General features: G+C 70.0%; 98 protein-coding genes, 2 tRNA genes and 1 pseudogene (2 of these 101 cut by a window edge). 42 read left to right on the top strand and 59 right to left on the bottom strand.

What is annotated here, in order from left to right:
• On the top strand, window positions 1–279 hold the 3' portion of the coding sequence (locus ACFXOM_RS17160; protein WP_384931411.1) for a LacI family DNA-binding transcriptional regulator. Its footprint begins 804 nt before the window's first position; 279 of the gene's 1,083 nt are visible here — the last part of the coding sequence; its start codon lies beyond the left edge, outside the window; its stop codon occupies window positions 277–279.
• Window positions 280–1,099: 820 nt separating this feature from the next.
• Window positions 1,100–1,321, top strand: a complete 222-nt coding sequence (locus tag ACFXOM_RS17155) for a hypothetical protein (protein ID WP_384931414.1) — start codon at window positions 1,100–1,102, stop codon at window positions 1,319–1,321.
• A gap of 132 nt (window positions 1,322–1,453) precedes the next feature.
• Here the strand turns inward: ACFXOM_RS17155 and ACFXOM_RS17150 are convergent.
• From ACFXOM_RS17150 to ACFXOM_RS17140, 3 genes are all read right to left on the bottom strand, one after another.
• A tRNA-His gene (locus tag ACFXOM_RS17150) sits at window positions 1,454–1,526 on the bottom strand.
• Window positions 1,527–1,639: 113 nt separating this feature from the next.
• Window positions 1,640–2,242, bottom strand: coding sequence for an oligoribonuclease (orn, locus tag ACFXOM_RS17145; protein ID WP_384931417.1), 603 nt, complete (start codon window positions 2,240–2,242; stop codon window positions 1,640–1,642).
• A gap of 10 nt (window positions 2,243–2,252) precedes the next feature.
• The gene (locus tag ACFXOM_RS17140; protein ID WP_384931419.1) at window positions 2,253–3,449 is read right to left on the bottom strand and encodes a helix-turn-helix domain-containing protein; all 1,197 of its coding nucleotides are present in this window, start codon (window positions 3,447–3,449) and stop codon (window positions 2,253–2,255) included.
• Window positions 3,450–4,463: 1,014 nt separating this feature from the next.
• Here ACFXOM_RS17140 and ACFXOM_RS17135 point away from each other — a divergent pair.
• Together ACFXOM_RS17135 and ACFXOM_RS17130 are read left to right on the top strand one after the other, a co-directional pair.
• On the top strand, window positions 4,464–4,985 hold the full coding sequence (locus ACFXOM_RS17135) for a universal stress protein (RefSeq protein WP_384931422.1): 522 nt from the start codon (window positions 4,464–4,466) through the stop codon (window positions 4,983–4,985).
• Between the two features lie 167 nt (window positions 4,986–5,152).
• Complete coding sequence (locus ACFXOM_RS17130; RefSeq protein WP_384931425.1) at window positions 5,153–5,722, top strand: acetate uptake transporter; 570 nt, start codon at window positions 5,153–5,155, stop codon at window positions 5,720–5,722.
• 120 nt (window positions 5,723–5,842) lie between these two features.
• Here ACFXOM_RS17130 and glmS read toward each other — a convergent pair whose 3' ends face one another.
• The 13 genes from glmS to ACFXOM_RS17065 form a co-directional block, all read right to left on the bottom strand.
• A complete protein-coding gene (gene glmS / locus ACFXOM_RS17125; RefSeq protein ID WP_384931428.1) occupies window positions 5,843–7,660 on the bottom strand; it encodes a glutamine--fructose-6-phosphate transaminase (isomerizing) in 1,818 nt (605 codons plus the stop codon).
• Between the two features lie 69 nt (window positions 7,661–7,729).
• Window positions 7,730–8,005: a hypothetical protein gene (locus ACFXOM_RS17120; protein ID WP_384931430.1), complete on the bottom strand. Its 276-nt coding sequence runs from the start codon at window positions 8,003–8,005 to the stop codon at window positions 7,730–7,732.
• Between the two features lie 101 nt (window positions 8,006–8,106).
• Window positions 8,107–8,964: a DUF4429 domain-containing protein gene (locus ACFXOM_RS17115; RefSeq protein WP_385038356.1), complete on the bottom strand. Its 858-nt coding sequence runs from the start codon at window positions 8,962–8,964 to the stop codon at window positions 8,107–8,109.
• Window positions 8,965–9,121: 157 nt separating this feature from the next.
• Window positions 9,122–10,903, bottom strand: coding sequence for an IucA/IucC family protein (locus ACFXOM_RS17110; protein ID WP_384931436.1), 1,782 nt, complete (start codon window positions 10,901–10,903; stop codon window positions 9,122–9,124).
• Entirely contained in the window at window positions 10,900–11,454 is a 555-nt protein-coding gene (locus ACFXOM_RS17105; RefSeq protein ID WP_384931438.1) for a GNAT family N-acetyltransferase, read from the bottom strand. The genes ACFXOM_RS17110 and ACFXOM_RS17105 overlap by 4 nt, the downstream gene beginning before the upstream one ends.
• Window positions 11,451–12,731 (bottom strand): lysine N(6)-hydroxylase/L-ornithine N(5)-oxygenase family protein, encoded by a 1,281-nt coding sequence (locus ACFXOM_RS17100; RefSeq protein ID WP_385038353.1) that lies wholly within the window; start codon window positions 12,729–12,731, stop codon window positions 11,451–11,453. Before ACFXOM_RS17100 ends, ACFXOM_RS17105 begins: the two co-directional genes overlap by 4 nt.
• Window positions 12,715–14,157, bottom strand: a complete 1,443-nt coding sequence (locus ACFXOM_RS17095; RefSeq protein WP_384931443.1) for a pyridoxal phosphate-dependent decarboxylase family protein — start codon at window positions 14,155–14,157, stop codon at window positions 12,715–12,717. The genes ACFXOM_RS17100 and ACFXOM_RS17095 overlap by 17 nt, the downstream gene beginning before the upstream one ends.
• 228 nt (window positions 14,158–14,385) lie before the next feature.
• Window positions 14,386–15,222 (bottom strand): siderophore-interacting protein, encoded by an 837-nt coding sequence (locus tag ACFXOM_RS17090; protein WP_384931446.1) that lies wholly within the window; start codon window positions 15,220–15,222, stop codon window positions 14,386–14,388.
• Window positions 15,223–15,224: 2 nt separating this feature from the next.
• A complete protein-coding gene (locus ACFXOM_RS17085) occupies window positions 15,225–16,262 on the bottom strand; it encodes an ABC transporter substrate-binding protein (protein ID WP_385038351.1) in 1,038 nt (345 codons plus the stop codon).
• Window positions 16,263–16,387: 125 nt separating this feature from the next.
• Window positions 16,388–17,548 (bottom strand): acyl-CoA dehydrogenase family protein, encoded by a 1,161-nt coding sequence (locus tag ACFXOM_RS17080; RefSeq protein WP_384931452.1) that lies wholly within the window; start codon window positions 17,546–17,548, stop codon window positions 16,388–16,390.
• 3 nt (window positions 17,549–17,551) lie between these two features.
• Window positions 17,552–18,493, bottom strand: coding sequence for a hydroxymethylglutaryl-CoA lyase (locus ACFXOM_RS17075; RefSeq protein ID WP_384931455.1), 942 nt, complete (start codon window positions 18,491–18,493; stop codon window positions 17,552–17,554).
• On the bottom strand, window positions 18,490–20,556 hold the full coding sequence (locus ACFXOM_RS17070) for an acetyl-CoA carboxylase biotin carboxylase subunit (protein WP_385038349.1): 2,067 nt from the start codon (window positions 20,554–20,556) through the stop codon (window positions 18,490–18,492). The genes ACFXOM_RS17075 and ACFXOM_RS17070 overlap by 4 nt, the downstream gene beginning before the upstream one ends.
• 12 nt (window positions 20,557–20,568) lie before the next feature.
• A complete protein-coding gene (locus ACFXOM_RS17065; protein WP_384945395.1) occupies window positions 20,569–22,185 on the bottom strand; it encodes a carboxyl transferase domain-containing protein in 1,617 nt (538 codons plus the stop codon).
• A 98-nt stretch (window positions 22,186–22,283) separates the two neighbouring features.
• Between ACFXOM_RS17065 and ACFXOM_RS17060 the strand changes: the two genes are divergently transcribed.
• Window positions 22,284–22,877 (top strand): TetR/AcrR family transcriptional regulator, encoded by a 594-nt coding sequence (locus tag ACFXOM_RS17060; protein ID WP_384931464.1) that lies wholly within the window; start codon window positions 22,284–22,286, stop codon window positions 22,875–22,877.
• A gap of 139 nt (window positions 22,878–23,016) precedes the next feature.
• Window positions 23,017–23,796, top strand: a complete 780-nt coding sequence (locus ACFXOM_RS17055) for a phosphatase (RefSeq protein ID WP_385038346.1) — start codon at window positions 23,017–23,019, stop codon at window positions 23,794–23,796.
• On the opposite strand, the gene ACFXOM_RS17050 is transcribed toward ACFXOM_RS17055, so the two are convergent.
• The 5 genes from ACFXOM_RS17050 to ACFXOM_RS17030 all read right to left on the bottom strand — a co-directional run bounded on the left by ACFXOM_RS17050 (window position 23,732) and on the right by ACFXOM_RS17030 (window position 29,305).
• Window positions 23,732–24,826, bottom strand: a complete 1,095-nt coding sequence (locus tag ACFXOM_RS17050; RefSeq protein WP_384931469.1) for a cation diffusion facilitator family transporter — start codon at window positions 24,824–24,826, stop codon at window positions 23,732–23,734. The two genes, ACFXOM_RS17055 and ACFXOM_RS17050, sit on opposite strands and share 65 nt — an antisense overlap.
• Before the next feature lie 76 nt (window positions 24,827–24,902).
• Complete coding sequence (tesB, locus tag ACFXOM_RS17045) at window positions 24,903–25,784, bottom strand: acyl-CoA thioesterase II (RefSeq protein WP_384931471.1); 882 nt, start codon at window positions 25,782–25,784, stop codon at window positions 24,903–24,905.
• Between the two features lie 4 nt (window positions 25,785–25,788).
• Window positions 25,789–26,946, bottom strand: coding sequence for an acyl-CoA dehydrogenase family protein (locus ACFXOM_RS17040; protein WP_384931474.1), 1,158 nt, complete (start codon window positions 26,944–26,946; stop codon window positions 25,789–25,791).
• A 302-nt stretch (window positions 26,947–27,248) separates the two neighbouring features.
• The gene (locus ACFXOM_RS17035; protein ID WP_384931476.1) at window positions 27,249–27,728 is read right to left on the bottom strand and encodes a hypothetical protein; all 480 of its coding nucleotides are present in this window, start codon (window positions 27,726–27,728) and stop codon (window positions 27,249–27,251) included.
• A gap of 98 nt (window positions 27,729–27,826) precedes the next feature.
• Window positions 27,827–29,305 (bottom strand): PucR family transcriptional regulator, encoded by a 1,479-nt coding sequence (locus ACFXOM_RS17030; protein ID WP_385038343.1) that lies wholly within the window; start codon window positions 29,303–29,305, stop codon window positions 27,827–27,829.
• Window positions 29,306–29,545: 240 nt separating this feature from the next.
• On the opposite strand from ACFXOM_RS17030, the gene speB reads away from it, so the two are divergent.
• The 6 genes from speB (at window position 29,546) to ACFXOM_RS17000 (ending at window position 39,528) form a co-directional block, all read left to right on the top strand.
• Complete coding sequence (gene speB, locus ACFXOM_RS17025; protein WP_385038341.1) at window positions 29,546–30,535, top strand: agmatinase; 990 nt, start codon at window positions 29,546–29,548, stop codon at window positions 30,533–30,535.
• A 152-nt stretch (window positions 30,536–30,687) separates the two neighbouring features.
• Window positions 30,688–32,400, top strand: coding sequence for a thiamine pyrophosphate-binding protein (locus ACFXOM_RS17020; protein WP_385038338.1), 1,713 nt, complete (start codon window positions 30,688–30,690; stop codon window positions 32,398–32,400).
• A 207-nt stretch (window positions 32,401–32,607) separates the two neighbouring features.
• Window positions 32,608–33,558, top strand: coding sequence for a serine hydrolase (locus ACFXOM_RS17015; RefSeq protein WP_384931487.1), 951 nt, complete (start codon window positions 32,608–32,610; stop codon window positions 33,556–33,558).
• 136 nt (window positions 33,559–33,694) lie between these two features.
• Complete coding sequence (locus tag ACFXOM_RS17010; protein ID WP_384931490.1) at window positions 33,695–37,429, top strand: ABC transporter ATP-binding protein; 3,735 nt, start codon at window positions 33,695–33,697, stop codon at window positions 37,427–37,429.
• A gap of 89 nt (window positions 37,430–37,518) precedes the next feature.
• Window positions 37,519–37,899, top strand: a complete 381-nt coding sequence (locus ACFXOM_RS17005) for a hypothetical protein (protein ID WP_385038335.1) — start codon at window positions 37,519–37,521, stop codon at window positions 37,897–37,899.
• 189 nt (window positions 37,900–38,088) lie between these two features.
• Window positions 38,089–39,528: a S28 family serine protease gene (locus tag ACFXOM_RS17000; protein WP_385038332.1), complete on the top strand. Its 1,440-nt coding sequence runs from the start codon at window positions 38,089–38,091 to the stop codon at window positions 39,526–39,528.
• A 406-nt stretch (window positions 39,529–39,934) separates the two neighbouring features.
• On the opposite strand, the gene ACFXOM_RS16995 is transcribed toward ACFXOM_RS17000, so the two are convergent.
• A complete protein-coding gene (locus ACFXOM_RS16995) occupies window positions 39,935–40,609 on the bottom strand; it encodes a hypothetical protein (protein WP_385038329.1) in 675 nt (224 codons plus the stop codon).
• A gap of 113 nt (window positions 40,610–40,722) precedes the next feature.
• Window positions 40,723–42,573, bottom strand: coding sequence for a glycoside hydrolase family 3 protein (locus tag ACFXOM_RS16990; RefSeq protein ID WP_385038328.1), 1,851 nt, complete (start codon window positions 42,571–42,573; stop codon window positions 40,723–40,725).
• A gap of 1,374 nt (window positions 42,574–43,947) precedes the next feature.
• Between ACFXOM_RS16990 and ACFXOM_RS16985 the strand changes: the two genes are divergently transcribed.
• On the top strand, window positions 43,948–44,268 hold the full coding sequence (locus ACFXOM_RS16985; protein WP_384945413.1) for a hypothetical protein: 321 nt from the start codon (window positions 43,948–43,950) through the stop codon (window positions 44,266–44,268).
• Between the two features lie 162 nt (window positions 44,269–44,430).
• Here the strand turns inward: ACFXOM_RS16985 and ACFXOM_RS16980 are convergent, their stop codons facing one another.
• The 3 genes from ACFXOM_RS16980 to ACFXOM_RS16970 all read right to left on the bottom strand — a co-directional run bounded on the left by ACFXOM_RS16980 (window position 44,431) and on the right by ACFXOM_RS16970 (window position 47,527).
• On the bottom strand, window positions 44,431–45,225 hold the full coding sequence (locus ACFXOM_RS16980) for a sugar phosphate isomerase/epimerase family protein (protein WP_384931507.1): 795 nt from the start codon (window positions 45,223–45,225) through the stop codon (window positions 44,431–44,433).
• Window positions 45,222–46,169, bottom strand: a complete 948-nt coding sequence (locus ACFXOM_RS16975; RefSeq protein WP_385038326.1) for a GNAT family N-acetyltransferase — start codon at window positions 46,167–46,169, stop codon at window positions 45,222–45,224. The genes ACFXOM_RS16980 and ACFXOM_RS16975 overlap by 4 nt, the downstream gene beginning before the upstream one ends.
• 254 nt (window positions 46,170–46,423) lie before the next feature.
• Window positions 46,424–47,527, bottom strand: a complete 1,104-nt coding sequence (locus ACFXOM_RS16970; RefSeq protein WP_384931511.1) for a LacI family DNA-binding transcriptional regulator — start codon at window positions 47,525–47,527, stop codon at window positions 46,424–46,426.
• Between the two features lie 130 nt (window positions 47,528–47,657).
• Between ACFXOM_RS16970 and ACFXOM_RS16965 the strand changes: the two genes are divergently transcribed.
• The 5 genes from ACFXOM_RS16965 to ACFXOM_RS16945 all read left to right on the top strand — a co-directional run bounded on the left by ACFXOM_RS16965 (window position 47,658) and on the right by ACFXOM_RS16945 (window position 54,802).
• Window positions 47,658–48,809, top strand: coding sequence for a Gfo/Idh/MocA family protein (locus ACFXOM_RS16965; RefSeq protein WP_385038324.1), 1,152 nt, complete (start codon window positions 47,658–47,660; stop codon window positions 48,807–48,809).
• Window positions 48,806–49,966: a dihydrodipicolinate synthase family protein gene (locus tag ACFXOM_RS16960; RefSeq protein ID WP_385038321.1), complete on the top strand. Its 1,161-nt coding sequence runs from the start codon at window positions 48,806–48,808 to the stop codon at window positions 49,964–49,966. The genes ACFXOM_RS16965 and ACFXOM_RS16960 overlap by 4 nt, the downstream gene beginning before the upstream one ends.
• A 47-nt stretch (window positions 49,967–50,013) precedes the next feature.
• On the top strand, window positions 50,014–50,895 hold the full coding sequence (locus tag ACFXOM_RS16955; protein ID WP_384931570.1) for a sugar phosphate isomerase/epimerase family protein: 882 nt from the start codon (window positions 50,014–50,016) through the stop codon (window positions 50,893–50,895).
• A 221-nt stretch (window positions 50,896–51,116) separates the two neighbouring features.
• Window positions 51,117–53,345 (top strand): ATP-dependent RecD-like DNA helicase, encoded by a 2,229-nt coding sequence (locus ACFXOM_RS16950; RefSeq protein WP_385038318.1) that lies wholly within the window; start codon window positions 51,117–51,119, stop codon window positions 53,343–53,345.
• A gap of 167 nt (window positions 53,346–53,512) precedes the next feature.
• Window positions 53,513–54,802 (top strand): citrate synthase, encoded by a 1,290-nt coding sequence (locus ACFXOM_RS16945; RefSeq protein ID WP_384931523.1) that lies wholly within the window; start codon window positions 53,513–53,515, stop codon window positions 54,800–54,802.
• 609 nt (window positions 54,803–55,411) lie between these two features.
• Here the strand turns inward: ACFXOM_RS16945 and ACFXOM_RS16940 are convergent.
• Both ACFXOM_RS16940 and ACFXOM_RS16935 read right to left on the bottom strand, forming a co-directional pair.
• Window positions 55,412–55,723, bottom strand: a complete 312-nt coding sequence (locus ACFXOM_RS16940) for a heavy-metal-associated domain-containing protein (protein WP_384931526.1) — start codon at window positions 55,721–55,723, stop codon at window positions 55,412–55,414.
• A 107-nt stretch (window positions 55,724–55,830) separates the two neighbouring features.
• Window positions 55,831–56,502, bottom strand: coding sequence for a TetR/AcrR family transcriptional regulator (locus ACFXOM_RS16935; RefSeq protein WP_384931529.1), 672 nt, complete (start codon window positions 56,500–56,502; stop codon window positions 55,831–55,833).
• 164 nt (window positions 56,503–56,666) lie between these two features.
• Here ACFXOM_RS16935 and ACFXOM_RS16930 point away from each other — a divergent pair, with 164 nt between their 5' ends.
• Window positions 56,667–58,973, top strand: a complete 2,307-nt coding sequence (locus tag ACFXOM_RS16930) for an MMPL family transporter (protein WP_385038316.1) — start codon at window positions 56,667–56,669, stop codon at window positions 58,971–58,973.
• A gap of 102 nt (window positions 58,974–59,075) precedes the next feature.
• On the opposite strand, the gene ACFXOM_RS16925 is transcribed toward ACFXOM_RS16930, so the two are convergent.
• From ACFXOM_RS16925 to ACFXOM_RS16915, 3 genes are all read right to left on the bottom strand, one after another.
• Window positions 59,076–59,723 (bottom strand): GNAT family N-acetyltransferase, encoded by a 648-nt coding sequence (locus ACFXOM_RS16925; RefSeq protein WP_385038314.1) that lies wholly within the window; start codon window positions 59,721–59,723, stop codon window positions 59,076–59,078.
• A gap of 123 nt (window positions 59,724–59,846) precedes the next feature.
• Entirely contained in the window at window positions 59,847–60,044 is a 198-nt protein-coding gene (locus tag ACFXOM_RS16920) for a helix-turn-helix transcriptional regulator (RefSeq protein WP_384931538.1), read from the bottom strand.
• A 270-nt stretch (window positions 60,045–60,314) separates the two neighbouring features.
• Window positions 60,315–61,226 (bottom strand): sugar phosphate isomerase/epimerase family protein, encoded by a 912-nt coding sequence (locus ACFXOM_RS16915; RefSeq protein WP_384945418.1) that lies wholly within the window; start codon window positions 61,224–61,226, stop codon window positions 60,315–60,317.
• A gap of 130 nt (window positions 61,227–61,356) precedes the next feature.
• Here ACFXOM_RS16915 and iolC point away from each other — a divergent pair, with 130 nt between their 5' ends.
• The 7 genes from iolC (at window position 61,357) to ACFXOM_RS16880 (ending at window position 72,358) form a co-directional block, all read left to right on the top strand.
• Complete coding sequence (gene iolC, locus ACFXOM_RS16910) at window positions 61,357–62,385, top strand: 5-dehydro-2-deoxygluconokinase (RefSeq protein ID WP_384931543.1); 1,029 nt, start codon at window positions 61,357–61,359, stop codon at window positions 62,383–62,385.
• Window positions 62,382–63,272 carry a deoxyribose-phosphate aldolase gene (locus ACFXOM_RS16905; protein ID WP_384931546.1) on the top strand — a complete coding sequence of 297 codons (891 nt, stop codon included), beginning with the start codon at window positions 62,382–62,384 and terminating at the stop codon, window positions 63,270–63,272. The genes iolC and ACFXOM_RS16905 overlap by 4 nt, the downstream gene beginning before the upstream one ends.
• A gap of 14 nt (window positions 63,273–63,286) precedes the next feature.
• Window positions 63,287–64,096 (top strand): 5-deoxy-glucuronate isomerase, encoded by an 810-nt coding sequence (gene iolB / locus ACFXOM_RS16900; RefSeq protein WP_384931549.1) that lies wholly within the window; start codon window positions 63,287–63,289, stop codon window positions 64,094–64,096.
• Complete coding sequence (gene iolD / locus ACFXOM_RS16895; RefSeq protein ID WP_385038311.1) at window positions 64,093–66,027, top strand: 3D-(3,5/4)-trihydroxycyclohexane-1,2-dione acylhydrolase (decyclizing); 1,935 nt, start codon at window positions 64,093–64,095, stop codon at window positions 66,025–66,027. Before iolB ends, iolD begins: the two co-directional genes overlap by 4 nt.
• A 14-nt stretch (window positions 66,028–66,041) precedes the next feature.
• Window positions 66,042–67,544 carry a CoA-acylating methylmalonate-semialdehyde dehydrogenase gene (gene mmsA / locus ACFXOM_RS16890; RefSeq protein WP_384940642.1) on the top strand — a complete coding sequence of 501 codons (1,503 nt, stop codon included), beginning with the start codon at window positions 66,042–66,044 and terminating at the stop codon, window positions 67,542–67,544.
• 1,014 nt (window positions 67,545–68,558) lie between these two features.
• Window positions 68,559–71,492: an alpha/beta fold hydrolase gene (locus tag ACFXOM_RS16885; RefSeq protein WP_385038308.1), complete on the top strand. Its 2,934-nt coding sequence runs from the start codon at window positions 68,559–68,561 to the stop codon at window positions 71,490–71,492.
• Window positions 71,489–72,358 carry an ABC transporter permease gene (locus ACFXOM_RS16880; protein ID WP_385038305.1) on the top strand — a complete coding sequence of 290 codons (870 nt, stop codon included), beginning with the start codon at window positions 71,489–71,491 and terminating at the stop codon, window positions 72,356–72,358. The genes ACFXOM_RS16885 and ACFXOM_RS16880 overlap by 4 nt, the downstream gene beginning before the upstream one ends.
• Before the next feature lie 20 nt (window positions 72,359–72,378).
• Here the strand turns inward: ACFXOM_RS16880 and ACFXOM_RS16875 are convergent, their stop codons facing one another.
• Window positions 72,379–72,972: a DNA-binding response regulator gene (locus ACFXOM_RS16875; RefSeq protein ID WP_384940636.1), complete on the bottom strand. Its 594-nt coding sequence runs from the start codon at window positions 72,970–72,972 to the stop codon at window positions 72,379–72,381.
• Window positions 72,973–73,251: 279 nt separating this feature from the next.
• Here ACFXOM_RS16875 and ACFXOM_RS16870 point away from each other — a divergent pair, with 279 nt between their 5' ends.
• Both ACFXOM_RS16870 and ACFXOM_RS16865 read left to right on the top strand, forming a co-directional pair.
• The gene (locus ACFXOM_RS16870; protein WP_384945433.1) at window positions 73,252–73,638 is read left to right on the top strand and encodes a hypothetical protein; all 387 of its coding nucleotides are present in this window, start codon (window positions 73,252–73,254) and stop codon (window positions 73,636–73,638) included.
• 191 nt (window positions 73,639–73,829) lie between these two features.
• Complete coding sequence (locus ACFXOM_RS16865; RefSeq protein WP_385038302.1) at window positions 73,830–75,389, top strand: von Willebrand factor type A domain-containing protein; 1,560 nt, start codon at window positions 73,830–73,832, stop codon at window positions 75,387–75,389.
• A 355-nt stretch (window positions 75,390–75,744) separates the two neighbouring features.
• Here the strand turns inward: ACFXOM_RS16865 and ACFXOM_RS16860 are convergent, their stop codons facing one another.
• Window positions 75,745–76,242 (bottom strand): cupin domain-containing protein, encoded by a 498-nt coding sequence (locus ACFXOM_RS16860; RefSeq protein ID WP_385038299.1) that lies wholly within the window; start codon window positions 76,240–76,242, stop codon window positions 75,745–75,747.
• A gap of 104 nt (window positions 76,243–76,346) precedes the next feature.
• A complete protein-coding gene (locus tag ACFXOM_RS16855) occupies window positions 76,347–77,333 on the bottom strand; it encodes a zinc metalloprotease (RefSeq protein WP_385038296.1) in 987 nt (328 codons plus the stop codon).
• A 411-nt stretch (window positions 77,334–77,744) separates the two neighbouring features.
• Between ACFXOM_RS16855 and ACFXOM_RS16850 the strand changes: the two genes are divergently transcribed.
• Window positions 77,745–78,296 (top strand): hypothetical protein, encoded by a 552-nt coding sequence (locus ACFXOM_RS16850; RefSeq protein WP_384940626.1) that lies wholly within the window; start codon window positions 77,745–77,747, stop codon window positions 78,294–78,296.
• Here the strand turns inward: ACFXOM_RS16850 and ACFXOM_RS16845 are convergent.
• Window positions 78,290–78,565: a hypothetical protein gene (locus ACFXOM_RS16845; RefSeq protein WP_384940624.1), complete on the bottom strand. Its 276-nt coding sequence runs from the start codon at window positions 78,563–78,565 to the stop codon at window positions 78,290–78,292. The genes ACFXOM_RS16850 and ACFXOM_RS16845 overlap by 7 nt on opposite strands.
• A 379-nt stretch (window positions 78,566–78,944) precedes the next feature.
• Between ACFXOM_RS16845 and ACFXOM_RS16840 the strand changes: the two genes are divergently transcribed.
• Together ACFXOM_RS16840 and ACFXOM_RS16835 are read left to right on the top strand one after the other, a co-directional pair.
• Window positions 78,945–79,604 (top strand): hypothetical protein, encoded by a 660-nt coding sequence (locus ACFXOM_RS16840; protein WP_384940622.1) that lies wholly within the window; start codon window positions 78,945–78,947, stop codon window positions 79,602–79,604.
• Between the two features lie 379 nt (window positions 79,605–79,983).
• On the top strand, window positions 79,984–80,727 hold the full coding sequence (locus tag ACFXOM_RS16835; RefSeq protein ID WP_384940621.1) for a tyrosine-protein phosphatase: 744 nt from the start codon (window positions 79,984–79,986) through the stop codon (window positions 80,725–80,727).
• A gap of 474 nt (window positions 80,728–81,201) precedes the next feature.
• Here the strand turns inward: ACFXOM_RS16835 and ACFXOM_RS16830 are convergent.
• Window positions 81,202–81,274 (bottom strand) — tRNA-Arg (locus tag ACFXOM_RS16830).
• A 314-nt stretch (window positions 81,275–81,588) separates the two neighbouring features.
• Here ACFXOM_RS16830 and ACFXOM_RS16825 point away from each other — a divergent pair.
• The 5 genes and pseudogenes from ACFXOM_RS16825 (at window position 81,589) to ACFXOM_RS16805 (ending at window position 89,045) form a co-directional block, all read left to right on the top strand.
• Window positions 81,589–83,190: a dynamin family protein gene (locus tag ACFXOM_RS16825; protein ID WP_385038293.1), complete on the top strand. Its 1,602-nt coding sequence runs from the start codon at window positions 81,589–81,591 to the stop codon at window positions 83,188–83,190.
• A 5-nt stretch (window positions 83,191–83,195) separates the two neighbouring features.
• Complete coding sequence (locus tag ACFXOM_RS16820) at window positions 83,196–85,091, top strand: GTPase (protein WP_384940617.1); 1,896 nt, start codon at window positions 83,196–83,198, stop codon at window positions 85,089–85,091.
• A 165-nt stretch (window positions 85,092–85,256) separates the two neighbouring features.
• Window positions 85,257–85,637, top strand: a pseudogene (locus ACFXOM_RS16815) (single-stranded DNA-binding protein); the annotation flags it as partial.
• 569 nt (window positions 85,638–86,206) lie between these two features.
• Window positions 86,207–87,601 carry a TQXA domain-containing protein gene (locus tag ACFXOM_RS16810; RefSeq protein WP_384940615.1) on the top strand — a complete coding sequence of 465 codons (1,395 nt, stop codon included), beginning with the start codon at window positions 86,207–86,209 and terminating at the stop codon, window positions 87,599–87,601.
• Window positions 87,602–87,863: 262 nt separating this feature from the next.
• Window positions 87,864–89,045 (top strand): PP2C family protein-serine/threonine phosphatase, encoded by a 1,182-nt coding sequence (locus ACFXOM_RS16805; protein WP_384940613.1) that lies wholly within the window; start codon window positions 87,864–87,866, stop codon window positions 89,043–89,045.
• A gap of 248 nt (window positions 89,046–89,293) precedes the next feature.
• Here ACFXOM_RS16805 and ACFXOM_RS16800 read toward each other — a convergent pair whose 3' ends face one another.
• The 5 genes from ACFXOM_RS16800 to ACFXOM_RS16780 form a co-directional block, all read right to left on the bottom strand.
• Window positions 89,294–90,541 (bottom strand): tyrosine-type recombinase/integrase, encoded by a 1,248-nt coding sequence (locus ACFXOM_RS16800; protein WP_384945446.1) that lies wholly within the window; start codon window positions 90,539–90,541, stop codon window positions 89,294–89,296.
• A 77-nt stretch (window positions 90,542–90,618) separates the two neighbouring features.
• Window positions 90,619–90,840 carry a helix-turn-helix domain-containing protein gene (locus tag ACFXOM_RS16795; RefSeq protein WP_384945449.1) on the bottom strand — a complete coding sequence of 74 codons (222 nt, stop codon included), beginning with the start codon at window positions 90,838–90,840 and terminating at the stop codon, window positions 90,619–90,621.
• A 197-nt stretch (window positions 90,841–91,037) separates the two neighbouring features.
• On the bottom strand, window positions 91,038–92,219 hold the full coding sequence (locus ACFXOM_RS16790) for a DUF3631 domain-containing protein (protein WP_384945451.1): 1,182 nt from the start codon (window positions 92,217–92,219) through the stop codon (window positions 91,038–91,040).
• Complete coding sequence (locus ACFXOM_RS16785; protein ID WP_385038290.1) at window positions 92,216–92,584, bottom strand: hypothetical protein; 369 nt, start codon at window positions 92,582–92,584, stop codon at window positions 92,216–92,218. Before ACFXOM_RS16785 ends, ACFXOM_RS16790 begins: the two co-directional genes overlap by 4 nt.
• Window positions 92,581–93,477 carry a bifunctional DNA primase/polymerase gene (locus tag ACFXOM_RS16780; protein WP_384945454.1) on the bottom strand — a complete coding sequence of 299 codons (897 nt, stop codon included), beginning with the start codon at window positions 93,475–93,477 and terminating at the stop codon, window positions 92,581–92,583. The genes ACFXOM_RS16785 and ACFXOM_RS16780 overlap by 4 nt, the downstream gene beginning before the upstream one ends.
• Window positions 93,478–93,700: 223 nt before the next feature.
• On the opposite strand from ACFXOM_RS16780, the gene ACFXOM_RS16775 reads away from it, so the two are divergent.
• Window positions 93,701–94,681 (top strand): HNH endonuclease, encoded by a 981-nt coding sequence (locus ACFXOM_RS16775; protein ID WP_384945456.1) that lies wholly within the window; start codon window positions 93,701–93,703, stop codon window positions 94,679–94,681.
• 25 nt (window positions 94,682–94,706) lie between these two features.
• Here the strand turns inward: ACFXOM_RS16775 and ACFXOM_RS16770 are convergent, their stop codons facing one another.
• The 10 genes from ACFXOM_RS16770 to ACFXOM_RS16725 all read right to left on the bottom strand — a co-directional run bounded on the left by ACFXOM_RS16770 (window position 94,707) and on the right by ACFXOM_RS16725 (window position 100,408).
• Window positions 94,707–94,895 (bottom strand): hypothetical protein, encoded by a 189-nt coding sequence (locus ACFXOM_RS16770; protein ID WP_017945971.1) that lies wholly within the window; start codon window positions 94,893–94,895, stop codon window positions 94,707–94,709.
• 405 nt (window positions 94,896–95,300) lie between these two features.
• Window positions 95,301–97,382, bottom strand: coding sequence for a cell division protein FtsK (locus tag ACFXOM_RS16765; protein WP_385038287.1), 2,082 nt, complete (start codon window positions 97,380–97,382; stop codon window positions 95,301–95,303).
• Between the two features lie 90 nt (window positions 97,383–97,472).
• Entirely contained in the window at window positions 97,473–97,676 is a 204-nt protein-coding gene (locus tag ACFXOM_RS16760; protein WP_384945464.1) for a DUF6257 family protein, read from the bottom strand.
• 75 nt (window positions 97,677–97,751) lie between these two features.
• Window positions 97,752–97,943: a hypothetical protein gene (locus tag ACFXOM_RS16755; protein ID WP_384945466.1), complete on the bottom strand. Its 192-nt coding sequence runs from the start codon at window positions 97,941–97,943 to the stop codon at window positions 97,752–97,754.
• Window positions 97,944–97,961: 18 nt separating this feature from the next.
• Entirely contained in the window at window positions 97,962–98,333 is a 372-nt protein-coding gene (locus ACFXOM_RS16750) for a DUF6251 family protein (protein WP_385038284.1), read from the bottom strand.
• Window positions 98,317–98,709, bottom strand: a complete 393-nt coding sequence (locus tag ACFXOM_RS16745) for an RRQRL motif-containing zinc-binding protein (RefSeq protein ID WP_385038281.1) — start codon at window positions 98,707–98,709, stop codon at window positions 98,317–98,319. The genes ACFXOM_RS16750 and ACFXOM_RS16745 overlap by 17 nt, the downstream gene beginning before the upstream one ends.
• Window positions 98,709–99,578: a DUF2637 domain-containing protein gene (locus ACFXOM_RS16740; RefSeq protein WP_384945475.1), complete on the bottom strand. Its 870-nt coding sequence runs from the start codon at window positions 99,576–99,578 to the stop codon at window positions 98,709–98,711. The genes ACFXOM_RS16745 and ACFXOM_RS16740 overlap by 1 nt, the downstream gene beginning before the upstream one ends.
• Window positions 99,575–99,835 carry a DUF6303 family protein gene (locus tag ACFXOM_RS16735; RefSeq protein WP_384945477.1) on the bottom strand — a complete coding sequence of 87 codons (261 nt, stop codon included), beginning with the start codon at window positions 99,833–99,835 and terminating at the stop codon, window positions 99,575–99,577. Before ACFXOM_RS16735 ends, ACFXOM_RS16740 begins: the two co-directional genes overlap by 4 nt.
• Before the next feature lie 14 nt (window positions 99,836–99,849).
• On the bottom strand, window positions 99,850–100,119 hold the full coding sequence (locus ACFXOM_RS16730; protein ID WP_384945480.1) for a DUF6284 family protein: 270 nt from the start codon (window positions 100,117–100,119) through the stop codon (window positions 99,850–99,852).
• Window positions 100,120–100,228: 109 nt separating this feature from the next.
• Window positions 100,229–100,408 carry a hypothetical protein gene (locus ACFXOM_RS16725; protein WP_384945483.1) on the bottom strand — a complete coding sequence of 60 codons (180 nt, stop codon included), beginning with the start codon at window positions 100,406–100,408 and terminating at the stop codon, window positions 100,229–100,231.
• A gap of 543 nt (window positions 100,409–100,951) precedes the next feature.
• Here ACFXOM_RS16725 and ACFXOM_RS16720 point away from each other — a divergent pair.
• The gene (locus tag ACFXOM_RS16720) at window positions 100,952–102,085 is read left to right on the top strand and encodes a helix-turn-helix domain-containing protein (RefSeq protein ID WP_384945485.1); all 1,134 of its coding nucleotides are present in this window, start codon (window positions 100,952–100,954) and stop codon (window positions 102,083–102,085) included.
• On the opposite strand, the gene ACFXOM_RS16715 is transcribed toward ACFXOM_RS16720, so the two are convergent.
• The gene (locus ACFXOM_RS16715) at window positions 102,069–102,845 is read right to left on the bottom strand and encodes an NUDIX domain-containing protein (RefSeq protein WP_384945488.1); all 777 of its coding nucleotides are present in this window, start codon (window positions 102,843–102,845) and stop codon (window positions 102,069–102,071) included. The two genes, ACFXOM_RS16720 and ACFXOM_RS16715, sit on opposite strands and share 17 nt — an antisense overlap.
• A 323-nt stretch (window positions 102,846–103,168) precedes the next feature.
• Between ACFXOM_RS16715 and ettA the strand changes: the two genes are divergently transcribed.
• From ettA to ACFXOM_RS16700, 3 genes are read left to right on the top strand one after another with little or no spacing between them, the layout of a single operon-like run.
• The gene (ettA, locus tag ACFXOM_RS16710; RefSeq protein ID WP_384940611.1) at window positions 103,169–104,833 is read left to right on the top strand and encodes an energy-dependent translational throttle protein EttA; all 1,665 of its coding nucleotides are present in this window, start codon (window positions 103,169–103,171) and stop codon (window positions 104,831–104,833) included.
• 2 nt (window positions 104,834–104,835) lie between these two features.
• Entirely contained in the window at window positions 104,836–105,267 is a 432-nt protein-coding gene (locus ACFXOM_RS16705) for an acyl-CoA thioesterase (protein ID WP_384940650.1), read from the top strand.
• Window positions 105,264–105,932, top strand: a complete 669-nt coding sequence (locus ACFXOM_RS16700; protein WP_384940610.1) for a hypothetical protein — start codon at window positions 105,264–105,266, stop codon at window positions 105,930–105,932. The genes ACFXOM_RS16705 and ACFXOM_RS16700 overlap by 4 nt, the downstream gene beginning before the upstream one ends.
• Window positions 105,933–106,261: 329 nt before the next feature.
• On the opposite strand, the gene ACFXOM_RS16695 is transcribed toward ACFXOM_RS16700, so the two are convergent.
• The 4 genes from ACFXOM_RS16695 to ACFXOM_RS16680 form a co-directional block, all read right to left on the bottom strand.
• The gene (locus ACFXOM_RS16695; protein WP_385038278.1) at window positions 106,262–108,460 is read right to left on the bottom strand and encodes a hypothetical protein; all 2,199 of its coding nucleotides are present in this window, start codon (window positions 108,458–108,460) and stop codon (window positions 106,262–106,264) included.
• On the bottom strand, window positions 108,457–109,140 hold the full coding sequence (locus ACFXOM_RS16690; RefSeq protein WP_384940606.1) for an ABC transporter ATP-binding protein: 684 nt from the start codon (window positions 109,138–109,140) through the stop codon (window positions 108,457–108,459). The genes ACFXOM_RS16695 and ACFXOM_RS16690 overlap by 4 nt, the downstream gene beginning before the upstream one ends.
• 5 nt (window positions 109,141–109,145) lie before the next feature.
• The gene (locus ACFXOM_RS16685) at window positions 109,146–109,493 is read right to left on the bottom strand and encodes a hypothetical protein (RefSeq protein WP_384940604.1); all 348 of its coding nucleotides are present in this window, start codon (window positions 109,491–109,493) and stop codon (window positions 109,146–109,148) included.
• Between the two features lie 185 nt (window positions 109,494–109,678).
• Window positions 109,679–110,083, bottom strand: a complete 405-nt coding sequence (locus ACFXOM_RS16680; RefSeq protein WP_384940602.1) for a globin — start codon at window positions 110,081–110,083, stop codon at window positions 109,679–109,681.
• A gap of 248 nt (window positions 110,084–110,331) precedes the next feature.
• Between ACFXOM_RS16680 and ACFXOM_RS16675 the strand changes: the two genes are divergently transcribed.
• On the top strand, window positions 110,332–111,246 hold the full coding sequence (locus ACFXOM_RS16675; protein ID WP_384940648.1) for a methyltransferase domain-containing protein: 915 nt from the start codon (window positions 110,332–110,334) through the stop codon (window positions 111,244–111,246).
• Between the two features lie 93 nt (window positions 111,247–111,339).
• Here the strand turns inward: ACFXOM_RS16675 and ACFXOM_RS16670 are convergent, their stop codons facing one another.
• The 3 genes from ACFXOM_RS16670 to ACFXOM_RS16660 all read right to left on the bottom strand — a co-directional run.
• Window positions 111,340–112,506, bottom strand: a complete 1,167-nt coding sequence (locus ACFXOM_RS16670; RefSeq protein WP_385038275.1) for an FHA domain-containing protein — start codon at window positions 112,504–112,506, stop codon at window positions 111,340–111,342.
• Window positions 112,507–112,575: 69 nt separating this feature from the next.
• Entirely contained in the window at window positions 112,576–113,934 is a 1,359-nt protein-coding gene (locus ACFXOM_RS16665; protein WP_384940599.1) for a VWA domain-containing protein, read from the bottom strand.
• Window positions 113,935–114,032: 98 nt separating this feature from the next.
• Window positions 114,033–114,210, bottom strand: the 3' portion of a protein-coding gene (locus ACFXOM_RS16660; protein WP_384945492.1) for a protein phosphatase 2C domain-containing protein. The gene runs 1,154 nt beyond the window's last position; only the last 178 of its 1,332 coding nucleotides appear in the window; its start codon lies beyond the right edge, outside the window; the stop codon is at window positions 114,033–114,035.

The following is a 114,210-nucleotide window of genomic DNA, read 5'->3' as shown; positions in this document are numbered from 1 at the left end:
GACGCGGTCTTCGCCGCCTCCGACGTCATGGCAGCGGGCGCACGGCAGGTGCTGCGCGAAGCGGGAAGGCGCATCCCCGACGACGTCGCACTGGTGGGCTTCGACGACTCGGCAGTGGCCCGTCACATGGATCCCGCGCTCACCAGCGTGCGTCAGCCGATCGAGGAAATGGGCCGCACGATGGCCGGTCTCCTGCTCCAGGAGATCACCGGAGCGGACGCACCGGACCGCCCGAAGATCGTCCTGCCGACGCAGCTGGTCGTGCGCGACTCGTCGTGAGCGTTCCTATTCCCGGCCGGTCGGGATTCCCGGAGGGCGCGTGGGCGCCCGGGAGCACGCGCCCATGCGCACCGCTCGCCCACGTGTACCGCAGGCCCACGCGCACCGCTCGCGGGTGCGCCCAGCGATTCGGCACGCGCCCTGCTGTCCGGCGCGTACCGGAGCTGGCTCGTGCCCGCCCGCCGGTGCGCACCGGTCGTAGCCGGGCCGCTGGGCGGCCCGATGAAGGGCGGGCGGACGCCTGACCCGCGTCGTGGTGAGGGCGCGTCATCACCGCGCCCGGCGGCGTACGGGCGCGGGCGGGGCGCCACGGGCGACCGGTGACCGGGCCTCGGGGGTTCGCCGTGGCAGGGGGCCGCGCACGAGGCCGCGCGGGCGCTCCCGGGCCGGGGTGCGGTCTGTCGGCCCCGTGCGTCACCGGGCGGCCGGAGCCGATCCGGTCGGTGTCCCGTAGGTGAACCTCAACTTGTGCCGCGGGCTTGGTTCCCAGTCGCCGTGGCACCCGGCGCAGTACCAGCGCCACCTGTCGGGACAGCCGGGGGCGGTACGCGAGGTCTCCTTCCACAGCGTCGGCTTGTCCGGACAGTGTGGGCAGAGCGGCGGCTGGTGCAGCATGCGGTCTCCTCCAGTCGGTCCCAGCCTGCTGGGCGGACCGGTGGGCCGCGGTGCGGACCTGCGCCGGCCACCCGGATGAGGGAACGGGTCGGAGCCGCCTCGTGCCCGCCGGATCCCTGCCGGCGGCGGCCGGAGCCCGGCGGACGGGTCACCTACCGCGTGCCGTCCGGATGCGCAGGGATGCGTCCGGACGGACGCTGGGGGCATGGCAGAGCAGCCCCCAGTGATCGTCCATCCGGTGTCGCAGAGCGGCGGCCGACCGGTGACGATCCGTGGCGAGCGCGTCGGCGTGGCGTACCACCTTCTCGATCTGCTGGAGTTCGTGCGCCGCGCGGAGTTGCCGGAGGCCGATACCGCGATCGACGACCCGGAGCTGATCGAGTGGCGCGGCGGCGGCCCGGACGCCTGGGCGGATTCGTCCGGGTGACGGCGGTCGCGGGCGCCGGACCGGCCGGAGGCGATCACCGGTGCCCTGGGTCGGAGCCTTCCCCGCCGGCGCCGGGGAGGGAACGCGACAGAGGGCCGACCTGCTTCAGCAGGTCGGCCCTCTGTCTATCAGGGTGAGTGACGGGACTCGAACCCGCGGCATCCTGGACCACAACCAGGTGCTCTACCAGCTGAGCTACACCCACCACGACCGGTCCTTTTCCCGACCGGCCGAGAAAAAGTGTACAGGGTCCGAAGGGGTGCTCGCGCCAGCGTTTCTGTTCCCTCGCCGCGGACCCGCGACTCGGACCGTCCGGCCCTACTGCGCGGGCAGGACGTGGCGGGCCGCGATCGACTTGGCCGTGTCCGAATCGGGGCCGGGCTGCGGCACGAAGATCGCCTCGCGGTAGTAGCGCAGCTCGGCGATGGACTCGCGGATGTCCGCGAGTGCCCGGTGGTTCCCGTTCTTCTCGGGACTGTTGAAGTACGCCCTCGGGTACCAGCGGCGGGCCAGTTCCTTGACGGAGGAGACGTCGACGATCCGGTAGTGGAGGTACTCCTCCACCTTCGGCATGTCGCGCAGCAGGAAGCCGCGGTCGGTGCCGACCGAGTTGCCGCACAGCGGGGCTTTGCCGGGCTCCTTGACGTGTTCGCGCACGTACGCGAGGACCTGCTCCTCGGCGTCGGCGAGCGTCGTGCCGGCCGCGAGCTCGTCGAGGAGGCCCGAGGCGGTGTGCATCTGCCGCACCACCTCGGGCATCGTCTCGAGCGCCGCGTCCGGCGGGCGGATCACGATGTCCACCCCGTCACCGAGCACGTTCAGTTCCGAATCGGTGACCAGCGCGGCCACCTCGATGAGTGCGTCGTCGGTCAGCGAGAGCCCGGTCATCTCGCAGTCGATCCACACCATGCGATCGTTCATGCGTCCTACCTTAGGGCGCACTCCGCTGACCCGGGAGCGCCGGACGCCCGGAGGCGTACGCATCGGAGCCGGGCCTGCCCGGATCCAGTGGGTTGGCCTGGGCCAGCCCCGGTGCTCCTGGTCGACGCACGGCGTGTGCCGAGGCCTGGGCGGGCACTGCCGGTTCCGGCACCGGGGCGGGACCGGAGTCGCTCTGCGGGCGCCGGGCCCGGTAGGCGGCCCGGTACGCCGCGGGCGACGACCCCAGCTGACGCCGGAAGTGACCGCGCAGTGCCACCGGCGAGCGGAAGCCGCAGCGACCGGCGACCTCGTCGACCGAGTAGTCGGACGTCTCCAGCAGCCGCTGTGCCTGCAACACCCGCTGGGTGATCAGCCACTGCAGGGGAGCGCTCCCGGTGAGCGAGCGGAACCTGCGGTCGAAGGTCCGCCGGCTCATGTACGCACGCGCGGCCAGCGTCTCCACGTCGAACTGCTCGTGGAGGTGTTCCAGGGCCCAAGCCACGACCTCGGCGAGCGGGTCGGAGCCGATTTCCTCTGGTAAAGACCTGTCGAGGTAGCGCTCCTGACCGCCACTGCGCCGCGGTGGGACGACCAGCCTGCGGGCCAGGGCCCCGGCGGCCTCCGCGCCGTGGTCCGTCCGCACGATGTGCAGACAGAGGTCGATTCCCGCTGCGGTCCCGGCAGAGGTCAGCACGTCCCCGTCGTCGACGAAGAGCTCCCGCGGGTCCACGTGGACCGACGGATAGCGCTTCGCGAGGGTCGGCGCGTACATCCAGTGCGTGGTCGCCGGACGGCCGTCCAGTAGCCCGGCGGCCGCCAGGACGAACGCCCCGGTGCACAGTCCGACGATGCGGGCGCCCTCCTCGTGCGCCCGGCGCAGCGCGTCGACCGCTTCCTGTGGCGGCGGAGAGGTGATGGACCGCCAGGCGGGCACCACCACCGTTCCGGCCCTGCCGATCGCCTCCAGCCCGTACGGTGCGCTGAGTTCGAGGCCGCCGGTGGTCCGCAGCGGTCCGTCCTCCCCGGCGCACACGAGCAGCCTGTAGCGGGGAACTCCGGCGTCCTGACGGTCAATTCCGAACACCGAGAGCGGGATGGAACTCTCGAAGATAGGGCCGCCGCTGAACAGCAGCACCGCGACGACTTCGCGGCGGCGGCGCCCGGAAAGTTTCCGCGCAACCTCCGGTGCGGCGGAGTCCTGACTCATGACGCTAAGCCCCCCTCGGTGTTCGCGTCTCCCCGTTCCTGTCGGGCCTGTCGCTCCTGCACGTTTCCCCTCGGTTTGCACGAGTCCCCAGACTTCGATACTCATGATCGAATCTACTGCGTCCCGTGGCGCCGGCGTGACAAGTTCCCGATCCGGCACATTGTCGACAAGGCAACTTGGCGCGAAGCATTCGATCACGAAGCGTTCCACCTGCGGGCCCCGGTGGGAAGTGGGCGACGCATGCATGGCCCGTCCCCGTAGGGTGAGCGGCGCGTCCGTGGTCCTTTCCTCCCAGGTGGCAAGGGGGTTGACGGGCCATTTCGCCAAGGACACGCCGGGAACGTGAAGTTGGCTTGAAACATTCGGTTGCACGTATGTCGACCCCGGTTCCTCCCGGCGTATTTCGTGTGCGCCGTGCGCCAGCATCGTGCGCCCTGGCTTCAGATGTGCTGTACGCCACATGGGTAGATGGTCCGGACCGAGGTTCCAGCGGCCCGTTCGGGGTGTCGTGCGCCCGTGGTGTCCTCGGGGCCGGATCCGGTGCGCCGCTGTCGCGGACGTCGGGGGGCTCCGGTGGTGTTCCTGAGGGGGGAGGGGGATTCGGACGCGATGGTTTAGTCCTGTACGGGATGGTTGACGTCTGTACGGGGCGTGCCGTGGTTCGCGGAAATCGATCGCCGGAGGCGGGCGGCGGCCGGTCCGGATGTGGACCCATCGCCTCCGGGCCGTCCTTCTTTCGGTCCGTGTTCCACGAGGGTGTGACGGGTGCCGGAGGCGGGGGTGCCCGGGTGGGTCGCCCGGGGCGCAGGGTGAAGCCTGTACGGTGCAGGCGCCATTGCCATACGGAGCGTGCTCGTGCATGCTCCGTGGAACGCCGTGAGTAGGGCTCTGTGCCCTGGGCAGAGGAGGAGTGTCGCCGTACCCTTGGGGGTATGGGGTTGGGAAGATGATTCCCGGACACAGCTCCGCCGCTCACCGTTGCCCTCCCATGAGGATCTAACCCCCGAGACACCGATGGCCGGTCACGAATACTCCGAACCCGCGGACCGCAAGCAGGTCGCCGACCCCCTGTCGGACCTGCAGGCGGCGGAAGAGGCGCGCCCTTCCTGCGACCCCGCCTTCCGGCACGGAGTCGTCGTCGGTTTCGACGGCTCGATGTCCAGCGAGCGGGCCCTCGCGTACGCCGTCGGCTTGGCCCGTCGCTCCGGCTCCGGACTGATCATCGTGCACGTGGCCAACCGCCTCCCCACCACCGTGTGGGCAGGCTGCGAGCCGCCGGTCTTCGTCGACGTGCCGGACCACCGTACCGAGGTGCTCGGGCTGGAGCTGGCCTGCGCCGACTACCTCGCCGAAGTGCCGTGGATCCTCGTGGAGCGCGGTGGCGACATCTGTCACGAACTCGAGGAGGTCGGCCGGGAGTATTCGGCCGACGCCATCGTCGTGGGCTCCACTCACGGGATCGTGGGGCGCATTTTCGGCTCCGTCGCCGGACGTCTGGCGCGCCGTGCACAGCGCCCCGTCATCGTCATCCCCTGACGCCCCGAGCCCTCGCGGCACCCCGCGACCGCCCAGGTCGGACGCTGATGCGTAACTTTTTGACGACCGTCAAAACTACTCATGCGTACGAGTGGATTGTGCGTTTGTGAAGGGTAGGTACGAGTGGCTGGGATACAGCACCTAAGCGCGCACGAAGGGAGCCCGCCGTGGACAACGAAGTCTCCGCGGGAAGCGCCACGTCAACCACTCTCGGCCATCTCGCACTGGGACTCACGCTGCTGGCCTTCGGCCTCGGCAACACCGGTGTGATCGACAATGTCGCGGCATCGGATGCCGCAGCGCTCGCGACCTGGGTGGGCGGAGTCGCCCTGTTCGTCGTCGGGTTGCTCGAGTTCCGTACGGGCAACGCCGGTACGGGTACGGCCTTCGCCGGCCTCGGCGCCTTCTGGTTCACCTGGGGGACGGGTGTCGGCACGGACGTCTCGGCCGAAGCCGCCGGGCTCTTCCTGCTGTTGTTCGCCCTGTTGGCGCTCACCCTCACCGTCGCCGCCTCGGGCGGCGGGATCTTCGGCCAGGGCGTTTACGGGCTGTTGTGCGTCGCCATGCTGCTCCTCGCGATCGCGTCGTTCGCGGACAACGGCGGCCTCGCCAAGGCCGGCGGCTGGGTCGGTGCCGTCGCGGGTCTCGCGGCCTGGTACGGCGCCACGGCGACCCTGGCGCACTGGCCCACCTTCACCGGACGTGCTGCCGGCCGGGGGGTGACGGCCACCGGCTGAGCGGCCGCGGGCCGGCGCGAGGGCGACGCCGGCGGCGAAAGGGTGATCCCCCCTGCGCACGGGTGGCGTGCTCAGGGGGGATCGCCGTGGCGGTCCTGCGTCTTCCGCCGCCGGGCGGAACTACTCCACCGTGACGGACTTGGCCAGGTTGCGCGGCTTGTCGATGTCCCGGCCGAGGGCCAGGGCCGTGTGGTAGGCGAGGAGCTGGAGCGGGATGCCCATGAGGATCGGGTCCAGCTCGTCCTCGTTCTTCGGCACGACCACCGTGTGATCGGCCTTCTCCTGCTCCTGGTGGGCGACCGCGAGGATCTTGCCGCTGCGGGCCTTGATCTCCTCGAGCGCGGCGCGGTTCTTCTCCAGCAGCTCGTCGTCGGGGACGATCGCGACCGTCGGCAGCGCAGGCTCGATGAGCGCCAGCGGACCGTGCTTCAGCTCGGAGGCCGGGTAGGCCTCGGCGTGGATGTAGGAGATCTCCTTGAGCTTCAGGGAGGCCTCCAGCGCCACCGGGTAGCCGCGGACCCGGCCGATGAACATCATCGACTTGGCGTCGGCGTACTCGGCCGCCAGCTTCTTGATCTCGTCCTCCGATTCGAGGATCTCGGAGATCTGGGCGGGGAGCTTGCGCAGACCCTCGATGATCCGCTTGCCGTCGGCCACCGACAGGTCGCGGATGCGGCCGAGGTGCAGTGCGAGCAGGGCGAAGGCGACGACCGTGTTGGTGAAGCACTTGGTGGAGACGACACAGACCTCCGGGCCGGCGTGCACGTACACGCCGCCGTCCGTCTCGCGGGCGATCGCGGAGCCGACCACGTTCACCACGCCGAGGACGCGGGCGCCCTTGCGCTTGAGCTCCTGGACGGCGGCGAGCACGTCGTAGGTCTCACCGGACTGCGAGACGGCGATGTAGAGGGTGTCGGGGTCCACGACCGGGTTGCGGTAGCGGAACTCGGAGGCGGGCTCGGAGTCGGCGGGGATGCGGGCCAGGGACTCGATGAGGCCGGCGCCGATCAGGCCCGCGTGGTAGGAGGTGCCGCAACCGAGGATCTTCACGCGGCGGATGCCGCGGGCCTCGCGGGCGTCCAGGTTCAGACCGCCGAGGTGCACCGTGGAGAACCGGTCGTCGATGCGGCCGCGCAGCACGCGGTCCACGGCGTCGGGCTGCTCGCAGATCTCCTTGTGCATGTACGTGTCGTGACCGCCCATGTCATAGGAGGCGGCCTCCCACTCGACGGTCTCCGGGGTGGCGGTGGTCCGCGTGCCCGACGTCGTGTACGTGCGGAAGTCGTCGGCCTTCAGGGTGGCCATCTCACCGTCGTTCAGGGTGACGACCTGGCGGGTGTGGGTGACCAGGGCGGCGACGTCGGAGGCGACGAACATCTCCTTCTCGCCGATGCCGAGGACCACGGGGGAGCCGTTGCGGGCGACCACGATGCGGTCGTTGAAGTCGGCGTGCATGACGGCGATGCCGTAGGTGCCCTCGACGACCTTGAGCGCCTCGCGGACCTTCTCCTCGAGGCTGTCGGCCTGCGCGCGGGCGATCAGGTGGGTGAGCACCTCGGTGTCGGTCTCGGACGCGAAGACGACGCCGTCGGCCTCCAGCTTGACGCGCAGCTCGGCGGCGTTGTCGACGATGCCGTTGTGGACCACGGCGACCTTGTTCTCAGGGTCCATGTGCGGGTGCGCGTTGTGGTCGCTCGGGGCGCCGTGCGTGGCCCATCGGGTGTGGGCTATGCCGGTGGTGCCGGCGAAGCGCTTGGGGACGCGGGCCTCCAGGTCGCGGACGCGACCCTTGGCCTTGACCATCTTCAGTCCGCCGGACTTGGGGCTGGTGATCACCATGCCCGCGGAGTCGTAACCCCGGTACTCCAGCCGCGCCAGGCCCTCCAGCAGCAGCGGCGCGACGTCGCGCTTCCCGATGTAACCGACGATTCCGCACATATGGTTCTTGCCCCTCCAGGTTCGACGGGTGTTGTGCTCGGCCGCCCGGTGGAGCGGCCCGGCCGACTGTCAGCCGTAGACGATGCGGCGCAGCTGCCGGAGCGAGAGCTCCGGCGGTGCCACGGCGCGGTGCGGCAGCTCGGCCGCGATCCGCTCGAAGATCTCCGTGTTCGCGGCGCCGCCGGACTGCAGCTCTCGGTGGCGGCGACGGACGTACTCCTCGGTCGTTTCGTCGAAGAACGCCAGCACGTCGAGCACCACCCGGGCCGCCTCGCCGCGCCGGAGCGCGGTGCTGCGCACCAGGTGGTCGATGAGGTCGTCGTGCGACGAGCGGCGTTCGAGCACCCGTAGATATTGAGGGCTTCCCCCGTCGCTACGCAAGAATCCTGCCCGGTTTCGGGCAGAAAACTGCGTGATCGTGATTACATGCGGCGCCGGGTGACGTTTCACAGGCGCTTGAGGACCGCCTGCTTGGCGGTGGAGAACTCCTCGTCCGTCAGGGCCCCGGCCTGGTGCAGCTCCGCCAGCTCGCGCAGCTGTCGCAGCAGTACATCACGGTCCTCGGCCGCATGGGGGCCAGGAGGAGGAGCGCCGTCCGAGGGCGCGTGCGGATGCGGCATTCTGGCCGTCACCGCCGCCCCGACCAGCGCCATCAGGGGATCCTTCCGGAAGCCCCACAGCTCCACCGCGTAAGGGTCGTACTTCGGAGCGGGCGGGGTCCCCGTCCTGGCCACCCGGAACCGTAGGTAGCCGTTCTCCAGCCCGGATGCCGGGAGCCATTCGACCGCCGCCACGTCATCGAGCTCCACGATCCGGCTGCCGCCGGAGGCCTTGGACTCCTCCGTCTTCCAGTTCCACTCCAGCCGGATTCGCTCCCCGTCGAAGGCGACGGAGGCGTCGCCCGCGCCGACGGTGATCGGCAGGGTGGGGCCGGGGAGCAGGTACGCATTGGTCGGGCCGGTGTCGACCTGCTCCAGGAGGAGCGCGTTGCGGACCTCGTCGACGAGGTACTCGGCGACCCCCGAGCGATCGTTCGAGACGCTCAGCCGGTAGGGATCGGAGCCGTCCGCGAGCTTGCCCCCGGTGACCTGTAGGAGAGCGTCGGCGCCTTCGCGCAGTCGCAGCTTCAGTTGCCCCTCCTTCTTGCCGGGCGCGTACGAGATCCCGGCAAGGGCGTCCAGGGGTATCGCGACCTCGCCGAGGGTCTGGCGCAGTAACCCGACGCTCTTGTCGTGGCCGGGCACGATGCGCAACGTGGTCCCGTCGAAGTCCCACGCCCCGTCCTTCTGCATGATTTCCACCATGCGGGGATTGTTCCACCGAGAGGGCGGAAGCCACGGCTCCGTCGCCCCCGTCGCCCCGTCGCCCCCGTCGCCCCCGTCGCCCCCGTCGTCCCCGGGCGACCGCGCGATGACGTGCGCCCCGCGGGGGACCGTACTCCGCAGGGCGCACGCCGGTCCGTCAGCGGAACCGGGCGACCGGGTTCTCCAAGTGGCCCACCAGCTGGAGGGCTCCCGAGGGATCGGCGAGGTCCACCATCTGCTGGTTGTCGCGCAGCTGCAACCGGTTGAGGCAGGACAGCGCGAACTCGTCGGCGAACACGTCGTACCGGGCGAACCGGTCGGCCAGCTGCGGCATCGAGTGCTGGTAGGCGCGGATGCACTCGGCGACCGTCCGCCAGAAGCCGTCCTCGTCGAGCACGCCCTCCTCGGCCAACGCGGCGGCGAGGAAACGGAAGAAGCAGTCGAAGACGTCGGTGAAGACCGACAGCAGCTTCATGTCCTCCGGGACGTCGGCACGGACCCGCTCCACCGCCGGTGGGAGGACCGCGTCCGGGTCCATCACGCAGATCTCCTCGGCGAGGTCCTTGAAGACCGTCCGCGCCACGGCGCCGTCCTCGCCGAGCACGAGGATGACGTTCTCGCCGTGCGGCATGTAGACGAGGTCGTACGCGTAGAAGGAGTGCAGCACCGGCACCAGGTACGCGTCCAGATAGCGGCGCAGCCACACCTCTGGCGCAAGGCCGGACTGTGCGATCAGCGCACCCGCGAAGGACGCCCCGCTGCGGTCCACGTGCAGCAGTGAGGCCATCGTGGCGAGCCGCTCGCCGTCCTGGAGCGTGGGCACCGGACTCTCCCGCCAGAGGGCGGCGAGCATCTTGCGGTAGGGCGAGTACCGGTCGGTGGCCGCCTCGTACTCCAGGTGCCGGTAGCCGACCGCCGCCCGCTCCCTGATGATCGAGAAGCGGGCTGCCTTCAGTACGTCGTCCCGTTCGACCAGCGCGGCCAGCCAGTCGTTGATGGCGGGTGTGGCCTCCATGTACGCGGCTGAGAGACCCCGCATAAATCCCATGTTGACGACGGACATCGCCGTCTTCACGTAGTGCTTCGCCGGGTCGCTGGTGTTGAAGAAGGTACGGATCGACTGCTGGGCGAGGTACGCGTCGTCGCCCTCGCCGAGCGGCACCAGCCGGCGCTGGGCGACCTCCGAGGCGAAGGTGACGGACAGTTTGTTCCACCACTGCCAGGGGTGGACCGGCATCAGCAGGTAGTCGTCCGGATCGAGGGCGAGGTCGCGGAGCCGGGCGTCGAACCGGTCGAGGGTCTTCCGGCCCAGTTCGGTCCGCACCAGATCCTCGTAGGCGAGGTCGGCACAGGACGTGAAGGCGGCGCGGGAACGGTGTGCGGCCACCCACAGCAGCTTCACCGGGGCCGCGGCCTCAGGTGCGTACCGGTGGTACTCGTGGATGCCGAAGCCGAGCCTGCCGTTGTTGGCGACGAAGCACGGGTGGCCCTCGGTCATCCCGGTCTCGATCTCCTGGAAGCCCGCTCGGGCCAGGTCGGCGGCGGACGCCTCGGGCTTGGTGAGCTTGTACGCCGTTCCCGACAGGGTGGAGGAGATCTCCTCCAGGTAGACCGGCAGGATCTCGTCGGACAGCCCGAGCGACCCGCGCAGTTCTGTGAAGAACTCCAGGGCGTCCAGCGGCAGCGGTCCGCCGTCACGGTGGCGGGTGACGGATCCCGGCTCGACCTGCCAGTGGTCGAGCGCGAACCGGTGCGCCGTGAAGCGGTACTCCGTCCTTCCGTCGTCGCTCAGTACCGCATAGCGGCCGCCGCCGAGGTCCTTCGGCGCGAGGAGGCGCTCGTGGGAGAACTCGGCGAGGCCCTTGCGGATCAGCCGGCGGTTGGCCTCCGCCCACAGCTCGGGGGTGAGGTGCGCGACGCTGTCGATGGAGGTGGTCATCGGGCGGCCCCGACGGCTGCCTCGAACTGCTCCCGGGTGCAGAAGCTCAACAGTGCCTTCTTCTCTGGCTTCCGTATCTCGCGCGCGGGCACGAAACCGACCGCCTCGTTCAGCGCGTGCACGGCCTTGTTAGCCACGTCCGGCTCCACCACGACGCGCCGGGTCCGCGGGTCGGCGAACAGCTCGTGCATCACCGCGGTGATCACGGCGCGGGTGAAGCCGTGCACCGGGGTGTCGGTCGGGGCCACCAGGAAGTGCATGCCGACGTCACCGGGCTCCGGCTGGTACAGGCCGACCAGCTCGACGTGAGCCGGGTCGTACCGCTCCATCAGGAAGGCGGGTTCACCGTCGTGCAGACCGAGGAAGGCATCGTGGTGCTCGGCGGCCGCGATCGCCATGTACTCCCGTTCGACGTCATGGAGCGCGGCGTTCTGCATCATCCAGAACGCGGCCTTGGGGTGGGTGACCCAGCGGTGCAGCAGCTCGGCGTCCGCCAGGGGGTCCAGGGGGCGGAAGACGAACGCCCCGGGCGCGGGTGCGGTGGTGCTCATACGGCGAACTCCTGGAAAGCGATGGTCTTCTCTACGGGGTAGTACTCGCTGCCGAGCAGCTCACCGATGATGTAGGCGTTCCGGTACGGGCCCATCCCCAGGTCGGGGGAGGTGACGGAGTGCGTGTGGACGCCCGCGTTCTGCAGGAAGATGCCGCGTCCGGTGGTGTCGATCGAGTAGTTGCGGGCGACGTCGAAGCGCCCCTGGCCGTCCCAGCGGATGCGGTCGCGCACCGGCTCCAGGAAGTCGGGCGTGACGTACTTGTAGCCGGTGGCCAGGACCAGCCCCTCCGTCCGGATCTCGAAGTCCTTCTGCTGCTCCTCCTGCCGCAGCCCCAGCGTGTACGTCCCGTCCTCGTATCGGGCGCTGTGCAGAGCGGTGTTGGTGAGCAGCCGGGTGGGGACGGGGCCGCCGATCCTCTTCTGGTAGAGCAGGTCGAAGATCTCGTTGATGAGGTCCCCGTCGATGCCCTTGAAGAGGTTCTTCTGCTGCGACTCGAGCCGGTAGCGGGTGGGCTCCGGCAGCGCGTGGAAGTAGTCGACGTACTCGGGGGACGTCATCTCCAACGTCAGCTTGGTGTACTCCAGCGGGAAGAACCGCGGGGAGCGGGTGATCCAGTGGAGCCGGTAGCCGTGGACGTCGATCTCGGAGAGGAGGTCGTAGTAGATCTCCGCGGCGCTCTGACCGCTGCCCACGAGGGTGATGGACTCCTTCTTCTGCAGGGACTCCTTGGCCTGCAGGTAGCGGGAGTTGTGCACGGCGTCGCCGCCGAGGTCCCGGCAGGCGTCCGGGACGTGGGGCGGGGTGCCGGTGCCGAGCACCAGCCGGCGTCCGCGGTAGGTCTCGCCGCAGGCGGTACGGACGGCGTAGACCTCGTCGGCGGACTCGAACTCGACCGCGGTGACCGTGGTGTTGAAGCGGACGGTGCTCAATTGGGCGGCGGCCCAGCGGCAGTAGTCGTTGTACTCGGTGCGCAGCGGGTAGAAGTTCTCCCGAATGTAGAACGAGTACAGTCTCCCCTTCTCCTTCAGGTAGTTGAGGAAGGAGTAGGGCGAGGTCGGGTCGGCGAGGGTGACCAGGTCCGACATGAACGGCGTCTGCAGGTGTGCGCCGTCGAGGAACATTCCGGAGTGCCACTCGAAATCCGGCTTGGACTCCAGGAAGAGCCCGCTCAGTTCCTCCACGGGCTCGGTCAGGCACGCGAGGCCCAGGTTGAACGGACCGAGACCGATGCCGATGAAATCGTGGACGTCACGGTGCTCAGGACGCGTGGACAAGGTTCTCTCCCAGGTACTGCTCGGCGTGGCCGGCTATCAGATCGAGGACGGCGGCGATGTCGGCCACGGTCGTCTCGGGATTCAGCAGGGTGAATTTCAGGTACTGGCGACCGTCGACCTTGGTACCGGCGACGACCGCCTCACCGGAGGCGAACAGCGCCTTGCGGGCGTAGAGGTTGGCACGGTCGATCTCGGCCGGTGAGGTGACGCGGGCCGGGATGTGGCGGAAGACCAGGGTGGACAGTCGGGGCTCGACGACGACGTCGTAGCGCGGGTCACCGGCCAGCAGCTGCCAGCCTTGGGAAGCCAGGTCGCAGACCTCGTCGAAGAGGCTGCCCACGCCGTCGGCCCCCATGACGCGCAGCGTCATCCAGAGCTTGAGGGCGTCGAAGCGGCGGGTGGTCTGGAGGGACTTGTCGACCTGGTTGGGGATCTTCTCCTCGAGCGTGCGCCGCGGGTTGAGGTAGTCCGCGTGGTACGTGGCGTGCCGCAGCGTGGCGCCGTCCCGGACCAGCACCGCGGAGGAACTCACCGGTTGGAAGAAGGACTTGTGGAAGTCCACCGTCACGGAGTCGGCGTACTCGACGCCGTCCAGGAGGTGGCGGCGGGTCGGCGAGGCGAGCAGGCCACAGCCGTAGGCGGCGTCCACGTGCATCCAGGCGCCGAACTGCTCGCACAGCCCGGCGATCTCGGGAAGCGGGTCGATGGAGCCGAAGTCGGTGGTGCCCGCGGTGGCGACGACCGCCATCGGCGTCAGCCCCTCGCGTACGCACCTCTCCAACTCGGCGGCGAGGGCGACGGTCTGCATACGCCGGTCCCGGTCCACCGGGACGGACACCACGGCGTTCGGGCCGAGGCCGAGCAGGGTCGCGGACTTCTGGACGCTGAAGTGGCTGCACTCGGAGGAGAAGATGCGCAGCTTCGCCGGGTCCCTCGTCTTGGCTTCTTCGCGGGCGAGTAGCAGGCCCTGCAGATTGGACTGGGTGCCGCCGCTGGTGAACACACCGTCAGCGGCCGGTCCGAGGCCGATCCGGTCGGCCGTCCAGTCGATGAGGCGGCGCTCGATCAGCGTGCCGCCGACGCTCTGGTCCCAGGTGTCCAGGGACGAGTTGACCGCGGAGAGCACCGCTTCGCCGAGGACGGCCGGGATGACGACCGGGCAGTTGAGGTGGCCGAGGTAGCGGGGGTGGTGGAAGTAGACCGCGTCACGCAGGTAGAGCTCCTCGAGCTCGTCGAGTGCGGCCGCGGAGTCGCCGAGCGGCCGGTCGAGGTCGACGGCGGCGATCGCGGGGGCGAGCTCGGGGGGCGTCACTCCGGTGAACGGACGTCGCGTCGTGGCGAGTTTGTCCGCCACCCGCTCGACTCCTTCGGTCACGGAGCGCCGGTAGTGCTCCGCCGTTGTGCCGTTGAGCAGGTGCGAGCGCATGGTGGGGGTCCTCCCGATTGGGGACGAGGTCGCCCCGGGGTGTGGAGGGGCGAGACGGGCGGCGTCGAACTTAGGTTAGCCTAACCTAAATATCGAGCCAAGCCTGCCGTACCCACCAGGGACAGCGAGAGGGGGCGCACCGCGATCAAGCGGGCGCCCCCAGAAGGAACCTGACGAGGTGGAGGCCCGCCGCGGGCGGCAGGTCGGGCAGCCCGCAGGCCGCGCGGGCTATGCCTCCGCGGGGGAGGCGCGCAGGGCGTCCTCGCTCAGTCCCCTGCGCCAGTACCCCACGAACGTGACACGGCGGCGGTCGAGTTCTCGCTCGCCGACCAGGTGACGGCGCAGCGCCTTCACCGCACTCGACTCACCGGCTATCCAGGCGTAGGGGGCCTTCCCGACGGGCGCGGCGGCCCGCACCGCCTCGACGGCCGGGGGTGTCCCCTCCTCCCGTACCAGCCAGGTGACGGTCGCGTCGGCGGCGGTGACCGGCTCGATGCGGTCCCCGGGGGACGGGACTTCGAGCCACACCTGCGCAGGGAGGCCGGCCGGCAGTGTTTCGAGGATCGCCGAGGCGGCCGGCAGTGCCGTCTCGTCCGCCCACATCAGCACGGAGTCGGCGTCCTCGGGCAGCCGGAACCGCACGGCCGTGTTGTCGGCCACCGCCGGACCGAGGACCGTCACCCGGTCCCCGGTGGAAGCTCTCTGCGCCCACCGACAGGCCGGTCCGCCATCCGGGTGGACGGCGAAGTCGACATCCAGCTCGTTCGGGTCACGGCGCTGCTCGCGCACCGTGTACGAGCGCATCACGGCCCGCACGTCGTCGGGCAGTGCCCGCCACGCACCGAGGGCGCCGTACACGTCCCCGTCCTCCGGCAGTGGGACGACGGGAGTCTCCTGGCCGGGGTGCGGCAGGAACAGGGAGAGGGACTGGTCCCGGCCACCGGAGGTGAAGCCCGCGAGGGACTCTCCGCCGAAGGTGACCCGGATCAGCGACGGGCCGAGCCGCCGCGCCCGTATGACCTGCAAGGGGAAGAAACGGAACGGGGCGGCCACGGCGGTCGTCATCGTCAGGCGACCTTCTTCGCGTTCTCGATGGCCTTCGCCAGGTCGTCGAGGATCGGGGTGCACTTCTCGTAGGAGTAGATCGGTTCGGTGACACGTGGGATGACCTGTCCGGCCTTGACGGCGGGGAGCTCCGCCCAAGTGGGCTTGGACTTCAGGGCGTCGGGCTGGATGGCCGAGGCGCGGTTGTCCATCATGATGACGTCGGCCTGGTACTTGTCGACGTTCTCCCAGCTGAGGCCCTCGAACCAGCCGCCGGCGTCCAGCTTGGCGGGCGTCACGAAATTGACGCCGAGCTCCTTGAAGTAGAGCGTGTCGGTGGGCCGTCCCGGGGTGGAGGCGTAGAACAGGTCCGCGCTCGCGGAGCCGATGAGCACCTTGATCTGCGGCTTGGCCTTGGCGGCGGCGCGCAGTCTGGCGGCGGCCTTCTCGAAAGCGGCCTTGGCGTCGGTGACCTTCTTGGCCTTCACGTCGGCACCGAGGGACTCGGCCAACTCGACGTGGCGCTGCAGCACCTTGGGCATCGAGTTGTCGGCGGCCCACAGGGCCACGCTCGGGGCGAGCTTGAGGATCTTGGCCTTGGACTGGTCCGGCACGTACCAGAGGGCGTCCTTCTCCCACATGTCGGTGATCAGGAGGTCGGGCGCCAGGGCGGCGTACTGCTCGACGTTGAACTCGCCCCAGACGTTGCCGAGGACCTCAACCTTGGTGATGTCGAGGTCGCCGGCCTGGACGTCGGGGGTCTTCGTGCCCTTGGCCTTGTCCTCGACGTAGGTGGGGCCGAAGACGCCCTTCACCTCGACGCCGAAGTCGTGCAGCGCGGCCGCCGTGCCGGTGAAGGCCACGATGTTCTCGGGAGTCGACTTGGCCTTGGCGACCTGGCCGCGGTCGTCCTTGAACTCCCAGGGCCCGGCCTTCGCGTCGGAGGCCTGGTCGCCCTTCTTCTCGCCGCCGCAGGCGGTGAGCGCGACGCCGAGCCCGAGGGCGCCGCTCGCGGCGAGCAGACCGCGACGGGTGAGGTGGGGAGCGCGAGCGTTGGGCATGAGGGTGGTTTCGCTTTCGTGCGTGCCGGAGCGGCCTCTGGGCAAGGTTGAAGATAGGTTAGCCTAACCTCATGAGTTGTCCATAGGGCGCCCCGGCGCACACGGCCCCGCCTCGGGCCCGAGGGTCAGCCGGTGAGGCCCAACTCGCGTGCGATCAGCATCCTTTGGACCTCGCTGGTGCCCTCGCCGATCTCCAGGATCTTGGAATCGCGCCACATGCGGGCGACCGGGTACTCGTTCATGAACCCGTAGCCTCCGTGGATCTGGGTGGCCTCGCGGGCGTTGTCGACGGCGACCGTCGAGGAGTAGAGCTTCGCGAGCGCCGCCTCCTTCTTGAACGGCTCGCCCAGGACGAGCCGGGAGGCCGCGTCACGCCAGCCGATCCGGGCCATGTGCGCCCGCATCTCCATGTCCGCGATCTTGAACTGGACCGCCTGGTTGTCGCCGATCGGCCGCCCGAACGCCTGCCGCTCCTTGGCGTACTTCACCGACTCGTCCACACACCCCTGTGCCAGGCCCGTGGCGAGCGCGGCGATGGCGATACGGCCTTCGTCGAGGATGCGCAGGAACTGGGCGTACCCGCGGCCCTCCTCGCCGAGCAGGTTCGCCACCGGGACGCGCACGTCGGAGAAGGACAGCTCACGCGTGTCCGACGCGTTCCATCCCACCTTGGAATAGGGGGCGGCGACGGTGAAACCGGGTGTACCGGACGGAACGATGATCGAGGAGATCTCCGGACGGCCGTCGGCCTTGCGACCGGTGACGGCCGTGACCGTGACGAGGCCCGTGATGTCCGTGCCGGAGTTGGTGATGAAGCACTTGGATCCGTTGATCACCCACTCGTCGCCGTCCCGTACGGCGGTGGTCTTGGTGCCGCCCGCGTCCGATCCGGCATCCGGCTCCGTCAGTCCGAAGGCGCCCAGCACCTCACCGGAGCACAGCCGCGGCAGCCACTCGCGCTTCTGCTCCTCCGTGCCGAAGCGGTAGACGGGCATGGCGCCGAGGGAGACCCCGGCCTCCAGGGTGATCGCGACCGAGGAGTCGACCCTGGCCAGCTCCTCCAGGGCGATGCCCAGGGCGAGGTAGTCTCCGCCCATGCCGCCGTACTCCTCGGGGAACGGCAGGCCGAACAGGCCCATCCGGCCCATCTCGCGGACGATCTCGTACGGGAACTCGTGCCGCTCGTAGAAGTCACCGATCTTCGGGGCGACGACATCGTGGGCGAACTCCTCGACGGTGCGGCGGAGTTCTTCGTGTTCGGGACTGAGGCGGTGGTCGAGGGACATGGCTCAGGACTCCTTGTGGGACAGGGCGCGAACGGTGCGGGACGGGCTGGGACGGCCCAACTTCTCGGCCATCCACGCGCTCGTGGCGGTGAGCCGGCCGAGGTCGACCCCGGTCTCGATACCGAGGCCGTGGAGCATCCACACGAGGTCTTCGGTGGCGAGATTGCCGGTGGCGCTCTTCGCGTACGGGCAACCGCCGAGACCGCCCGCGGAGGCGTCGACGGTCGTGACCCCGTGTCCCAGCGCGGCGAAGGTGTTGGCCAGCGCCTGGCCGTAGGTGTCGTGGAAGTGCACCCCGATGGCGCTGGTGGGCACGCCCTCCTCGTTCAGCCGGGCGAGGAGGGTGAGGACGTGGCCGGGGGTGGCGACGCCGATGGTGTCACCGAGGCTCAGCTCGTCACAGCCCAGCTCCATGAGCCGCCTGGCGACGCGGACGACCTGGTGGACCGGGACCTTCCCCTCCCAGGGGTCGCCGAAGCACATGGAGAGATATCCGCGGACATGGACCCCGCCGTCCTTCGCGCGGGCGACGACCGGCTCGAACATGGCGAGCGACTCGTCGACCGTGCGGTTGAGGTTGCGGGCGGCGAACGTCTCGGTCGCCGAGCCGAAGACGGCGATCCGCCGGGCACCGAGAGCGATCGCCCGGTCGAGCCCGCGCTCGTTCGGGACGAGGACGGGCAGGGAGACGCCCTCGATCCCGACGACCCGGGGAAACAGGTCCTCGGCGTCCGCCAGCTGGGGCACCCATCTGGGGTGGACGAAGCTGGTCGCCTCGACGGTCGTCAGCCCGGCAGCGGCGAGGCGGTGGATGAACTCCGCCTTCACCTCGGTCGGGATGACGCCCTTCTCGTTCTGCAGCCCGTCGCGCGGCCCGACTTCGTGGATCCGCACCCGCGGCGGTAGGTCGGCGATCGGCACTTCCATCGGCAGTCCACCGGTCATGCCTCGGCCCCCTTCTCATCGAGGCCCTGCCCGGGGGTACTCGCCTCCTCGTGCGGGGAGACCACGGCCAGCACCTGGTCCATGGCGACGGTCGTCCCCGGCGTGACGTCCAGCTCGGTGACGGTGCCGGCGTGCGGGGCGGAGATGACGTGCTCCATCTTCATCGCCTCGACGACGAGCAGGCTCTGTCCCGCGTCGACCTCGTCGCCGACGGCGACCTTCACCACGGTGACCGTGCCCGGCATGGGGGCGGCGAGGGTGTCAGCGCCCTGGCGGGCCGCACCGCTGAGGGAGGCCTCCACCGGGTCGTGGTCCAGGACGTGCCAGGAGTCGGCGTCCCGGCCCAGCCACGTGCCCCCGGGCGCCGCAGCGTGGGTGAACGTGTGGGTGACGCCGTCCACGTCGAAGGAGACCGTTCCGGGGCCGCCCGCTGCCTGCGTTGCCCGTGGGTCCACCTCCCGCCTGCGGACGGGCCTGGCCGGTGCGTCGCCCACGGCGCACGTGCTCCCCGGGCCCTCCCCGCGCACCCGGACCGTGACCGGGTCGCGGCCCGGGACCCGGAAGTGACGGGCCGTCGCGGCCGGCTCCCCGCCCAGGCGGAAACCGCTCGGGACGGAGAACGGGTCGACCCAGCCGCCCCGGCTTCCGGGCGGGACGGGCTGCCGCAGCAGTGCCGCGGCCTCGTAGACCTCGTCCGGGACGCCGTCCGGGACGAGTCCGTCCGCCTCACGCTCCACGAGCCCGGTGTCCAGGTCGCCCGAGACCACGGCCGGATGGGCCAACAGGCGGCGCAGGAAACCGGCGTTCGTCGCGACGCCCAGGGTCACCGTGCCGGCCAGGGCGGCGCGCAGCCTGCGCAGCGCGGTCGCGCGGTCCGGCCCGTGGGCGATGACCTTGGAGAGCATCGGGTCGTACAGGCTGGAGACTTCCGTCCCCTGCCGGAGTCCCGAGTCCGTGCGCACGCCGTCTCCCTGCGGCTCGTGCAGGGAAAGGATCGTCCCTCCGGAAGGGAGGAAGCCCCTGGCCGGGTCCTCCGCGCAGATGCGTGCCTCGATGGCATGGCCGGTGAGCGTGATGTCCTTCTGGGTGAAGGGCAGCTCCTCGCCCGCGGCGACACGCAGCTGCCACTCGACCAGGTCCAGACCGGTGATGAGTTCCGTCACCGGGTGCTCGACCTGGAGGCGGGTGTTCATCTCCATGAAGTAGTAGGCCGACGGGTCGCCCCCCGGAACGATGAACTCGACGGTGCCCGCGCCGCGGTAGCCGCAGGAGCGTGCTGCCTGGACCGCCGCCTCGCCCATGGCCGCCCGGGTCGCCTCGTCCAGCAGGACGGACGGCGCCTCTTCGATGATCTTCTGGTGACGGCGCTGGAGCGAGCACTCGCGCTCACCGAGGTGCACCACGTTCCCGTGACCGTCCGCGAGCACCTGGATCTCGATGTGCCGGGGGCGGTCGATCCACCGCTCCACGAGGAGCGTGTCGTCACCGAATGACGCCCGTGCCTCGCGGCGCGCGGCGGCGATCTCCTCCAGCAGGGCCGACTCCACACGGGTGAGCCTCATGCCCTTGCCGCCGCCGCCCGCCGACGGCTTCAGGAGTACGGGCATGCCGATCTCTCGGGCAGCATCGGCCAGTTGGTCGTCCGTCAGTCCGGAGCCGGAAGAGCCGGGTACGACCGGCACCCCGGCCGCCCGTACCGTCTCCTTGGCGCGGATCTTGTCACCCATCAGGGAGATGGCTTCGGCCGACGGGCCGATGAAGACCAGCCCAGCGTCGGCGACGGCCCGTGCGAATGCCGCGTTCTCGGCGAGGAAGCCGTAGCCGGGGTGAACGGCCTGCGCCCCGCTGCGGCGGGCGGCCTCCAGTAGCCGCTCGACGGAGAGGTAGCTCTCCGCGGCGGGCGCCGGTCCGAGCCGGACCGCCGTGTCCGCTTCCCCGACGTGCCGGGCGTCGGCGTCCGCGTCGCTGAAGACCGCGACCGAGCGAACCCCCAGGGACCGGAGCGTGTGGATGACGCGGACCGCGATCTCGCCGCGGTTGGCGACCAGAACAGTGTCGAACATCGAGTCAGTCCCTCACATCCGGAAGACGCCGAAGCCGGGGTCACCCAGCGGGGCGTTGGCGCAGGCGGTCAGGGCCAGTCCCAGCACCTGACGGGTCTCCATGGGGTCGATCACTCCGTCGTCCCACAGGCGGGCGGTCGCGTAGTAGGCGTTCCCCTGCTGGTCGTACTGGGCACGGATCGGGTCCTTGAAGGCCTCTTCCTCCTCGGCCGGCCACTGTTCGCCGCGCCCCTCGATCTGGTCGCGCTTGACGGTCGCCAGCACCGAGGCGGCCTGCTCGCCGCCCATCACCGAGATCTTGGCGTTGGGCCACATCCACAGGAACCGGGGGGAGTAGGCCCGGCCGCACATCGAGTAGTTCCCCGCGCCGTACGAGCCGCCGATCACCACGGTGAGTTTGGGGACCCGCGTGCACGCGACGGCCGTGACCATCTTCGCGCCGTGCTTGGCGATGCCTCCGGCCTCGTAGTCCTTGCCGACCATGAACCCCGAGATGTTCTGCAGGAAGAGCAGCGGGATGCCGCGCTGGTCGCAGAGCTCGATGAAATGCGCGCCCTTCTGGGCGGACTCGGCGAACAGGATGCCGTTGTTGGCGACGATCCCGACGGGGTGGCCGTGGATCCGCGCGAAGCCGGTGACCAGGGTCGTGCCGAACTCGGACTTGAACTCGGCGAAACGAGAACCGTCCGTGATGCGGGCGATGACCTCCCGTACGTCGTAAGGGGTGCGTGAGTCCACGGGCACCGCTCCGTACAGTCCGTACGGATCGACCTTGGGCTCCTCGGCGGGCTCCACCGGCCAGGGGAGGGGGCCCCGCTCGGGCAGGGTCGCCACGATGTTCCGCACGATGCGCAGCGCGTGGGCGTCGTCCTCGGCCAGGTGGTCGGTGACGCCGGAGATCCGGGAGTGCACCTCGCCGCCACCCAGCTCCTCGGCCGTGACCACCTCGCCGGTCGCCGCCTTCACCAGGGGCGGGCCCCCCAGGAAGATCGTCCCCTGGTTGCGCACGATCACGGCCTCGTCGCTCATGGCCGGGACGTAGGCGCCGCCGGCCGTGCAGGAGCCGAGGACCGCCGCGATCTGGGGGATGCGGGCACCGGAGAGCCGCGCTTGGTTGTAGAAGATCCGGCCGAAGTGCTCTCGGTCGGGGAAGACTTCGTCCTGCATGGGGAGGAAGGCGCCGCCGGAGTCGACCAGGTAGACGCACGGAAGCCTGTTCTCCAGCGCGACCTCCTGGGCGCGCAGGTGCTTCTTCACCGTCATGGGGTAGTACGTGCCGCCCTTGACCGTGGCGTCGTTGGCGACGACCACCACCTCACGGCCGCTGACCCTGCCGATCCCGGCGATCACCCCGGCGGCCGGGGCCTGCCCGTCGTACATCCCGTCCGCGGCGAGCGGCGCCAGCTCCAGGAACGGCGACCCCGGGTCCAGGAGCGTGTCCACCCGGTCGCGCGGAAGCAGCTTCCCGCGCGCCGTGTGGCGTGCGCGGGCCTTCTCCCCACCACCCAGACGGGCCGCGGCGAGCTTCGCGCGCAGCGTGTCGGCCAGCTCGCGGTGTGCCGCCTCGTTGGCCTGCCAGGCCTCCGAAGCGGGATCCGCCGCACTCGCCAGCACAGGTGCCTGCTGCATCGTGTCGAGCCCCCTTGCCCGATCGACTGTTGTTAATGAGCGTTAACCCAACTGCTCCAGGTTAACGAGCGCTAACTGCCTTGTCTAGAATCAGTGGCATGAGCACCAGGACCGACGCCGCCACCCGCCGCGAGCAGATCCTCAAGGAAGCCGCCCGCCTCTTCGCCGAGCGCGGTTTCCACGGCGTCGGCGTCGACGAGATAGGAGCCGCCGTCGGCATCAGTGGCCCCGGGCTGTACCGCCACTTCCCCGGCAAGGACGCGATGCTCGCCGAGCTGTTGGTCGGCATCTCCGGCCGGTTGCTGGACGGGGGCCGGCGCAGGGTCGCCGAGGCGGACGGCGTCCCCGAACAGGTGCTCGCCTCGCTCATCGACGGGCACATCGACTTCGCCCTCGACGACCGCCCGCTGATCACCCTCCACGACCGTGAGCTCGACCGGCTGCGCGACAGCGACCGCAAGCTGGTACGGCAGCTGCAGCGGCAGTACGTGGAGCTGTGGGTGGACGTGGTCCGCACCCTCCACCCCGAAGTGCCGGAGGTCCAGGTGCGGGCGGCCGTCCACGCCGTGTTCGGCTTGCTCAACTCCACCCCTCACCTCGGCTCGTACGGCAACGGTCTGCTGGGCCGGGCCGCGATGGAGACGCTGCTGCGCAAGCTGGCCCACGGGGCGTTCGCCTCACTGTCCGGCTGACGCCGCTCCACGAGGGGCCGCACCGCGGCCGGGACCGGTGGCCCCGGCCGCGGACCGGGCCCGCGTCCCCCGCACTCCGCGGGCGTCCAGGGACCGGGACGCCCGGCACGCTCCGCACACCTGACGGCACAATGGGCGCATGCCGATACCGAACCGCGCCGCCCTCGTCGACCACCTCGTCCGCAGCCGTATCGCCGGAGACGTCGCCACGCCCCGTGACAACAACCTCTCCCACTACCGCAAGCTCGCCAACGGGGACCGCCACTACTGGCTGGGCCTGGAGCTCGGCGACCGCTGGACCGACGAGCAGGACGTGCTGGCCGTGATGGCCGAGCGGTGCGGGGTCAACGACGACCCGCAGTACCGGTACGGGCAGGACACGATCGATCCGGAGCTGACCGTCGACGCGCTGGAGCGGATGGCGGCGAGGCTGCGCAAGGCCGCCGCGGGCAAGCAGAGGGTGCTCTTCGCCACCGGGCATCCGGGCGGACTCCTCGACGTGCACCGGCAGACCGCGGACGCACTGAGATCGGCCGGTTGCGAGATCGTCCGCATCCCCTCCGGGCTCACTGCGGACGAGGGCATGGTCTTCCAGTTCGCCGACGTCGCCGTGCTGGAGCGGGGCGCCACGCTCTGGCACACGCACTCCCCGGCGCCGATGGCCGCGATCCTGGACGGTCTGGAGCGGGAGGGGCGTCCCCAGCCCGACCTCGTGGTGGCCGACCACGGCTGGGCGGGCTGCGCCGGCCAGCGGGGCCTCGACTCCGTGGGCTACGCCGACAGCAACGACCCGGCGCTGTTCATCGGGGAGGCGGAGGGCACCCTCCAGGTGACGGTCCCGCTGGACGACCATGTCACGGACCCTCGCTTCTACGACCCGATGACGCAGTACCTCCTGGACGCGGCGGGTCTGCTGTGACCTCCGGGGCGTCCGGCCGCACGCGGTGCACCGCCGGCGTCGGGTCCAGGTAGACCCTACGGATCTCCGGGAAGCGTTGGCGCAGCTGCTCCTCGGCGTCCTCGCAAGCCCACTCCACCTGCTCGGCCGACGCGACGTCCCGGAAGTTCACCTTCGCGGCGATCAGTATCCCGTCGGGCCCCTGGACGAGAGCGGTCAGCTCCACCACGCCGACGATGTGCGGCACCGTGAGCAGTTCCTCGTGCACCGATTCACGCATCCGCGGCGGGAGCGTGCGCCCGCTCGACAGCCCCGTGCTGCGGCGTCCGGCGTCCCAGGCGGCGTAACCGAGCAGCACACCGATGAGGACCGAGGCGCTGCCGTCCCAGGCGGCGGATCCGGAGAGCTGGGCGCCGGCCAGGCCGCACGCGGCGATGAGCAGCCCCGCGACCGGTGTGAGGTCCCCCGCGGTGACGGACCTCACCGCCGGCCCGGGGCCGTGGCGCAGAAGGCGGCGCGCCGGCGGCCCGAAGGGGGCCGTTCCGCCGTGCTGCCTCGCCCCCGCCCACAGGGAGCAGCCCTGCAGCGCACCGGCGAGGGCGAGCACCAGATACGAGACGAGGGGGTTGCCGGGCGCCGTGTCGTTCATCAGTGTGCTCACGCCGTCGTAGACGGCGAAGACCGCGGCTCCGGCGTAGACGGCGACGGACGCGAGGGCCGCCTTGACGAATTGCTCCGGACCGTACCCCAGGGGATGGTCCTCGTCGGCCCGCCTGCTGCTCCGCCGCAGCGCGGAGATCAGCAGTACGTCGCTGACCGCGTCGGCGGCCGAATGGGCGGCTTCGGCGAGCATCGCGCCGGAGCCGCCAGCCACTCCGGCGGCGGCTTTGGCCACCGCGACGACCGCGTCGGCCACACCGGCTGCGAGCACCCTGGCGGTGCCGTTCGGCACCTCGTCCGGCGCGATGCGCTCCGGCGGCGGTACAGGGGCGTCCTCGGGTACGCCGAGGCCGTCCGGCTCCCGTCCGGCGGAGGTCTTCTCGCTCGCCATGCTGGGAGCGTATGTCCGTTGTGTCGGGTGCGCTCGGGCGTGGCGCCGCCCGGGGGGCACCGCCCGGACGAGCCGATCAGCCGCGTGGGACGCGGACCACGCCTTCCTGGATCACCGAGATCGCCAGCTTCCCGTCCTGCGTGTAGATGCGGGCCTGGCCGAGCCCCCGTCCCGCCTGCGCGGACGGCGACTCCTGGTCGTACAGCAGCCACTCGTCCGCACGGAACGGCCGGTGGAACCACATCGCGTGGTCCAGGGAGGCGCCCACGACGTCCCCCACGGCCCAGCCGCCCCGCCCGTGGGCGAGCAGCACCGAGTCGAGCAGCGTCATGTCGGACACGTACGTGGCGAGGCAGACGTGCAGCATGGGGTCGTCAGCCAGCTTGCCGTTGGTGCGGAACCACACCTGCGAGCGCGGCTCGCGCCGCTCGCCGACGGTGGCGTACGGAGGCGCGTCCACGTAGCGCACGTCCACCGCGGACCGTGCCTTGAGCATGCGCTCAACGATGTCCGGTTGGATGATCCCCGCGTACCGCGGCAGGCTCTCGGCGGCCGTCGGCAGCGTCTCGGGGTCCGGTGCGTCGGGCATGGCCGTCTGGTGGTCGAGCCCTTCCTCGGGCGTCTGGAAGGACGCCGAGAGGTGGAAGATCGGCTGGCCGTGCTGGACGGCGACGACACGGCGGGTCGTGAAGGACCGGCCGTCGCGGATGCGGTCCACCGTGTAGACGATCGGTGCGCCCGGGTCGCCCATGCGCAGGAAGTACGAGTGCAGGGAGTGGGCCGTGCGGTCGTGCGGGACGGTGCGGCCCGCGGCGACGAGCGCCTGGGCCGCGACCTGGCCGCCGAAGACGCGGGGGACGATCGCCGAGCGCGAGCGCCCCCGGAAGATGTCCTGCTCGATCCGCTCGAGGTCGAGCAGATCGAGCAGTTCGTCGAGCGGCTGTGCGCCTGTACTCACAGGGTCAGAGTCCCATGCTCTTGGCGATGATGGACTTCATGACCTCGCTGGTGCCGCCGTAGATGCGGTTGACGCGGTTGTCGGCGTACAGGCGGGCGATCGGGTACTCGTTCATGTAGCCGTACCCACCGTGCAGCTGCAGGCAGCGATCGATGACGCGGTGGGCGACCTCGGTGCAGAAGAGCTTCGCGGAGGCGGCTTCGGCCGGGGACAGCTCGCCCGCGTCCAGTGCCTCGAGAGCACGGTCGGCGACCGCCTGGGCGGCGTCCACCTCGGCCTGGCAGGCGGCCAGTTCGAACTTCGTGTTCTGGAAGGACGCGACCGTCTTGCCGAAGACCGTGCGGTCCTGCACGTACTCCTGGGCGAACCGTACGGCCGCCTGGGCCTGCGCGTACGCCCCGAACGCGATGCCCCAGCGCTCCGACGGCAGGTTCTGCCCGAGGTAGTAGAAGCCCTTGTTCTCCTCGCCCAGCAGGTCTTCTACCGGGACCTTGACGTCGACGAAGGCCAGCTCGGCGGTGTCGGACGTGCGCAGGCCGAGCTTGTCCAACTTGCGGCCGATGGAGTAGCCCTCGGACTTGGTGTCCACCGCGAAGAGGGAGATGCCGAAGCGGCGGTCCTCGGCGGTCGGGGCGGACGTGCGGGCGCACACGATCACGCGGTCGGCGTGCACACCACCGGTGATGAAGGTCTTGGCGCCGTTGAGGACGTAGTGCGTGCCGTCCTCCGAGAGCTTGGCCGTGGTCTTCATGCCCGCGACGTCGGAGCCGGTGCCCGGCTCGGTCATCGCCAGCGCCCACATCTCCTCGCCGGTGACGAACTTCGTCAGGTAGCGCTTCTTCTGCTCGTCGGAGGCGAGCATCTTGATGTACGGCAGGGCGAGCAGCACGTGCACGCCGGAGCCGCCGAAGTTGACGCCGGCGCGCGCGGTCTCCTCGTACAGCACGGCCTCGAACTTGTGCGTGTCCAGGCCCGCCCCGCCGAACTCCTCGGGCACGTTGATCCCGAAGATGCCCAGCTCGCCGAGCTTGTAGTAGAAGTCACGCGGTGCCTGGCCCGCGGCGAACCACTCGTCGTAGACGGGGACGACCTCGGCCTCGATGAAGGCGCGGACGGTCTCCCGGAACGCCTCGTGGTCCTCGTTGAATACGGTACGGCGCACGGACGCCTCCTCGGGGCAGTGTCGGGTGACGGGACGGACACACTGTGCTGTCTAAGCGCTTGCTCATATTAAGTTACCGGTCGGTTGTTGAAACTGTCCAGAGTGATGCGGGGCACGTGGGGGAGCGGGGCCGAGCATGACGCCGACCCCGTCACATGGCGGGGTCGGTGAGCACGCTTCCGGGCTGCCTTGGCCGGAGAGGGGCACGGGGCGCGCCCAGCCCGAGTGCGAGGAATGGCGGACCGGGCCGGACGAGCCGGGCGGCGCATGTGGAAGGGGGGAGGTCGTTCGGTCGTTCGCCCTCAACCCACCGTGAGCGGTGCCGGGCCGGGCTGGGGGTCCTCGCCGTCGTATGCCACCAGGGCGGTCTGGCGGTAGTCCAGTAGTTCGGCGAGGTCTTCGGGGGTCGCCCCGTTCCGTGCCAGCTTCACCGCGGCCCTGCCTTCGACGTCGGCCCACGCCCGCCTGGCGCGCTTGTTGGCCCGACACCTGGTCGCACTGCGGAGGAAACCCGCACCGGCCGCGAACCCGGCTGAAGCGAGGGCCAGCAGCGCTGCCGGGATCCGGGCGTCTGCGGTGGCCAGCCCCGTGGCGCCGGCCACGCCGGCGAGCAGGGCGGCGGGGAAGCCCAGGGCGATCTCGGTCCTGGCCCAGAACTCGGCGCGCCGGTGGGCCAGCCGCTTCTGGTGCGCCGCCTCCTCGCGCAGGCGCTCGATCTCGTCGCGCAGGCGGTGCCGCTGATCGTCCGGGAGGGGTGTGGTCGCGTCGGCTGGAGAGGCCATGACGCCATTCCAACATGCCTGTGACGTGAGGGACTTGGTGCTGTGCCGACAGTCTTGGGATCCGACGGTCGTGCGCTCCCCACGGAACCGGGGCCGGCTCACACGTACCGCAGCGCGAACCAGAGCTCCATCCGTACGTCGGCGTCGTCCAGGTCCGTACCGAGCAGCGTGCCGCAGCGGGCGATGCGCTGGCGGACGGTGTTGCGGTGGACCCCCAGGGCCACGGCCGTGCGGTCCCAGCTGCCGTGCAGCGAGAGCCAGGCTCGCAGGGTCTCGGCGAGCGCGGCGGAGTCCATGATCGGCGCGAGCAGGGAGCGGGCGTGGACGGCGGCCTCCTCGGGCACGACGAGCCCTCCGAGCCCCGCGCCCCGCTGGAGGGCCAGTGGCTGCCGGTTCGCCTCCGCCCGGTGCAGTGCGCGTGCCGCGGCCGTGTCGGCGGCCGGCAGTTCGGCGGGCTCCGAGGGGGCGCTCACCCCGAGCGTCCACCCCGGCTGCGCTGCGATCCGGCGGTCACCGGGGAGCAGCACGCGGACGATGCCGCCGTGGGTGTCCACGAGGGTGCTGCCCAGTGCTGAGGCGAGCGCCGAGGCGGCGAGCGCGTCGGGTGGCTCCGGTCGGCGGCCGTGCACCACCGTCCACGGGCCGGGGTCGAGGATCGGCGCCACCTCCTCGGGGGGAGCCCCCAGCAGCAGGCGTACCAGCGCGGCGGACCGCCCGGCCGCGTCGGCCCCCTGGTGAGGGGCGGTGAGCAGCGACAGCAGCAGGACGGCCATCCCGGCCACCGTACGGGCGCCGGGCTCCCGGCCCTCGGTGGCGACCCCGAGCGCCAGCCCCTCGTCGCTGCCCAGCGCGTACACGGCGAGATGGAGTCCCGCGACGGTGTCGCTGGCGCTGGAGGGAGCGCGCCGGGCCTCTGCCGGGGCTCCGCCGGTGCCCGGCTGTTCGGCTGTCCCGGGCTTCACCACCCGGGACAGCCGGCACAGGGCCTCGCGGACCGTACGCGTGGGGGGAGGACCCGCGGACTGCACGACCGAGCCGTCGGGAGCGAGCAGCGCCGCCCAGCCGCCCAGTCGGGACGCCAATTGCTGCAGCACCGCCGGAACCGGGTCCGGGCGCGCGGCCGCGCCCGCCAGGCCCTGCTGGGCCTCGTTCACCCGGCGCACCTCCTGGAGGCGCGCCTGGGCCATGAGACGCCACACCGCCCTGGCGATCGCTGTGAACGGAGTCCCGGGTGGCACTTCGACCAACGGCAGGCCGTGCCGCTCGCACGCCCGGACCAGGGCTTCGGGCACGGTGTCGTACACGGGCGTGACGCCGAAGCCGATCGCGGCGCCGCCCGCCTGTGCCACCCGGGCGGCGTACCGCTCCGGGTCCACCAGGAGGACGCCCGCCGTCAGCAGCAGCTCGCCGCCCAGCAGGTACGGGTACGGGTCGGCCATCTCCGAGGTGTGCACCCACTGGAGGGGGGTGTCCGCGGGGCCCGCCAGCAGGCGCAGCCCGAGGTCCTCCCGCACCAGCAGCGCGGCCAGGGGGATCCGCGGGGTCGGCGGAGTCGACGGGGGCGCGGGTTCCACCATGATGGATGTTCCATCCTGTGCTGCCGATGAATATGGATGAAACGTACACTTCTTTGCTGCCCGCCGGCCATCTATCGTCGTGCCGGGCGGGGCCGGTGTGTGGCGGGCGGGTCGGACGTCGCCGAGGAGGGGGCCGCTGCATCCCTCGGGGTCCGGCTTCCGCGGCTGATCAGAGCTGCGAGGGCAATTACCCTCAATGCAGTAGCAACAGCACGAAAGCACGAGAAAGCAGGCATGGTTATGAGCAGCACCGAGACGCCGCGCGGCCCCGTCGACTCGTCCCGCATCCCGCGGTACGCAGGACCCGCGACGTTCGCCCGGCTGCCCCGGCTCGACGAGGTCGGCAGCACCGACGTCGCCGTCGTCGGCGTGCCCTTCGACGCGGGCGTCTCGTACCGCCCCGGCGCGCGCTTCGGCGGCAACGCCATCCGCGAGGCCTCGCGCCTCCTGCGCCCGTACAACCCGGCGCAGGACGCCTCTCCGTTCGCGCTGGCCCAGGTCGCCGACGCCGGTGACATCGCCGCCAACCCGTTCAACATCAACGAGGCCGTCGAGACCATCGAAGCCGCAGCGGACGACATCCTCGGTACGGGTGCGCGCATGATGACGCTCGGCGGCGACCACACGATCGCCCTGCCGCTGCTGCGTTCGGTCGCCAAGAAGCACGGTCCGGTCGCGCTCCTCCACTTCGACGCGCACCTGGACACCTGGGACACCTACTTCGGGGCCGAGTACACGCACGGCACCCCGTTCCGCCGCGCCGTCGAAGAGGGCATCCTCGACACCGAGGCTCTCTCCCACGTCGGCATCCGCGGCCCGCTGTACGGCAGGCAGGACCTCACCGACGACGAGAAGCTCGGCTTCGGCATCGTCACCTCCTCCGACGTCTACCGCCGCGGCGCCGACGAGGTCGCCGACCAGCTGCGCCAGCGCATCGGCGACCGCCCGCTCTACATCTCCATCGACATCGACTGCCTCGACCCGGCCCACGCCCCGGGCACCGGCACCCCGGAGGCGGGCGGCATGACCTCCCGCGAGCTTCTGGAAATCCTGCGCGGCCTGGCCTCCTGCAACCTGGTCTCCGCGGACGTCGTGGAGGTCGCACCCGCCTACGACCACGCCGAGATCACCTCGGTCGCCGCCTCGCACACCGCGTACGAGCTGACGACGATCATGACCCGGCAGATCGCCGCGAACCGTGCCGCCAGTGCGGAGCAGACTGCGGACTGACCCCCGCTCCACCCCCGCGCCACGCCGACGGACCGGCCCCGACCTCCCCCGGCCCCACCGGTCGCGTCGGGTGGCGCAGCCGACCCGTCCGCGGCCCGCGGCGTGGCGTCGTGCGAGCGCCCCGGAGCACCCGGCGCCACGAAGGGACACCCATGACCCACGACCACGACCACGATCTTCGCCCCACCAGGGCGCAGATCGACGCCGCGCTCAATCCCCCACCCGGGCGCAACGGCGGAGACCTGGTCGTCGAGACGCTCCAGGGGCTCGGTGCCACCACCGTCTTCGGGCTGCCCGGCCAGCACGCGCTGGGCATGTTCGACGCGTTGCGCCGCTCATCGCTGCGCTACGTCGGCCTGCGGGTCGAGAACAACGCGGGCTTCGCGGCCGACGCCTACGGGCGGATCACCGGTGAGGCCGCGCCGCTGCTGCTCTCCACCGGCCCCGGTGCGCTCACCTCACTGCCCGCCCTCCAGGAGGCGGCGGCGGCCTCCGCCCCGGTGATCGCGATCTCCAGCCAGGTGCCGGCCGCGGGCCTCGGCGGTGGACGGCACGGCTACCTGCACGAACTGCGGGACCAGAAGGCGTCGTTCCGCGACGTCGTGAAGTCCGTGCACACCGTCCGCACGGCTTCGCAGATCCCCTCGGCGGTCTCCGCCGCCTGGGAGTCCGCCCTGACCGCCCCGCACGGCCCGGTCTGGGTGGAGGTCCCGCAGGACGTGCTGATCGCACCGACCGCACTGCCGGTGGTCACGGCCATGGACGCCACCCCGCGCGACCTGCTGCCCCGCCCCGAACTCACCGCAGCCGCGGCGCACCAGCTGTGCGGCGCGGAGCGCCCGGCGATCGTCGCGGGCGGGGGCGTGGTGCGCGCGGACGCCTCCGGCAAGCTGCGCGCGCTCGCCGAGCGGCTGGACGCGCCCGTCGTCACCACCTTCGGCGGAAAGGGCGCCTTCCCGTGGGAGCACCCCCTGTCGCTGCAGTCCTGGCTGGAGGACCGACACACCACCGACCTCCTGGAGGACGCCGACGTCCTCCTGGTCGTCGGGTCGGGGCTCGGGGAACTCACGTCGAACTACCACACGTTCGAGCCGCGCGGCCGAGTGATCCAGATCGAGGCCGACCTCGGCAAGCTGGAGTCCAACCACGCCGCGCTCGGTATCCACGCCGACGCCCGCATCGCCCTGTCCGCGCTCCTGGAGACCGTGGACACCCTGGCCCCCCGGGCCGTCGACGGGCGGCGAGCGCCGGTCCCGTCGGGCACGGAGCGGGCCTCGACCCTGCTCGCCAAGGTCCGCGAGCGGATCGCGAGCCAGGACCTGGCATTGGAGCAGAAGGTGCTCGCGGCGGTCCGTGGCGCCCTGCCGGACGACTCCCCGAGCTTCTGGGACATGACGATCCTGGCCTACTGGGCCTGGTCCGCGTTCGACGCACGGAACCCCAACACCATGCACTCCGCACAGGGCGCGGGAGGTCTCGGCTACGGTCTCCCGGCCGCACTCGGCGCCGCGGTCGCGGACCCCGGCCGGCCGGGGCTCGCGGTCTCCGGCGACGGCGGGGCGATGTACTCGATCGCGGAGCTCGCGACGGCGAAGCAGTACGACCTCCCCGTCACCTGGCTGATCGTCGACGACGGTGGGTACGGGATCCTGCGCGAGTACATGACGGACGCGTTCGGCGAGGCTACGGCGACCGAGCTGGCCCGCCCCGACTTCGTCGCGCTGGCCGAGTCGTTCGGGGTGCCCGCCGTCGTCACGACGCCTGGGACACTGCGCGAGGACCTCGCAGACTCCCTCGCCCGGTCCGGCCCGTCGGTCGTCGTCCTGCCCGCGCTGCTGCGGATGTTCGCCCCGACGCACCTCTGACCGCGGTGGGCGTGCGGCGGTGCCCCGGCCCCGGAGCGGCACGCGTCCCGTCCTCCGCGTCCCGTCTCCTGGGCGTTGAACGGCCCGAGCACCCTGCGGCACACGAACACCACCGAGCCCGGTGACACGAACGGCACCGAAAAGGCGGACGTCCCGATACAACCTTTCACGCGTCGCCGAGTCATGTGAGGCGTGAAGCGAAACCCCATGACCCGCCACAGCCGCGGGGCCCTCTGCACGGCGGTCGCGCTCGGTGTGCTCCTGCCGGTCACGGTCACCGCCACGGCCACGCCCGCCGCCGCGGCAGCACCTGCCGTGGCCTGCACCTCCCAGAAGGCAGGCCTGGCCGCCAAGCTGGTCGCGGACATCACCGCGGCCCTCAAAGGGCGCACGTCGACGACCGCCGTGCTGGTCAACGACCGGGTCAGCAAGAGCAGCTGCGTGCTCCGGCCGGATCAGAAGTTCGACTCCGCCAGTGTGGTCAAGGTGACCGTGCTCGCGACCCTGCTCTGGGACGCGCAGAAGTCCGGCCGCTCCCTGACGGCGACCGAGAAGTCGCGCGCCACCGCGATGATCACCAAGTCGGACAACAACGCCACCAGCGCTCTGTGGAGCCGACTCGGTGTGGCCAAGGTGAAGGGATTCCTGGCTGCCGCCGGAATGACCAAGACCGTGCCCGGCTCCGGTGGCTACTGGGGACTGACCCAGATCACCGCCCGTGACCAGCAGAGGCTGCTGGCGCTGCTCACCGCGAAGAACGCGGTGCTGACGGACGCATCGCGCGGCTACGCCCTCCAGCTGATGAACTCCGTCGTGGCGTCGCAGCGCTGGGGCACGCCGGCCGGGGCCCCCTCCACGGCCAAGATCCACGTGAAGAACGGCTGGCTGTCCCGCGCCACCCACGGCTGGCGCGTGCACTCCATAGGCGCCTTCACCGGCACGGCGCACAACTACCAGATCACCGTGCTCACGCAGGACAACAGGACGATGGACGACGGCATCGCCACCATCCAGGCCGTCGCCCGCGCGGTCCACAAGGACCTCGCCCCCACGGCCGCCGCGCGCTACACGCCGACGGCCATCCCGCATGAGTCGATCCCGGCCGTTCCGGGGCGGGCGGCGCAGGCCCCGTTGCCCGCGACCCCGGCGCTCCGCTGACGGACGCCCGACCGTGGTGACGGTCCCTGGTCCTAGGACCAGGGACCGTACTTCGTCACGGTGTCCGACAGCGGGATGAAAACGCGGCCCGTCCGCGTTGGTGCCTTCCGGCAGAACAGACAGCGGGGAGGCATCGGTGACGGCGGCGGCAGAGCGGACGTGGGCACGGCGGCTGGCCGGCTACGCCTGGCGGTACCGGGGGAACGTGCTGCTCGCACTCGGCTCCTCCCTCGCGGGCATGGCGGTCATGGCCGTCGTCCCGCTGATCACCAAGGTCGTCATCGACGATGTCATCAGCGCGCACGACCGGTCACTGACCGTGTGGACGGGGCTGCTGCTGGCCGCCGCGGTCGTCGTGTACCTGCTCACGTACGTCCGGCGCTACTACGGCGGCCGTCTCGCCCTCGACGTCCAGCACGACCTGCGGACCGAGATGTACCGGACGATCAGCCGGCTCGACGGCCGGCGCCAGGACGAACTGTCCACCGGCCAGGTCGTCGGCCGCGCCACCAGCGACCTCCAGCTCATCCAGGGGCTGCTCTTCATGCTCCCGATGACGATCGGGAACATCCTCCTCTTCCTGATTTCCCTGGCCGTCATGGCCTGGCTGTCGCTGCCGCTGACCCTGGTCGCGCTCGCCGTCGCCCCCGCCCTGTGGTTCATCGCCAAGCGCAGCCGAGTCAAGCTCCATCCAGCCACTTGGTACGCCCAGCAACAGGCGGCGGCCGTCGCCGGTGTGGTCGACGGCGCCGTCTCCGGCGTCCGCGTGGTCAAGGGCTTCGGGCAAGAGGAGCAGGAGACCGGAAAGCTCAGGGACGTCGGCCGGCGGCTCTTCGCCGGACGGATGCGCACCATCCGGCTCACGGCGAAGTACACCCCCGCCCTGCAGGCCGTTCCCGCCCTGGGACAGGTCGCCATGCTGGCGCTCGGCGGCTGGCTGGCCACCCGGGGGCAGATCACCCTCGGGACGTTCGTCGCCTTCTCGACCTACCTTGCCCAGTTGGTGGGCCCCGTCCGGATGCTGGCGATGGTGCTCACCGTGGGCCAGCAGGCACGGGCCGGCGTGGAACGCGTACTGGAACTCATCGACACCGAGCCCGTCATCAAGGACGGCACGAAAGAACTCCCCGCGGACGCCCCGGCGACCGTCGAGTTCGACGACGTCGGCTTCGCGTACGGCACAGCGGACGGGGAGGGCCACGGGGGGAGGCAGGTCCTCGACGGCTTCTCGTTGGAAATCAGACCGGGCGAGACCGTCGCCGTCGTCGGCTCCTCCGGGAGCGGCAAGTCCACCGTCTCGCTGCTGCTGCCCCGCTTCTACGACGTCACCCACGGAGCCGTCCTCGTCGGGGGCCACGACGTCCGCGAACTCACGCTCGAATCGCTGCGGGCGGCCATCGGCCTCGTCCCGGAGGACAGCTTCCTCTTCTCCGACACCGTCCGCGCCAACATCGCGTACGGAAAGCCGGAGGCGTCGGACGAGGAGATCCGCGAGGCGGCCCGCACCGCCCAGGCCGACCGGTTCATCAGCGAGCTGCCCGACGGGTACGACACCACGGTCGGCGAGCACGGTCTCACCCTCTCCGGCGGCCAACGCCAGCGGATCGCCCTTGCCCGTGCGATCCTCGCCGACCCCCGACTGCTGCTCCTCGACGACGCGACCTCCGCCGTCGACGCACGCGTGGAGCACGAGATCCACGAGGCGCTGCGCTCGGTCATGGCCGGGCGCACGACGCTGCTGATCGCGCACCGCCGTTCCACCCTCGGACTCGCCGACCGCATCGCGGTGCTCGACGGAGGCACGCTCGCCGACATCGGCACCCACAACGAGCTGCAGGAGCGGTCCGCCCTCTACCGGCGACTGTTGACCGACCCCGACGAAATGGGCGGCGTATCACCGGGCCGCACCGTCGCCGTGGAGATCCCCGAGGACCGCACCCTCCGCGCGGAGATGGACGCGGAGTTCGACGCGGAGCGCGGCATCACGCCCCCGCTGTGGGTCCGCAAGGAGGAGGCCGAGGAGGACGAGGTGGCCGGCGCCACCCCCGAACTCCTCGCTCAGGTCGCGGCGCTGCCGCCGGCCGACGACACCCCGCGGGTCGACGAGGTGCGGGCGGTCACGCCCGAGGACGCCTACGGGCTGCGCAGGCTGCTGAGCGGATTCGGGCTGCCCCTGCTCGTCAGCCTGCTGCTGGTCGCCGTCGACGCGGGCAGCGGCCTTCTGCTCCCGATACTGATCCGGCACGGCATCGACGACGGCGTAGAGCGGGCTGCCCTCGGTGCGGTGTGGGCGGCGTCGGCCCTCGGGCTGTTCACGGTGCTCGTGCAGTGGGCCGCCCAGATCGGCGAGACCCGGATGACCGGTCGCACCGGTGAACGGATCCTGTACGCGCTGCGTCTGAAGATCTTCGCGCAGCTCCAGCGGCTCGGTCTCGACTACTACGAGCGCGAGCTGACCGGCCGGATCATGACCCGGATGACCACCGACGTGGACGCGCTGTCCACGTTCCTCCAGACCGGTCTCGTCACGGCCTTCGTCTCGGTCGTCACCTTCTTCGGCATCATGCTCGCGCTGGTCGTCCTGGACGTCCAGCTGGCGATGGTGGTCTTCGCCACCCTGCCGGTGCTGGTCGTCGGCACGTACTTCTTCCGCCGCCAGTCGGTCAAGGCCTATGAGCTGGCCCGTGAGCGGATCAGCATCGTCAACGCCGACCTCCAGGAGGCCGTGAGCGGACTGCGGATCGTCCAGGCCTTCCGCCGCGAGCGCTCGGGCAACGAGCGGTTCGTGGAGCGCAGCGACAGCTACCGCAGGGCACGGGTGCGCGGCCAGTGGCTGATCTCCGTGTACTTCCCGTTCGTGCAGCTGATGTCCTCGGTGGCCGCGGCGGCCGTGCTCATCGTCGGCGCCGGCCGGATCGAGGCCGGCACGCTGACCACGGGCGCGCTCGTCGCCTACCTCCTGTACATCGACCTGTTCTTCGCGCCCGTGCAGCAGCTGTCGCAGGTCTTCGACGGCTACCAGCAGGCGACGGTCTCGCTGCGCCGCATCCAGGAATTGCTGCAGGAGCCGACCTCGACGTCGCAGGCCCGTGAACCCGTGGGCGTGCAGGCGTTGCACGGCGAGATCGCTTTCGAGGACGTCAGCTTCGCCTACGGGGACCAGGAGGAGGCGTTGAGCGGCATCGACCTGCGGATCCCGGCCGGGCAGACGGTGGCCTTCGTCGGGGAGACCGGCGCGGGCAAGTCGACCCTGGTCAAGCTGGTGGCACGGTTCTACGACCCGACGTCCGGCCGGGTGACCGCGGACGGAGCCGACCTGCGCGACCTGGACCTCACGGCATACCGGCACCGGCTGGGCGTCGTGCCGCAGGAGGCGTACCTCTTCCCCGGTACGGTGCGCGACGCCATCGCCTACGGCCGTCCCGGCGCGACCGACGCGGAGGTGGAGGCCGCGGCACGGGCGGTTGGCGCCCACGACATGATCGCCACGCTGGCGGGCGGCTACCTCCACGAGGTGGCCGAGCGGGGCCGTAACCTCTCCGCGGGGCAGCGGCAGCTGATCGCCCTCGCACGCGCCGAGCTCGTCAACCCGGACGTCCTGCTGCTCGACGAGGCGACCGCCGCCCTGGACCTGGCCACGGAGGCACAGGTCAACCAGGCGACCGACAGGCTCACCGTCCGCCGCACCACCCTGGTCGTCGCGCACCGGCTCACCACCGCCGCACGTGCCGACCGGGTGGTCGTGATGGCCCACGGCAAGGTCACCGAGGACGGCACGCACGACGAACTGCTCGCCCGCGGAGGGCGGTACGCCGAGCTGTGGCGGACGTTCCTCGGGGAGGAAGCCGAAGAAGCGCCCACACCGGCCTGACATCCCGCTGCCACGGGCCCGGACGGCAACCGTCCGGGCCTTTGCCCGCGTCGTACGTCAGTACGCATGATGGAGGAGGGGAGGCAAGCGTGTTCGGAAGACTTCTGCTGCACGTCCTTGCAGCGCTCGCGGTCGTGGCGGCGCTGACGCTGGTGGGCCCGGGGGTGTACGAGGCGCAGGCGCGGTCCGTCTGCTCGGGGCGACCAGTGAAGAGGCTGGGACTCCCCATGGGCGAGCTGCGCATCTACAAGAAGCGGCACTACGCGTGTGCGCTCACCGTCATCAAGAAGCCCGGCAGACCCCGTGCCGCATTCGTCTCGCTCCAGCCGCGGGGCGGCCGTGCCGCGGTCGATTCCGGCCGTTTCGCCCGGCAGGCCGGCCCCGTGACCGTGCACGCTCTCAACCGCTGTATCCGCGTGTCGGGCTCCGTCGGCGGCAGGACCGTTTCTACGGGATGGGTCCTCTGCTGAGGAGCCGTACCCGGATCCTCCCGGCCCCTTCCCATCCTCCCCGGGGGCTGCCGATTCCCCGCCCCGCGGGGTAGGCCGTTCCCCCGCTTGGTCCGGCCGACCCCGTGCGTCTGGGTCAATTGGGTATGGCGATAAGGGTGTTGCCCCGCTAGGTTCGCCGCGACCACTGTGAACCCAAGGGGAGGGTGCATGCGCAAGGCGCTGAGATGGCTGCTGTCGCTCGTCATGCTCGTCGGCATGGCAGGGGCGACGGCGGGCGCGGCCACCGCCGCCGAACCGGCCGTCGGATCACCGGAAGCGTCCACGGACATCAAGGACCGGATCCTCGCGATCTCCGGGATGAGCCTGATCGAGGAGAAGCCGTACCCCGGCTACCGCTACTTCGTGCTCAACTACGCCCAGCCGGTGGACCACCGGCATCCGTCGAAGGGCACGTTCCTGCAGCGCATCACGCTGCTGCACAAGGACACGTCCCGCCCGACCGTCTTCTACACGAGCGGCTACAACGTGGGGACCACCCCTCGGCGCCGTGAGCCGACCCAGATCGTCGACGGCAACCAGGTCGACCTGGAGTACCGATTCTTCACGCCGTCCCGCCCTCAGCCGGCCGACTGGTCCAAGCTGAACATCTGGCAGGCCGCCAGTGACCAGCACCGCGTCTTCGCCGCCCTGAAGAAGATCTACGACAAGAAGTGGATCGCCACAGGTGGCTCGAAGGGCGGCATGACCGCCACGTACTACGAGCGCTTCTACCCGCGCGACATGGACGGTGTCGTCGCCTACGTGGCGCCCAACGACGTGAACGACAAGAAGGATTCGGCCTACGACCGGTTCTTCGAGAAGGTCGGCACCAAGGAGTGCCGCGACAAGGTGAACGCGGTGCAGCGAGAGGCCCTGGTGCGCCGCGAGTCCCTGGAGGCCAAGTACCGCACGTACGCCGCGGACAACGGCTACACCTTCAAGACCGTCGGTTCGCTCGACAAGGCGTTCGAGGCCGTCGTCCTCGACTACGGCTGGGCCTTCTGGCAGTACAGCCTGCTGGCGGACTGCCCCTCGATACCGGTTGCGGCCACGGCCCCGGACCAGGCGATCTGGGACAGCGTCGACGCGGTCTCCGGCTTCTCCTTCTACACCGACCAGGGGCTGGAGCCGTACACACCGTATTACTACCAGGCGGGCACCGAACTCGGCTCACCCACGATCAAGCTGCCGCACCTGAAGGGACTGAGCCGCTACGGCTACATGGCTCCGCGGAACTTCGTACCGCGGGAGATCCCGATGCGCTTCAAGCCCTGGGTGATGGACGACGTGGACCACTGGGTCAGGCACCACGCGAAGCAAATGATGTTCGTGTACGGCCAGAACGACCCCTGGGGCGCCGAACGGTTCTCCCTCGGCAAGGGGGCTCGGGACAGCTACGTCTTCGTCGCTCCGGGAGCGAACCACGGCGCGAACGTGGCGGGCCTGACGCCTGAGGAGAAGGCGAAGGCCACCGCTCGGATCCTCGAGTGGGCGGGCGTCGCTCCGGCGGCCGTCGAGGACGACCCGTCGACCGCGAAGCGGCTGACCAAGCCCGACGCGAAGCTCGACAAGCAGGACATCCAGCGCGAGCCGATGCTGCGTCCGTGACGCCCAGGTGAACTCCCCCGCGCCCGCAGGGTGGGATACGTCCCCCGTTGCGTTCGTGGGGGAGGACCGAGTGTCCGCGCCGCTGCGGGACCGCTGCGTTTCCCTGCGGGCCCGCAGCGGCCCGGGCACCGAAGTGCGGTCTCCGGGCACGCGGTGGCGCGTCCCGTGCGGTGCCGGGCAGGGCTCTCCTGGATTCCGCACGGTCCGCTCGGGCCGCGCAGGGCATCGGGGACGGGGCACCGGCGCGGTGGTGCCGTGCGGGACGCAGCTGCTGCCGAGCACCGATTGCGGGGCGCCGGCCCGGGCGGGCGGTGGCTCCGTACGGGAGTCGCTGCTGCGCGGTTCCGGCACGCCGGTGCCGACAGGAGCAGCCCGACCCGGAGCCGGTGCGCGGCGTCCGCGATGTTCACAGTCGCCGGGCGCAGCCGATCGGCCGTTCGCCGCCCAACTGGACGTACAGGTCGGCCGACGAAGGGCACTGGTCCCGCTCGGCCACTGCGGCGGTCACCTCGAACTCGGGCCGGTGCCCGCCCGAGCCGTCGCAGGCGACTTCCTTCACCTGGCCCTTTCGTGAGGCGTACACGCAGTCGCCGACGATGGTGCGGGGACCGCCGCCCCCGCCCGGATCGCCGGGATGGGGCGGCTCCAGATTGCGCATGCACGCGTATCCCTGGGGCACGGCACCATCACCGTCCTCGTCGAACGCCGGCAGCCGTTCGGAGACATGGAGGACGAAGTCCGTGGTGGCCGGGCAGTCCGGGCCGGCCGAGGGACGACCCTCGTACCGCGCGACCACCCGTGCCACCGCCCTCTCACTGCTGCAGGGAACCTCGCGCACGCTGACGTGGTCCCCGCTCCGGCCACTGCAGTCACCCGGGCCGAGGAACACCGCCCCGTCACCGGACCGTCCGACGCGTGGCCCCCCGCCCCCACCACCGGCGTTCCCGCCGTGGCGCTCGCTTTCGCTCCCGCGACCGGCGCCACCACCCCCGCTGCCTCGGCCGTCCCCGTCCGACGACGGCTGGCAGGCGGCGACCAGGAGGACGCACGCCACCCCCGCGCCCAGCCGCCGAAAACGCATGTAACCCCCTGTCCGTCGGTCCAGCCTGGACCGGGGGACAGGGGTCACGCCAGTGGAGCTGCGAGCTTTCCGTCGTGTGGGGGTGCTACCCCGGCAGGGCGTCGTACCGTGCGCTACGTCTGGTAAGTGAGGCCGTATCCGACCGGGTACAGCACCTGCGCCGGATCGTCCGCACGCGGTACGGGGACGGGCAGCCGGCCCCGCGGCCTCCCTCTGCCCGCGATCACCCCGGCGGCTGCGCGGAGTTCCACGTCAGTCCAGCTGTACGTGGCGAGTGAGGCCGCGGGGCCGTAGTTGACGAGTTGGGCGATGTCGTACGGGTTGCGGATGGCAACGGTGACCACGGGGATCCGCGTCGCGATGAGGCTGGAGACGAGGGTGCGTTGCTGGCTGTCGGGCGTGACGTTGTAGGTGGCGACGATGACGGCGTCCTTGCCGACGGCGGCCGTCAGCGCTTCCTCGATCTGCGCGGCGGACGGCGCGGTGCCCGTGGACAGCGCGGCGGTGGTGAAGCCCAACTCGGTGAAGGCCCGGGCGAGCGTGGCGGTCGGCGGCCCCGTCGTCCCGGTGGGGGAAGCCGGGTCGGCGCCGACGACCAGGAGGGTGCGGTGATGTCGCCGGGAGAGCGGCAAAAGCCGGTTCTCGTTGAGGAGCAGGGTGGTCGTCCTCTCGGCAATCCGGTCGGCGGCGGTCAGGTGCGACCGGATGCCGACCACGCGGTCCACGCCGTCCTGGGGGACGAACGGGTCCCGGAACAGGCCCAGTTTCCACTTCAGCAGCAGGATGCGAACGATGGATTCCTCGATGCGAGCTTCGCTGAGGTCGCCGTTCCCGACCGCCTGCAGGACTGCGTTCCAGGCGACGGCGAGATCAGGCGGGTTGAGCAGTTGGTCGCATCCCGCTTTCAGGGCGAGTACGGGGACACGGTCGTCTCCGTACTTCTGACGGACGCCTGCCATGCCGAGGGAATCGGTGACGACCACCCCGTCGTATCCGAGTCGTTCACGAAGGATTCCGGTGACGATGGGGCGGGACAGCGTCGCCGGGTCCTCACGGGGATCCAGGGCGGGAACGACGATGTGGGCGGTCATGATCGAGTCGACCCCGGCGGCGATCGCGGCCCGGAACGGAGGGGCGTCCAAGTCCGCCCACTGTGCGCGGGAGTGGTGGATGGTCGGCAGGGCGTAGTGACTGTCGTCTTTGGTGTCGCCATGGCCTGGGAAGTGTTTGGACGTCGCCGCGACGCCCGCGCTCTGGTAGCCCTGCACCTGTGCGGCGACGAGCCTTGCGACGGCCTGCGGGTCGGCCCCGAACGAACGTACCCCGATGACCGGGTTGGCCGGGTTGACGTTCACGTCGGCGACCGGTGCGTAGTCCTGGGTGATGCCCATCGCCGCGAGTTCCTTCCCCGCGATCCGGGCGGCCTTGCGGGCATCGGCGCGGGAACCCGCCGCACCGAGCGCCATCGCTCCGGGCAGGAGGGTGGCCGGTCGGCCGACACGGGCCACGATCCCGTGCTCCTGATCGGTGGAGATCAGCAACGGCACCGGAGTGGGCTGGGCGAGCCCCGCACGCTGGATTCCGTTCGAGAGATCGACGATCTGGTGCGGGCTGCGGGTGTTGTGCGCCCAGCTGAAGTAGATGATCCCCCCGACGTGGTAGCGATCGATCAGCTCGGCGGCCGTGCTCACGCCGATCTCCCTGCGGTTGGCCTCGATGTCCGCCTGGTCGGGAGCGGTGGCGGAGTGCCCGTACACCCGCATCACGAAGAGCTGGCCGACCTTCTCCTCCAGGCTCATCCGGGAGACGAGCTGCCGTAGGCGCTCGCGGGTGCGGGAGCTGGGGTGCGAGGCGGCGCGTGCGGGAGCGGAGGCGACGGTGGCGGCCGCAGCCCCCGCAGCCGTCGCGGTCAGGAGGGTACGTCGTGTGGGGTTGATCCGGGCGGACACGGGTGCTCCTTCCATGAAGGAAACTTCCAAGAGTCACGGATATCTGGAAAGTAATTGCCAGTCAAGGGATGGGCCCGTACGGCGTGGGAGTCCGGGGGTGGGGACGTCTGGGCGTCGCAGTGGACGAACTGGCGGCAGCGAACGGGCGTTGTCCCGGGGATCGGTGCGGTTCGTCGGGACCCGCTCGAGGCGGCCGGTGTGTGGCCCGAGGTGCCCGGTCTGTCCTTGTCGGGTGCCTTGGGAAGCCGGTCCGCCGGGCGCGGGGCGGGGATGCCGACGACAGGGGTGGGCCGAGTCGTTCTGCGCCACCAGTGTTGCGAGGGCCCGGAGCCCGCAGGGCGACCTGACGCCATGGCGCATATCGGGTGGGGCGTGGTGCACGCTGCGAGGTCGGGGCAAGCCTGCGCACGTGCCGAGGGTGCGGAGGACGGCCAGAGCGGGACGTGTGGGGAGGAGGGAGAAGCATGGGACCGCCACCGGCGATTGGGAGGGGCGCGCCGATGGCGGTGTGCTGCCGGCCGCAGGCGGCTGGAGAGGGGAGTCAGCGATCGCAGCCAGCAACGAGAGCCGACACCGCGCTACGGAGACTCACCGGCGCACGACAGTTGGACGACGGCCCACCGTCGCGGGTTCCCTCGGCGCGGAGATTCCCTGGATGCCGCGCGAAGAGCGCTGAGGGCAAGAGGGACACGTGCCCGACCGTCGTCAGCGTCCTTCCTCAACGGGCGATGGACATGCCCTGGGCGATCGCGGCGAGTACGCACCTCAGTTGCGACCACGGACATCAACGCTCCCGCCTCAGTTCTCACGGGCCGTGACGAACTCGGGGCCCGCAACGGGGTGGCCGCCAGATTCACCGTGTCTCAGCCGCACCGGTTCCGTCCCGGCGGCTTCGTGCGCGGCGTACCGATGGCCGTTCTCCGCCGGGGCGTATCGAGAGTCCGTCGAGCGCCTCGACGTCGGGCACCACGTCGTCGCACAGCAGTGCGGCTTGGGGCGACTCCGCAGCAGTCACCACGACGGGTCGGCCTACGCCTCCTCCGGATCGCCCGGTTGCCCTGGCCCCAACTGGGCGTGGCCGAGCCCTGGCCCCGGGAAGCGCAGCGTGGTTGCGGTCCCGGGAGGTCCGCGCGTCCTGCGGAGGGGGACACACCGGGGCTCTACGAGGTGACCGAATGAGCCGGCCGGTAGGGAATGCGTGCCCCATGGCGGACCCCGCGGCCGTTGATCGAGCAGGGGATGCAGTACGAGGGGACAGAGTCGACGCCGCCGCTCGGCGGCCCGTTTCACCGCCCGCGTGCGGTCCGTCGGATGCCGGGCTTACGGTGGAGGGGATCGGCAAGAGCACGTGATCGAACGCGTAGCCCGCCACACACTTGGAGGGCCGGCATGATGCATCTTCCCGCTCGTGCTGTCGTTTCCGCTATCGCGGTGGCCGCTCTGGCCGCCGCGCCCGCAGTTGCGGCCCAGCCCCCTGCGGCTCCCCCTTCACAGCTCGTATGTGACACAGGTTTCGCGGTCGTCACGATCAACAACGGGCGCGCTTTCCTCGACCTGGATTCGAAGGGCGTCGTGGTGGTCGTCCTGTCGCTCGGTCAGGCGTACGAGAAGGACGGCAAGTACATCAAGTTCAATCGCGACGGCAGGACCGTCACTTTCCGGGACGGTGGCAACGGCAAGTTCGTCACCGAGAGGTGCCGGAACGCCTGAGCGCAAGCCGTGTCGTGTCTCCGAGTTCGGGCTTCCCCTGCCCAGCTCTTCCGCGGACCGATGCCTCGACCGATACCGGCCGATGCCTCCAGGTCACGGGCCGGCGCTGCTCCGAAAGGACCTCTCCTCCTCGGGGGCTGACTGCACGCCGCCCACTCGTCGTCATTCCTCTCCCGGTGCGCCGCGCAAGGACTCCAGGTGCTCCCTCCCCGCCGCCAGCATGTCTGGCAGTTCCGCCGCGTCCGGGTACCAACGTTTCTCGTACTCCCAGCAGACCCAGCCGTCGTCGTCCACGAGGGCCAGGCACTCGGCGAGCGGCAGGACGCCGGAACCGAGCGGCAGCGGGGTCTGGTCACCTTCCGAGGCGACGTCCTTGACCTGGACGTACCCCAGGTAGGGTCCCAGGGCTGCATGAGTGGCTGCCGGCGCTTCGTGTTCGAGCCACGGGTGCAGCACGTCCCAGATCGCACCCAGGTTCTTGTGACCCACCGGCCCGAGGATGCGGGAGACCGCTGCACCCGTGCGGTGGGAGTCGTGGGTTTCCAAGAGGATGCGCACCCCCAGGTCCGCTGCCGTCTCCGCGGCGGAGCCGAGGCGGCGCGCCGCCGTGGCGTCCGCCGCCTTTGGATCCTGGTCGGCGCCGCCAGGGAAGACCCGGATGTTCGACGCTCCCACATCCCTGGCCAGGTGCAACAGTCCGGCCAACTCCCGGCGCACGGCGTCGTCGCTACCTACGCCCGCGACCCGCGCGTAGCCGGCCACGGTCAGGACCTCCACACCTGCTCGCAGGAACTCCTTCGCCGCTGCTTGTCGTTCGCGCGCGGTGATTCCCGGATGGACCGGCTCCTCCGGGTGGGCTCGAAGCTCCACCCCGTGGAACCCCGTGGCGGCAGCGAGGGCGGCCACTTCCGGCACGGACAGGCCCGGTACCCCGAGGGTCGAGAAGGCGAATTTCATCGTGGCGATCCTTCCTGCAGTGGGAGTCGCCAGTCCTGACCGACCAGGTCAGCACCGTACGACCGGTGCGGCGTCTCGGCGACGAGGGTGAACCCGGCGCGCTGGTAGATCCTGCGGGCGGCGGTCAGTACGTCATTCGTCCACAGCACCAGCTCCCGATACCCGACTTCGCGGGCGAAATTCACCACTGTTTGCACCAGCCGGTCCCCAAGGCCGTGACCGCGTGCTCCCGGGTCGACGAGCAGCAACCGCAACCGGGCCGTGGCCGGTGCCTCGTCCGCGACGCACATCACCGAACCGACCGGGCGGCCGTCCAACTCTGCTATCCACACCCGCTCGCTTCGGTGGTCGTGGTCCTGGGCGAAGTCGGCGACTATGCGCGCCACCAGCGCTTCGAAGTCCGTGTTCCACCCGTATTCAGCCGCATAGATCGCTCCATGGCGCTGGACCATCCAGCCGAGGTCCCCAGGTGCTGGATCACGCAGCACCGGACCGTCGTCATGCGCTGGTTCCCGGTCCGTCCGCGCCCCGCCCAGTATGTCGCGCACCGTCTGCATCGCATCCGTCAGACGATGCCGGTCCTCCTCGGGAATGGCTGTCACCAGCGTGCCCACCGCCGCCCGCGACCGCTCGTCCAACAGCGTCGTGGCCTGCTGGCCCCGTGCCGTGAGCGTGATGCGCTGGCGCCGCGGGTCCACGTCCGACGGACCGCGTTCCACCAGGCCGTCGCGCTCGAACTTGCCGAGGAGACGGCTCAGATAGCCGGCGTCCAGGGACAGTTCGAGACGGAGATCTGCGGCGTCCGTACGCCGGCTGTGGGCCAGCTCGTACAGGACGCGCGATTCCGTGAGCGTGTACGGCGCGTGGAGGTGCTTGCCGTAGTCGAGTGCCCCGATGAGGTTCGTGTAGAAGCGGTTGAACGCACGGATATCGTGAACGGTCACGATGCCACCCCCGGTTTCTTTGACTGAGTCAAAGATAGGTTCGGCTGGGGGCACCGACAAGGCCTGTGGATAACTCCCCACGCGCGGGATCGCGGCGCGGCACGCGCCCACTCGACCGCAGGTCACAGCTGTGCAGGCGCTCGGAAGTGCTGGGGTCCGTTCGTAGCGGGAACCCGCCGGCCGAGGAGCCGCTCGGGGCCCGATGCTCCGCCGTCGGACGCCGCCTGTACGCCCCGGCTGACCGGTGGCGAGCGTCAGCGTGTGCGGGGCGGGGCCGTCGAGGACCGCACCACCAGCTCCGCACCGATCACCGCCGTGCCTTCCGGCGGTGGAGCTTCCGCCCCCAGAGCGAGCCTTCCGGCCCGCGCCCCGGCCTCGTGCAGGGCAAGGCGCACCGTCGTCAGTGCCGGAACCGCGTCGACGGAGAACGGCAGGTCGTCGAAGCCCGCCACCGAGACGTCCTCCGGAATGCGCAGCCCCTGGTCCCGCAGTGCTGCGCAGACGCCCAGGGCCACGGTGTCGTTCGCGGCGACGATCGCCGTCAGCTCCGGGGCGCGGCGCAACAACTCCAACGCGGCCGCGTACCCCGATCGCCGGTCGTACGGGCCGTGGATCGTGAGCGGCTCCGCACCGTCCAGCGGTCCCGTCCCGTCCCGCCCGGCACCCGCGCGGCCGTCGTGCGTGTCCGGGGACGCCGCCAGTGCCGCCCGGTGCCCCTCGAGCCGGTGCCGGGTCGTCGTCCTGTCCGCCGGCCCGGCGATGTATCCGATGCGACGGTGACCCAGTGAGATCAGGTGCTCGGTGAGTCGCCGTCCGCCGCCGCGGTTGTCGAAGGCGAGCGTGGCCGTGACGCAGCCGCCTGGCACCGGCGGCCTGCCACACAGAACCACGGTCGTCCCCGCGTCGGCCAGCTTCCCGAGCTTCAGCGACATGGCTGCGACGTGGTCCGGGTCCTCCAGTGCCCCTCCCGTCAGGACGACCGCTGCCGCTCGCTGCCGCTGCAGCAGCGTGAGGTAGGTCAGTTCGCGTTCGGGTGATCCCCCGGTGTTGCAGACGACGGCGAGCTTCTCGCCTCCCGCCCGTCCGCACGCACCTTCGCCGATCGCGGTCTGTGCGGCTCCGGCCATGATCCCGAAGAAGGGGTCGGCGATGTCGTTGACGAGGATGCCGACCAGGTCGGACGTGGCTGCGGCGAGGGAGCTGGCCGGTCCGTTCAGCACGTAGTCCAGTTCGTCAACCGCACGGAGTACACGCTCGCGCGTCGTCGAGGCAACGGGGTAGTTGCCGTTGAGGACCCGGGAGACGGTGGCCGGGGACACCCGGGCGCGGGCGGCCACATCAGCGAGCGTGACTGTCATCGCTTCCCTCCGTGGGGAGATCGGGCCGTGCCCTTGTCCGGGCTGCTGGCGGCAGGCTAGCGTCATAGCATGTAGAAAGCGCTTGCCATGCTCCGGTCACCGCCGTATCGAGGAACATGGAGGCAACTTCGTGACACGCAGGACCGTGCGGATCGCCATGAACGGCGTCACGGGGCGCATGGGATACCGACAGCACCTGGTGCGTTCGCTCCTCGCCATCCGCGAACAGGGCGGACTCTCCCTCACGGACGGCAACGTCCTCTGGCCGGAGCCGATTCTCGTGGGTCGTCGAGAGCAAGCCCTGCGGGAGATCGCGAGGCGCCACGGCCTGTCGGACTGGTCCACCGACCTGGATGCGGTGCTCGCCGACCCGGCGACCGACGTCTACTTCGACTCCCAGGTCACCTCGGCCCGCGCGCCTGCCGTGACGAAGGCGATCTCGGCGGGCAAGCACGTCTACACCGAGAAGCCCACGGCAGCCGATCTGCAGAGCGCCCTCGCGCTCGTCCGGCTCGCGCGGCAGGCCGGCATCCGGCACGGCGTCGTCCAGGACAAGCTCTTCCTGCCGGGACTACTGAAACTGAAACGCCTGGTCGAAGGGGGCTTCTTCGGCCGGATCCTCTCCGTGCGCGGGGAGTTCGGCTACTGGGTCTTCGAAGGGGACTGGCAGGAAGCCCAGCGTCCCTCCTGGAACTACCGCTCTGAGGACGGGGGCGGCATCGTCGTCGACATGTTCCCCCACTGGGAGTACGTGCTCCATGAGCTCTTCGGCCGGGTGAAGACCGTCCAGGCGCACGCCGTGACCCATCTCCCCCGGCGCTGGGACGAGCACGGCAAGCCCTACGAGGCGACCGCTGATGATGCGGCGTACGCCGTGTTCCAACTGGAGGGGGGTGTCGTCGCCCAGGTCAACTCGAGCTGGGCGGTGCGGGTGAACCGTGACGAGTTGGTGGAGTTCCAGGTCGACGGGGTGCATGGTTCTGCCGTGGCGGGTCTGAGGCACTGCCGGGTGCAACACCGCAGTGCCACGCCGAAACCCGTGTGGAACCCGGACCTGGCGGCTACTGACTCTTTCCGTGACCAGTGGCAGGAAGTCCCGGACAACGCCGTCTTCGGCAACGGCTTCAAGATGCAGTGGGAATGCTTCCTGCGGCACGTCGCCCTGGGGGAGCCGTTCCGTTGGGACCTCCTCGCGGGTGCGCGGGGGGTTCAGCTCGCAGAACTCGGTTTGAAGTCGTCCGCAGAGGGGCGTCGCTTCGACGTTCCGGAGCTGGTGCCGTGACGATCCGGCTGCCGCGTGTCGACGGCACTGCGTACAGGTACGAGCCGCGCAGCGAGCCCATGGCCCGCCGTGCGGACGGCTCCCCGTTCGTCTCCCGTACGGTCTTCGCGGCGGCCCACGTCGTCGCCGATCCGTACGCGGACCCGGCGCCGGGCGGTCGGGCCGCCGTGGACTGGGACGCCACGCTCGCTTTCCGCCGCCACCTGTGGAAGCACGGGCTCGGCGTTGCCGAGGCCATGGACAGCTCCCAACGGGGCATGGGCCTCGACTGGCCGGGCGCGGCGGAGCTGATCCGGCGATCAGCTGCGGAGGCGAGGGCGGTGGGCGGACGCATCGCCTGTGGTGTGGGGACGGACCAGTTGGACGGACGGCCGGTCGGACTCGGCGTCGTGCGCGCAGCGTACGAGGAGCAACTGGCGCTCGTCGAGGACTGCGGGTCCCAGGCCGTCCTGCTGGCGTCCCGGGCACTGGTCGGCGTGGCCCGTGGGCCCGAGGACTACCTCTCGGTCTACGGGGGTCTCCTGGAGCAGGCGCGGGAGCCGGTGATCCTCCACTGGCTCGGGCCGGCGTTCGATCCCGCATTGGATGGCTACTGGGGAGGCCTCGACCTCGACGCGGCCAGCGAAACCGTGCTGCAGGTGGTCGCCGAACATCCCAGCAAGGTGGACGGAGTCAAGGTCTCCCTGCTGGACGCCCGGCGCGAGGCCGCTCTGCGCCGGCGCTTGCCCGAGGGAGTGCGCTGCTATACGGGCGACGACTTCCACTACCCCGAGCTGATCGCCGGCGACGGTACGGACCACAGCCACGCCCTGCTCGGCGTCTTCGACCCGCTGGGACCCGTGGCGGCGGAGGCCGTGCGAGTCCTCGACGAGGGGGACACAGCGGGCTTCCGTGCACTCCTCGACCCCACCGTCGTGCTGGCACGCCATCTCTTCGAGGCACCCACCCGCTTCTACAAGACGGGAGTCGTCCTCCTGGCGTGGCTCGCGGGGTACCAGTCGCACTTCGTCATGGTGGGCGGCCTGCAGTCGGCGCGCTCTCTGCCCCATCTCGCGCGGGCGTACGCCCTGGCCGACCAGCTCGGCCTCTTCCCGGATCCCCCGCTTGCCGAGGCACGGATGACGTCCCTCCTCACGGTGTACGGAGTCGTCCAGTGACCGACGCCCTGGAGTCCCCGGGCATCACCCGGTTCAGCATCAATCAGATGACCGTCGGACAGCTCACGCTGCCGCAACTCGCCGAGGCGTGTGCCGGTCTGGGCGTGTGCGGGGTCGGCCTGTGGCGCGCGCCCGTGCAGGCCTACGGCGTCGCCGCCGCAGCGGCACTCGTGCGACGGGCAGGACTCACTGTCACCACACTGTGTCGAGGCGGATTCTTCACCAGTACCGACCCCAGCGCGCACTCACGCGCACTGGACGACAACCGTGCGGCGATCGACGAGGCGGCAGTGCTGGGCACGGACACCCTCGTCCTGGTCCCCGGCGGCCTCCCGCCGGGCAGCCGGGACCTGTACGGAGCCCGGGAGCGCGTCGCGGACGCGCTCGGCCTCCTCGCCCCGTACGCACAGCAGCGTGGGGTGCGACTGGCGATCGAACCGTTGCACCCGATGTACGCGGCCGACCGCAGCGTCGTCTCCACGCTCGGCCAGGCGCTCGACCTGGCCGAGCGGTTCCCGGCGGAACAGGTGGGTGTCGCCGTGGACACCTACCACGTCTGGTGGGACGACCAAGCTCCGGAAGCGGTCGCGAGGGCCGGCGCAGACGGCAGGATCCACGCCGTCCAAATGGCTGACTGGGTAACCCCGTTGCCCGCAGGTGTGCTCAACGGACGCGGACAGCTGGGTGACGGCGCGATCGATCTGTACGCATGGCGGGAGACGCTCGACGCGGCGGGTTACACGGGTCCGATCGAGGTCGAACTCTTCAATGACGCGCTGTGGGAACGGGACGGGGTCGAGGTCCTCGCGGAGACGGTCCTGAGGTTCGTGCGCCACGTGCTCCGGCCGGCGCAGGACTCCCCCGCTCCAGTCCCGGGGAAAGGATCTCTCTCGCCGGCGTTCCGGGATCGGGGGATCCCGGAAAAATAACTGCCCGCAGTCGTGCAACCCTTTTGGGGTGAGGAGGGTCGTACGTGGCATCAGGGCTCCCGGGGAGGGATCTGGGGGGATTCGGGGAGCACTGACGGAGGGGGAGTGTGCGGGGCCCGGTCGGCTGACCGGGCCCCCTGAGCTCCGTCCCGGAGCACTCGCGGACTCCCTGCTGGCCACAGGCGCGTCACGGTGTCCGACGAGGGCGGTAGCGTCGGGCCATGTCCAATCTGGCAGTGGTCGAAGGGGTCCTGGAGCGGATCACCTACGCCAATGAGGAGAACGGGTACACCGTCGCCCGTGTCGACACCGGGCGCGGTGGCGGCGAGCTGCTCACGGTGGTCGGGTCGCTCCTCGGTGCGCAACCGGGGGAATCCCTGCGCATGGAAGGCCGTTGGGGTTCCCACCCTCAGTACGGCAAGCAGTTCAGCGTGGAGAACTACACGACAGTCCTCCCCGCCACCGTCCAGGGCATTCGCCGTTATCTCGGATCAGGGCTCATCAAGGGCATCGGACCCAAGATTGCCGAGCGCATCGTCGACCACTTCGGAGCGGAGACGCTGGACGTCATCGAGTTGCAGCCCGAGAAGCTCATCGATGTGCCTGGCCTCGGTCCGAAGCGCACGAAGATGATCGGTGCCGCCTGGGAGGAGCAGAAGGCCATCAAGGAGGTCATGGTCTTTCTCCAGGGGGTGGGCGTATCGACTTCCATCGCGGTGCGGATCTACAAGAAGTACGAGGACGCGTTGATCTCGGTCGTCAAGAACCAGCCCTACCGCCTTGCCGCGGACGTGTGGGGGATCGGGTTCCTCACGGCGGACCGGATCGCCCAGGCGGTCGGCATACCCCACGACAGCCCCGACCGGGTCAAGGCCGGTCTGCAGTACGCGCTGTCGCAGTCCACGGATCAGGGCCACTGCTTCCTGCCCGAAGAGCAGCTCATCGCGGATGCCGTGAAGCTCCTCCAGGTGGACACGGGCCTGGTCATCGACTGTCTCGCAGAGCTCGCGGCCGACGAGGAAGGCGTGGTCCGGGAGCAGGTCCCCGCGCCGGACGGAGGGGATCGGGTCACCGCGGTCTACCTCGTGCCGTTCCACCGGGCCGAGCTGTCGCTCTCCGCGCAGCTGATCCGTCTCCTGAAGGCCGGGGACGACCGCATGCCGACGTTCCAGGACGTGGACTGGGGGAAAGCCCTGGCCTGGCTGGCCGACCGTACGGGAGCCGAGTTGGCCCCCGAGCAGCAGCAGGCGGTGCGCCTGGCGCTCACCCGGAGGGTGGCCGTGCTCACCGGTGGTCCGGGTTGCGGCAAGTCCTTCACCGTGCGGTCGATCGTCGAACTGGCCCGCGCGAAGAAGGCCAAGGTGGTGCTCGCCGCACCCACGGGGCGCGCCGCCAAACGACTCGCCGAGCTCACCGGAGCCGAAGCGTCCACGGTGCACCGACTGCTCGAGCTCAAACCCGGGGGCGACGCGGCGTTCGACCGTGACCGGCCGCTGGACGCCGACCTCGTGGTGGTCGACGAAGCGTCCATGCTGGATCTGCTGCTGGCCAACAAGCTGGTGAAGGCGGTGGCACCGGGTGCCCATTTGCTCCTGGTCGGGGACGTGGACCAGCTTCCCAGCGTCGGCGCCGGTGAGGTGCTCAGCGATCTGCTCGCGGACGGCAGTCCGGTTCCCTCCGTCCGCCTGACCCGCATCTTCCGCCAGGCCCAGAAGTCCGGTGTCGTCACCAACGCCCACCGCATCAACTCCGGAGTGCAGCCGATCACCCAGGGGCTTGGCGACTTCTTCCTCTTCGTCGAGGAGGACACCGAGCAAGCGGGCCGCCTCACGGTGGACGTCGCCGCCCGCCGCATCCCCGCGCGCTTCGGGCTCGACCCCCGGCGCGACGTCCAGGTGCTGGCCCCGATGCACCGCGGCCCGGCCGGTGCCGGCACCTTGAACGGACTGCTGCAACAGGCGATCACTCCTGCTCGCCCGGAGCTGCCCGAGAAACGGCTGGGCGGCAGGGTTTTCCGGGTCGGCGACAAGGTCACCCAGATTCGCAACAACTACGAGAAGGGGAAGAACGGGGTCTTCAACGGCACCGTCGGTGTGGTGACCTCGCTCAATCCCGTCGATCAGCGGCTGACGGTGCTGACGGACGAGGACGAGGAGGTGCCCTACGACTTCGACGAGCTGGATGAGCTCGCACACGCATACGCAGTGACCATCCACCGTTCCCAGGGCAGTGAGTATCCGGCCGTGGTGATCCCTGTCACCACCGGGGCATGGATGATGCTCCAGAGGAACCTCCTCTACACGGCCATCACCCGTGCCAAGAAGCTCGTGGTGCTCGTGGGGTCCCGCAGAGCGATAGGGCAAGCGGTCCGCACCGTATCCGCAGGCAGGCGCTTTACCGCACTCGACCATCGACTGATAGGCGGAGGGTTCGTGGCAAAGATCACGTAGGGCTTTCGGAACCGGGGCGAAGGGGGCAGGATGAGCAGGTTGGCGGCACTGAGTGCCGCTAATTGGACCAATGGTCGACCCCGAGTGCACTCTCCTCAGCCAAATGGGGGATGGTAGAGACAGTCAGGGCACCTCGAAGAAGAGGCACTACGTCGGTGAGGGATGACGTGAGCGACAACTCTGTAGTACTGCGGTACGCGGACGGTGAATACACCTACCCGGTGGTCGAGAGCACCGTGGGCGACAAGGGCTTCGACATCGGGAAGCTCCGCGCGCAGACCGGTCTGGTGACCCTGGACAGCGGTTACGGCAACACGGCCGCCTATAAATCCGCGGTCACCTACCTCGACGGCGAGCAGGGCATCCTGCGCTACCGCGGCTACCCCATCGAGCAGCTGGCCGAGCGCTCCACCTTCCTGGAGGTGGCCTACCTGCTGATCAACGGTGAGCTTCCGACGGTCGACCAGCTGGCTGCCTTCAAGGGTGAGATCACCCAGCACACCCTGCTGCACGAGGACGTCAAGCGCTTCTTCGACGGCTTCCCGCGGGACGCCCATCCCATGGCGATGCTGTCCTCCGTGGTGAGCGCCCTGTCGACGTTCTACCAGGACAGTCACAATCCCTTCGACGAGAAGCAGCGCCACCTCTCCACCATCCGCCTGCTGGCCAAGCTGCCGACGATTGCGGCGTACGCCTACAAGAAGTCGATCGGGCACCCCTTCGTCTACCCGCGTAACGACCTCGCCTACGTGGAGAACTTCCTGCGGATGACCTTCTCGGTCCCTGCGCAGGAGTACGAGCTGGACCCGGTTGTCGTCGCCGCCCTCGACAAGCTGCTCATCCTCCACGCCGACCACGAGCAGAACTGCTCGACGTCCACGGTGCGCCTGGTGGGCTCGTCGCAGGCGAACATGTTCGCTTCGATCTCGGCGGGCATCTCCGCGCTGTGGGGTCCGCTGCACGGCGGCGCCAACCAGTCGGTGCTCGAGATGCTGGAAGGCATCGCAGCCGCCGGCGGTGACGTCGGCACCTTCATCCGCAAGGTGAAGAACAAGGAGGACGGCGTCCGCCTCATGGGCTTTGGGCACCGGGTCTACAAGAACTTCGACCCGCGCGCGAAGATCATCAAGGCCGCCGCCCACGATGTGTTGTCCGCGCTCGGCAAGTCCGACGAGCTGCTGGATATCGCGCTGAAGCTCGAAGAGCACGCCCTCTCCGACGACTACTTCGTCGAGCGCAAGCTCTACCCGAACGTCGACTTCTACACCGGCCTGATCTACCGGGCCATGGGCTTCCCGACCGAGATGTTCACCGTGCTCTTCGCGCTCGGTCGCCTTCCCGGCTGGATCGCCCAGTGGCACGAGATGATCAAGGAGCCGGGTTCCCGCATCGGCCGTCCGCGTCAGATCTACACCGGCGAGGTCCTGCGGGACTTCGTGCCGGTCGAGGCCCGCTGACCCGGCCGTTCCCACCGCAAAGCGAGAAGCGCCCCGCTTCCGATCCCCCCACGGGTCGGAGAGCGGGGCGCTTCCCATATCCCCGGTGCGGATTCCCCCCACGGGATCCGGCCCGGGCGTCTGCTGGTGTCCAGCAGAAGCTCTTCGCGCGGTCTGCCGGGGTACGCATCTTCGGGAGGGCCGCTCAAAGCTCCCCGGTCGTACGTGCCCCGGCCAACGCTTGCCTGGAACGTCCCCCAAGACATCCCATCGAGCGTCCCCCAAGACGCTCTGGCATCGCCCACTTAGACTCGCGAAGAGCCCGAATGGTTACCTACAAATATCTGTGATCTGGATCTCTTTGTGAAGGTCCTGTGTATCACGTGAAGGATCGCAGACGCACGCCGGTGCTGACCACGGAATGGGCGAGAAAGCCCTGGCCGACTCTGGCGATCATGTCCTCTGGGCTTTGTCGGGCCGCCATGGGGTGGGTGGGTGGGCGTGAGGCGCTCGGCGCCTCTCCAGGCTTGGGGGCGGGCTGGTAAGGGCCTCCCTGAGCGCCTCCGGCTGGGCCTGAGGCTGTCGGGCCGGCTCTGAGAGTGGCGGGACAGCTCCTGCGCTCCGCGGGTTTCAGGCCTGCCCGATCAGCTCGTATCCGGCCTCGTCGACTGCTTCGCGGACGTCGGACTCGTCCAGTGGGGCGTGGGAGATCACGGTCACCCTCCCGGTTGCCGCGACCGCCGCGACCGAAGTGACGCCCGTGAGCGCGGAAAGTTCTTCGGCGACCGCGCCCTCGCAGTGTCCGCAGGTCATGCCCCTGACTTCGTACACCGTTGTGATGCTGCCCAGCTCCGCGTCGGCTGCTCCGACCTGGCGAGAGCCGTTCGCGGAGCAGTGCGAGCCGGTGGCCTCGCCGGCTTCGGTCTTCGTTTCGGAGGTCATGTCGTTCTCCTCTTCGCGTGCGTGTCGCTTCACCAGCCGGGGAAGCCCCTGGTGGACCAGGGTGTTCCGAGGCGCCCGGGGCGCCTGGTGTCCACCCCACTGTACCCCTAGGGGGTATTAATCGGCGGGTGGGCTCGGGCTTCGTCGAACAGCGGCGACAGGTAGCGATGGAGCAGCGTCTTCACCTCCGTCTTGTAGGCCTCTCGCTCGTCGCCTTCGTGGGCGAGTACCAGCTCGAGTCCCGACTTGAACGTGCAGAACACCATGTTCGCGATGCGGTGGACGTCTCCGGATCGTGCCTGCGGGAGGAGGTCGCCGAGGATCACCTCGGTGCGTGCGAGGAGTGCCGAATGCACGGCGTCGTGTTCCTCGGCGATGCGGCCGGGGATCTCGGAGCCGTGCATGAGGACGAAGAAGGCCGGGTTTTCACAGTTGAACTCGATCAGTGGGTCGAGTGCGGCGTCCAGTAGCTCGTGGACGGGGAGGGTGGGGTCGATGGCGTCGAAGGCGGCGCCGTGGGACTCGCGCCAGCGCTGCAGGAGCTGGCCACCCAGCTCGACGGCGATGGCTTCCTTGTTCGGGAAGAACTGGTACAGCGTGCCGGGCGAGACGCCTGCCTCGCGAGCGATGGCGTTCGTGGAGGACGCGGTGTAGCCGCTGCGGCAGAAGACGCTCGCGGCGGCTTCCAGGAGCTGGGTGATGCGCCGCTCGCCGCGAGCCTGGCGTCGGCGAGGCTGTGCGGGTTCGGGCTGTGCCGTGGCGTCGTGTGCCCGTGGCATAACAATCACCAATCCCCAGCTTCCAAGGCTCGATTGACAAACGCGAGCGGTCGCTCGCATTCTTGTGGAACGCGAGCGATGACTCGTGTTTGCCAGTCTATGGCAATCGACGACCCGTGCTGCCGTCCGCGCGGCCGTGGTCTCGGTGAAGGGGACACCGCACCATGCCCGATGTCAACGATGAGCAGCGCCTCGGCGGCTGGACCCGGTTCGTCACGGCTCGGCCTCGCCTGGCGCTCCTACTCGCCATGGTGGTCACGGCACTGGCCGTCCTAGCCGGCAGCGGGGTGGGGGACCGCATGGCCAGCGGTGGCTGGGAGGATCCCGAATCCCAGTCGACGTACGCCACCAAGGCGTTGGACCGTGAGTTCCCAGCAGCACGGCCGAACCTGCTGCTCCTGGTCGACAGCGGCTCGGCCACGGTCGATGCCCCGGCCGTGACTGCCGAGGCCGCCCGGCTGGCCGCGCGGCTCGCCGACGAGCGGGGCATCACGGGGGTCGTTTCCTACTGGCAGGCGAAGTCACCTGCGCTGCGCTCCGCGGATGGCCATGAGGCACTGATTGCGGCCCGGATCGAGGGCGACGAGAAGACGGCGGGCGAGACGCTCGAGCGTCTCGCCCCCGAGTACCGGGGTGCGCGCGGTCCGGTCGAGGTCTCCCTCGGAGGCCCCGTCGCGGTCAGGCACGAGCTGCAGACGATCATTCAGGACGACCTGATGCGCGCGGAGGTGATCGCGCTTCCGGTGACACTGGTGCTGTTGGTGCTGGTCTTCGGCAGCGCCGTCGCGGCACTGCTCCCGCTCGGCATCGGTGTCGTCGCCATCCTCGGAACGAACGCCGTATTGCGCGGCTTGACCGAGTTCACCGATGTCTCGGTTTTCGCACAGAACCTCACGACGGCCCTCGGCCTCGGGCTCGCCATCGACTACGCCTTGTTCATCGTGCGCCGCTTCCGGGAAGAGCTGGCCGGCGGCGCACCCACGCGAGAGGCAGTGGGGACTACCCTGCGCACCGCCGGCCGGACGGTCCTGTTCTCCGCACTGACGGTGGCCGTTTCGCTGGCTGCGATGCTGGTCTTTCCGCAGTACTTCCTCCGGTCGTTCGCCTACGCCGGGATAGCAGTGGTTCTTCTGGCCGCTGCGGCTGCGCTCATCCTGCTCCCCGCTGCCCTGATGCTGCTGGGGGACCGGGTGAACGCGCTCGACCTGCGTCGCCTGCTGCGCCGCGGCCGCAGGGAGCGGTCCGTCGCGGCCTCCGGTTCGTCTGCGTCGCCCGATTCCCGGTCTGTCGGTGCCACGGACGAAGGAGCGAGCTGGGGGAGAGTGGTTGCGCTGGTGATGCGCAAGGCGCCTCTCTTCGTCGTGGCGACCACCACGGGCCTGGTCCTGCTCGGGCTCCCTTTCGCGGGCGTGAAGTTCGGGTCTGCGGACGACCGTCAGCTGCCCTCGACCGCGGAGTCGCACGTGGTTCAGCAGCATCTGCGGGAGGGCTTCCCGGGTAGCCCCGGTGGCACCCTCGACGTCTTCGCCGAGGGTGCGGCCACCCGAGCGCAGTACGCCGAGTACCGGCAGTGCATAGCCGCGCTGCCCGGAGTGCTGAGGGTCGACGCCCCCCTCGTCTCGGGTCGGCATGCAGCCTTCACGGTGTTGCCCGCGGGCGAGGCGATGGGTCAGCAGGCGCAGCAGCTCGTCAGCCGGCTCCGTGCGGAGCCCGCGCCGTTCAAGACCTCGGTCTCGGGCGCCGCGGCCGTACTCGTCGACTCCAAGGCCGCGATCGGCGATCGGCTGCCATGGGCCGCGGGAATCATCGCTGTCGTCACGCTGCTGCTCGTGTTCCTGCTCACGGGAAGCGTGTTGATACCGCTGCAGGCGATCGTGCTCAACGGTCTCAGTCTCACGGCGATGTTCGGTGCGGTGGTCTGGATCTTCCAGGAAGGTCATTTTTCCGGCCTGCTCGACTTCACCCCGACCGGGGACATCGAGACCACGCTTCCCGTGCTCATGTTCTGCGTGGCGTTCGGTCTCTCGATGGACTACGGAGTGTTCCTGCTCTCCCGTGTCAAGGAGGAGCACGATCGCACGGGTGACCATGAGCAGGCGGTGGCCCACGGCTTGCGGCGCACCGGTGGGCTGATCACTGCCGCGGCCGTCATCCTCGCGGTGGTCATGGTGGCGATCGGCACGTCGAGGGTGACCAACACCAAGATGCTCGGGCTCGGCATCGCCCTCGCCGTGCTGATGGACGCCATGGTGGTCCGTAGCTTGCTGGTTCCCTCGGTGATGAAACTGACGGGACGGGCGACCTGGTGGGCACCGGCGCCACTACAGGCTTTCCACGCGAGGTTCGGCCTGAGTGAGGGAGGGATACCGGCACCCGCTCCCGATGATCAGGATGCCGAAGGGGACGAGCTGGTACGACCCGTTCCAGGCAAAGCCGGGCGTGATCGTGACGAGGCCGTGGTGGGTCGATAGCTGCAGACTGCCCGGAGCAGGTCAAAGCAGTGTCGACGAAGGCCGTGATGTCCGGGTGGTTGGGTGAGGTGTCCATGTGCAGCCGCCGTGCTGGCCGCCGACTCAGCCGTGTGGGCGTCCTCGACGCTGGGGTGAACCCGACGCCCCTTCACACGCCGCCGACTCGGCCGTGCGGCGCCCTTGGCGGACGGCCCATTCGCGGGCGAGGATGGACATGATCGTGGCGTCGATCCATCCGCCCTCATGGCGCAGCACCTCACGTTCCGTGCCCTCCGCGACGAATCCGGCCTTCTCGTAGGCGCGCCGGGCACGGGGATTGAAGTCGAACACCCCCAAGGAGACCCGGTTCAAGCCGAGTTGGTCGAAGGCATAGCCGACGATCAGCCGGGTGGCCTCGGTGCCGAGCCCGCGGTTACGGCCGCCCGGGCCGATCAGCGTGCGGAAGGAACAGCTGAGGTTGCGCCGGTCCCACTCGTAGAGCACGACCTCGCCCACGAGTGCGCCGGTGGACCGGTCCACAACTCCGAGGTCGAGGCGATCCTCTTGGTCGCCACGGGTGCCGTACCAGGAGCGAAGCTGCTCCTCGGGCAGGGGCGCGTCCCCTGCGGAACCGGTGAAGAGGAGTACCTCCGGATCCTGGAGGATCGCCGCCATCGTCGCCGTGTCCGCCTCGGTGAAGGGGCGCAGGACGACTCTCTCGCCGGTGAGGGTGGGTTTGACGGAGAAATCGGCCGTTCGTCGCTCGTTCACCGGGTGATTCTCGGAAGGGAGGTGTCCGGGAGACAACCGGTTTTCGTCCGAGCCGCACCGCGCGGAGCGCACACCGGTGGGGGCGGCCACTGCTCCGCCCCATTGCCCGCACAGCGGGACTGCCTACTCCCTACGGGACCGGTTGCCGGGGCGGTTGGCCACCCATACCCGGACGGTGTCGGCGTACCAGTAGGGCTTGCCGGACTCCACGTGGTCGGGTGGGGGAAGGAGACCGTGCTTGCGGTAGGAGCGGACCGTGTCCGGCTGCACCCGGATGTGCGCGGCGATCTCCTTGTAGGACCAGAGCTTTCTGTCCGTCATCTGTGGGCACCTCCCTGCGTGCGCCGCAGCAGAGGCAGGGGAGCCGTCGGGGGACTGCGGCGGGGACGCTGGCGATCACTGAGCCTGTGCACGTGGAAACGATCCGGAGTGATCCGGGGGAGGGTCTGTCGAAGGACTGTGACAGAAGGAGGGCGTAGCCGAGACATGTGTGACAAAGGGACGACAGCCGGTGTGGAGGAGGGTCGGGCGACCGGGCAGGTGTCCCCGTGCCGGGCCGTGAGGTGCCGCGCCTGCTCGGTCACGGCACGGTCAAGCTCCGCAGGAGCGCAGGAATCGGCGCGTGCGTTGAGCGATGGGGAAGGGCTTCTCAGGAGGACACGGGTACATGTCCTGCTCGACGATGGCGAAGAGTTCGGCGTCGAGCTTCTGCGCTGCCGCCAGCACCGGCTCCAGGGCGGGGATGCCCACGGGCGGCTCGCACATCACCCCGCGCGCCACCGCCGGACCGAACGGCACCTCCTGCGCGACCACTTCGGCGAGGATGTCCGGATCCACCTGCTTGAGGTGCAGATAGCCGATGCGCTCGCCGTACGTCTCGATCAGTTTGACGCTGTCGCCGCCGCAGTAGGCGTAGTGCCCCGTGTCCAGACAGAGCGAGACCAGCCCCGGATCTGTCGCGTCGAGGAACCGGCTGACGTTCTCCTCGGTGTCGATGTGCGTGTCGGCGTGCGGATGGACGACGATCCTGAGCCCGAATCGATCTCCCACCTCGCGGCCGAGTCGCTCCGTCAAGGAGGTGAGCTGCCGCCACTGGTCCGCAGTGAGCGTGCGGTCCTCCAGCACCTCGCCGGTCTTGTCGTCGCGCCAGAAGGATGGAATGACGACGAGGTGGTCCGCGCCCATCGCGCGGGTCAGCGCGGCGACGTCGGAGACGTGCGACCAGGTCTTCTCCCACACGGACGGGCCGTGGTGCAGTCCGGTGAAGACCGTTCCGGCGGAGACCTTGAGGCCACGTGCCGTGGTCTCCTCGGTGAGCTTGGCGGGATCGGTGGGGAGATAACCGTACGGGCCGAGTTCGATCCACTCGTAGCCCGCCTGAGCGACTTCGTCGAGGAAACGCTGCCAGGGGACCTGGTGCGGGTCGTCGGGGAACCACACGCCCCAGGAGTCCGGGGCCGATCCGATGCGGATGCGGCTGAGAGACGGTACGGAGGAGGTCATGGCGGCCAGCTTCTCGGCCGCCGGAGAAAGGTGTCAAGCTTTCGTCCGAATGTAAGGACAAAATGTTGACAGCTTTCGGGAGGGCGGGTTAGACCAGGGAGCAGCCAGGCGCGGAACCGAAGGGACACGCATGCCTCAGCCGTACGACGTGATCACGATGGGCCGGATCGGGGTGGACCTCTACCCCCTGCAGACCGGCGTGCCGCTCGCACGTGTCGAGACGTTCGGGAAGTTCCTCGGAGGCTCCGCCACGAACGTGGCGGTCGCGGCGGCCCGACTCGGCCGCCGGGCCGCTGTCGTCACGCGTACCGGTCAGGACGCTTTCGGGGAGTATCTCCACGAGGCTTTGCGCGAGTTCCGGGTGGACGACCGCTGGGTGACCCCGGTGCCAGGGCTGTTGACACCGGTGACGTTCTGTGAGGTCTTCCCGCCGGACGACTTCCCGCTGTACTTCTACCGGCTTCCCAAGGCACCCGACCTCGAACTGCGTGCCGAGGAACTGGACCTCGACGCCATCAGTACGGCGCGCGTTTTCTGGATGACCGGCACCGGCCTGTGCGCGGAGCCCAGCAGGACGGCGACCCTTGCCGCACTGGAGCACCGGGCGAAGGCCGGGACCACGGTCTTCGACCTGGACTGGCGCCCGATGTTCTGGGCGAAACCGGGCGAGGCGAAGCCGTACTACGAACGGGCCCTCGCATGCGCCACCGTCGCGGTCGGGAACGTAGCGGAGTGCGCGGTCGCGACGGGTGAGCGTGAGCCGTACGCCGCAGCGCGGGCCCTACTGGACGCCGGCGTCGAGTTGGCCGTGGTCAAGCAGGGACCCGAGGGAGTCCTCGCCGTCCACCGGGACGGTGGGAGAGTCGTAGTCCCCCCAGTGGAGGTCGACGTGGTCAATGGACTGGGAGCGGGTGATGCATTCGGCGGGGCGATGGTGCACGGACTGCTGGCGAGATGGGAGTTGGAGCGGGTGATGCGGTACGCCAATGCCGCCGGAGCGATCGTCGCCTCCCGCCTCGCCTGTTCCTCGGCGATGCCCTACGCGACCGAGGTGGACGCCCTCCTCGACGGTCGTGACCCCGGACCGGGTCCGGGCTTCGGCGGAGCCGCAGGCAGCGGCCCCTCCACGACCGCCGGTGCACCGGGAGCTGCGTCGTGACCCGCGTCGACGTGGCCGACCTCGTGAGGATCAGGGCGCACCGCCCCGAGGCCGTTTCCGAGGCCGCCTCCCGCCGGAAGCGGCGCCCGCTCCTCGGGAACAGCGACAGGTTGATGATCATTGCGGCGGACCACCCGGCCCGTGGCGCCCTCGCGGTCGGCGACCAACAGTTCGCCATGGCCAACCGTCTCGGCCTGCTCGAACGACTCTGCACCGCACTCGACCGCCCCGGCGTCGACGGCGTGCTCGCCACCGCCGACATCCTGGAGGACCTCCTCCTCCTCGGTGCCCTCGACGGCAAGGTCGTGATGGGTTCGATGAACCGGGGAGGGCTCGCCGGTGCCGCCTTCGAACTGGACGACCGCTTCACGGCATACCGTGCGGAAGACCTCGCCCGACTCGGCTTCGACGCCGGCAAGCTCCTGCTGCGCATCGACTACGACGATCCCGGTTCCCTGGCCACGTTGCACTCCACTGCCCGCGCCATCGACGAAATGGCTGCCTGTCGGCTGCCGGTGTTCGTCGAGCCGTTCATCTCCCGCCGCGACGACGGGCGGGTACGAAACGACCTGTCCGCCGCGGCGGTCACCCGCTCCATCGCCATCGCCTCCGGACTGGCGGGTACCTCGGCGTACACCTGGCTCAAGGTTCCGGTCACCGAGGACCCGGACGACATGGCGCGTGTGATGGAGACCTCGACACTGCCGGCCGTCCTGCTCGGCGGGGATGTGGAGGGCTCTGCCGATGGGCAGGAGCGGGCCTACGAGAAATGGCGCGGAGCACTGCAACTGCCGACCGTCCGCGGCCTCGTGGTGGGGCGCTCACTGCTCTATCCGGCAGACGGTGACGTTGCGGGAGCGGTCGACACGGCCGTAGGACTGTTCTGACCGGACGGAGAACGATGGACGACATGCATGTACGCGCGGGCAGCACGGCCGAAGGGCCCTACGCGCTCGACATCGCCCCCGAGACCGCGGGGTGGGGCTACTCCGCCCTGCGGATCCTGGAACTGCCGCCGGGTGGTTCGCACCTCCTCAATGCCGGCGACAAGGAGTGGATCGTGCTGCCGCTGGGCGGCGGGTGCACGGTCCGGACGGACGGCTGCAGCATGGAACTGCTGGGCAGACGCAGCGTGTTCGCCGGCGTCACCGACTTCGCCTACGTCCCGCGCGACGCCCACGCACAGATCGCCTCCGGCGCGGGAGGCCGCTTCGCCCTGGCAGGAGCGAGGTGCGAGCGACGACTCCCCGCTCGCTACGGACCCGCGTCGGAGGTCGCCGTCGAGGACCGCGGCACTGGCACGTGCGCCCGCAGAGTGAACAACTTCGCTGCCGCCGGCACGTTCGCCTGCGACCGTCTCATCGCCGTCGAAGTCCACACCCCCGGCGGCAACTGGTCGTCGTACCCGCCTCACAAACATGACGAGCACCGGCCGGGTGAAGAGACCGCACTCGAGGAGATCTACTACTTCGAGATCGACGGCGAGAACGGGTTCGGCTACCAGCGGGTGTCCCCGTCACGCCCCGGAGGGACGGACCTGCTCGCCGAGGTCCGCAGCGGAGACGCCGTACTCGTCCCCGACGGGTGGCACGGTCCGTCCATCGCCGCCCCCGGGCACGACATGTACTACCTGAACGTCATGGCGGGCCCGGGACCTGAGCGGGAATGGCGCATCCGCTTCCACCCCGACCACACGGAGGGCTACCGATGAGCACGGGACCGCACCCGCCCCGCCCCGGCACGCGCAGACTGACCACCGCCCAGGCTCTCGTCGCCTTCCTCTCCCGCCAGTACACCGAGCGGGACGGCCGGCGACAGCGGCTGATCGGCGCCATGTGGGGGATCTTCGGTCACGGCAACGTCGCGGGCATCGGCCAGGCCCTCCTCGAACCCGGTGTGGGGACGGCGGCGGGTACGAGCGCACCCGCACCGCACATGCCCTTCTACCAGGGCCGCAACGAACAGGCGATGGTGCATGCCGCCGTCGGTTTCGCCCGGCAGTCCGGCCGGCTGTCCACCCACGCCGTCACCACATCGATCGGTCCGGGTGCCACCAATTTGGTCACCGGTGCCGCCCTCGCCACGGTCAATCGGCTTCCGGTCCTTCTCCTCCCCGGGGACGTCTTCGCGGCCCGACCCGCAGACCCGGTTCTCCAGCAGCTTGAGGTGCCGTACGCCGGGGACGTCTCCGTCAACGACTGCCTGAGGCCGGTGTCCAAGTACTTCGATCGGATCACCCGTCCCGAAGCGCTGGTCCCCGCCGCGCTCGCGGCGATGCGGGTGCTCACGGATCCCGTCGAGACGGGCGCCGTCACCCTGGCGCTGCCCCAGGATGTCCAGGCCGAGGCGTACGACTGGCCGGAGGCGTTCTTCGCCGAGCGGGTCTGGCGCGTACGGCGTCCGCAGCCCGACCCCGACGAACTGGCGGAAGCCGTCCGGGCGGTACGGGCCGCCCGGCGCCCGCTGGTCATCGCCGGCGGCGGGGTGCACCACAGTGGTGCCGAGCGCGCGCTGCAGACCTTCGTCGACGCGACCGGTATCCCGGTCGCGTCGACCCAGGCGGGCAAGGGTTCCCTGCAGCATGACCACCCGGCGGACGTGGGCGCCGTCGGTCACACCGGCACGGCCACCGCCGACGGGTTGGCGCGCGCCGCCGACCTGGTGATCGGCATCGGTACCCGCTACTCCGACTTCACCACTGCTTCCGCGACTCTCTTCGCCCACCCGGACGTCCGCTTCCTCAATCTCAACGTCACCGGCTTCGATGCCCACAAGCTCGCGGCGCTCCCGCTGGTCGCGGACGCCCGAACGGGTCTGGAGGCCCTCACGGCCGCTCTCGTCGACCATCGCGTGGACCACGGCTACGTGGCGGAGTACACCGGTGACAAGGAGCGTTGGGAGCAACGGGTCGGTGTCGCGTACGAGGTCCGTGACGAGGAGGACCGCCCCACCCAGCCGCAGGTCCTCGGTGTGCTCGACAGCCTGGTCACGGGCGACGACATCGTGATCAACGCGGCGGGTTCTCTTCCGGGTGACCTCCACAAGCTGTGGCGGGCCCGCTCCCGGGACCAGTACCACGTCGAGTACGGCTACTCCTGCATGGGGTACGAGATCCCCGCGGCGATCGGGGTGGCGATGGCGGCACCCGGGCGTCCCGTCTGGGCACTCGTCGGTGACGGTACGTATCTGATGAATCCCACGGAGATCGTGACCGCGGTGCAGGAGAACGTCCCCATCAAGGTGGTCCTCCTGCAGAACCACGGGTATGCGTCGATCGGAGGTCTGTCCGAGTCGGTCGGCAGCGAGCGGTTCGGCACCGCCTACCGCCACCGGGAGGACGACGGCGCGTACACGGGAGCCCCGCTGCCGGTGGACCTGGCGGCCAACGCCGCGTCCCTCGGGATGCGGGTGATCCGCGCCCAAACCGTACGTGACCTGCGCGAAGCCCTAGCCGAGGCCCGTGCGGCGGATGTCCCCACATGTGTCTACGTCGAGACCGAAACGGCAGACACTGTGTCGGGCCCGCCTCCTGCCCAGGCATGGTGGGATGTTCCTGTGGCCGCGACCGCGACCCGCTCGTCGGCGGTCAAGGCCCGGGAGGAGTACGACCGGCAAGTCGCAGCCCGACGCCACCATCTCTGAAGGAGCTTTTCGCCATGACGAAGACCGTCAACCACTGGATCGGTGGCAAGACCGTCGAGGGCGCGTCCGGCAACTGGGGTCCGGTCACCGATCCGGCGACCGGCGTCGTGACCACCCAGGTCGCGCTCGCCTCCGTCGAGGAGGTCGACGCTGCCGTCGCCGCCGCGAAGGCTGCATACGCCACCTGGGGAACGTCCTCCCTGGCCCAGCGCACCACCATCCTCTTCCGCTTCCGTGCGCTGCTCGACGCCCACCGTGACGAGATCGCCGCTCTGATCACCGCCGAGCACGGCAAGGTCCACTCGGACGCGCTGGGCGAGGTGGCCCGAGGCATGGAGATCGTCGACCTGGCCTGCGGCATCACCACCCAGCTCAAGGGGGAGCTTTCGACCCAGGTGTCGAACCGTGTGGACGTGGCCGCCATCCGTCAACCGGTCGGTGTCGTCGCCGGCATCACGCCGTTCAACTTCCCGGCCATGGTGCCGATGTGGATGTTCCCGCTCGCCATCGCGTGCGGCAACACCTTCATCCTCAAGCCCAGTGAGAAGGACCCGTCGGCGTCGCTGAAGCTCGCCGAACTGCTCGCGGAAGCCGGTCTGCCGGACGGCGTCTTCAACGTGTTGCACGGTGACAAGGTCGCGGTCGACCGTCTGCTCGAACACCCGGACGTGGCGGCGATCTCCTTCGTCGGTTCCACCCCCATCGCCCGGCACATCCACACCACCGCCTCCACCAACGGCAAGCGGGTCCAAGCGCTCGGCGGCGCCAAGAACCACATGTTGGTCCTCCCGGACGCGGACCTGGACGCAGCGGCGGATGCCGCCGTCTCCGCCGCGTACGGCTCGGCGGGTGAGCGCTGCATGGCCATCTCCGCGGTCGTGGCGGTCGGTGCGATCGGCGATGAACTGGTCGAGAAGATCCGTGAGCGTGCCGAGAAGATCAAGATCGGTCCCGGCAACGACCCGACCTCCGAGATGGGCCCGCTCATCACCAAGGCCCACCGCGACAAGGTCGCCTCCTACGTGCACGGTGCGGCGGACCAGGGCGCCGAGGTCGTCCTGGACGGCACCGGATTCACGGTCGGAGGCTACGAGGACGGTCACTGGATCGGTCTGTCGCTGCTCGACAGGGTCTCGACCGACTCCGACGCCTACCGCGACGAGATCTTCGGCCCCGTGCTGTGCGTGCTGCGCGCGGAGACCTACGAGGACGGCGTGGCGCTGATCAACGCCTCCCCGTTCGGCAACGGCACCGCCATCTTCACCCGTGACGGAGGGGCCGCCCGCCGCTTCCAGATGGAGATCGAGGCCGGCATGGTCGGCGTGAACGTGCCGATCCCGGTACCGGTGGGGTACCACTCCTTCGGCGGCTGGAAGGACTCGCTCTTCGGCGACCACCACATCTACGGCAACGACGGCGTGCACTTCTACACCCGCGGCAAGGTCGTCACCACCCGCTGGCCGGATCCCTCCGAGGCCCCGACGGGCGTGGACCTGGGCTTCCCCCGCAACCACTGAGCGCACAGCACCCCCGGTGCAGGACGCCGCGCGGCCCGTACGGAACACTCCGTGCGGGCCGCGCGGCCTTTCCCGCGGCGGCGTCGTCCTTCCAGGCGGAGGCGATGTCCGCGCCCGGTGCGAACAGGTCGAGGAAGGCGCCGAAGCCGGAGACCGAAGCGCGTCGGTTCGAGCGGTCCATCGCCCCGACGGTGATGGTCTCAGGGACGCACCCCGGCGAGTCGTCGCAGGCGTTCGTGGGCATCGCGCCGATGGTGCCGTGACCCGCCGCGACCGCGTAGCTGACGCCGGATGCGATCGACTTCTTACCGCGTTGTCCAGCGAGGTGTCGCGCCGCCGTCCTGGCAGCGAGACGCGCCGTACGTGTCTGGGACATCGGGGCCGAGAAGCCCTCGATGACGGACCGGTAGGTGCGCTGGGGAGCCGCACCGAGGTCTGCGGCAGGTGTACTGCCGTCTCTCAGGACAACGATCCAGCTGCCTTGAACGGCGGTCGCGGCGGGAGCGAGACGGAGGTCGCCGAGAGGCGCGCTCTGCGCGGTAACGCCGACGCGTGGCTCAGCGGTATCGCCGACCCGTAGGTCATGCGGACCGAGCTCACGGACGATCGTCCCCAGCACCCCCGCCAGTGCCCGGTCGGTACCGCACCGCCGCGCTTCGTCGACCGACGGTGCGCACAGGCACATGTCCACGCCCCCCGTTGGGATGGAGCATCTCGAATGCGGAGACCATTCCGGCCGGGACGTCGTCGACGCACGCGATCAGCAACAGACGGCCGGAAGCAGCAAGGACCGTTCGGTCCGCTCCGGCTGCACCGGGCCGTCGAACGGGTGTTGGGTGGGCGTGAGCTCGGCGACCATGGTTGCACGGCGGGTCTGCACGCCTACCGTTTCCTTCCAGCGCTCCGTACCGCAGGCGGTGTACGCGCAAGCTACCCCCGTACTACTCGGGAAGGGCCACCAGTTCCGCCCCACGGCAGCCGCGGTGCGGCGCGCTCTCCACCTAGGGTTCAATCATGAAGATCCGACTCCCCGGCCGATCGGGGGCGCCCGGGCGCCCCCGATGGATCGCCGGCCTCGCGGCCTTCGCCGTGGTTGCAGGCGCCGGCACATGGATGGCTGCGGCCTCGGCCGACGAGCCCTCCGTACAGCGCGAGGACCGGGTGCTCACCATGCCGGGGGCAAGGATCGACACGTCGTACTTCACCTCCGGTGGGGGCGGTCGCCGGCCCGCCGTGCTGCTGGGCCACGGATTCGGCGGCAGCAAGGACTCAGTGCGGGAGGAGGCGGAGGCTCTGGCCCGCGACGGGTACGCCGTGCTCACCTGGTCGGCGCGTGGTTTCGGCGCCTCGACGGGGCAGATCGGTCTCAACGACCCGGAGTACGAGGTCAAGGACGTCTCGCGGCTGATCGACTGGCTCGCGCGGCGCCCGGAGGTCCGGTTGGACGCGAAGGGTGATCCACGGGTCGGGGTGACCGGCGCGTCCTACGGCGGGGCGATCGCCCTCCTCGCGGCGGGGCACGACCGGCGCGTCGACGCCATCGCACCGCAGATCTCGTACTGGAACCTTGCCGACGCGCTCTTCCCGAACGGCGTCTTCAAGAAGCTCTGGGCTGGCATCTTCTTCACCACAGGCTCTCTGGGCACCACCGGATCCCGACCGGGAGCCCCCGAGGGCTCGGCGGACGCGAACAGTCCAACGGACGGCAACGCCCCCGGTCGGGCGGACAGGAACATTCCCGAGTCAACCGCCGAAGCCCGTACGCGAACGGTGCCTTCGTCCCCGCCCAGTCCTTCCTCCGCGCCCTCTCGGGCCACCGTCCCGGCTACCACCTCTGCCTCTTCCGACCCTCCGCGACGCTCAGTTGGTTCCTCCTCCGCGTACCCGGCCGCGCAGGCCGCGGCTCCGGGTGCCGGCACCTCCGGGTGCGGCCGCTTCCGGCCGGAGCTCTGCGCCATGTACGAGCGCGTCGCCACCGCCGGGAAGCCCGATGCTGCCGCCCGTGCGCTGCTGGAGGCGAGGAGCCCGTCCGCCGTCGCCAGGCGGATCAAGGTGCCCGCGCTCATCGTGCAGGGGCAGTTCGATTCCCTCTTTCCGCTCGGCCACGCCGACGCCATGGCCAAGGCCGTCGCGGCAAACGGCGCGCCCGTTGCAGTGGACTGGATCGCGGGCGGTCACGACGGGGGGACCATGGAAGGCGATCGGGTCCGCGCGCGGGTCTCCGCCTGGTTCGACCGGTACTTGAACGGCAACGAGGCCGCGGACACCGGTCCCGCGTTTCGGGTCACCCGGACGGGCGGCCTCGATTCGACCGACGGCAGGGCCACCCGCCGGGGCGCCGCGGCCGACACCTACCCGGGTTTGCATGCGGGCGGGGAGCCCGTCGAACTCATCGGCCGAACACAGTCCTTCCGCAACCCGGCCGGAGCCACTCCTCCCGCGATCTCAGCGGTACCGGGCGTCGGGGGCGGACTGTCGCAGTTGTCGTCGCTCGGAGGTGGAGTCTCCCTCGACTTCCCGGGACAGTACGCCAGGTTCGACTCCCTGCCCCTGGGGCGGCGGACGCGGGTCACCGGCTCTCCGACCGTCCGGGTCCGAGTGGCCTCGGACCGTGGTCGAGCGGTTCTGTTCGGAAAGGTGTACGACGTCGGCCCTGGCGGGCGCCAGCAAGTGCTTCCCGCGCAACTCGTCGCGCCCATCGCTGTCGAGGGTTCAGGAGCAGGCCGGACGGTCGAGCTGACCCTTCCCGCCGTGGACCACGAAGTGGAGGCGGGGCACCGGTTGCGTCTTGTCCTCGCCGCCACCGACCTGGGCTACGCCTCACCGGCCGAGCCGGCGACCTACACGGTCTCCCTCGCCGGTCCGCTGACGGTGCCGACCGCACCGGGCGTCACGACCCAGTCCGCCGCGCTGCCCTGGTGGGTCTGGGGCTTGCCCGCCGCGGGGGCCGTCATCGCGACCGGACTGCTGCTCACTACCCGTCGAAGGGCTGCCGCCGCCCCAGCTCCCGCCCCCGAACTCGCTGATGTGCCCCTGCAGATCACGGGTCTGTCCAAGCGGTACGGGAAGTCCACCGAGCGCTACGCCGTGCAGGACCTGACCTTCCGAGTAGAGAAGGGACAGGTGGTCGGACTCCTCGGCCCCAATGGTGCGGGGAAGACCACCACGCTGCGCATGCTGATCGGTCTGATCTACCCCGATGACGGTGAGATCCGCCTCTTCGGGCATGCCGTCAGGCCCGGGGCGCCCGTCCTCTCCCGGGTCGGCGCGTTCGTCGAGGGTTCCGGTTTCCTGCCCCATCTCTCAGGTCGGGAGAACCTCGAACTCTACTGGCGCGCCACCGGCCGTCCCGCCCGGGACTCGCACATGGACCGTGCCCTGGAGATCGCCGGCCTCGGGGATGCCCTCTCTCGTGCTGTGCGCACCTACTCGCAGGGCATGCGGCAGCGACTCGCCATCGCTCAGGCGATGCTCGGGCTACCGGACCTCCTGATCCTCGATGAGCCGACGAACGGGCTCGACCCGCCTCAGATCCGCGAGATGCGCGACGTGATGATCCGGTACGCGGCCGAGGGCCGGACCGTCATCGTCTCCAGTCACCTCCTCGCGGAGGTGGAGCAGTCGTGCACGCACCTCGTCGTCATGGACCGGGGCCGGTTGGTGCAGACGGGTCCGGTCGCGGAGATCACGGGTGCCGGCGACATCCTGCTGGTGACGACCGCATGCGAGCTGTCCGTGGCCGTCATCGAGAAGATCGCGGCATTGCCCGGCGTCGGTTCTGCGGTGCAAACCGAGGACGGCACCGGTGTCCTGGTCCGCTTGGACGGCACGGGCGCAGCCGGTCTGGTCGCGGAACTCGTACGGCTGGACGTGCCGGTGACCGGAGTGGGACCGCACCGGCGCCTGGAGGATGCGTTCCTCACGCTGATTGGAGGAGCAACCGTATGAGTACGGTTCCCACTGCGCCGCCCGCACCCGGCTATCGAGCGTGGCGCACCCTGCCGCTCCGGGTGGAGGCAGTACGTCAGCTGAAGCGCCGGCGGACGTGGGTGATGGGCGGGGTTCTGACGGCACTGCCGTTCGTACTGATCATCGCCTTCGCGGTCGGAGGGACGCCGTCGGAGAGAAGCGGTGCAAGCGGCCGGATCACGCTGATGGACACGGCGACGGCCTCGGGTGCGAACTTCGCCGCTACATGCCTCTTCGTCTCGGCGGGCTTCCTGTTGGTGGTGCCCGTCGCACTGTTCTGCGGGGACACCGTGGCGTCCGAGGCGAGCTGGTCCTCCCTCCGCTATCTCCTGGCGGCACCGGTCCCTCGATACCGGCTGTTGTGGTCCAAGCTCACGGTCGCCCTGGGCCTCAGCGCGGCGGCGATTCTTCTGCTGCCGCTCGTTGCACTCGCTGCGGGCACGATTGCCTATGGCTGGGGTTCATTGGAACTGCCCACCGGCGGATCCCTGGCGACGGCCGACACCGTACCGCGGCTCGCAGTCGTCGTTGCGTACGTCTTCCTGTCCCAGCTGGTCACGGCTGGACTGGCGTTCTGGCTGTCGACCAGGACGGACGCCCCGCTGGGTGCCGTCGGTGGAGCGGTCGGACTGACGATCATCGGAAACGTCCTCGATGCGGTGACAGCGTTGGGTTCGTGGCGGGATTTCCTGCCCGCGCACTGGCAGTTCGCGTGGGCGGACGCGCTCCAGCCCCAGCTGGCGTGGGACGGCATGGTGAAAGGGGCCGCGGTATCGCTCACGTACGCCCTCGTTCTGGTCGCCCTGGCCTTCCGTGGATTCGCCCGTAAAGACATCGTCTCCTGACCTTCCGTCGGCCCTATCGATCAGATCCAGCCACGGCGTGCTGCTTCCACTCCCGCGCGGAATCGACTTGCCGTCCCCAGAGCGGCAAGGAGCTCGCCGACCCGGCGGCTGTACGTGCGCGCCGACATGCTGAGGCGGGCGGCGGCGGTCTCGTCCGTCATTCCCGCCATTATCGCGTCGAGGACCGGACGCAGATGGTCGGGTGCGGTGCCCGAGACGGCCGTCTCCAGGTCCACACCTCCCGCCCACCAGGCGAGATGAGTGCGGACCAAGGCCTGGACCACGGCGGGGTCACGGACCAGGACGAGACCGTTGCAGTGACGTCTCAGATCGAGTGGCACAGCGGCCACTGCGCGATCTGCCACGACCAGCTTGAAGGGGATGGAGTCCGTCACCCGCGCCCGACCGCTGATCCGTCCGGCCGGCGGCAAGTGAGCCAGTGCCTGCCGGGGGACGATGCGGCGAACCGTCGCGGGCTGCGCCGTCGTCTTGCGGGTACATGCCACTGCGAGTGTGCGAAAGGATTCGGGAACCTCCGAAGCGCCCACCGGATCGTCGAAGGTGAGCAGCTCGTGCCGGGCCGATCGGACGAGCCCCGCGAGGGTGTCGCTCACCTGTGCCGGTCCTCTGATCGACCGTGCGGACGGTGCATCGGGCCTGGCAGGCACTCGGGGCCCTGAGCCCGGTCTGGGCATCGTGACGACATCCAGCACGGCTGACCACCCCCCGATCTCGGAGCCGCACGCCTCATGTACTCACGTGTCTGCACACCGTGACAATCCCCAGTTCAGGGGATGGCGAGTGTCCGCCATCGGCTTCTCCAGCCACGGTCGTGCCCGCCAGTCTGAGTGGTGGGCACGAGAAGGACTCGACCGACGAAAGGGAAGATCACCATGTTCCGACGCGCGACCCCGTGGGCGGGCCTCAGGTCCGTCCTGGCGATGCGGGCGGCCCTTGCCGCTGCCGCGGCGCTCCCCCTCGCGGTGCTGTCTCCGGGTACGGTGCCGGTCCACGCCGCCGACGGTGGCGCCGCTGCAGTCGGCCATCGCGGTGCCTCGTCGCTGCTGTCCTGTACCACCGGTTCGGACGGGTGGACGGGTCGCGCAGACTGCTCCAATCCCACGGGCCGGGTCATCGCCTTCCGCGCCGTCGTCGTGTGCGGCTGGTGGCCGGACCAGTACGGCCATTGGGTGACCTTGGCCGCCGGTGGGTCCGGTACTTCCTCCGCGACGTGCGGGGGAGGCACCGGCGTGGGCAGTGTGAGCTGGGAAGAAGGCTGACGCGGCACCACCGGTCCGCAACGTACCGATCAGCTGTAGGTGTTGCCGAGCCGGCTCCCCTGCAGCTCTGGCCCAAAGCTCCGCCGCTATGGCCCGTTGCAGCATTGAGATTCATCCGCAACGCCTTCGTCTGCTCCACAGGGCCCTCTCGCGCGTCACATTCACCAGTGCTGACGATCCAGGGGGCAAGGATGAGGAGCTGGGCAAGGCCGACCGGAAGACGGCTCGCGATGCTACTGGCCGGGGCCGTGCTGGTGGCCGGTTGTGGTGCAGGCGAGCAGACGGATCGGGCGTCGAAAAGCCATGGCGCGCACCGCGGGCAGGACAGCAGGCCCGCTCCGTTCGCACCTGACGGCGGTGGACGGGGCGCAGAAGACACCTCAGAAGGAAGTGAGGGCGAGCAGAACGGCGACACACAGAAGGAAATCGCACCGAAACCCGACTATCTGTCAACCTTTGCCCTGGACGTGGATACCGCGTCCTACAGCTACGCCCGGCGGACCATCGCCGCCGGCCACTTGCCCGACCCCGGCACCGTGCGTCCCGAGGAGTTCATCAACAGCTTCCGGCAGGACTACCCGCGACCTGACGGCGATGGCTTCTCCGTGACTGTCGACGGCGCCCGCGCGGGGGGTAGCGGCGACTGGACCCTGGTGCGCGTAGGACTGGCCACCCGCGCCACCACGAGGACCGCCGAACGGCCCCCGGCAGCCTTGACGTTCGTCGTGGACGTCTCCGGCTCGATGGGCGAGCCCGGCCGGCTCGACCTCGTGCGAAAGTCTCTCGGCATCCTCACCGATGAGCTCCGCGACGACGATTCCATCGCCCTGGTCACCTTCAGCGATGAAGCCGAGACGCGGCTGCGGATGACCCGGCTCGCAGGGAACCGCGCCCGCATCCACCGGATTGTCGACGAGTTGGAACCGTCGGACTCCACCAACCTGGAAGCAGGCGTGCGCACCGGGTACGGCGCCGCCGTCGAGGGGCGCAGGCGTGGTGCCAACAACCGCGTCGTACTCCTCTCGGACGCGCTCGCCAACTCGGGCGAGACCGAGGCCGACGCCATTCTGGAACGGATCGACAGTTCCCGCCGCGAATTCGGCATCACCCTCTTCGGCGTCGGGGTCGGTAGCGAGTACGGAGACGCGCTGATGGAGCGCCTCACGAACAGGGGGGACGGGCACACCGTGTACGTGTCCACTGCCGCCCAGGCGCGGAAGGTGTTCGTCGACCAACTGCCCGCCCACATCGAGCTGCGTGCCCGTGACGCGAAGGCGCAGGTCGCTTTCGACCCCGCGACCGTGCGGGAGTTCAGGCTGGTCGGCTACGAGAACAGGGACGTTGCTGATGACGACTTCCGCAACGACCGAGTGGACGGCGGAGAGATAGGCCCCGGCCACACCGTGACCGCCCTGTACGCGGTGCGGCTCCGGGAGGGCGCGAGCGGACACGTGGCCACCGCGACCGTGCGTTGGCTCGACCCCCGTCGTCGGATGCCGCACGAGGCGTCGGGCGGTGTGGAGGCGTCCGCGCTCGACGAGGACCTCTGGTCTCCGCGTACGTCCGCGCGGTTCCAGGTCAGTGCCGTCGCGGCGTATTTCGCCCAGCGTCTGCGCGGTGCCGATCTCCCGGGCGCGCCGGTGCTGGGCGTCCTCGCCGAGCGTGCTGACGTTCTCGCCCGGCGTACGGAGGACGCATCTGTACGCCAGTTGGCCGAGTCGATCCGCAGTGCCGGCCGGCTGGTCGGCTGATCGCTCGGCGCGGACGGTGGTTGGTGTGGGGCGAGTAAGGGATCGGGTTCCACACCACACCGCCGCAACGCTCTCCTGGCAGCCGCTGCCCGTGCTGCAGGGCCGCGTGGTCACTCCCGTTGCTCGCCCTCATGGCGAAACGTACCGCTCAACGGCAGTCCGGCCCGCATCAGGAAAGCCCCCGAATCCCCAGGGACCGAGCTGTGCACGAGGCGAGGTGGAGCGTTCGGGCTTCGTTGCGTGCTCTGCTCCATGCCCCGCGTGCCCTCCCGCCAGCGCGTAGCCGGTGTGACCGGGGGATACGCCTGCCTCGGGGCAGGCCGACCGACCCGAATAACCGCCGGTGCCGACCGGGTCATCCCGGGTTCGGTAGTTCCTCGCCGCAGCGTACGCAGAAGCGGGCGTCGGACTCCGTGGCGACCCGTCCGCATGCGGGGCACACACGGTCCAGGAGGCACGCGGCCTCGCCGCCCTCCTGGCGCTGGGTGCCCGTTCGCTTGATGGCCAACCCGGGTCGCCGACGGTGCACGCTCAACTGGACGAGCCCCTCAGGACCTGCGTCCAGGGCTCGTCGGGCACCTCGGGGCAACCACACGACGGATCCGGCGGCGATCTCCTGCCGCACCCCGTCGACTTCGAGGTGCCCGTCGCCCTCGGTCACGTACAGCAGGACGTCGAGGTCCGGTTCCACGTGCTCGGCGACTCGGCTTCCGGCCGGCAGGCGCACCACGTTCGCGTCCAGTTGCCGTCTGTCGATGGCCAGGCGCCACAACGCCCCGCCCTGCTCCGCAGGAACGTCTCCGGTCAGCTCGGCCAGTCGTGCGAGCACGCCTGGCCGGGAAGGGGACGCCATGTTGTTCCTCCTGCGTTCGATCCCCATCAGAGCCACACCGGGCCCCAAGGCCATGCATGTTACCGCGCGTTCGAGCCAGGCCCGTGCCCGTTCATGACGGCTGCTCATCGAGCCCGATAGGCCACCCAGCTCTTGGCCATCCGCTCGGCCTGGCCTCGGGTGAATTGATACCTGCACGCGTCGGAGGTGTAGTTCATGAAGTTGTGGATCGGGTCGTTTCCCGGGCCCGAGCAGGTGTTCCGCCCTGCCGGGCAGTCGAAGGACGGCGTGGTTTCGGACGGAGTGTCCGCGACGTAGTCGCCCTGGTTCGCGCAGCCGCGTTCGAAGGTGTGGTGAAGACCGAGCCAGTGCCCCACCTCGTGGGTCACCGTGTCGCCTTCGGTGTGCTTGTGCGCCGAGCCGTCGACCAGTGACGCCGTATGGACGACGACTCCGTCCATCGTCAGCACGTCACTCGACCGGTTTGCGCTCGGGTAGGTCGCCCACCCGAGCACCTCTCCGTGGAGTCGTGCCGTGTAGAGATTGAGGGACCCCGTGTCCCCCCTGTGGAGAGCGCTCTTCATCGCTCGCTCCTCAGCACCTCCCCGTTCAAGGCCGCGGTACCACGATGCGTTGTCCGTGTAGCTGACGCTCACCAGTGCGAACCGGAAGTTGGTGGCAGCATTCCCCTTGCCCGCGCCTGAGAAGGTGGAGTTCAGGTGTGCGATCTGCTTGTCGATACGGCTACGGGAAAGCTTCCCCTCGTCTCCGCTGTGAATGACGTGGAAGTACACCGGAACGGTGGTGACCTTGGCGGCGAAGTGTTCAAGTACCCCGGGAGCGATTCCTCCGACTCTCTGCTCCAGGTCGATCTCCATGGCCGCGAGTGCGGCCTGAGCAGGCCCGCCGACGCTGCTCCCGGTCGTGTCGGCGGTGCGAGCGGCGACCTTCTCGGACGCGCCGCTCGACTCGAGGTTGGGCAGGCACGTATATGCCCGGACCTGGCTCCCGGCGATCGCCTGCGGGCTCGCCTGAGTGAGCGTGACGGTCAGAGCGGCGAGAGCCACGGCGGGACGGACGTAGATACGCCAGATCTCTAGGAGTGCGGGCACGGACGGCTCCTCCCGGGGTCGCAGCGCTGCTCGCCGGGGTCCCGTTGCTCGGGGACGATGAATGGAAGTCCCTGACGGCAAGCGGCTGAGGTGAATCAGTATCAATTTCTCAGTCTGGGTAAATGACTGACTGGCTCAGAGGGGGGCGATGTTCGCTCAAATGTCGTACCCCATTGCTGCTCGTGGGTCTGCGCGTGTCGAGCCCTTCGTCATGACCCTTGGTCCCGGTCACCCCCATGCTCGACACTCCTGATTTCTTACACGTGGAAGCAGGGGAGGAACGGATATCGTGTGATGCGTTGGAAGTATTTCTGGGGTATTGGCGACCTCTCGGCGGAAGGGCGCAGACATGGCCGCGATCCTTGCGCCGTGCGAGGCCGACAGGATCCCGGCCCGCGACGGCGCGACGGCATGAAGGAACCAGAGCCGGTGCACCAGTCCCCGTCCACGCGGTGGGAACCGGACGCCACCGCCGCCCGCGCGGGAGACACCGCGGCCGCGCGGCTCAAGGAACGCATCTACGCGACGCTCACCCTGACGGCGGTCGTGGTGGCCCTCGCCGAGACGGAGACGCCGGACCACATCGAGGCGGCGCTCACGGTAGCTGTGACGGCGCTCGGAGTGTGGCTGGCTACCGTGGTAGCCGACGAGCAGTCGCATCGCGCGGTGAGCGGACGGAGCGCGACCCGCAGGGAAATCCAGACGGCGCTGCACGTGTCCAGCCCGCTGCTGTTGTGCGCCGTGGGCCCGCTCGTACTCATCGGGGCGTCGGCCCTGGGCCTGATGGACTTGGAGACCGCCCTGCTGGTCAGCGCCGGCGTCGAAGTGGTCACCCTGTTCCTGTGGGGTTGGCGGACCGGGCTGCGCATGGGCAACGGGCCGCTGAGCGCCCTGATCTCAGGACTGCTCGACACCGGGATCGGAGTCGTGGTCGTCGCCGTCAAGCTTCTGGCGGGTCACTGACCGGGGTTCCGCGGCAGGCTGTCGTACAGTCGCTGGCGCAGCCACATGAGGGCGGTGCTGTCGGCCACCGGAGCCAGGTCAGCGAGGAGGCGCCGGATGCGGGCGTCGTCGGCGCTTTCGACGGCGAGCACGATCTGCTCGACCGTCTCCCGGACGGGCGCAGGGATCGCCACGTGCCCGCCGGACGGCCCGGACGTCACTGTGCCGCGTCCGTTGGTGCCGGTGTGGTGAGGGCCGGTCTGCGTGGGGGTGTCAGGTCCTATCGTCATTCTCTAACCAACGGTTGTCCCGGGCGAAGGTGACGGCTAGCCGGACGACTCGCCCGAGTCGTTGCGATGCGGCGTGGTGGCGTCACGCGGAGACGGACGGCCTGTCATGCGGCTGCGTACGGGCATGCTGATCCGGTGGTCGGCCGGTGGGACGCGCCACGGGAGTGGCGGCTACCTGCCGGTGCGGAAGTTTCGGGACGCGGCGTCACGTTATCGTCACTGAGCTTGATCACCTTTAGCTTTTGGCTCTCTTCGTGTTGATTGCGCGGAATCATCGCGCCCAATGGTGGAGATGGGCGTTTGTGCATGTGTGGAACCGCGTGAACTATGGGAAAGAAATACAATCCTAGCCAAAGCCTTCTGTGCCAGCGACGACCGTGTGCGCCAGGCGCAGAGCGCGTTGGACGAGGCGCAAGCGGACCGGACGAGGATGCTGGCCGCCTTCGCCGTCGTCGTCGGTGACGACGGCAGTGTGGCCGGAATGATGGGTCTGCAGGAGCGGGAAGTGCGGGTCGCGCGCCGTACCGTGGGCCGTGACGGAGCCCGCACGGTCGCGGCCAACCTGCTGTCCGGGCCACCCCCGGACAAGCTCGGTGAGCCTGTTGTCGAGCCCGTGGCCGAAGCTCCGTTCCCCTTCGGGCGGGTGGAGCCGGTGCCGACGGTTTCCGCCCCGCACCCCTACGCGACTGCACCGGCGCAGACCGCCGTCGCGACTCCCGCCGTCGCTCCGGTCGAGGACCCCTGGATGGATCCCCAGCCAGCCACTGTTGTCTGGTCCCCCGCGATGGACTCCGTCCTCGTGTGGAGTTGGCAGTCCGGGGTCGACCTCCAGGTGGTTGCCAACGAGCTCGGCGTCGAGCTCCGTGTCGTCCTCCAACGGGTACAGACCCTCGCGGCCGACGGCCAGTTGGTGAAGCCGGACCTGCCCAGCGCACGGAGCAGCCTGGGGCGTCACCGCCGGTACGACGACGCGCTCGTCTTCGCCGATGCAGGAACCGGCGATCAGACGGAGCTCTACCCGCCGGCGGAGTGGGGATGACGTTCTTCGGGAGGGCGTCGGAGCCAACCGTGTCCGAAGAGGCGGGGACTTTTGGCAGGCGTCCCCCTACGGGGCGGCGTCGTGGGCTCGCAGTGGAGCCGCCGCGCTTATCGCTCGAGGGGGCGTCCCGCCTGGGTGGAGGATTATCACTGCGTGAGGTTGTTGCTGGACGTGCGCCGTCCCGGGTGTCGGCTGTTGGGGGAATGCGTGCCGCTGCACGTCGCGAAGAAACGTCCCTCCGGGGCGGGCCCAGCTGGCGGCACACTGTGGCTGACAGTGCGGTCGCCGTGGAGCGCATCGGGGACAATCCCGCGGAGACCCTGGGCTGAACGTCAACTACCCTTCCTCTTCCTCCCAGGCGCTGACGAAGGGGTACCCGATGAAGCGTCACGTGAACTTCCGTCGGCTGCACAACTTCCGCGACCTCGGCGGCTACCGGGCGGCCGACGGCCGATCGGTGAGGTGGGGTGTCCTGTACCGGGCCGACTCGCTGGCCAAATTGGCGGATGAGGACTGGGACCGCTTCGTGGCCCTGGGGATACGTACCGTCATCGATCTCCGCTACCCGTGGGAGATCGAGCGTCGGGGCAGAATCCCGCAAGCGGAGCGATTCACGTACGCCAACCTCAGCATCGAACACCGGCCGTACGACCAAGCCGAGATCGATCCCGACACCGACCCGTGGCGCTACCTGGCCGATCGGTTCGCTGAGGTCGCACAGGACGGTGTGCAGGAGATCCGTCAAGCGATCGAGCTCATCGCCGCGTCCGACGGCCCGCTGGTCTTCCACTGCACGTCCGGGAAGGACCGCACCGGACTCTTGGCGGCACTCGTCCTGACGCTGCTGAACGTCTCCGCCGAGCAGGTGCTCGCCGATTTCGCATTGACCGAGTTGGCGACCGGGCGGCTGGTCGCGGACTGGCACGAGGCCAACCCGGGGAGGGAGTTGACCTGGCATTCGTACGGCCGTGCGCCTGCCGAGGTCATGCGGCTCGTCCTGGCCGATCTGGAGAGCGACCACGGATCGGTGCGCAACTACCTGACGGGGCCGGTGGGTATCCAGGAGGATGTGATCGCCCGCTTGCGCGAGCGACTGCTCACCCCGGGCGGCACCGTCGGCTGACCGACCCCCGGGGACGCCGGGAGGATCGTGGCGCGCTCCCCTGACCTCGCGACGGGTGGGTGGGTCAGGAGCGGTGACGCGGGGGCTGTGTCCCGCCGACGTTCGTCCGCTGCGTCATCCTGGCCGGCAAGGCGCGGTCGTGCGTGCACGGATCTGGTCTGCCGCGTCCCTGGCGTGCCGGCGTCCTCCCTGCTCGGAGCGACGCCGAGCCCTGAGGACGGTCAGCGGATCATGCCCGCTGGCCTTCCGGTGGTGCCGGTATCGCCGGATCCGTGTGCCCGGAGTGAACCGTGGACCGGAGTGCAACCGTGGATATGCCGGGCTTCCTGCGGTTCCCGATCGTGCCCGGCCGTCCGCTGGCTGGTCCGGGCAGTCCGGCCCTTACGCTTCTGCTACGCTCCGCCCGCTAGGGTAGCCCTGACCAGCAAAAAGGCCCTTCCTGAGGGAAGGGCCCCGTCGATCTTGCGTACTGTGCGCCCCCGGCAGGACTCGAACCTGCGGCCAAGCGCTTAGAAGGCGCCTGCTCTATCCACTGAGCTACGGGGGCCGGGTGTGGCCTCGGTGTCCTGGAGTCCCTCGTGGGTCGTCCGTGACCTTGCCGGGACAAGGATAGGGCTCCGAACGCCCAGGCCTCGATGCTTCACCTGCGTGGCACGATGTGGAGGTTCGGTGAAGCGAAACGATAATCGCAGGCAGACGCGATTCCCGCAGCGCTTTTTTCGTCCCACGGCCCGGGTGTTGTGCACTCGTTATGCCTGCGCCCCACTCGTCCCGTCTGTGCCGTGTGCCTAATCGGCGCGCAGGAGAGTCTATACGCTTCAAAAAGACTCCAAAATTGGGCATTCTTCGCATGTGGTGACCATGGAAGTACGGCCTCAGCTGATCGACGCACTTACCGCCCTGCGCGACCGGGTCGCTGCCGTGCGTCTCCCGCTTCCCCTTCCCGGTGCTCCGCGGGCACGCCAGACCAGAGTCGAGCTGCTTGCGCAGCTCGACGACTATCTGGTGCCCCGTCTGAAACACCCCGAAGCGCCGCTGCTCGCAGTGGTCGGCGGTTCCACCGGGGCGGGGAAGTCGACCCTGGTCAATTCCCTTGTGGGCCGGCGGGTGACGGAAGCGGGAGTGCTGCGGCCGACGACGCGGACGCCCGTGCTCGTATGCCATCCCGAGGACCACCACTGGTTCGCGGGCGTGCGGGTGTTGCCGAACTTCGCCCGCGTGTGGTTGCCGCAGCAGGAGGAGACCGAGGCGGCCGGCGGCGCGCGCGGTCCGTCAGGGGGGTGTGAGCTGCGGATCGAGACTTCCGGGACCATGCCGCGCGGTCTCGCCCTGCTGGACGCCCCCGACATCGACTCGCTGGTCGTCGAGAACCGGATCATGGCCGCCGAGTTGATCTGCGCGGCCGACGTGTGGGTGATGGTGACCACTGCCTCGCGATACGCGGACGCCGTCCCGTGGCACCTGCTGCGTACCGCGAAGGAATACGACGCGACGCTCGTGACCGTGCTGGACCGGGTACCGCACCAGGTGGTCTCCGAAGTGTCCCGCCAGTACGCGGCCCTCCTCACGAAGGCGGGGCTCGGGGATGTGCCGCGGTTCACCATCCCGGAGCTCCCCGAATCCACCGGCGGCGGCGCGGGGCTGCTGCCCGACAGCGCCGTCTGTGCGCTTCGCGACTGGCTCGTCCACCTGGCGTTGGACCCCGTCGCCCGCCAGCAGACCGTGATTCGCACAGCCGCGGGGATCGTCGACTCGATGAACGCCCGCATGCCGGAGCTCGCGGGTGCCGTCGCTGCGCAGTACGCCGCCGCCGTACGGCTCACCAGCACGGTTGAGGAGGTCTACGCACAGGAGGTCGGCCGCGTGCGCAAGCACGTGCAGCGGGGCTCGGTACTCGCCGGCGACGCACGCACTCGCTGGCGTGGATACCCGCGGGACAGCTCGGCGGCCGAAGTCCTCGACGCCCTCGCCGAGAGCCTGGGAGCCCTGCTTCAGTGCGCCGTGTCCGCCGCGGACGAACGCATCGGGGAGACATGGCGGCGCGATCCCGCCGGCCGGGCGCTGAGCGCAGCGAGCGCGCGGGCCGACCGCGAGTTGTCCGAGCGGATCGGGCTGGCGGTGCGGCGCTGGCGGCGGGTGCTGGAGGAGTTCGCCGAAGACGAGATCCGGGACATGGAGCGTTCGTCCGCACCCGACCCCGAGACCGTCGCCGCGCTGCTCGCCGCCGCACTGTTGGGCGGGCGGCGGGCCCGGACCGCGGGGGAACGGCTCGCCGAACGGATCGGCGCCCAGGGCGCGCTACGCCTGCGCGACAAGGGGGGCGAGCTGGTCACGACGACCGTCGAAGGAGTGCTGAACGAGGAGCGTGACCGACGGCTCGCACCCCTCGACGCCCTGGAGTTGTGCCCGGAGCCGCAGGCCGAGCTGATCGCCGCGCTGTCCGTACTGCAGAAGGAGAGGTGACCGCGTTGACCGCTGTCACTGGGGAGACCGAGGGCCGCTCGGAAGGCGGTCCCGACACCCGCCCGAAGACCGATCGGAAGAACGCCGCGGGGGAGCCGGCGGAGGAGACCGAGGGAGCTTCGTCAGAGGAGGCGGCCCGGGGTGGCCGAGCGGCCGAGCAGCCCTCCGGCAGTTCCGGGGACGGCGAAGGGGAGGACAGTCCGGGCGGGGACGAGGGGGACGACCAGTGGGACGACGGCCTCATCGCGCGTCGCGCGGCAGATCCCGAGGCCGCCGAAGACGCGGGGTCGCTGCTCGACGGAGAACCCCACGTCGTCATCGAAGGACCGTACGCCGCTCCCTTGCGCACCCGTCTGGACGCCTTGCGCGAACTCGTCGGTCTGTCCTGCACCCGGGTCGACAGCGCGCTGCTCGACGAGGCGGGGCGGGTGCTCGACGAGGCGGCATCGAGGCAGCAACTGTCGTCGGAGCACACGGTCGTCGCCATCGCGGGGGCGAGCGGCAGCGGTAAGTCGACTCTGTTCAACGCCCTGGCCGGCGTGCCGGTTTCGGAGACCGGGCTGCGCCGCCCCACCACGTCCGCGCCGATCGCCCTCAGCTGGTCGGACGGCGCCGGCGGTCTGCTCGACCGGCTCGCCATCCCCGGACGGCTGCGCCGGAGGCCCCTCGCGGGCGGGAGCGGCGACGAAGCGCTGCAGGGGCTGATCCTGGTGGACCTGCCCGATCACGATTCGGCACTGACCGTGCACCGGGACCAGGTGGACCGCGTCCTGGCACTGGTCGACGCGGTCATCTGGGTCGTCGATCCGGAGAAGTATGCGGACGCCGCCCTCCACGAGCGCTATCTGCGCCCTCTCGCAGGGCATGCCGAGGTCACCTTCATCGTTCTCAACCAGATCGACCGGCTGCCCGGCGAAGCCGCCGATCAGGTGCTGGACGATCTGCGCAGGCTCCTCGACGAGGACGGCATGGCCCTCGGCGAGCACGGAGAGCCCGGTGCAACCGTGCTCGCGCTGTCGGCGCTCACCGGCGAGGGAATGGGCGAGCTTCGCGAGCTGCTCGGCCGGTTCGTCCAGGACCGCACTGCAGCGGCCCGGCGCATCTCCGCGGACGTCGACGCCGCCGCTGCTCGGCTGCGGTCGGCGTACGTCGCCGACGGGCGGACCGGCCTCGGCGAGCGGGCGCGCGAGGACTTCGCCGCCCGCCTGGCGGTCGCGGTCGGTGCCACCGCGTTCGGCGAAGAAGCCGAACGCCAGTGGCTGCGCAATGCCGGACGAGCCTGTGGGACGCCCTGGTCGCGGTTGTGGCGCTGGTACGAGCGGACCCGTGTTCCCGGCGGGGTGCCCCCGCAGGCGCCGGAGCCGGTGGAGGAAGAACTCACCGCCCGGCAAAGGGTCGAGCAGGCCGTGCGCACCGTCGCGGACGAGGCCGCTCAGGGGCTGCCCGCACCCTGGGCACAGGCGGTGCGTGAAGCGGCGGTGCGGGGGGCCGACGGGTTGCCCGAGACGCTCGACGAACTCGCGGTCAAGATGAGCACGCAGCGTGGGCGGCCACCGCGCCCCGCGTGGTGGCCGGCCGCGGTGCTGGCACAGGCGGCCATGACCCTGTTGCAGATCTTCGGTGGGTTGTGGCTGGTCGGTCAGATCGTCGGGGTGCTGGAGCCTGCGCTCCTCCCGGCGGTACTGGTGATGCTCGGGGGGATCATCGGCGGGCCCTTGGTGGAGTGGGCGAGCACGGCCGCGTCGAGGGGGCCGGCGCGCCGGTACGGGCAGGAGGCCGAGCGGCGGCTGCGCGAGGCCGCCGCGGCGAGCGGCCGGGCAATGGTCCTCGATCCGGTCGCCGCGGAGTTGCTGAGGTACCGGGAGGTGCGGGATCAGTACTCCACGGTGTCCCGACGCTGAAGGGCTGTTGCCCGCGCGGCTGCAGAGGGCCCCGTCACCCGTGGGGGTGGCGGGGTTTTCCACATCCCGGGCTGCGTCCACAGTCGTGGGCCGGATCTCGCTGGGCGGTCCAGCATGGAGCCAGCCGGTGCACAGGGCCGGTCCGACCGCAAGGGGTGTGGGGTCATGAACGAGACGATGGTCACGCTGGTGGGCAATGTCGCGACAGCCGTGGAGTACCGGGATTCGGTGAACGGCGGATGGGCACGGTTCCGGCTGGCCGTGACCGCGCGGCGGTGGGACCGCCAGCGGCAGCTCTGGACGGACGGGGGCACGAGTTTCTACACGGTGTGGGCGTGGCGGACGCTGGGGCTCAACCTGGCCGCGTCCGTCGCCGTGGGGGAACCACTCGTGGTCCACGGCCGGTTGAGGGTGCGCGAGGAGGAACGGGACGGGCAGCGCAGGGCGTCGGTGGACGTCGATGCCGTGGCGGTGGGGCACGACCTGACACGCGGCACGTCTGCCTTCCGACGCGTGTCGAAGGCGGGAGTCCACCTGACGGACCGTACGGTCGGGGCGCCGGTAGCGTCGGGTGCCGCCCTCCCGGACACACCGGGTACGCGAGGAGGCGCGCAGCCGGGGGCTGACGGCTCGGGAGCCGGCGGCGTCGGCCGTGCGGCCCGCGGCGCTGCCGCGAAGGCGGGGGGTGGTGCGGGTGGTTCTGTGACGGCCGCGAGCTCTGGCAGCTCTGGTGGCGCGGCAGTCAGCGGCCGGGACGAGGTGGTGGAGCCACCAGGTGGGCCGTGGCCTACGGAGGGACCGTCCTGGCCGGGGATCGAAGCCGACGTGTTCGATGCTCCGGGCCGCCCCCGTGGCCATGTCGCTGTGCAGGAGGCGCTCGTGGCGGTTCCTTGATCGAGCCGTCCCACTGCGGTGGAGATATGTCGACAGTGAGTGGGTGGATGCGCGGCTGGCGATAACGATTTTGATTCGGAATGGTTATCTGACGGTATGACGGGAGAGTTGGTCCCGCCTCATCCCTAGGATTCCCTGTACTCACGGGGCACTTGAGTCTGTAGGCGAGGCACTCCCCCCACGTATCCCACGCGAAAGGGTCTCGCCCAGAGGGGAATTCTGTGTTTTCTGCGTTCTCTGCACGCGGGCGGGGAGCCGCCCGGCTCGCCGTGTGCGCCTTGGCGTCGGGCCTGCTCGCGGCTGGTGCGCTGGCGCCGGCCGTCGCTGATGAGGGCCCCCAGCACCAGGGCGGAGCATCTGCCACGCTCGATGGCCTGAGCACTTTCGACCGCGCCGTCCTGCACGAAGGCGGCCAGGTGCACGAACTCCCCGCCGGTCTCTTCGAGATGACCGTCGACGGGGGCGGGAAGCTCAAGACCTACTGCATCGACGTCTACAACCCCACCCAGGAGCAGGCCAGGTACCTGGAGACCCCGTGGAGCCAGTCCTCCCTCGGCTCCAACCGGCACGCGGGTAAGATCCGCTGGATCCTCCAGCACTCCTACCCGCAGGTCGACGACCTGATGGGGATCGCCGAGCGTGCAGGCACCGGGCCGCTCACCGAGCGCACCGCAGCAGCCGGGACACAGGTCGCCATATGGCGGTACTCGGACGGCGCCGAGGTCGAGGCGCTCGATCCGGCTGCGGAGAAGCTCGCCGACTGGCTGGAGAAGGAGGCGGAGGACGTCGGCGAACCGCGTGCCTCACTCAGCCTGGAGTCCAACGCCGTTTCCGGCAGGGCTGGTGAGCGACTGGGACCGATCACGGTTCGTACGGACGCCGACCGCGTCACGGTGACACCGCCGGCCGATGCCGCCGCGACCGGTGTCAGGGTGACGGACGGGGCGGGCAAGCCGGTCACGACGGCGGTCGACGGCAGTCAGCTCTACTTCGGCATACCCACGGGGGCCGCGGACGGTTCGGCCGCCCTCACGGTTCAGGCGACCACGTCGGTGCCCGTGGGACGGGTCTTCGCCAGCGAGACGAAGAGCCAAACCCAGATCCTCGCGGGTTCCAGCCGGTCCACGGTGTCCGCTACCGCTATCGCCACCTGGGCCAAGGCCGGGCCGATCCCTGCGATATCCGCGAGGAAGAACTGCGCGAAGAGCGGCGTCGACGTCACCGTCACGAACAAGGGCGATGAGACGTTCTCCTTCGAACTGATGGCGTCCAGGCACGCGATACCCGCCGGACAGTCCCGGACCATCACCGTGCCGGTTCCCGAGGACCGGGCATACGACTTCACGATCAGCGGACCGGGTGGGTTCTCCAGGAACTTCAAGGGGGTGCTGGACTGCAAGACGACCGGCAGCACGGGAGAGGCTCCCGTCGAGGTGCTGTCCCAGCCCGTTCCGGCCACGGTCGGAGGCGCCGCGACGGGCGGTGGCGAGAATCTTGCCGAGACCGGCGCCTCCAACGCGACGCCTCTGATCGCAGGTACGGCGATCGCCCTTGTGGTCGTAGGTGGAGCCGTCGTCCTCTTCGTGAGCAGGAAGAACGCGGCCAACGAGGACTGACCGGCGAGTGGCGCGCGTGTTAGGAGCAGCGAGCACGTGGTGCGAGGGCCGGTCGTGAAGCCCGTAGGGCGCATCGGGAGCCGTGGGCGATGGGGCGCTCCCCGTGCCCATGGGGAGTCAGCTCGTACACGCGAGTGATGTCCCACGGGTATCCACCCGACTTCCGAGGGCGGTGCAGGAGACACGGAGCACCGGCTGAGATGCTCCACGGGCGGGTTCCGGTCCTGCGGGAGCCGCACAGGCCCACGCCAGGAGTGGATCGGTGTACACGTCGGACGCACGCGGGCAGCAGGGGACCGAGGCGCGAAGGGGGCTGGTCGCCTCGTTGTTCTCGGTGCCGGCGCTCCTGGTCTACATGGTGGTGTTCACCGCGGTCCTCGTGCTGACGGCCCACCTCAGCCCGAGAGAGGCCAAGGTCGTCCCCCTGCTGATCGTTTTCCCCGCTCTCGTCGCGGGGCGGGGCACCGTGCGCCAGACCGAGATCGCCGCCTGCTGGGTCACCGCGGTCGTCGCCGCCTCCGAGTTCCTCAACCCGCTTCCCACGGCTGCCAACAGCGTGACGCTGGTCGCCTTCACCATCGTCCTGAACGGTGCGAGTGTCGCGATGGCGCGCCAGCGCACCCGCAACGAAGCGGAGATCACCCGACTCCGATCCGCGGCGGCCGCCCTGCAGCGGCAGATCCTGCGTCCGCTGCCGTTGCACACCGAGGAACTCGTGGTGAGCGGACTGTACGAACCGGTGGAAGAGGACAGCAGGGTCGGGGGCGACATCTACGAAGTCGTGGCGTCCGGCTTCGGTAGCCGGGTCCTGATCGCCGATGTGCAGGGAAAGGGGCTGCCCGCCATCGGCACGGCCTTCGCGGTGCTGGGTGCGTTCCGGGAGGCGGCCAACCGTGAGCCGGCCCTCACGGCCGTTGTGGACGCCTTGGAGAACGCCGTCGTACGGCACAACGCATTCGCCCTTCAGAGCGGTGAATCCGAGCGCTTCGTGACGGCGCTCGTCATCTCGGTCACCGGTGAGCCGGAGGCCGAGGCGGTCAACTGCGGTCACATTGCGCCGTACCGTCTGGACGGTCGCAGCGGGAATCCGGACGGGGGCGGGGCGTCCAGCCGCGTCCTCCGCCGCGAGCCGGGGGTGCCGCTGGGCCTCGGTGCCCTGTCGCCGTCACCACGCACTGCCGAGCGGTTCCCCTTTCCCGCGAGCACCTCGCTGCTGCTGTGCACGGACGGGGTCACCGAGGCGCGCGACGCCTCCGGGGCCTTCTACCCCCTGGAGGACCGCCTCTCCGAGTGGGGCGACATCACCCCTGGCCAGGTGGTCGACACCCTGCGCGACGAACTGCGGCGCTACACCGGCGGCAGACCGCGCGACGACACGGCGGTGCTTGTCCTCAGCAGGGCCCAGGCTGCAGCGCTCCGACCGGGGACGGTCGGGCGGCCGTGATCGTCGCGGCTGCCGACGGGTGGCTGCACCGCGTGTGGCGGCAGGACCCGGAACGCGGTGGCGGCGGGGCAGCCGGGCGCCGTGAGTGGAGGCGGCGAAGGGCTGCGGGAGCAGGCGGTTTTCTCCCAGGGGTGGCGGTACGGCAAGATGGGGTGTTTCTGGCGAAGTTGGGGTGCGATACAGCCCCTGACCTGCGAGGGAACCGCCGATCAGGGGCCGTTGTGGGGCCGTGGGCCGTCTGTGGGCCGTCAGGCCGCCTCAGGGGTACCCGAAGCGCGACCGAACACGGCCGACACGGCCGCGCGCGTTCGCTGTTCGCTGCTCGGCATGAGGTGCGTGTAGATGCGGAGCGTGAAGCCGGGGTCCGAGTGTCCGAGGTAAACGCTCAGCGCTTTGATGCTCTCGCCGCCGTCCAGGAGTACGGAGGCGTAGAAGTGCCGCAGGGCGTGCATGCCGTCGTTCGGCGCGGCAGCGTACCGCTTGCCCGGCTCCCTGGGCGGGATGACGCCGGCGGACGCCAGAGCGGGCTTCCACACGTGGTCGTCGAAGTAGCTGCGCCAGATCGCGTTGCCCACGGCGCTGGTGAAGACGAGCTGCCTGGCCACCAGCGGCCCGTCCGGGGTCTTCCACGGCAACTTGACCTCGATCGGAGGGAAGCGTTCCATGTGGACGCTCAGGGCCGCAGCGGTTACCGGGCTCAGCGGAACGTCCCGGAGCTTGCCCCGCTTCGGCGGTGCGAACACGAGCGTGCCGCCCACGCGCTTGACTTGCTGCCGGACGTAGAGCCACCCGGCCGTCACGTCGATGTTCTCCCGATCCAGGCCCAAGATTTCACCTTGGCGCAAGCCGCACCCCGCGCCGGCGTCCACCGTGGCCGCGTATCGGTCGGGTAGTCCAGCCCGCACGGCCAACACTCGCTGGGTGGGCCACGGCTGAATAAGGCGCGGGTCTGGCTCGGGAGGCTTGACCGATTGGGCGTGGCAGGGGTTCGCCCGGATGACTCCGTCGTCCACGGCCGCGTTGAAGAGGGACGACACCGAGTCGTAGATCGCTCGCCGGTACGTCGCATTGGGGAGCAAGTTGTTCAGCTTGCCCAGCCATGCGCGCACATGCTCCGGCTTGAACGACCCCATGGGGCGGGTGCCCAGTTGTGGCACAGCGTGAAGACGGATCCGCCGCTTCACCGCTTCCTGGCTAACCACGTCCGTCGTGAGGCCACCGAGCCACTTCTCGGCGTACTCGCGGAACGTGATCCGTCCCGCCTTCGGGTCGAAGAACTGTCCCGCGTCCATGTCGGCTTTGATCCGGGTCAGCCACTTCTCGGCCCGACCCTTCTCCCTGTCCGGGAAGCTCTGCGACTGCTCGGTGCCGTCGGGACCGACGTACCGGGCGCGGTACCGCATGCCAGTGCCGTGGCGGTCGGTCTTGACCCGCCGGAGCTTGCCATCGGTGCCGATTTCGGTCTTGTACCAGCGGTCTTGGATGTGGCCAGCCATTTGGGCAGTGGTCCTCTCTCGGTGCACGAGAAGGCCCGTGGCGCTCGGGGGAGCGTCACGGGCTGGGGGAGGGGTGATCAGGCCGCGGCTTCGAGGTCGCTCTGCTGAGTGACCCAGTCACGGACGGCGACGGGGTCGTATCGGACGTAGCGGCCGACTCGGAACCCGGGTGGGCCGGTGCGCTGCTTGCGCCAGTGGTAGACGGTCTCGATGGGGACGGAGAACATCCCGGCGATGTCCTCGGGGGTGAGGTACCGGTCCGGGAGTCCGGCCCGCAGGGTGCTTACGGCGGATGCCACGCTGGCTCTCCTCTGTCCTCGGGGCTTTTGGCCCCCTTCTGGGAAGTCCGCTACATCCGCTACGCCGCTACATCGCAGCTCAGCGGCGGGTTTTGTGTAGCGGGAAGGTTGGGTGTAGCGGCTACGCCCCGCGCGTGGCGGCCCCTAGGTGGGGTGTCCGGGGCGTGGCGGCGTAGCCGCTACATCGGAAAGTGCCGCTACACGTACAGGGAGTCTGAGCTGGGCTGTAGCGGCGTAGCGGCTGTAGCGGTTTCCTGGGGTGGCGGGCAGTAGCGCGTCCAGGCGTCGTGGAGATCCTTGGCGAAGAAGCCCTTGAGGATTCCGCCGGCGGTGCGGATGTTGCGGGAGACGATGGGGTCGTTGTCGCCGGTCATGTACTCGCGGAGCATCTTGGACAGGCGCCGGTTGTCCAGCGGTTTGCCGTGGAGGTCGGCCCACGGGGCGTCTTCCAGGGCGTTGAGCCGGTCGAGGATGGCGACGGTGGGGAGCTTGTCCATGCCGATCAGGACGTGATCACGCAGGTCGGTGAGCAGCCGGACGCCGAGTGACCCCTTGTCGTCGGTCTGCGAGGCCTTGACCAGCTCCGCGCAGGCGGCACGGGCCCGCTCGGGCCAGTCGCCCCCAGCCGCGTCGGCGACGGCGAGCAGGGGTTCCCACACGTCGGCCGGCCGGTCAGTGACCCCGTCGGGCATGACCGGCCGGGCACCGCCTACGCGGTCGCGGACTTGGTCGGCCCACTTGGCGAGCCGGTCGCGGATGGCGTGGCCCTGCGTCTCGTGGTCGCCGATTCGGTAGGGCTCGACCTTCTCGTTCCTGGCCCGACGGCGCATCCGGATGATGACGGAGCGGGTCAGGATCGTGTCTGGCAGCGAGCCGAGTCCGGCCACGGCCACGGCGCAGTATGAGGGGAAGCCCTGCACGGTCTGGTTGGAGCCGTCACCGACGCACCGGTACATGAGCCGTCCGCGGCGGTGTCCGGCGTTGAGGAAGCCCCGGAGCTGTTCGTTGTCTCCGGCCTTCGGCCCGAATACGGTGTCGATCTCGTCGAAGATGATCGTGGGCCGCTCTCCGTCCACACCGGACACGGCCCGGAACAGGGCGGATGCGGATGCGTCGACGGCGGCCATGCTGTTGGGCACCAAGGTTTCGATGACCTCCAACGCGCGGGACTTGCCCGACCCTGGTTCGGGGGACAGGAACGCGATACGGGGCGTGGAGTCGAACGCGTCGATCAGGTGGGCATGGGCGTCCCAGAGGGCGACGGCGACGTAGGCGGCCTCGCGGGGGAAGACGTTGAACCGGCGGTGGAATGCTTCGACTTCGGCGAGCAGGGCGGCACCGTCGATTGTCGCGGGCGTGGTGGTGTTGGGCCCGGTCATGCTGCGGCCCTCCCTTCGGGGGTGGTGCGGAGCGGGCAGACGTCGCGGTGGGCGGTGTGGTCGGCGATAAGGGCAAGCACTTTGCGGTGGCCGACGGCGCTACGGTCCCAGCCCCGCGCGCAGCGGGACATGGTGGTGGGGACGATGCCGCGGGGTGCGCTGATGTCCAGCCACGCAACCGGCCAGCGGCCATCTGCCCGGGGCGGGGTGGCGGGGTGCGTGTCAGGGCGAACAGCAGTCAGGACGCCTTCGGCGACGCCCTTTAGTGCCGCACCGCGGAACGTGGCCGGGGAGGGTTTGGCGGCTGCCGGGCCGGTGGGCTGACCGGTAGGGCTTTTCAGGGGGAGGGGCTGCGGGGTGGTCATGCCGTGTCCCGCGGGCGGGCGGTGCGGATGGACCAGTTCAGGGCGCTGCGGATGGTGGCGCGGCATTCGGCCGGCGACAGACCTGCCGACTCCCCCGCCCCCTGAAAGGCCTCCTCGACCACGTCGCGGGGGAGGTCGCCCCATGCGACGAAGCGTCCGATCGCTCGGGCGCCGGCGAGCAGTCGGGCGTTGCGCCCGCCTTCGGTTGTGGTGGCGACGGCGGAGGTTTCGGCGTTGAGGGCGGCTGTGGCGCAGCGAGTGGACCGGGGAGCGACGGGCGTGGCCATCAGCTCCCGCGGGGGCTGACGAGGCGTCAGGAGGGCGCACAGCCATTCCGGCAGGAGCTCGGGAGGTCGGTCGTTCTCGACCGTGTACGTGCCGGCGGGGGTGGTGCTGCCGGGGGCGACGATGTATCCGCCCCGGGCCCGGGTGTCGATGTTCGGCGCTAGGGATTCTTGGGTGTTGTGCAGCCGGACACCGGCCGGGGCGGTGAAGTACAGGTGCCGTCCTCCTCGCGCGGTCCGGATCGTGCGGGTGGACGGTACGGGCTGCCCGGTGCGCTCGCAGAGCGCTTCGAAGGTCGTCACGCCGCAAGGCGTGTCCGAACTGCCTTTGGGCTTGTCGAGGTCCACGACGACCAGCCCGGCGGGGCCGGTGGCGATGCCGACGTTGAATGGCCCGGTCGTCCACGCGGCGCGGATGCGGTCGGGGTCGGTGGTGGCGCGCTGCTCCCACTTCACATGCCCGTCTGTGCAGACGCCGGTCCGGGTGCAGGCGCTCTCGCCGTGCAGCGCGGGTCGCTTGCCGCCGGGCCGTAGCGGGAGGACGGGCCAGCCGCGGGCGGCGGCATCGAGCGCTGCGGTGAGCAGCATGGTCTTGCGGTTGTGAGGCATGCTGGATGTCTCCAGTTCTCTCGGTGATTGCTGGTGATGAGGGCGGCCCCGACTTCATTGGCGTGAGATGGGGGCTGCCCTCCCTTGTCGTGGCACACCACGCGGGGACCCGGCGCCGTGATCGCGGGGCCGGTTGTCGGTGGGCGTCGGTAGGTTGATCAGCGGACTGCTCTCGTCGCGGTGGCGGGAGGAACGGTGAGGCGGAGAGGGCACGGGGAGTCGGATGACGGCGTGGTTGATGTATCTGGGGGACGACCCGAAGCGGGTCGGCGGCGGCTACGACGACAGCAGCTCGACCCACTACAGCTGGGACAGCCGGGTGCCGAACTCGGCCCATGTCCAGGTCGGTGACGTGATCGCGCTTTGGAACGGCGACACCCTGCTGGGCACGTCCGTCATCGAGCACATCAAGACCGGCACCGGGATGAAGGACCTCAGCTCGTGCCCTGAGTGCGGGAAGGCGGACATCGCCGAACGCAAGACGATGACGCCCAAGTACCGGTGCTGGACGAGTGCGTGCAAGGCCGAGTTCGACACGCCTGCGGTCGAGACCGTGCCCGTGACCACCTACCAGGCCCGGTACGAGTCGGGCTGGATCGACCTGCACGGACACGTGTCCGGAACCGAACTCCGCGCCCTGTGCGAGGAGAAGAAGTCACAGAACGCGCTGCGCCGGCTGCGGTGGGAGGACTTCCGCGCTCGTGTCGAGACCGGTAAGAACGCCACCCCGCTCGATGTCGTCGACACCACCCGCGAGGTCATCGCCGGCGGTCACACCAAGCGCACCGTCAGGGCACGCAAGGGACAGCCCGCCTTCCGTGCGGCCCTGCTGGAATCCTTCGGCCAGATGTGCGCGTTCACCGGACCCATGCCGGCCTACGTCCTCGACGCAGCCCACCTCTACAGCTACGCCGCCAACGGCAAGCACCACACCTCCGGCGGCCTCCTGCTGCGCAAGGACGTCCACCGGCTGTTCGACCTGGGCCAGATCGCCATCGAACCGACCACGCTCACCTTGGACGTCGGGCCGAAGACCCTCGCCTGGGACGAATACGCCAAGCTCCAGGGCAAGCCGCTGACTGTGCCCATCACCGCGACGCACAAGAAGTGGATCGCCGCCCACTGGGAACAGCACCGCGAGCCGATTACGGCCGTCATCCCTCCTCAGGCCGGGGTCGGCCAGAAGCTCGCCGCGGCACCCTAGCCACGTACCACCCGCCGGTGGATCTCTACAGGGCGGGGATGGCACTGATGACGGCGGTGATCAGGTTGTTGATGGGTTCGGCGGCGCCGGTGGAGGCGAGGAAGAAGCCGAACCCGGCGGCGGTGAACGCGCTGCCTGCCCCGAGGCTGTGGGAGCGGAGCAGGAAGAACAGCACGAGCCCGAAGAGCAGGACGAGGGAGACGGTTACGGCCATGCCGTGAACCTCCGTTCCGTGGTGGTGGGTCGGGTGCCGGCGCGGTGGATGTGGCGTCCGGTGTTGAGCAGGCGGCGGCCGGTGCGGAGTCGGTAGCGGTCTCCGCGGCAGCGGCGGCAGACCTTGACGGTCCGGCGGCGGACGGTGCGTATGCCGGTCCCACGGCATTTGCGGCAGGGCCCGAACGGGCTGAGCGCACACAACGCTGCGTAACCAGCGAGCGTGAGTAGGACGGCGAGGCTAGCGAGAGCCATAGGGGTGTCACCTCCCCTCTCAGGGCGGGTTTCGGGGGTTTGCGCAGATGGGCCGCTAGACGCTAGTTCGCTGATCAGCGGCGGTGTGGGTCGCTAGTGGAGCCGCTAGACCTAGCAAGCTGGGGTGCTAGGTCTAGCGGTGCTGCTCGGGTCAGGCGGCGGCCCGGTCGGCGTTACGGCGAGTGATGGCGGCGGTGACGTCGGCGCGCTTGATGCCGCGTCGGTTCGCCCCTTCGCCTTCGTCGGTCTGGCCCCACACCTGGCCCGGCTTGATGCCCCAGGGCTTGAGCGCGGCGGTGACGTTCTCGCCCTGCCACCCGCCGTAGGTGTCCGGCTGCGTGGCGGCGAGCCGGGTGGCGATGCGCTCGCACCACACGGCCTTCTCGTCGCTCGCGATGACGTTGAGGACGTCGGCGAGGATGTCCGAGCCGCTGCCGGTCTTCTCGGGGCCTTGGCCGATGGCGTGGCCGGTGACGTTCCCGTACTCCTCGCGTGCGACGCGGGCCCGGGCGACGATGCGTTCTGCGGCAACCGCGTCCACGAACGCCGACGCGACGATGCGCGGGTCGTCGCCCTCACCGGCCATCCAGCAGATGCCCCGATCGGACCGGGAGAACATGGTGGCCCGGTACCCGGACTTGTACATCGACGTGCCCAGCACCATGTCGTTGGCGGGCTGACCCATGACCTTGAGGCAGAACCTGAGGACGGCGTTAGCGCTGATGCCAGTGGGCAGGGACTTGGCGTCGGGGCGCTGGGTGCCGAACATGGCCACGATCCCGAGCGCGGGCCCGCGCTTGACCAGGTCGGTGCAGATGGCCTCAATCTCCTTGCCGTGCTCCTCGTGCTCGAACGCGACTTGGCACTCGTCGAACCCGACCACGATCGGGTGCAGACCAAGGCTCTTGTCACCCGCCAGCTCCGGGGTGACCTTCGACTCCGGGCAGCGGGAGCGGGGCAGGGACTTGATGACCTTGGCTCGCCGACGCAGTTCCTCCTTCAGCTCCCTCAGCGCTTCGAGGACGTATTCGATGTCGTCGTCCTCCTCGCCGGCGCGGTAGCGGTGGCAGACGGGTTCAAGGGCGCCGAAGTCGCCGGTGCCCTTGAAGTCGAACGCGTGCACCTCGGAGCGCGGGTCGAGTGCGGCGATGAGCAGGAACAGCCGCATGAGGAACGTCTTGCCCATGCGGGGGATGGACCCGACGACCACCGAAGCGAACATGAGCGTGACGGCGACGTCGCGCATGCGCTGGTCGTTGCCGAACACCACCGGCCGGAACAGATCCACCGTCCCCGACTTGGCGAGCGGCCACGCCGGCTTACTGGTCTCGTTCATGGGCTTGTCGCCCACCCACAGCACGAGCCGTCCTTCGTGCTGCTCCGGGTCGGGCGAGGGCCACACGCAGCCGGTCTTGCGGCGGAGCCCGGAGGCGAGGGGCTTGCGGGCCTCCATGATGTCCTCAGGCGTCACGCCGTAGGGGAGATCGAGGTCAGCGCGGTAGCCGGGCCCGTCGCGCACGATCTCGGAGACGAACCGCAGCCCGTTCATGTCACCGCCCTTCTTGATCGCGGCCGTGACCTTCGCGTTCCCGATCGAATCGAGCCCGCGCAGCACGATGGAGCCGGTGAGCTTCTGCACCTCCGTCTTCAGCACCGCCGGGCCCACGACCGGGGCGTCCGGCTGCTGTCCGCCGACTCCGAGCAGGAGGACACCGCCGGCGGCGAACGCGTACAGGAACCCGGGGGCGAGGACGTAGAGGTAGAGGGCGAACCCGACCCCGAACACCGCCGCGACCAGGGTCACGAGCCCACGCAGGCGGACGCGACCGGCGCGCAGGCGCGCCAGGCGCATGTACTCGTCGATGTCCTCGGTCTGCACCGCGTACGACCGCAGGGGTGCGGCTTCGCGGTCCCACACCCACCGGTTCGTCGTGGCGATGAACCGGCAGGCTCCGCGGGGGGACATGAGGGCGAGGCGGCCGGCATACACCGGCAGCCGCACCCCGTGATACAGCGTCGCGTACCCAGCGTTCGCCACACTGTGGCGGGCGGTGGCGGCGAAGTCGCGCCGGTTCGTCAGCCACGACGCGAGGACCGGCTTGCGCTTCTCGATCCGCACCTTCGGATCCGGCAGCGCGGGGTTGTCCACCGGCACCGGGCCGGCCGGCGCATCGTCGTCACGGTCTATCTCGGGCACGGGTCGCAGGTGCGGGCCCGCAGATGTCTCGGTCATGCTGGTCTCTCTCCTACTGCTCGAAGTGGGGTGGTCAGGGGCCCGGGGCGGCCGGGATGCTTGGCGGCTGTCGGCCGCCCCGGGGCACAGCTACTTGCGGCCGTTCTTCTTGGCGTCGCGCTCTTCGCGCGTGCGGGCCTGCTCGATGACCCGCTCGACCTTGCGTTCCAGGTCGCGCTGGTTGACGCGGCCGCCGGTCAGGCGGTCGTCGGCGATGCTGCGCTTGGCCATCCGGGCGACGTACCAGGCGACCCTCGCCTTCTCGCCGGTCGTGAGCTTGGGTTCACGTGCCACGGTCTGTCTCCTGTCCGGGGCCGGACTGTCCGGCTCCCCACCCGCCCCGGATCACCCAGGGCGGGCAGGCAGCCGTCAGGCGCGGCGCAGCTCGTGCGGGTGGCACAGGACGGTGCCGATCAGCGGGCTGATCCGGTGCACGGTCCACCGGCCGGCCGTCAGCGATCCCGGCGGTACGTCGTTCACGATCCGGCCCGTCTTCCCGGCAGCGCGCGGGTCGTCCTCACACGAGACGATCCGGACCTTGTCGCCAGCCTTGAAGGACATAGCGGTTCCTCCTCTGTGTTAGCGGCGGCGGGCTTTGGTGATGTTCTTCGCGGCGTTCTTGCCGTCCTGACCGCCCACCGACTTGACGACGGTGACCACGCCCCAGGCGCACACCGCGGCGATCAGGGCGAGCAGGGCGAGGTTCGCGGCCATGGCGGTGAGCACGCCGACCAGCAGCGGACCGAAGTAGACGCCGGCCGCGACCGCTTCGGCGCCGACCCCGGAGCCGAGCGCGATGCGCTGCACCGTCCGGTCCGGCGGCGCCTGGTGCACGTGCTGGTGAACTACCTGCGGCCCGGAGTGGGGCGCGGGCAGGTGGGCGGGGTCGACGTAGACATGGGTGCCGTCGGGGAGCTGCACCACACGGGCGATGTCAGGCAGCGATTCCATCGCTGGTCCCTTCGGGATAGGCGCAGGGCACACAGGTGCCCAGCGCGGCGGGGAGGACGTATCCGGCGTCGCGCCCGCAGCCGGGGCACAGACGCCGCGCGGCGTTGGCCTTGGCCAGAGCCACCCGCCGGCCCGGGGTCATCGGACGCACGGGCATCGCGCGGTCGACGCGGTAGAGATAGGCGACCAGCGGCCCACGCCCACGACGGCGGGGTCGTAGGCACTGGGCCGCTACCGGCTGCCCGCCGGGGCGGAGTCCAGCGGCGCGCAGTTGCCGGCGGGTGGCGTATCCGTCCGGCGCGCACCGCCACGGAAAGGTGGGGATGCCGAACCGCTCGCCCGTGGGGTCGAAGCAGTCGGCACGCGTCAGCCGCATCAGGCGCCCTCAGCCACCGGCAGCGGCTCGGCGGGCGTGGTGCGCTCGGCGCGCAGCGTCTCGCGCAGCCCCCTAGCCTTCGCTGGTGAGGTGCGTACGGCCTTGCGGATGCCCTCGGCCGTCAGCTTCTCGATTGCCCAACCGGCGGTCGCCTCGCGGGCCTCGATCAGCAGCTCCTCTGCCGTGCGGACCGGTCGACTCGACCGGGCGACCACCGGCACTCGACCGGTCGCCCGCCGTATCCGCGGCTGCTCGGCAGCGACCGCACCGACCGGCACCCGCTCGCTCTCCTCCTCCTCCTCGACCACCGTCGGAACCGGCTCGACCGGTCGGGCAGGCACCTCCTCAACACGAGCGGCGGGCAGCTCAGCGTGTTCGCCCAGGTCACCCGTCGACCGATTCACGCTAATTTCCGCCGATTCAGCAGGAGTCGGAGCGGGATCCGGTCGGTGGTGCAGGACCTTGGCGACCAGGTCCGAGCCGAAGTAGATCGAGCCGACCGGCAGCGATGTGGCGAGCAGGACCAGGGCCCAGTTCGCCGGATCCCAGTCGGCCAGTCGACTCCAGTCGACCGACCGGCCGTGCAACTCCGGCACCAGACCGTGCACGTAGTTCAGGACCAGCGAGGCGAGCGTGTAGGTGGCCAGCACCCGCAGCGCGAACCGTCGCGCGTCCCCGGTCAGCACCAGGGTGGCGACCAGCGCGAGAGCCATGAGGCCATCGACGACGAACGGATACAGCGTCGCCGCAGTACCGTCCGCGCCGGTCGCTTTCGCTACGTCCCGCAGCGCATTCCACGACACCCGGAACGCCATCGCGACGACGACGACCAGGGCGAGCACGAGCAGCCCCTTGCCGAAGCGGTTCATGACGCACCACCCGTCAACTCCCGCACGTTGACGGTAGCGATCAGCAGCACGGGCGAGGCGTCGTCGCCATAAGTGGCGGTGTCCTCGATCCACGACCACTCGCAGCCGGGGACCTGTTCATAGCCCAGCGTGGCGAGGGCGGCCCGGCGCTCGGCGATCATGGGCACCGGGGCCGACCGCTCCCAACGAAAGTCCGGCCACTCGACGGCACCCATCAGCGCGACATACAGGCGCCACGGCCCGCCGCTACTGGACATCTGAGCGGTCGGCATCATGCCACCACCGGTCCGCCGGGCACGCCGGCCGTACGGTTGGCCAGGTCCCGCCGCGCCGCCAGCACCCGGCTACGGGCCCGGCGGATACGCCGCTCGTCCAGCACCGTGGCTGCACGGTCCAGCGTCACGATCAGGGCATCCAACAGCTCAACCTCCGCCGCGATCAACGGCATCTCCCGCTCGATCGCGTCCAGCTCCGCGCCGGTCGGCTCACGGTCGTCAGCGATGGCGGTAACGGCCACCTGACGTGCAACGATGTACTTCATGGGTCGTGTCTCCCTAGCAGTAGGTACGGCCCCAAAAAGCGGTCCCCGGAGTTGCCTCTCCGGGGACCGCGCGCCGTTCATCGGGTGTAGATGGGGCAGGCAGGTATGCCTACTTCTGAGTGATCGTGATGCTTCCGGTCGGCTCGTATCCCCTGCTGCGCAAACTGCGCTCGACCGCCTCCTTGGCGGCCTGCGGCGAGGATGCGCTCAACGTGCCGCTCGCGCTCGTGATCTCCCCAGGGGTCAGGGTGTCGGCGAGTTCTTCGGCGGTGAAGCTGTACTTCGGCACGAGGTTCTCCCCTCGGTATTGGGACCGGCCCGTTCCGGCTCCCCTCAGCGCTGCTCGTGCGAGACGAGCAGCGGAGGCAACCGGCCGTAGCGAGTGCTGCGCGGTCGTTCAGACCTCCGATTCGCGTGGTGCCGCTGACCCTGGGGAGGTCTGGCTCCCAGGGCGCTTCGCGGCGTCGATTTCGGCCACGCGGTTCTTTAGAGCCGACGGCGTGTCCCCCTGCACGGGGTGTGGGGCCCGGTTGTGACGCGGGCCCGGTCTCGGCCGGCTGGTCTCCACTCGCTTCGACCGGCGTTCTCACGGCCGTAGTGCTGCGGTGGATCACTCTGTGGACTTATGTGCACGCCAGAGCCGGACCTCTTCGGCCCGTCTGGTGCGCACCAGTAGATTGGCATCTGGTGCGCACCAGATGCAAGCCCTTCGAGAGGATTGGTGTCGGCGCGCATCTCCAGAGAACGGCTTGAGTGGGGTGCTGCGGTAGCCAACTGGGGTTAACCTCGGGGGTGTTAACCAGCTCTCACCTGGGGTTTCTTGGGAGGCGGCATGGCTACGGGGTTAAGGTCGGCGCGGACGGCGCGGGGTTGGTCGCAGGACCGACTTATCTACGAGATGCGGCGGTTCGCCGAACAGCGGCTACTGGACGTCGCCTCATCGGCGAGTCTGAAGACCTACATCTCTGAGTGGGAGAACGGCCGACGCACCATCACGGATCGGTACGCCGCGATCCTCCGGCCGCTCCTGGGGGTTACTGACGCTGAATTGCGTGGCGCGGCTGACCCACAACCGACAGAAACCGATGGTTACGTGGATCTGCTCAGCCGGATCGATGCGGCGGGCAGTCTGAGCGCATCCATGGTGCAGACCTTCCTGGATCAGACCGAGCTACTCCGCTCGCAGGACCGCCAGATGGGCGCGGCCGGCCTGGTCGACCAGATGAACGGACACCTGGCGGCCATGGAGGACGCACTCACCTTTGCCGTGCTGCCCGGGACGCGGCGACCGATCGCTACTGCGTTGGCCGGGGCGTCCACCCTTGCCGCTTGGCAGGCTCTGGACGCGGGTGCAGTCGAGAGAGCCTGGCGGCGATACGAGTTGGCTAAGAAGGCCGCTCAGGATGCTGAATCGCCGCTCTACCTGGCTCATGCCATGGGGGAGCAGGCGTACGTGCTTGCCGACGCCGGACGACCACAGCTCGCCATCGAGCTAGTGCGGGACGCGCAACGCACCCACGCTGACCGTCAGTCGCCCCGGCTCCGGGCGTGGCTCGCCGCTGCCGAGGCTGAGCTCTGCGCCGCAGCCGGAGCGGGCATGGAGTTGGCGGCACAGTCGGCACTGGAGCAGGCCAGTGCACTGCTCCCTGACGACGGCGAGACGCGTGACCCCGACATGCTGAGCATTTTTCTCAACACCGATCACCTGGCGAGGTGGCGTGGGAACGTGCTGGCCCAGCTCGGCGACGGCTCGGCGATGGACGAGCTGTACGCCTCCCTGCGCAGCGCTGATCCGTCATTTGTGCGTGCACGGTCCGGCCTGCACTGCGACCTCACTCAAGCGCATCTCGCGCGCGGAGAGCTGGGCGATGCACGGACCCACTTGCAACAGGCCAGGTTGCTGGCCAATCGCACGGGGTCCGTGCGGCACCGCCGACGTGTTGAGCTGCTTACCGGTCGCCTCTAGTGCGAGAGGCGAGAATGTGGAGCAGGGCCACGAGCGTGCCCGACCCCATGAGCTTGCCCTCGGTCATCAAGCGGGGGATGTCGTCCAAGGGGACCCAGGCGACTTCGCCGGCCTCTTCCGCATCCGTGGGCTCGCTGACCTTCTCAGCTCCGCGGGCAAGGAAGATCTCGTGCGGCGAATCGACCATGCCGATCATCGGCTGATAACTGAGGATGTGCTCGATCGTGCCGGGGCGCCAGCCCGTTTCCTCCTCGGTCTCCCGTGCTGCCGTCATGGCGGCATCCTCCCCGGCGTCCACGATGCCGCCGGGGAGCTCCCAGCCCCATTGCTGCGGTACGAAGCGGTAGCGCCACAGCATGAGCACGCGGTCCTGGTCGTCGAGAACGGCAGTCACGGCGACGCGGAAGAGCCGGACCACGTGATGCTCGAAACGCTCTACCCCCGGGGGTTCGACGTCCACTAGGTCCAGGTTCACCCAGCGGTTGTCATAGACCGTCCGGGATCCATGGATCTTCCAGGGCTCACCCTCCGCCGGCGTCGGCGGGGTCTCTCCACCAAGGACTCGGTACGAGCTACGGTCGTACGCCTTGATGAAGTGCTCGCTCACCAAGCGTGCGAGCACTTGGCGCAGTGCCGTACGGCCGATCTCAAGCTCGGCGCTTAGGGACCTCTCCGAGGGCAGCTTGTCGCCAGCCTTGAACCGGCCCTCCTCGATCCACAAGCGGATCGTTTCGTAGACCCTCTGAGTCTTGGGTCCCATCCTCGGCGCACCCTCCCCGATCGGCGGCTTCTGTTGGCCAGGGTAGTGGGCTCTATCGGCCAGGGAGAGGGGTGATCGAACCATCGGGAATCGTGCTCCAACCTGCTCGAAGGGGAGTGAAGCAGGGCAGCCCCGGGCCGTCTCTGGGCCGTGAGGGGGCCGCCAATAGTCACCAGTGGTCACCATTGGCCACCTGATCCAATTCGTGAGTGCCTCTTCGAAGCCCAGCTCAGGGGCTCCCGACCAACCCGTTTTCGTCTGGGGGTGGCGGTACGGCAAGATGGGGTGTATCTGCCCACTCACTGATTGCCGGACGGTTTCTCTTGGCTGAGTACATCTACACCATGCGCAAGACGCGCAAGGCGCACGGCGACAAGGTGATCCTTGACGACGTCACGCTGAGCTTCCTGCCCGGTGCGAAGATCGGTGTGGTCGGCCCCAACGGCGCCGGTAAGTCCACCGTGCTGAAGATCATGGCTGGACTTGAGCAGCCGTCCAACGGTGACGCTTTCCTGTCGCCGGGTTACAGCGTCGGCATCCTGCTGCAGGAGCCCCCGCTGGACGAGAGCAAGACCGTCCTGGAGAACGTCCAGGACGGCGTCGCAGTGATCAAGGGCAAGCTCGACCGGTTCAACGAGATCGCCGAGCTCATGGCCACCGACTACTCCGACGCGTTGATGGAGGAGATGGGCAAGCTCCAGGAGGACCTGGACCACGCCAACGCCTGGGACCTCGACGCACAGCTGGAGCAGGCCATGGACGCGCTGGGCTGCCCGCCCGGCGACTGGGCCGTGACCAACCTCTCCGGTGGCGAGAAGCGCCGTGTCGCGCTCTGCAAGCTGCTGCTGGAGGCCCCCGACCTGCTGCTGCTCGACGAGCCCACCAACCACCTCGACGCCGAGTCCGTCCAGTGGCTGGAGCAGCACCTCGCCAAGTACGCGGGCACCGTCGTCGCGATCACCCACGACCGGTACTTCCTCGACAACGTGGCTCAGTGGATCCTGGAGCTCGACCGAGGTCGCGCGCACCCGTACGAGGGCAACTACTCCACGTACCTGGAGAACAAGGCCGCCCGGCTGAAGGTCGAGGGCCAGAAGGACGCCAAGCGCCAGAAGCGCCTCAAGGAAGAGCTGGAGTGGGTCCGCTCCAACGCCAAGGGGCGCCAGGCCAAGTCCAAGGCGCGCCTCGCACGTTACGAGGAGATGGCCGCCGAGGCCGAGAAGACCCGGAAGCTGGACTTCGAGGAGATCCAGATTCCGCCGGGTCCGCGGCTGGGCAACGTCGTCGTCGAGGTCGAGAACCTCAGCAAGGCCTTCGGGGACAAGGTCCTCATCGACGACCTCAGCTTCACGCTGCCGCGCAACGGCATCGTCGGCGTGATCGGCCCGAACGGTGCGGGCAAGACCACGCTGTTCAAGATGCTCCAGGGCCTGGAGAAGCCCGATGCCGGTCAGATCAAGGTCGGTGACACGGTCAAGATCAGCTACGTCGATCAGAGCCGCGAGAACATCGATCCGAAGAAGACGCTGTGGGCCGTCGTCTCCGACGAACTGGACTACATCAACGTCGGCCAGGTCGAAATGCCGTCCCGCGCCTACGTGTCGGCCTTCGGCTTCAAGGGGCCGGACCAGCAGAAGCCGGCCGGAGTGCTCTCCGGCGGTGAGCGTAACCGCCTCAACCTGGCGCTCACCCTGAAGCAGGGCGGCAACCTGCTGTTGCTCGACGAGCCGACCAACGACCTCGACGTCGAGACGTTGTCGTCGCTGGAGAACGCCCTGCTGGACTTTCCCGGCTGCGCCGTGGTCGTCTCCCACGACCGTTGGTTCCTCGACCGCGTCGCCACGCACATCCTGGCGTACGAGGGCGACTCGAAGTGGTTCTGGTTCGAGGGCAACTTCGAGACCTACGAGAAGAACAAGATCGAGCGGCTCGGCCCGGACGCGGCGCGTCCGCACCGCGCCACCTACAAGAAGCTCACCCGGGGCTGATGTTGGCGCGTCACATCTACCGCTGCCCCCTGCGCTGGTCGGACATGGACGCCTTCGGGCACGTCAACAACGTGGTCTTCCTCCGCTACCTGGAGGAGGCCCGCATCGACTTCATGTTCCGGCTGGCGCCGGGGGACGGGTCCCCGTCCTTCTCCGGCGGGTCGGTCGTGGCCCGTCACGAGATCGACTACGTCCGTCCGCTGGTGCACCGGCACGAGCCGGTGACCGTCGAGTCGTGGGTGACGAAGATCGGCGCGGCGTCGCTGACGATCGCGTACGAGATCAAGGATCCGGAGCAGGTGTACGTCCGGGCCTCGACGGTCGTGGTGCCCTATGACCTGGCAGCGGCGCGTCCGCGCCGGATCACCGCCGAGGAGAAGTCCTTCCTCCGGGAGTATCTGGATGACGGCGTGAAGGACGCGCTCGCGGCATGACGGCGCCCGTGCAGACCCTGCGGTTCGCCGACGCGAGGGAGGCGGAGGACCTCACCGCCTTCCTCGGTCGGCTGATCCACTACGACCGTGCGGCCGCCGTCCGGCTGCAGGCCGGCGGGGGCGCACTGGCCGTGTTCGGCCGGCCGCCTTCGTTCGACGTCATCGTGATCCGTACCGCCCGGTTGGCGGAGCCCGCCGAACTCGACGCCACGGTCTCCGCGGGCGAATTGCTGGAGTCCGTCTCGGGTGCGACGCTCGCCGTGCCCGCGGCCGTCACCGGGCCGCCGTGGGCGGGCCTGCTGCCCCCGCGCGGGGGCTGGCGGGAGCTTCCCGGGCTGCCCGACGTCCGACGAATGCAGAGTGCGGTGGCCGCTGCGGTCGCCGAATTCCGGGCCAAGGACGAGGCGTTGCCGCAGGATCGGCGCACCCGTGCCGAGCGTGACCGGATCGGACGGGAGATCTGGTCGCGCACGCTCGGTGACACGGAGCTGCCGCTGCGGGCGGTGCACGCCGCCCAGTCGTTGGGTTTCCTACGCCCGACTCCGCAGGACCTCCCCGGTGCGGCGCTGCTCGCCGCGGGTGGGTGGCTGCGCCTGCGTACGCCCTTCGGCTCGGTGGCCGTCCGCAGGGCCGGCCTCGGTGGGCTGACGGTCACCCCCACCTGAGCGTTTCCCCCGCTCCCTCGTGCGCGCCTGTGCGGCTCGCCGTCGGCGCCGTGCGGGTTCGGGCTGTTTGCTTCCCCGTGTTGTCTGCCATCCGTGCTGCGCACGGTTCGCCCCCCTCTGCGATGTGCGTGGTTCGTAGGGACTGCCCCTGCGCCGAGTGGGTTCCGGGGCCCATCGCCTCCTGCCCGCCCTTGGGCGGTGACGGGCACGGCGCCGTGCCACGCCGGTACGGGTTCGCCTCCGCGCTGCGCCCGCGTGGCCTGCCGTCTCTCCGGCTGCTGCTCGGCCCCGGGGTCTCTACGGTCCCTCTTGGTGGAGGGGACCAGCGGTCAGTCGCCGCGCGGCACCCACCGGTGGGTGAAGCGGCTCGACAGCAGGCCCCCGACCGTGGTCAGCCCGGCGCACAGCACCGCGGCCACGGCCAGCCCTCCGCCGAGAAGCGGCAGCGGGGAGGCACCCGACGGGGACAGGAACGCGAGGTTGATGCCCCCGAGCAGTCCGGCGAACGCCGTCGCCAGCGCCAGGGCGCAGGCCGTCGGTAGGCCGATGCCCCACCATGCGGCGCGCAGGTGGAAGCGCAGGCCCGAGGTGTAGCCCGCGAGGGGCCGTAGGGCATCGGCGCGGTCCAGGTAGGCGTGCAGTAGCCCGATGGCGCCCGCGAGAGCGAGCAGGACCAGGCCCGGGGCGGCGAGCAGGGAGACCCAGTCGGCGATGCGGGCGCGTGCGGACGCCCCGATAACGTGATCATCACCGGGGACGGCCACCGAGGGCAGGGGGAGGGCTTCGAATGCGGCACGCGTGATCCGGTCGGGTCCGTCCCTCCCGGAGACGAGGACCACGTAGTCGCCGTCGCCAGCTGGCAACCCGTCCCGTGACGGCAGTGCTTGCACGAGCACCTCGCCGAAGCTCATCCACCGCAGCGCTTCGGTACCGGGGGTTCGCCCCCGGAAAGCCTGTGCGGCCGGTACCGGTTCGGTGCGCGGGCACGAGGACAGCGGGGCGAGAGCTGCCAGGTCACGGCACTCCCCGAGGACGACCGGTCGTGTGCCGCTCTCGTCCGACGAGATCCGGAGCACGCGGTCCCCGGGCGCGAGGGCCGCGAGGAACCCGGCGTTCGCCTCCTGGTCGGCGGCGCCTGCCGTGACGTGCAGAAGCCGGCCGTTCAATTGCCGCGCCAGCGCAGTCGCGTGCTGGGCATCGGTGGTCAATTCCGTGATCGCCACGTGTACCTGGGTGAGCAGACCCATGAGTACTGCGAGGGCAGCGCAGGACCGGGCGAGTACCCCGGGGTGGGCGGCGGCCCAGCGGCCTCCGACCAGCCGCGCTGCGTCCCCGCGCCTCCGGTCGGTGAACCGGACGGCCGCCCCCGCTGCGATCCGTCCCAGCAGTGCAGGGAGCCCGGCCAGTGCGAGGGCCAGCCCGAGCGTGAAGAGGCGCACCCCCAGGAGGTTTCCGATCATCGCGCCCCACAGGGTGAGTAGGGTGCCGACTCCGCACAGGTACCGGGGCCATGCGGGCGGTACGTCCCGCAGCGGCCGGAGCCGGTTGCCCTCGGCGGGACGCACCCGCAGGTGCAGGGATGCGAAGACGAGGCACAGCAGTGCCCAGCCGAGCACCAGCGCGACGGGGAACTGCTGGCGCAGCGGCGCGAGATCGTCCGCGCGGATGCGGTATCCCGTCAGGGGAAGCGTCAGGCCGGTGAGTGTGGTGACGGCCAGTGGTGCGCCGGCGAGGGCGGTTCCGAGGGCGAGGGGGCGAAGGCACTCCCCGAGGGCGATCCGCGCCCGCACGGACCGCCCCGCGCCGATGGCGTACAGGACGGCGAGCCGCCGATCCCGCTGCCGGGCTCCCAGGCGCGACGCCACGACGAGGAGCACCAACACCGGCAGTCCCAGAAAGGGGGCCATGAGCCAGTGGAGGTCGGCTTCGGCCCGGTCGAAGGACTGGCTGCGGAAGTCGGACGTCCCCTCAGCGGTTCTTCCGTAGCCGACGATGTCCGCGAAGCCGTCGGGTCCCGCCGGGGGCGACGTGCCGTCGGGTGGTCGCCGGTAGACGAGGTATTCGTCTGGTTCGGCCAGTCCGCGGGCTGCGATGGTCCCGGCCAACCTGCCGTAGCGGGTGGACGCCTGCGGCATCGCGTCCAGGAGTGCGGGGGACACGAACGCCTCGCCGGGCCCGGGCCAGCGGGCCAATCCCGGTGGGGGAGTCGCGGACGGCACGAGCGGTTCGATGGTCACGACGGAGAAGCCGCGGTTTCGCAGGCTGTCGCCACCGTTCCACCACCGTGCGACGGGAGGCAGGCCGGGATGGGCGAGAGCTCGGTCCGGTTGTCTCGCCGCGGTGCGCGCGTCCCGCCCCTCGTACGCGGCGTGCGTGGCGAGCACGCCCCAGACGAGCAGGGCGGCACCCGTCGCCGCGAGCACCAGGCACAGGGCTTGGAGCGCGTGGCGGGGATCCCGCCGTCCCCTGGCCGCCCGGCGCCCGATCTCCAGCAACTGGATGGTGGTGCCGCGCCGTGCCGCTGTCATGACTCCGCCGCCGTGGTGTCGTGCAGCGTGCCGTTCCGCAGCTCGAGACGCCGGTCGGCGCAGGAGGCGACCGACGGATTGTGGGTGACGACGACCAGTGTGCAGCCGTAGCGGCCGGGGAGGCTGAAGAGCAGGTCGCAGACGTCGTCGGCGGCGCGCTCGTGGAGAGCGCCGGTCGGTTCGTCGGCCAGGACCAACGGCGGACGGGTGGACAGGGCACGGGCCACGGCGACGCGCTGGCGTTCACCGCCGGACAGTACGCCGGCGCGTGAGTCGGCGATCTCCCCCACGCCCAGTTCGCCCAGCAGTCGCTCGGCGGTGGTGTACGCCTCACGCCGGTGCCTTCGGGCGATCAAGAGGGGGAGGGCGGCGTTCTCGACCGCGGTGAGTTCCGGCAGGAGCTCACCGAACTGGTAGATGAAGCCGATGGTCCGCAGCCGCCACGCCGCGGCTTTCGCGGGGCGCAGCGTGGCGGTGTCCGTCCCGCACACCTCGACGGTCCCCGCGTCGGGTCGGTGCAGTCCGGCGAGGCAGGAGAGCAGCGTGGATTTTCCGCTGCCGCTCGGGCCCGTCACCGCGACCGACTCGCCGGCATCGGCGGTCAGCCGGGTACCGCGCAGCAGGGTGCGGCCGCCGAGGGTGCACATGAGGTCTCGGACCGCCAGAGTTCGCGGGGACACGTCGGTCAACGGTGCTCGGCCCACCCGGAGCAGGCATCGGGCATGAACGGGCGGTTCTCACAAGCCTGGATCGTGTAGACGGAGTACGTGCCGGTCGTGGAGCTCCGGCAGAAGCCGTCCTTCTCCTCCACGCGCACCACTCTGTTCGGGTAGGTGCGCTTGAAGTTCGTGTAGACGTTGAAGCCGTCGGCTTCGCGATCGCAGGCTCCGGCCGCCTTGTGGTTGTAGGTGATGTAGCCGAAGTCGTCGCCCTGGTACACGTAGAAGGCGCTGCCCACCGCGGTGTTCGATCCGAGTAGGGCCGTGGTCACACCGATCAGCACGGCACCGACACGCAAGGCTCCCCGACGCACGCCGAACCTCCACAGGAAGAGGGCACCCGCCGGCTGCGGATGCCCGTTCGATGTGTTGCGGCTGTGAACTTAAGGGGTGGGGGCGATGAACGGGGGGCCCGCGGTCCGCAGAAGGCCGGAAGTCACCCCGTCATGTCCTGAAGTGATGGTCTCGTCACCCTGGGTCAGTCGACACAGGAGGTTCGTCAGCCTGCCGTGTTCACCATCGAGGCGGCCGCGTAGGTGAGGTAGTCCCAGAGCTGGCGTTCGTGCTCCGGGGAGAGTTCCAGCTCGTCGACGGCGGCCCGCATGTGCGTCAGCCAGGCGTCGTGGGCGGCCCGGTCCACGGTGAACGGCGCGTGGCGCATGCGCAGCCTGGGGTGGCCGCGGTGGTCGCTGTACGTCCGGGGGCCGCCCCAGTACTGCATCAGGAAGAGGGCGAGTCGTTCCTCGGCAGGCCCCAGATCCTCCTCTGGGTACATCGGGCGCAGCAGCGGGTCCCCGGCGACGCCCTCGTAGAAACGTCGCACCAGGCGCCGGAAGGTCTCCTCGCCGCCGACCTGCTCGTAGAAGGTCTGCTCCTGGAGTGTGCCCCGTGGAATCTCGTTCACGGGATCCATGCTCTCAGACGGGCCGGCGGAGGACCCGGGCCCTAGGACCGCTTGACGTGCTCGCCTCGAGGGCGATGGCGCAGGAAAGTGGAGATATGGGTGCAAATCTGGAAGCGGACGTGACCAGCGAACCGGACCGGAGCCACGAGACGGACGCGAGCGGGAGGGGCGCGCCGCGAGCGTCGCGTGATCCTGCGGCGGCGCTCGCGGACGAGGTGCGGAGGGCGCTGGTGCGCCGGATCGCCGCGATGGGCGCGCTCGACGACCCGGCGTGGCGCGCGGCGTTCGAGAGCGTGCCGCGCCATCTGTTCGTCCCGTACTACTACGTCTCCACTCTCGCCGGATACGAACGGCTCTGGTGCGGGGACCCCGCTCCGGACCGGCGTGAACGCTGGCTCAGAGGTGCCTACGCCGACGGCCCGCTCGCGACGCGCGTGCGGGACGGGGAGCTGCTCTCCTCCAGCAGCCAGCCGTCCCTGATGGCCCGCATGCTGGACGCCCTGGAGGTCCGCGACGGGCACCGTGTCCTTGAGATCGGGGCCGGCACCGGCTACAACGCGGCCCTGCTCTGCCACCGGCTCGGGGATGCGAACGTGACGACCGTCGATCTCGAGCCGGAGATCACGGAGTCGGCGCGCAGCCACCTCGCGGCGGCGGGATACCGTCCGGCCGTGATCACTGCTGACGGGGCGCGCGGATGTCCCCGGCGGGCTCCCTACGACCGGATCATCGCCACCTGCACCCTGGCGTCCGTGCCCGTGGCGTGGCTCGCGCAGTGCCGTCCCGGCGGTCTGGTCCTCGCCCCGTTGGCCACCGGCATGATCCTGCTGCGGGTGTACGACGCCGGCCGTGCGGAAGGGCGCTTCCTGCACTCCTCCGCGTACTTCGTGCCGCTGCGCGGCGGAACCCCGGCCCGCGCCCGCGTCCCGCACGTCGCGGGGCTTCCTCGGCGTGCGGCGGACAGCGACCTGTTCCGCTTCCTGCTCACGCTCACAGCGGGCCGTCTGGATCCGCATGAAGCGTTCTCGCTCTGGCAGCGCGAGGGGCGACCGGACCGCGAGCGGTTCGGCGTCACCGTCGACGGCGGCCGTCAGTGGGCCTGGCTGGACGACCCCGGCGGGCCGTACGCCTGGCCGCTGGACGCGCCCCGTGCGGACGGGTGAACGAAGGAGCGCCCCCGGGCCGATGAGTTGCGACGACTGCGACGACCCGCAGAACCCAAGCAGGCTCCAGGGCCGTTCGCCAGCCCTGGGCCGTCAGCTCCGGCGGATGGTGATCGTCGTCCAGGCCCCCACGTGCACCCGGTCCCCGTCCTGCAGGGGAATCGGTACGTAGGGCTGGATCGGGTCCTCCCCGCCGTTGACGGTGGTGCCGTTGGTGGAGTTCTGGTCGACCACGGCCCAGGAGCCGTCGGGCTGCTGGACCAGGACCGCGTGCTGGTGGGATACGCCCGGGTCCTCCGGGGGGACGGACAGGTCGATGTCGGGCGACTCGCCGGTGGAGTGCCGGCGCCGTCCGATGCTGACCTGGTTGCCGGAGAGCTGGAGTTGCTGCTCCGGGGAGTAAGCGGGCAGGTTCAGCCCGGCCGCCTCGGGACCGCTGCGCTGCATCATCGCCATGAAGTACTCGCGGTCGGGGGCGATGACCGCCGTCCATCCCGCAGGGGCCTGGTACTGCGGCGGTGCCGGCTGATGAGGGGCCTGCGTCTGGGAGGGCGGCGACAGCATCCAGTCGTCCGTGCCGACTTGCTGCTGTTGCGGCGGGGCCGGGACGGCCTGCGGGAAACCGGGTTGGACCGGTGGGCCCTGGGAGAATCCCGGCGGCGGCGCGGGCGGGCCGGGCGGTGCCGAGAACTCTCCGGGGCCGGGCGGCCCCTGCTGGGGGAACCCGGGCGGGGGTGGCGGCTGCTGGGTCGACGGATCACCGGTCAGCGGCTCGGCGGGACGGTTCATCTGCGAGGGGCGCGAACCCTGGTACTCGTACGGGTCCGGCGGGCGCGGCGGCTGCTGGGACTGGAAACCGGGCGGCAGGTTGAGCCCGGGTGCAGAGCCGCCGGGGCCGCCGGGTGCGCTGGGTCCGCTGGGTCCGCCGGGTCCGCCGGGCGGGGCCAGCGGGGTGTACGACGTCGCCGTGTTCGTGAGGAAGTTCCAGCGGCACTCCTCGCAGAACGGCGCCATCGGCTCGCGCGGCGTACGGCACTGCGGGCACAGTTCCGCCTGGGCCGTGGCGTCCGGACCGGGGTAGCCGTAACCGGGCGGCCGCGGCGGGGCGTCGGAGCCGGGGTAGCCGTACCCCGGCGCGGGAGGCGGGGGAGGAGGCGGCGGAACCGCGCCCGCCGGAGCTCCGGCCCCGGCCATGCGATGGCCGCAGACCTCGCACCAGTCGTCGGAACCCGACTGGTGTCCGTTCGGGCATGTCGGCATGTCGGCGCTTCCCCCTCTCCTCCGTCCGATCGGCGCGACCGGACGTGCTCTACCTATCGATACTTCTCGTCACTTCTTGACGCGAACCGTCTTCGTGGAGCGCGTTTCGAGTGTCATCTCGTCCGCCTCCGCGACCTTTGCTTTCAGTCGCACAGTACCGGTCGCCGCGTCGACAACATCCACCACCTTCGCAAGCAATTTCGCAGTGTCCTCGTTGCCCGAGGCCGCCGCCAGCTGTACGGCGCGGCCGAGTTTCGCCGTCGCGCCGTCGAAGTCTCCTGATTTGCGCGCATCCAGCCCCTGCTGGATGACCTGTGCCAGTTCCGCCTGACCCGTGTAGTGCGCGACCTGCGGATTGATCGAGGTGGAGGCAGCCATGTCGTCCGTCCACACCGCCCGCACCAGGCCCTGTGCAAGGGGCTGTGCGGGGCCGCCCGCCGGATCGGGCAGTACCAGGGACACCCGGGCCGCCAGCATCTCCTGACCGACGCCCGCATGCGGCACCCGGACGCACACGTGGTAGTCCCGCGACTCGTCACCCCACGATCCCGTCGGGTAGTCGCCGGCGCGCGGCCCGACGTCCGTGCGCCGGCCGGTCAGTTCCTCGACCGACGGGGCGACCTGCTTGACGAACGTGATCTCGGCGCCGACGGGCGTCCAGATCCGCAGCGCCACGTCCGCGACCTCCTTGCCCATCGCGTGCTCCATCATCTGCGTGAAGTCCGCGGCGAGTCCGGCCGGGTCGGCCACGATGTCGGCGGTGCCCAGCAATGCCGAGGCGATTCCCGTGACCTCCTTGACCTCCCAGTCCGTACCGACGCCACGGGCGTCACAGGTGAAGCGCCCGGCGCAGGCGTCCAGGGCGGCTCGCAGGTCCTCCGGGGATTCGTGTTCGTTGCGGCCGTCCGTGAGCAGGATGCCGTGCCGAATCGCTACGTCCTCCGTGCTCAGCAGCCGGTCGGCGAGCCGGAGCCAGGTGCCGATCGCGGTGCCACCGCCGGCGCTCAGCTTGCGCAGTGCCTTCTTGGCCTGCTCCCGCGTCGCGGGGTCGGCCGTCGCGAGCCGCCCGCCGCCCGGGAAGACCTCGGTCGCCACGTGCGTGCCCCCGACGACCGCGAAGGCCGTTCCGTCGCGCAGCGTGTCGATGGCCGCGGCGGTGGCGTCACGGGCGTTGCGCATCTTGGTCGGGGGGTAGTCCATCGAGCCCGAGCAGTCGACCATGACCACGACCGCCGCGTCCGCCCGCCCGCCCGGCACGCCGGCAGGGGAGGCGGACGCCCGGGGCACGGGGATGCCGCCGCTCGTGCCCCCGCCGGTGGCGGTGATCGTGACGATCGCGTTCACGTCCCGCCCGCCCTCCGGCAGGTACTCGTTCTGGTACACGTCGACCGAGAACTGCGGCGCGTTCGACTTGGAGAAGTTCGCCATCTGAGCTGGCTCCTTGTATCCACACAACAGACAGAAAGGGCAGGGGGCGTCCGGACGGGCGAAGGGGGCTCAGGCCTCGTTCAGGCCGATCCTGCCCCTCACTTCGGCACGGCGAACGGGAGGACGGCCACTGTTACGTTGTCGTGGCCGCCGCCGTCCAGCGCGTGGCCGACCAGCACCTGCGCCGCGTGCAGTGGCCGGTCCGCCGCGTCCGGGGGAAGGACCTGCGCCATCTCCTGCGCGGACTCGGCGTAGTTCCACAGGCCGTCGGTGCAC

Source organism: Streptomyces sp. NPDC059169 (genome assembly GCF_042755225.1).
Taxonomy (GTDB): Bacteria; Actinomycetota; Actinomycetes; order Streptomycetales; family Streptomycetaceae; genus Streptomyces.
This window is presented reverse-complemented; position numbering and strand designations above follow the sequence as displayed.

Excerpts from the sequence above, each read along its gene's own strand:
- ACFXOM_RS17155 (WP_384931414.1), top strand. The coding sequence starts at position 1,100 with ATGGCAGAGCAGCCCCCAGTGATCGTCCATCCGGTGTCGCAGAGCGGC.
- orn (WP_384931417.1), bottom strand. The coding sequence starts at position 2,242 with ATGAACGATCGCATGGTGTGGATCGACTGCGAGATGACCGGGCTCTCG.
- ACFXOM_RS17140 (WP_384931419.1), bottom strand. The coding sequence starts at position 3,449 with ATGAGTCAGGACTCCGCCGCACCGGAGGTTGCGCGGAAACTTTCCGGG.
- ACFXOM_RS17135 (WP_384931422.1), top strand. The coding sequence starts at position 4,464 with ATGGCCGGTCACGAATACTCCGAACCCGCGGACCGCAAGCAGGTCGCC.
- glmS (WP_384931428.1), bottom strand. The coding sequence starts at position 7,660 with ATGTGCGGAATCGTCGGTTACATCGGGAAGCGCGACGTCGCGCCGCTG.
- ACFXOM_RS17115 (WP_385038356.1), bottom strand. The coding sequence starts at position 8,964 with ATGGTGGAAATCATGCAGAAGGACGGGGCGTGGGACTTCGACGGGACC.
- ACFXOM_RS17110 (WP_384931436.1), bottom strand. The coding sequence starts at position 10,903 with ATGACCACCTCCATCGACAGCGTCGCGCACCTCACCCCCGAGCTGTGG.
- ACFXOM_RS17105 (WP_384931438.1), bottom strand. The coding sequence starts at position 11,454 with ATGAGCACCACCGCACCCGCGCCCGGGGCGTTCGTCTTCCGCCCCCTG.
- ACFXOM_RS17095 (WP_384931443.1), bottom strand. The coding sequence starts at position 14,157 with ATGCGCTCGCACCTGCTCAACGGCACAACGGCGGAGCACTACCGGCGC.
- ACFXOM_RS17090 (WP_384931446.1), bottom strand. The coding sequence starts at position 15,222 with ATGACGACCGCCGTGGCCGCCCCGTTCCGTTTCTTCCCCTTGCAGGTC.
- ACFXOM_RS17085 (WP_385038351.1), bottom strand. The coding sequence starts at position 16,262 with ATGCCCAACGCTCGCGCTCCCCACCTCACCCGTCGCGGTCTGCTCGCC.
- ACFXOM_RS17080 (WP_384931452.1), bottom strand. The coding sequence starts at position 17,548 with ATGTCCCTCGACCACCGCCTCAGTCCCGAACACGAAGAACTCCGCCGC.
- ACFXOM_RS17075 (WP_384931455.1), bottom strand. The coding sequence starts at position 18,493 with ATGACCGGTGGACTGCCGATGGAAGTGCCGATCGCCGACCTACCGCCG.
- ACFXOM_RS17070 (WP_385038349.1), bottom strand. The coding sequence starts at position 20,556 with ATGTTCGACACTGTTCTGGTCGCCAACCGCGGCGAGATCGCGGTCCGC.
- ACFXOM_RS17065 (WP_384945395.1), bottom strand. The coding sequence starts at position 22,185 with ATGCAGCAGGCACCTGTGCTGGCGAGTGCGGCGGATCCCGCTTCGGAG.
- ACFXOM_RS17060 (WP_384931464.1), top strand. The coding sequence starts at position 22,284 with ATGAGCACCAGGACCGACGCCGCCACCCGCCGCGAGCAGATCCTCAAG.
- ACFXOM_RS17055 (WP_385038346.1), top strand. The coding sequence starts at position 23,017 with ATGCCGATACCGAACCGCGCCGCCCTCGTCGACCACCTCGTCCGCAGC.
- ACFXOM_RS17050 (WP_384931469.1), bottom strand. The coding sequence starts at position 24,826 with ATGGCGAGCGAGAAGACCTCCGCCGGACGGGAGCCGGACGGCCTCGGC.
- ACFXOM_RS17035 (WP_384931476.1), bottom strand. The coding sequence starts at position 27,728 with ATGGCCTCTCCAGCCGACGCGACCACACCCCTCCCGGACGATCAGCGG.
- ACFXOM_RS17030 (WP_385038343.1), bottom strand. The coding sequence starts at position 29,305 with ATGGTGGAACCCGCGCCCCCGTCGACTCCGCCGACCCCGCGGATCCCC.
- speB (WP_385038341.1), top strand. The coding sequence starts at position 29,546 with ATGAGCAGCACCGAGACGCCGCGCGGCCCCGTCGACTCGTCCCGCATC.
- ACFXOM_RS17020 (WP_385038338.1), top strand. The coding sequence starts at position 30,688 with ATGACCCACGACCACGACCACGATCTTCGCCCCACCAGGGCGCAGATC.
- ACFXOM_RS17015 (WP_384931487.1), top strand. The coding sequence starts at position 32,608 with ATGACCCGCCACAGCCGCGGGGCCCTCTGCACGGCGGTCGCGCTCGGT.
- ACFXOM_RS17000 (WP_385038332.1), top strand. The coding sequence starts at position 38,089 with ATGCGCAAGGCGCTGAGATGGCTGCTGTCGCTCGTCATGCTCGTCGGC.
- ACFXOM_RS16995 (WP_385038329.1), bottom strand. The coding sequence starts at position 40,609 with ATGCGTTTTCGGCGGCTGGGCGCGGGGGTGGCGTGCGTCCTCCTGGTC.
- ACFXOM_RS16990 (WP_385038328.1), bottom strand. The coding sequence starts at position 42,573 with ATGGAAGGAGCACCCGTGTCCGCCCGGATCAACCCCACACGACGTACC.
- ACFXOM_RS16985 (WP_384945413.1), top strand. The coding sequence starts at position 43,948 with ATGATGCATCTTCCCGCTCGTGCTGTCGTTTCCGCTATCGCGGTGGCC.
- ACFXOM_RS16980 (WP_384931507.1), bottom strand. The coding sequence starts at position 45,225 with ATGAAATTCGCCTTCTCGACCCTCGGGGTACCGGGCCTGTCCGTGCCG.
- ACFXOM_RS16970 (WP_384931511.1), bottom strand. The coding sequence starts at position 47,527 with ATGACAGTCACGCTCGCTGATGTGGCCGCCCGCGCCCGGGTGTCCCCG.
- ACFXOM_RS16955 (WP_384931570.1), top strand. The coding sequence starts at position 50,014 with ATGACCGTCGGACAGCTCACGCTGCCGCAACTCGCCGAGGCGTGTGCC.
- ACFXOM_RS16950 (WP_385038318.1), top strand. The coding sequence starts at position 51,117 with ATGTCCAATCTGGCAGTGGTCGAAGGGGTCCTGGAGCGGATCACCTAC.
- ACFXOM_RS16940 (WP_384931526.1), bottom strand. The coding sequence starts at position 55,723 with ATGACCTCCGAAACGAAGACCGAAGCCGGCGAGGCCACCGGCTCGCAC.
- ACFXOM_RS16935 (WP_384931529.1), bottom strand. The coding sequence starts at position 56,502 with ATGCCACGGGCACACGACGCCACGGCACAGCCCGAACCCGCACAGCCT.
- ACFXOM_RS16930 (WP_385038316.1), top strand. The coding sequence starts at position 56,667 with ATGCCCGATGTCAACGATGAGCAGCGCCTCGGCGGCTGGACCCGGTTC.
- ACFXOM_RS16920 (WP_384931538.1), bottom strand. The coding sequence starts at position 60,044 with ATGACGGACAGAAAGCTCTGGTCCTACAAGGAGATCGCCGCGCACATC.
- ACFXOM_RS16915 (WP_384945418.1), bottom strand. The coding sequence starts at position 61,226 with ATGACCTCCTCCGTACCGTCTCTCAGCCGCATCCGCATCGGATCGGCC.
- iolC (WP_384931543.1), top strand. The coding sequence starts at position 61,357 with ATGCCTCAGCCGTACGACGTGATCACGATGGGCCGGATCGGGGTGGAC.
- iolB (WP_384931549.1), top strand. The coding sequence starts at position 63,287 with ATGGACGACATGCATGTACGCGCGGGCAGCACGGCCGAAGGGCCCTAC.
- iolD (WP_385038311.1), top strand. The coding sequence starts at position 64,093 with ATGAGCACGGGACCGCACCCGCCCCGCCCCGGCACGCGCAGACTGACC.
- mmsA (WP_384940642.1), top strand. The coding sequence starts at position 66,042 with ATGACGAAGACCGTCAACCACTGGATCGGTGGCAAGACCGTCGAGGGC.
- ACFXOM_RS16885 (WP_385038308.1), top strand. The coding sequence starts at position 68,559 with ATGAAGATCCGACTCCCCGGCCGATCGGGGGCGCCCGGGCGCCCCCGA.
- ACFXOM_RS16880 (WP_385038305.1), top strand. The coding sequence starts at position 71,489 with ATGAGTACGGTTCCCACTGCGCCGCCCGCACCCGGCTATCGAGCGTGG.
- ACFXOM_RS16870 (WP_384945433.1), top strand. The coding sequence starts at position 73,252 with ATGTTCCGACGCGCGACCCCGTGGGCGGGCCTCAGGTCCGTCCTGGCG.
- ACFXOM_RS16865 (WP_385038302.1), top strand. The coding sequence starts at position 73,830 with ATGAGGAGCTGGGCAAGGCCGACCGGAAGACGGCTCGCGATGCTACTG.
- ACFXOM_RS16860 (WP_385038299.1), bottom strand. The coding sequence starts at position 76,242 with ATGGCGTCCCCTTCCCGGCCAGGCGTGCTCGCACGACTGGCCGAGCTG.
- ACFXOM_RS16850 (WP_384940626.1), top strand. The coding sequence starts at position 77,745 with ATGAAGGAACCAGAGCCGGTGCACCAGTCCCCGTCCACGCGGTGGGAA.
- ACFXOM_RS16845 (WP_384940624.1), bottom strand. The coding sequence starts at position 78,565 with ATGACGATAGGACCTGACACCCCCACGCAGACCGGCCCTCACCACACC.
- ACFXOM_RS16835 (WP_384940621.1), top strand. The coding sequence starts at position 79,984 with ATGAAGCGTCACGTGAACTTCCGTCGGCTGCACAACTTCCGCGACCTC.
- ACFXOM_RS16825 (WP_385038293.1), top strand. The coding sequence starts at position 81,589 with ATGGAAGTACGGCCTCAGCTGATCGACGCACTTACCGCCCTGCGCGAC.
- ACFXOM_RS16800 (WP_384945446.1), bottom strand. The coding sequence starts at position 90,541 with ATGGCTGGCCACATCCAAGACCGCTGGTACAAGACCGAAATCGGCACC.
- ACFXOM_RS16790 (WP_384945451.1), bottom strand. The coding sequence starts at position 92,219 with ATGACCGGGCCCAACACCACCACGCCCGCGACAATCGACGGTGCCGCC.
- ACFXOM_RS16785 (WP_385038290.1), bottom strand. The coding sequence starts at position 92,584 with ATGACCACCCCGCAGCCCCTCCCCCTGAAAAGCCCTACCGGTCAGCCC.
- ACFXOM_RS16780 (WP_384945454.1), bottom strand. The coding sequence starts at position 93,477 with ATGCCTCACAACCGCAAGACCATGCTGCTCACCGCAGCGCTCGATGCC.
- ACFXOM_RS16775 (WP_384945456.1), top strand. The coding sequence starts at position 93,701 with ATGACGGCGTGGTTGATGTATCTGGGGGACGACCCGAAGCGGGTCGGC.
- ACFXOM_RS16770 (WP_017945971.1), bottom strand. The coding sequence starts at position 94,895 with ATGGCCGTAACCGTCTCCCTCGTCCTGCTCTTCGGGCTCGTGCTGTTC.
- ACFXOM_RS16765 (WP_385038287.1), bottom strand. The coding sequence starts at position 97,382 with ATGACCGAGACATCTGCGGGCCCGCACCTGCGACCCGTGCCCGAGATA.
- ACFXOM_RS16755 (WP_384945466.1), bottom strand. The coding sequence starts at position 97,943 with ATGTCCTTCAAGGCTGGCGACAAGGTCCGGATCGTCTCGTGTGAGGAC.
- ACFXOM_RS16750 (WP_385038284.1), bottom strand. The coding sequence starts at position 98,333 with ATGGAATCGCTGCCTGACATCGCCCGTGTGGTGCAGCTCCCCGACGGC.
- ACFXOM_RS16745 (WP_385038281.1), bottom strand. The coding sequence starts at position 98,709 with ATGCGGCTGACGCGTGCCGACTGCTTCGACCCCACGGGCGAGCGGTTC.
- ACFXOM_RS16740 (WP_384945475.1), bottom strand. The coding sequence starts at position 99,578 with ATGAACCGCTTCGGCAAGGGGCTGCTCGTGCTCGCCCTGGTCGTCGTC.
- ACFXOM_RS16735 (WP_384945477.1), bottom strand. The coding sequence starts at position 99,835 with ATGTCCAGTAGCGGCGGGCCGTGGCGCCTGTATGTCGCGCTGATGGGT.
- ACFXOM_RS16730 (WP_384945480.1), bottom strand. The coding sequence starts at position 100,119 with ATGAAGTACATCGTTGCACGTCAGGTGGCCGTTACCGCCATCGCTGAC.
- ACFXOM_RS16720 (WP_384945485.1), top strand. The coding sequence starts at position 100,952 with ATGGCTACGGGGTTAAGGTCGGCGCGGACGGCGCGGGGTTGGTCGCAG.
- ACFXOM_RS16715 (WP_384945488.1), bottom strand. The coding sequence starts at position 102,845 with ATGGGACCCAAGACTCAGAGGGTCTACGAAACGATCCGCTTGTGGATC.
- ACFXOM_RS16700 (WP_384940610.1), top strand. The coding sequence starts at position 105,264 with ATGACGGCGCCCGTGCAGACCCTGCGGTTCGCCGACGCGAGGGAGGCG.
- ACFXOM_RS16695 (WP_385038278.1), bottom strand. The coding sequence starts at position 108,460 with ATGACAGCGGCACGGCGCGGCACCACCATCCAGTTGCTGGAGATCGGG.
- ACFXOM_RS16675 (WP_384940648.1), top strand. The coding sequence starts at position 110,332 with ATGGGCGCGCTCGACGACCCGGCGTGGCGCGCGGCGTTCGAGAGCGTG.
- ACFXOM_RS16670 (WP_385038275.1), bottom strand. The coding sequence starts at position 112,506 with ATGCCGACATGCCCGAACGGACACCAGTCGGGTTCCGACGACTGGTGC.
- ACFXOM_RS16665 (WP_384940599.1), bottom strand. The coding sequence starts at position 113,934 with ATGGCGAACTTCTCCAAGTCGAACGCGCCGCAGTTCTCGGTCGACGTG.